The following is a 115343-nucleotide window of genomic DNA, read 5'->3' as shown; positions in this document are numbered from 1 at the left end:
TCGTAGGCGAGCGAGGCGACGAGCGCCGCAGCTGCGAGAGCCACTGCTGCAAGGAGTAGAGAGAATCGACTTCCGCCGCTTGCCTTAAAATAGTTGTGCATGACGACTATTCCTTCTGTCTTGCGAGGGCCTTTATCCGATCGGCCAGGGCAACGGGATCGATGCCCGCGGCGGCGGCCGTAGCGAGCGTCTGTTTCGCCAGACCGTCAATCTGCTTGGCTTGTTCACGTACGCTGGTTGCGGGCGGGGGCTCCGCGACAAAGCTACCCCGGCCCCGAACCAGGGTGATGGCGCCCATTCGTTCCAGCTCGTCGTAGGCATGCCGGACGGTATTGAGGTCGATCTTCAGGGCAACTGCGACTTCGCGCATCGTCGGCATCTGGTCGCCGCGAGCCAGCACGCCCGCGCCGAGATTGCGCAGGATCTGGTCCCGAAGCTGGATGTAGATCGGAACACCCGAATTATCGAGACGAAGCGATTCTAGTAGTGTATGCATTAACTAGTACACTACATATTAGTTACTATGCCGTCAATGCCTGTTTCGTCCGCGCGAAGCCCGGACATTTCGCGCTGCTGCCGTGCCGAATTCCGAAACGACGAACCACTTCGTCAAGGAGGCGCTGCAATGACCACGACCTTCAGCACGACCGCCTTTTCCGCGACGACCCGAATGAGGCGGCATCTCATCAGCCTCTTCGGAAGATATCGTGACGAGTTTCAGGAGTGGCGCAGGCGCGGGAAGCTGCGCAGGGATCTGTGCGCCCTGGATGACCGGGAGCTTCAGGACATCGCCATCGCACGCGGCGAGGTCGACTACGTTGTCTCGAGCCACTTTGTCGATCCGCGGGAGGGTGCCATGAACTTCAAAGCCAAGATCCTGATGGCTGGCCTCGTTCTGTGCCTGTTGAATTTGGCGCCGGCCATCGGCGCCGATGTCAAGCAGGTCAGCGTCAACGGAAAGCAATTCGCCTACGTCGAGGCCGGGCAGGGCGATCCCGTTGTTCTGGTGCACGGTGGGCTTCAGGATTACCGCTTCTGGAATTCGCATCTTCCGGTGTTCGCCAAAAGCCATCGGGTCATCGCCTATAGTCGGCAGAACCATTTTCCGAACGCGACGAGCAAGGACGGTCTGCCCGATGGCGCCGCAGACGTGCATGGCGAGGACCTGGCCGCCTTGCTGGCCGCGCTTGGCATTACGAGCGCGCACATTGTCGCCCACTCCTCCGGCGCGCATGCTGCGCTGTTCTTCGCCGCCAACCACCCCGAGGCGGTGCGAACGCTCGTCATCAACGAGCCTCCTGCCGCGGCGTTGCTCGCCGGAGCTCCCGGCGGGAATGATGTTCTGAAGCAATGGGGCGCGAGGTTTGCTCCCGCGCGGCAAGCCTTCGAAAAGGACGATCTCGATGCAGGGCTGCGGTTCTTTGCAGAAGCCGTCGGCGGGCCAGGCACCTACGATCGGCGGTCCGAGAGCGAGCGCAAGATGATGGCGGACAACGCGTTGTCGGCCGTTGCGGATGCAATAGCGACCCGCCCGCGCCCGATGTTTACCTGCGACATGGCGAAGCGCATCTCGGCACCCACGCTCGTGACCAACGGCGATCACAGTCCGGAATTCTTCCATCGCATCGTCGACGAATTGGTACGATGCCTGCCTCGGCGAACTCGGGTGGAGATTTCCGGCTCATCCCATACGGTGCCGGGAGAAGCCCCTCAAGCCTACGACGAGGCCGTGCTTTCCTTCATCGCCAGCCACTAGAAGCGGCCAACAGGGGACATCAGGCCGCTATTGGGCGACGAAAAAGAAGTCGAGCCCCCGTTAAGCCGGAGCCGGCACCCCTGGACGCTTCACCAGCGTAAAGGCCGCAGCGGCCAACAGGCAGAGGACCCCGGCGAAAAGGAAAGCCGGCACATAAGTCCCGAGCGCATCTCTGCTGACGCCAGCGGCAAATGCCATCAGGCCGACGCCGAGCTGGTGAGCGGCAAAGATCCAACCGAACACCACTGGCCCCATCTCCCGTCCAAACGTCCCAACCGTCAATCTGACCGTCGGCGGAACCGTCGCGATGAAGTCCAGCCCGTAGAGCATCGCAAACGCGCTCATCGTCACGATCGTCGCGTTGGATTCTACGAGCCAGATCAAGGAGAGCCCACGAAAACCGTAATAGATCGCGAGCAGCCATCTGTTGTCGAAGCGATCGGACAGCCATCCCGATCCGACCGTGCCGATCAGATCGAACACGCCGATCATGGCGAGCAGGCCTGCCGATGTCACGGCCGGCAAGCCGAGATCGCCGCAGAAGGGCACGAAGTGGGTCGATGTCAGCCCGTAGCTGGACACGCCACAGATCAGGAACGTCAGAGCCAACACCCAGAACACCAGGCGGGTCGACGCCAGGCGCAGGCCGTGAAAGCTGAGTGCCACAAAATTCCGTCGCGGCACCGCGGGGATTGGCGCCATTGCCGTCTCGCCGAGTGACGCCAGTCCCAATTCCTGGGGACGGTCCTTTCCGAGCAACAGAAAAAGGATGAGTGCGAGAAGAAGACCAAGTCCGGACGGAACAAGCGCGAGGCGCCAGCCCCAATGCTCGGTGATCCATGCGCCCATCGGCACGAAGATCAAGGTGCCGGTTGCGACCGATCCGTTCAGGAGACCGACGACCAATCCACGATGGGTCGTGAACCAGCGCACAGAAATGATCGTGGCGAGTTGCAGCGCGGTGAGCCCCGGCGCGATGCCGAGAATGAGCCCGAGTCCCACCCACATTTCGAACCGGTTCGTCATGAAGATCGTGAGCAGCAATCCTGCGAGAGTCATCGTGCCGGCGATCGCCAGCATCACCCTGGGGCCATATCGGAGCATCATGCCGCCGGCGAACGGTGCCACCAATCCGAATAGTGCAAAACGAAGTCCTTGCGACGCAGACAGCTCGCTCATGCTGACGTGGAGGTCAGCCGCGATGTCTCGCATCAGGACACTGGGCACACCGAGGGCCGAGCTCGCAAACAGCCCATAGAGAAATCCCAGCGCGGCCATCACCCAGCCATAGTGAATGTTCCGGGCCGTGGCCTGTCGCGCAATGAACTCAGCAAGCAAGGCCAAATCCCTTCGGTAAAGATGAATTCTCTGGAAACGCCGAAGGCCAGGCCTAGGCTGGTCCCGCTCAAGGTGAAACCAAGGGTAGAGGAGACCAGCCCCGGGGCCAACAAAAAAGCCGCCGAAACCGGCGGCTTTTCGAACTTGCTTTCTTCGGGCCGGACATGCCAAGCGACTGGCGTGGCTCCGGCCCGGTCAACGAGCGGTCTGCCCGCCCACTATTGCTTGTTTCGGTTCTTGCTGGCCCCTCTGAGCGGCGGCGTCGATGCCAGCGCAGTTGCGGTCTCGGTCATCTGGATGCAGGTGAGCAAATCGACATAGCTTTGAGTTCCGCCTGCTGTGGCCTCACCTTCGCAGGCGTCGCGGACAGCGGGCTTGGCTGACGACCACACGGTGCCGAGTTGCTGCTGCGCTGTCGTTTCATCACGCATGCAATCGGTAAAGCTTTGAGCCAACGCCAGTCCCATCGACTTGTCCGTTTCCGACGTCGCCTTGCAAAGCGCTTCGACCTTCAGTTCGGGAACGCGATCAGAAGCCGGTATGGCCATTGAACCCGCAAGCAGTGCAAGTGAAAGCAGGGCGCTGTTCATCTGTGTCTCCTTGCTAGAATTGCCCCGGTTGCGCGGGCGGTGAGGGCCAATCGGACCTGAGATTGTTTGGATTGGCACGATCAAACAGATCCTGTCGCAACACGAAGCCGCGCCTGGCTGGAGAGGCAGGGGACGGTGAACGCAAGACCTGAGCCTTAGCACCAGTTAGGCGATCGTGATTGTCCGTCGCATGGACTGGCGGAGCGAGCCCAATTTGAAAAGTCGCAAGCACGGCAAGAAAGCGAACGCTTGTCATGGCTGTACTCAACGATCGAGAATAAGGGGCGGATCGCTTGACAGTGCCCGCGCCGCCCGGACGCTGCAACCAATATGGGTCCTGCGCAGGGAGCCACGGTATTTCGGGATCGACGTTGATGCAGATCAACCCAAACAACGCCTGGCGATGCCGCGCCTCTCACTTCGTGATGACGTGCTTTGTCGGCGTCACCGCCGGGGGCGGTGCTGCAGGCGAGATGACAAAGGTCACCCAGGCATTCCAGCCCTCGGGCCGGTTTTCCGCGGCGAACTCCTTGTAAGCCTTCAGGTTCAGATAGCCCTGCATGTCGCCTACCGGGAAGATGAAGCCAACCTGCGGGCCCGCGGCCGCGACCTGCGAGCGGAAGCAACCGACGCGATCGCCGGAGCCGCTGTCGCAACCGAGTTGCTTGTAGACGTAACCTACGAGACCGACCTGGACTTGCTTGGTCAGGAATTGTGAGGCGCCCCAGTCGAAATGCATGTCGACGCCGCTCTGATACTGCGTGTCGGTGTTCTTGAAATTGTAGGTGAAGCCGAGCACGCCGGACAGTTCATGTCCGGTCTGCGGATTGAAATAGGTATAACCGCCGCCCGTATCGATCGCTCCATGCCCGAGCCCGATATTAGCGAGGCGGGTCGACTGGTAAGCCCCGACCGGGATGTCGCCCATGACATAGGTCATGTAGTTGTTGACACCGGCATTCCAGCGCAGCGCGAACTGCGGTATCAGATCGCCGAAGGCCATCACGGAATCACTGATGGAATCGGCGCGCGAGAAGGGAATCGTGCCGCCGCCCGGCAGCGTCAGCGTTCCTGTCACCGTTCCGTTAAGCGAGGTGGTGTTTGCGCCATAGATTCCTATGAGACTGGCAGACGCCTGACCGCCCAGCACCGGCGTTGCAAAAACGTAGGTCGCGTTCAACAACCCGAGATCCACGTTCGCATTGACGTTTGCGCTCAAGGTCGCCGTCAAATTCACGGGAATGCGGCCGATCTGAATTTCGCGGGCGCGCGCCACGTCGCCGCCGGCGGACACCGAGGTGTGATAGTAGATCGCGGCTGCCGTCCAGCCTGGCTGCTGAGGCGTGGCAGCGAGGCTGCCAAATGTGCCCGGAATCCAGAAGCTGATGCCGCTCTCATCGGCCGCGACGACCGTTGGTGCTGCTGCAACGGCCGCAAATGCAATGGCGGCAAACGCTCTCGTCATTCGCATGGCAATCCCCCGCCGAACCACGAGCCTCGCTCGCGTGCGCGCCGAATATGATGATGGCAATATGACAGGGCGCGCCGCGCCGGGCGATAGCCGTCATGATGGCGGGAATATTTGGCAACCAGATGTAGCAAAAGGGGCACAATACCACGCTGTGCTATCGCTTGTGCGGGTACCATCCTACGGGAAAATCCTGTCGCTGTGATTTTGAGAGCCGCTAGATACCGATTATTCCTTTACCGAACTTCACGCCGAGCGGTGGGCAGGAACACCTCGAGCTTGATCATCAGAGAAACCAAGACAGTCCTTGCCGCCGTTTGGGTGAATGTCCTTTGGTCTCTCGTCTTTCCCGCGGCAGCTGCCAACCACATCCATAGGGCCACGCAGTCTGCGTACAGCCATTCCCCAACTCACGGCGATCGCTCTGCTCCAGACGATCGCTCTTTATCCCAAGCCTAGGCTTCGCAGGAAGCTTCGGCCAAGGAACCAGTGAAATTGCTGCGACCAAGGTGATCGCGAGCACGGCGCCGGCGACCGGATGATTGAGCTTGTGAGCGAGCATGCTGTCGATCCAAGGTGAAGACCCGGAAGCTCGTTATTTGAAGTGTGAGCTCCAGACATTTCTTCCCGTTGATTTCGCTCAAGGTCCGCTGTTCGACTTGTCCGTGCAGCACGATGACGAGTGTGAGCGCATGTTCCGCTCTTCAATATTGGATGACTTTTTGCAGATGCTTGATCGGAGTGACGCCGGCAGATCCCTAGATAAGATGAGCGTGCGCCGCCGGATCGCGCAGCCAGGCGATCCAATCTGCCCTTAGGTACCTTTCGTTGCATAGGTTGATCTGCGTCAACGCCGATCCTTGCATCGTCCTTGAGAGTGATGAACATCTGCGTGATTGCGCGCGCCTCACGGGAGGGCTGCAATGAATTTTCGTGTGATTGCTTCCATACTGTTTTTGACATCGGCGATATCCGCCCCTGCGTTTGCACAGCAAGCACAACCGACCACGCCGCCGCCGGGCTCGCCGGCTGCGACCATCACCATTCCCGGCGATCAGCTTCCACCACCGCCGCAGAAATTCGGTGGCAAGATCGAGGACCTCGCGACCAAGTCCAAGCCTTACTGGCCCGCGCGCGTCGTGCCCCCCAAGGGCGCGCCTAACGTCCTTCTCATCATGACAGACGATTCCGGTTACGGCGTGCCGAGCACCTTTGGCGGCGTGATTCCGACCCCCGCACTTGACCGCATCGCCAAGAATGGCCTGCGCTATACCAACTTTAACTCGACCGCGTTGTGCTCGCCGACGCGTGCCGCGCTCATCACCGGTCGCAATCATCATTCAGTCGGCTTTGGCGTGATCTCAGAGCAAGCGACAGGTTTTCCGGGCTATGACAGCTTCATACCCAGGGACAAGGCGACGATCGGCCGTATCCTGAGAGACAATGGCTATCGTACCTCCTGGTTCGGCAAGGACCACAACACACCGGCCTTCCAGGCCAGCCAGAACGGTCCATTCGACCAATGGCCGACCGGTATGGGCTTTGAATATTTCTATGGCTTCGTGGGCGGCGACGCGAACCAGTGGGCGCCGAATCTTTTCCGCAACACCACCCAGATCTATCCGTTCGAAGGCAAAGCGCCCGGAAGCTGGAATATGATCACGGCAATGGCAGATGACGCCATCCAGTACATGAACCGCGTCAACTCACTCGATCCGGATCAGCCGTTCTTTGTCTACTACGTCCCCGGCGCAACGCATGCACCGCACCACCCCACGCCGGAGTGGATCAAGAAGATCGGCGACCTCCACCTATTCGACCAGGGCTGGAACAAGCTGCGCGAGACGATCTTCGCGAATCAGAAGAAGCTCGGCGTTATTCCCCAAGACGCGAAATTGACGCCGTGGCCCAGCGACCTCCTGAAGAACTGGGACCAGCTCAGCGACGACGAGAAGAAGATGTTTATCCGTCAGGCCGACGTCTTCGCCGCCTACACTGCTTATAACGATAACGAGATCGGGCGGGTGATCCAGGCCGTCGAAGACATGGGCAAGCTCGACAACACGCTGATCATCTACATCAACGGCGACAACGGCACGAGCTCAGAAGGGACCGTGATCGGTACCCCGAACGAACTCGCAATGTTCAACGGGGTCGACGTGCCGGTCGAGGATCAGCTCAAATATTTTTACGATGCATGGGGCTCGGAACAGACCTATCCGCACATGGCGGTGGGTTGGGCTTGGGCATTCGATACGCCGTTCAGCTGGACCAAGCAGATCGTTTCGCACCTTGGCGGCATCCGCCAGGGCATGGCGATCTCGTGGCCCAAGGTCATCAAGGACAAGGGCGGCATTCGCGATCAGTTTCACCACGTGATCGACATTACGCCGACGATCCTCGACGCGACCAGGATCAAGGCGCCCAGGATGGTCGATGGCATCGAGCAGAAGCCGATCGAAGGCGTCAGCATGATGTACACATTCGACGCCAAGAACGCGAAGGCGCCCTCGGCGCATAAAACCCAATACTTCGAAATGTTCTCCGACCGTGCGATCTATAACGAGGGCTGGATGGCGAGCACCAAGGTCATGCGGCCGCCGTGGGTCACGCAGGCCAATCTGAACGCAGATCTGACCAAGTATCCCTGGGAGCTTTACAATCTCAAGGACGACTACTCCCAGGCAACGGATCTGGCTGCGAAGTATCCGGACAAGCTGAAGGAGCTGCAGGCCCTCTTCATGACCGAGGCGAAGAAATACCAGGTGTTACCGCTCGATAACTCTATCATTACGCGGGTCATTACGCCGCGGCCGAGCATCACCGCTGGACGCAACAGCTTCACCTGGACCCAGCGCCTTATCGGTACGCCGATGGGCGACGCGCCCTCCGTGCTGAACACGTCGTACAACATCAAGGCGGAGGTCGACATTCCGGATGCCGGCGCCGAGGGCATCCTGATCACCCAAGGCGGACGCTTCGGCGGTTACGGCTTCTATGTGCTTCAGAACAAGCCGGTGTTCGTATGGAACATGCTGGGGCTGAAGAAGATCAAGTGGGAAAGCGCCGACGCGCTGTCGGTCGGAAAGCACGTCATCGAGTTCGACTTCAGGTACGACGGGCTTGGCATGGCGACGCTGGAATACGGCAGCTATGTCGGCATCGGCCAGGGCGGCATAGGCGTGCTGAAGATCGACGGCAAGGAGGTCGCCTCCCAGAAGATGGAGCATACCATCCCGTTCATGATGCAGCTCGATGAGAGCTTGGACATCGGCTCGGATACGCTCACGGGCGTCAATGATGCCGACTACAAGCCGCCGTTCGCCTTCACAGGCAAGCTCAACAAGGTCACCCTGACCCTCGACCGGCCGAAGTTGACACCGGCCGATATCCAGAAGCTGGAGAAGGCGCGACAGGCTGCCGCCGCTGCGCGCGAGTGATCGTCATGGGGCGCGGGATCTGATCCCGCGCCCCATACTTGGTGCTAACTCCGATATTTTTAGAACGTCCGCGGCCGCTGCGGTGTTGATTGCTGGCACGCGCGCGACCCCAACGATGTGGAGGTCAGTCATGTCTTCTTCCGAACGCGAAACGATTTTCTTTCGTCGCCGCGATCTGATCGCAACCGCGCTCGGTGCCGGGCTGGGCGCGGCATTGTCGCCAGCAACGAGCGAAGCGGCTGGCCCGCTGCTGCGCGGGCTAGGCGAGCTGAAGGGCGATGCCGAGGAAGAGCTGGCGTATGTTCTCGCATTGGAGTGCTATGTCTACGGCTTCCCGCTGGTCATGATGGACGCAACGCGAGCCGTGATGACGGCCACGTCGAAGTCCGAGCAGTACAAGGCGCCCATCAACCAGTTCGGCAGGATGCGGACCTATGTCGATCCGGATTTCAAGGATTGCGTCCGCATCAGCGTCAATTCTCTCTGGGCGTTTTCGTTCATCGACCTGGACAAGGAGCCGTTCGTCTATTCTCAGCCCGATACGCAGGGGCGCTACATCGTCATGCAGGCGCTCAACATGTGGACCGACGATTTCGCCTCGGCGGGCAGCCGGACGACGGGGACCGGCGCCGGAGACTTCCTCATCGCCGGTCCCAAATGGAATGGTGTCGCGCCCAACGGCATCAAGCAGACGTTCCGTTCGACAACCCGCTACGCCTCGGTGCTGGTCCAGATCGCGTGCCATAGCCCCGCGGAGTTTGCTGCGATCAACAAGCTGCAGGATCAGTTGCAGCTGACGCCGCTCAGCGCCTGGGGCCATCCTTATACGCCGCCCTCAGATGTGCCGATCGACACCAGTGCCGACACAACCGCGACACCATACGATCAGGTGCGGCTCATGACCGGCGAGATGTTCTTCAAGCGCCTCGCCGCGGCGTTGAAGGACAATCCGCCCTACCCTGACGATACCAGGACCATCGACAAGCTGAAGCGGATCGGGATCGAGGTCGGCAAGGACTTCGACCCGTCCAAGCTCGATCCGGCCATTCTGCGAGGGATCAACCGGGCGCCGGCCGAGGTCTGGTACAAACTGGAAACGGGCCCCTACACTGCGCCGACCGTGAACGGCTGGCAGGGCGCGCTGAATATCGGTCGCTTCGGTACGGACTACACCACGCGGGCATTCATCGCCTGGTTTGGATTGGGCGCGCTGACGTCGGATGATGCGGTCTATCCAACCGCATTTGTCGATGGCGACGGCAACGTGCTGGACGGCGCGGCGAAATATATTCTCCATCTCGAGAAGGACGAGATATTCCCTTCCGAAAGCGGGGTTTGGTCGATCTCGCCCTATCGCGAGAATTTCTATGTTCGCAACGCGATCAACCGCTACGGCATAACTTCGGCGATGCCGATCAAATACAATCCGGACGGCTCGCTCGATATCCATATCCAGGCGCAATCGCCAGGCGCGGACAAGGAAACCAATTGGCTGCCGTGTCCGCCGAGCCTGCCCTTCAATCTCAGTGTCAGGGTCTATCAGCCCAAGACGGCCCTCAAGGACGGCACGTTCAAGATCCCGCCTATTCGGCGCGTCCGGAGCAGCTGAACGACGTCGAGCCTAAGGCCGGCGAGGACTTGTCCTGGCCAGCTCGGAATTAGAACCGCGACCGAAATGGAGCTATGGAACATGACCAAGATATGCGCTGGCTTGTTGCTGATCCTGGCCACGCTCGGTGTTGCGAGCGAGGCCAATGCTGTCGTCTGTGCACGCGGTGTGGTTCGTGCGGGATGTGCCGGTCCCAATGGCGCGGTTGTCGCCCCCCGTCCGGCCGTCTCGGCGCCAGTCGTCGCACCCGTGGTGCGCCCGGCATGCGCGATTGTAAACGGGGTGCGCGTCTGCCGCTGACAGAGCGCGTCGGTCGAGGTCATCCCGGCCGTCCACGCTGCGGCCATCCTGGCTTTTCGGACAGGAGAATTGCGACGATGAAATCCATAACACGGAGAGCTTTTGCCTGCGGGATGGCCCTGCTCCCGTCGTTCCGTCCGGCGCTTGCGCGCGCGCAGACCGCCGTCAGTCCCACCGAAGCCGGCGCGATTGCCAAGGAAGCCTATATCTACGGCTTCCCAATGGTGGACAGCTACCGCATTCAATATGCCTATTTCGTCGATGCGAATGGCCCCGAATATAAGGCGCCATGGAACCAGCTTCGCAACTTCTCGCGCGTCTTCACGCCGGAAGACAAGGCGGTCCAAACGCCGAATTCGGACACTCCCTACTCGTTTCTCGGTATGGACTTGCGTACAGAGCCCATCGTGCTGACCGTTCCGGTCATCGAAAAGGAACGGTATTTCAGCATTCAGCTCATTGACGCCTACACGTTCAACTTCGACTACATCGGTAGTCGCAGCACCGGCAACAATGGCGGCAGCTTCCTCATCGCTGGACCTCATTGGAACGGCTCACCCCCGAAGGGTGTGACGAAGGTGATACGTGCCGAGACCGAAATTGCGCTGGCCGCGTACCGCACGCAACTTTTCAATCCCGCTGACATTGACAACGTGAAGAAGGTGCAAGCCGGCTACAGGGTGCAGACGCTTTCGGCTTTCCTTGGCGCGCCAGCGCCGAAGGCCGCGCCGGCGATTGATTTCATCAAACCGCTGACGCCCGAGACCGAAAAGACCTCGCTTGAGTTTTTCAACATCGTCAACTTCCTCTTGCAGTTCTGTACGACGAACCCCTCCGAGAAGGAGCTGATGGCGCGGTTCGCCAAGATTGGCGTTGGTGCTGGCAAGACCTTCAACGCGGGCAATCTCACGCCCGAACTGAAAACTGCCATTGAACAGGGTATGGCCGATGCCTGGCAGGCATTGGCCCAATTGCAGAAGCGAATGGATGCCGGGGAAGTGACCAGCGGGGACACTTTCGGCACCCGCGCATATTTGAAGAACAATTATCTCTACCGCATGGCCGCTGCCGTTTTCGGAATCTACGGCAACTCCAAGCAGGAAGCGATGTATCCGATGTATCTTGTAGATGCGGACGGCAAGAAATTCGACGGGGCGAACCGTTACACCGTCCGCTTTGCACCGGGCCAGTTGCCACCGGTGAATGCCTTCTGGTCGCTGACCATGTACGAACTGCCGTCGAGCCTGCTCACGGCCAATCCGATTAACCGCTATTTGCTCAATTCGCCGATGCTGTCAGAGTTCAAGCGCGACGGGGACGGCGGAATTACTTTCTATATCCAAAACGAGGCTCCGGCAGCAGACAAGCAGCCCAATTGGCTACCCGCACCCAAAGGGGGCTTCTTTGTCGTTATGCGTCTCTACTGGCCGAAAGCTGAGGCGCTCGAAGGGACGTGGAAGCAGCCTCCGATGCAGCGGACCGTTTAGTTTTCATTCGGGCCACCGGGAGAATCGAGCGACGATGGAGAACGTAATCCAGCTGGTGCCGGTAACGCCTTCAATCGACCAACTGGCACGGATCATCGGCAACGTGGCGGCCCCGGCTTTCCTGCTGGGTGCCGTCGCGTCCTTCATCTCGGTCCTGATTTCCCGCATCAACCGGGTCGTCGACCGGGCTCAGTTGCTTCACGACATCACCGATGATGATGCCTCAAAGGCTTACCTCAAGGCGGATATTCCCCGGCTGCGACACCGGGCGTTGCTCTTGAACAGATCGCTGTTCTGCTCCATCCTCTCTGCGATCCTCACGGCGCTCATCATCATCGTTGCCTTCATCAGTGCGCTGTTCAATGTCGCCCATGAATATGGCGTCGCACTGCTGTTCATGGCCGCGCTGCTGACGTTCTGCGCCTCTCTCATCGACCTCGCCCGCGAAACCCGAATTGCGCTTCACGACAACGATCTGCGCGTGTAAGTCTTCCGGGGGCAGTGCGTGGGGTGGTTGGACGTGACGAAAGGTTCTCGGAAGAGCCGCAGGCGTCAGAAGGCCCAGGCCCGGCCCGAACAAGACCGTTCGGCTCCTGCTCAACGCCCCGCGCCAACTTTCCGATGGCGAACTGCCGCGCTGCTGGCAATCGGCGCCGGCGCGCTATTTTTTCTGCTGGCAAGCGGGCTGTCCTGGTTCAAGACGTCCGGCACCTCTCAGCCGACCCGCGAGGCAGGGCTGAGCTTTGTCGGCAGCCAGGCGTGCAGCGGCTGCCACCAGGCGGAGATGCGGCTGTGGCAAAGCTCGCAACATCGTCACGCCATGGATCACGCGAACGACACGTCCGTCCGTGGCGACTTCAACGACGCGGCCTTTGAATATGCGGGCACGCGCTCGCGCTTCTTCCGGCAGGACGGGAGATTTTTGGTCGAGACAGACGGCCCGGACGGCAAGCTCGCGACTTTCGAGGTGAAATACACTTTCGGCATCGACCCGTTGCAACAATATCTGATCGCGTTTCCCGACGGTCGCGTCCAGGCCCTGTCCATCGCCTGGGACACGCGGCCGAAGGAGCAGGGCGGTCAGCGCTGGTTTCACCTCTATCCGGACGGCGCCATTACGCATGACGATCCGCTGCACTGGACGAAGCTGAACCAGAACTGGAATTTCATGTGCGCCGAGTGCCACTCGACCGGCGTACTCAAGGGCTACGATGCCGGCAAGGATACGTTCGCCACCACATTCTCCGAGATCAGCGTTGGCTGCGAGGCGTGCCATGGTGCCGGCTCGCGTCATGTCGCCTGGGCGCGCGGAAAGCCGGCGTCGCGCGGCGTTGACGACGGCCTGCTTGTCGCCTTTGACGAGCGCACGGGCATCACCTGGTCGGCCTTGGCTGGAACAATGACGCCGACACGCAGTGCGCCGCCAGCGGCGCTGCGGAAGGAGGTCGAGACCTGCGGGCGCTGTCATGCTCGTCGCGGTCAACTTTCGGAAGACTGGACGCCAGGACGGCCGCTCTCGGAAACCCACCAGGTCGCGCTGCTCGATCGCCAGCATTTTCATGCCGACGGCCAGATGCGCGATGACGAGGAGACATACAATTACGCGCCCTTCAAGCAGAGCAGGATGTTCGCCAAAGGCGTGACCTGCAGCGACTGCCACGACCCGCACAGCGCGACTCTGAAGGCCCCCGGGGATGGCGTCTGTGCGCAGTGCCATGCACCCGAGAAGTATCAATCGACTGCGCATCGACACCACGCCGACGTCTCGCCGCCGCCCGGCTGTCCGTCCTGCCATATGCCGGAGCGGCGCTACATGGTCGTCGATCGCCGCCACGATCACGGCTTCCGCATTCCGCGTCCCGATCTCTCCGTGCAGATCGGCACACCGAATGCATGCAACGAGTGTCACCGCGACAAGTCTGCGATGTGGGCGGCCCGGCAAGTCGAAACCTGGTTCGGCATGGAGGGGCGCGGCCACCAGACCTGGGCGTCGGCCTTTCATGCCGTCTGGAGCGAAGCCGCCGATGCCCAGGCGCTGCTCGCCGCAATCGCCGGATCGGGCGACGCTCCCGGCATCGTCCGCGCCAGCGCACTCGCCGAGCTTCCGGTACCGGATTTCGACCTGATCCGGCGCGCGCTGTCCGATCCCGATCCGCTTGTGAGACTTGGTGCGCTCGACGGGTTGGAAGGGGTATCGTCCGAACAGCTCTGGTCGCTCGCCTCCCTGCGGCTCAGCGATCCCGTGCGCGGCGTGCGCATTCGCGCGGCCGATCTTCTTGCCGCCGTGCCGCCAGCACGGCAACCAGCGGCCGATCGCGATAAGTTCGCGTGGGCCGCGGCCGAGTTCGTGGCTGCACAGAAGCTGAACGCGGACAGGCCTGACGCCCGTACCGCACTCGGGGGCTTCTTTGCTCGCCAAGCCAATGCCAGTGGCGCGGAGATCGAATATCGTGCTGCGCTTCGGCTGGATCCCTCATTCACAGCCGCCGCCGTCAACCTGTCTGACCTCTATCGGCAACTTGGACGCGAAAGCGATTGCGAGCAGGTCTTGCGCGAGGCGCTCGCCACGTCGGCGCAGGATGCATCTCTTCACCATGCACTTGGTCTGGCGCTCGTACGCAAGCAGCGCAACGATGCTGCGCTCGATGAACTGCGTCAGGCCGCGTCGCTGGCTCCGGGTCAGGCGCACTACGCCTACGTCTATGCCGTCGGGCTAAGCGCGAATGGCCGGCGCGACGACGCGCTTGCGGTGCTGAAGGAAAGTTTGCGTGCGCACCCCAATAGTCCGGAGTTGTTGTCCGCTGCGCTGAACCTCAGCCGCGAGAAGGGAGACGTCGTGGCCGCGCTCGCCTATGCCGAGCGACTATCGAAGCTCATGCCGGACGATTCGCGTCTGGCCGATCTTGTCAAGGAGTTGAAGCGATAGCAGACAGGAGCCCTGGATATCCACGCCTGCGGGAATGTCGAGCTGACTGCAGGCGTCACTGCCGATGGACGGCGCGATAATGACATACTACGCCTGTTTTGCCCGACGCTTCAACAAAAATTCGCTAAATACGAAATTCGCTCCTCGGCCAACGAGGCAGGCTACTGTGCATGGGGTTGTTTTTGGTTTTTGGCTTGTGCTCGCAGCGGCACGGTCTTGCTGACGCAAAAGGGCCGCCTCGATGGGCGGCCCTTTCGTCTTGGTCGAAGGAATGCCGTTTACTCGGCGGCCTGCTTCTGCGGCGGGTCGAGCGCGCCTGACTTGTGGATCTCGGCGACCTGATGGTCCGAGAAGCCGAGCACGGCGCGCAGGATCTCGTCGGTGTGCTCGCCGAGCAGCGGCGAGCGGGTGACGTCGCTCGGGCTATCCGACAGCTTGATCGGGTTGCCGACCGAGATGTACTTGCCGCGGGTGGGATGATCGACCTCGACCACGGTGCCGGTCGCGCGCAGCGACTGGTCCTCGGCGATCTCCTTCATCGACAGGATCGGGCCGCAGGGGATGTCGTCCTTGTTGAGGATTTCCATCGCCTCGAACTTGGTCTTGGTCATCGTCCACTGCTCGATGCGGGCGAAGATCTCGTTCAGGCGCGGCAGGCGGGCCGCCGGCTTGGCGTAGTTCGGATCGGTCTTCCAGGTCGGCTCGCCGATCACGTCGCAGATCTTCTCCCAGACCGGGGCCTGGGTGATGAAGTAGATGTAGGCGTTGGGATCGGTCTCAAAACCTTTGCACTTCAGGATGCGGCCGGGCTGGCCGCCGCCCGAGTCGTTGCCGGCGCGCGGCACGGCATCGCCGAACGGAATGCCTTCGCCGAACTGGCTGTATTCCTTGAGCGGGCCGTGGGCGAGGCGCTGCTGGTCGCGCAGCTTGACGCGGGCGAGGTTGAGCACGCCGTCCTGCATCGCGGCGGTGACGCGCTGGCCCTTGCCCGAATGCGTGCGCTGATAGAGTGCGGTGACGATGCCGAGCGCCAGATGCAGGCCGGTGCCGCTGTCGCCGATCTGCGCGCCGGTGACCAGCGGCAGGCCGTCGCGGAAGCCGGTGGTGGAAGCGGCGCCGCCGGTGCACTGCGCGACGTTCTCATAGACCTTGCAGTCTTCGTAAGGTCCCGGGCCAAAGCCCTTGATCGACGCGACGATCATTTTCGGGTTGATCGCCTGGATCTTCTCCCAGGGGAAGCCCATGCGGTCGAGCACGCCAGGGCCGAAGTTCTCGACCAGCACGTCGCATTTCTTGATCAGCTCGGTGAGGACTTCCTTGCCCTTCGGGTTCTTGGTGTCGAGCGTGATCGAACGCTTGTTGTGGTTGAGCATGGTGAAATACAGGCTGTCCACGTTCGGGATGTCCTGCAGCTGGCCGCGGGTGATGTCACCCACGCCCGGGCGTTCCACCTTGATCACGTCGGCGCCGAACCATGCCAGCAGCTGCGTGCAGGTCGGTCCTGACTGGACGTGGGTGAAGTCGAGAATGCGAACGCCCTCGAGCGCTTTGGTCATCGTCTATGCTCCGTACTCTGTGTCTGCCCCTGCGAACCACAGGGAATAAGGGTTGAGGGGGTGGACTTACTTCTTCTTCTGCAGAACGCTCTGCGGATTGAGGTTGCCGATGCGGCCGCTCTCCGAGCCCGCGGCCGGATCGATCACCGCGTTGATCAGCGTCGGCTTACGGGATGCCATGGCCTCGTTGACGGCGCGCTTGAGCTCGTCCGGCGAGGTCGCATTCACGCCGACGCCGCCGAAGGCTTCCATCATCTTGTCATAGCGCGCGCCCTTGACGAACACGGTGGTCGCGGGATCGGAGTTCGCGCCGTTGACGTCGGTGCCACGATAGATGCCGTCATTGTTGAAGATGACGACGCAGATCGGAAGGTTGTAGCGGCAGATGGTCTCGACCTCCATGCCGGAGAAGCCGAAGGCCGAGTCGCCTTCAACTGCCAGCACGGGATGGCCGGTCTCGAGCGCAGCGGCGATCGCCTGGCCCATGCCGATGCCCATCACGCCCCAGGTGCCGACGTCGAGACGCTTGCGCGGGCGGTACATGTCGATGACGCCGCGGGCGAGGTCGAGCGTGTTGGCGCCTTCGTTGACGAGGATCGCCTCGGGGTGATCCTTGATCACGTTCTTCAGCACGCCGAGCGCGCCGTGATAGTCCATCGGCGACTTGTTGTTCATCAGCTTCGGCGCCATCTTGGCGACGTTCTCGTCGCGCTTGGCCACGATGGCCTTGGTCCATTCGGCCGGCGGCGCGGTCCAGCCCGTTCCCATCGCCTGGTTGAAGGCGGAGACGACCGAGCCGATGTCGCCGACGACAGGCGCGACGATCTCGACGTTGGAGTCCATTTCCTTCGGCTCGATATCGACCTGGATGAACTTCTTCGGCGCATCGCCCCAGCTCTTGCCCTTGCCATGCGAGAGCAGCCAGTTCAGCCGCGCGCCGATCAGCATGACGACGTCGGAATCCTTGAGCACGGTCGAGCGAGCCGCGCCGGCGCATTGCGGATGCGTGTCGGGCAGCAGGCCCTTGGCCATGCTCATGGGGAGGAACGGCATGCCGCTCTTCTCGACGAAGCTCTTGATCTCTTCATCGGCCTGCGCATAGGCCGCGCCCTTGCCGAGGATGATGAGCGGACGCTTGGCGCTCTTGAGCACGTCGAGCGCGCGCTTGACCGACGCGGGCGAAGGGATCTGCGCGGGCGCCGCATCGATCACCTTGACCAGCGACTTCTGGCCGGCCTCGGCGTTCATCACCTGGCCGAACAGCTTGGCCGGCAGGTCGAGATAGACGCCGCCCGGACGGCCCGAGACCGCAGCGCGGATGGCGCGGGCAAAGCCGATGCCGATGTCCTGGGCGTGCAGCACGCGATAGGCCGCCTTGCACAGCGGCTTCGCGATCGCGAGCTGGTCCATTTCCTCGTAGTCGCCCTGCTGCAGGTCGACGATCTCGCGCTCGGAGGAGCCCGAGACCAGGATCATCGGATAGCAGTTGGTGGTGGCGTGGGCGAGCGCGGTGAGACCATTGAGAAAGCCGGGCGCGGAGACGGTGAGACAGACGCCGGGCTTCTTGGTGAGATAGCCGGCGATGCCTGCGGCGTAACCGGCGTTCTGCTCGTGGCGGAAGGAGATCACGCGAATGCCGGCGGCCTGCGCCATGCGGCCCAAATCCGTGATCGGGATGCCCGGCACATTATAGATGGTGTTGATGCCGTTCAGCTTGAGCGCGTCGATGACGAGATGGAAGCCATCCGTCAGTTCCTGCTCGGTGCCCGGTGCTTCGGACTTGGTCGCGGTGTTCAGCATGGGCCTTGTCTCCCTGGTCTCAAGGTAGGTGGGGCGAATGGTTCGCCCTTCTGGTGAATGTTGCTAGGTGAAGAGTTCCTGGCCGTGCGCTTCGACGTAAGCGGCGAGGCCAAGGGTGTGGTCGCGGGCGCGCTTCTCGGCGAGCTCGGTGTCGCGCGCTTCCAGTGCTTCGATCATGCCGAGGTGCTCGGGCAGGGAGGTCGCAGTGCGGTCCTTGCGCCCGATCGTCAGCTGGCGATAGCCGCGCACGTGCAGCAGAAGGTCGTTGGTGAGATCGACCAGCACGGGGGATTCCGACAGCGAGATCAACGCCTGGTGGAAGGCGATGTTGGCCTTCGAATATTCCTCGACGTGATCCTCGGGCAAGCGGTCCTTGCCGAAATCCTTGAAATAGTCGCGCAGCGCCGTGATGTCTTTCTTGCGCGCGGTGGTGGTGATGAGGCGGGCCGCCATGCTCTCCAGCGCCGCCCAGGCGCGGATCATGTCGACGATCTCGCTCTTGGTCCGGCGCACCACCATAATGCCGCGGCGCGGCACGGTCTTCACGAAACCGTCCTGCTCGAGCATCGCGATCGCTTCGCGGATCGGCGTGCGGCTGACGCCCAGACGTTCGGACAATGCGCGCTCGTCCAGCATGACGGGCTCGGGCGTCGAATAGATGTCCATCTTGAGGATGGCTTCCTTCAAGGCGTCATACGCCTTGTTCTTGAAGCTGCTCTCCGGGGCAATACGAACGATTGCGATGTCTGCCTCGGCCATGTTCGGCAACGCCTTGGTTGGTTTCCGCAGTGACACGACGATTCTCCTCTGATGGGAGTCGTCTTTTACAGGAATATTTACTGGAAAGTTTTTGGCATACCACATGCCAGAATGTCAAGCTGGCTATTTTTTACGGCGTTATCGGTCCTGCTCTGGCTTGACAAGTTGGCTTCTGGCATACCAAATGCCATCGCTAGCCATTTTTGATCCAAGCTGGCGGAGTAATCAAGGCCTTTCGCCGCTCCGTTCCGCTAGGTGGAACAGAGCGCGGCGATGGCAAGTATCACGGGCAGCCGCATATGCGCGCTTTGCAAAGCAAGAACTGAAGGTCAAGGGAGAAGCTCATGTCCAATTCCAAAGACGTCGTCCGCAAGGTCCTTGACCAGGTCAAGGCCGACAAACGCACCAGCCTGACCGCCCCCGAAGGTAAGGTGGTCTGCGACGCCTACGGCATTCCGGTGCCGAAAGAGGGCGTGGCGAAGTCGGCCGGCGAGGCCGGCAAGATGGCGTCGTCGATGGGCTTCCCTGTCGTGATGAAGATCGTCTCGCCGGACATTCTCCACAAGACCGAGGCCGGCGGGGTCATTGTCGGCGTCAAGACGGCGGAGGATGCCGAGAAGGCCTATGAGACCATTCTCGGCAACGCCAAGAAGTACAAGGCCGATGCCAAGATCGAGGGCATCCAGGTGCAGCAGATGCTGGCCGGAGGCACTGAGGTCATCGTCGGCTCGATCACCGACGGCTCGTTCGGCAAGCTGGTCGCCTTCGGCCTCGGCGGCGTGCTGGTCGAGGTCTTGAAGGACATCACCTTCCGCCTCGCTCCGGCGACCAAGGAAGACGCGCTGTCGATGCTCGACGGCATCCAGGCGCACGAGATTCTGAAGGGCGTGCGCGGCGGCGAGCCGGTGAACCGCACCGCTCTGGCCGACGTCATCGTCAAGGTCTCGCAGCTCGTCACCGATTTCCCCGAAATCGTCGAGCTCGACCTCAACCCTGTCTTCGCCACCGCCAAGGACGCGATTGCGGCCGACGTGCGCATCGTCGTCGACTTCGCCTACAAGCCCAAGCCGAAGCCGCGCCCGACCGAAGAGATTGTTGCGGCGATGAGCCGCATCATGCAGCCGAAGGCCGTCGCCGTAGTCGGCGCTTCCGCCGAGGATGGCAAGATCGGCAACTCCGTGATGAAGAACCTCATCAACGGCGGCTACAAGGGCGAGATCTATCCGATCCACCCCAAGGCCTCAGAGATCCTTGGCTACAAGGCTTATAAGAGCGTCAAGGACGTGCCTGGCGTGATCGACACGGCTGTGTTCGCGATTCCCGCGAAATTCGTGGCCGCGGCGCTCACCGAATGCGGCGAGAAGAAGATCCCGGGCGCGGTGCTGATCCCGTCGGGCTTCGCTGAGGCCGGCGCGCCGGAGCTCCAGGCCGAGATCGTCGAGGTCGGCAAGAAGTACGACATTCGCCTGATGGGACCGAACATCTACGGCTTCTATTATACGCCCGCCAATCTCTGCGCGACCTTCTGCACGGCCTACGACGTGAAGGGCCACGCGGCGCTGTCGTCGCAGTCGGGCGGCATCGGCATGGCCATCATCGGCTTCTCGCGCTCGGCCAAGATGGGCGTCTCCGCGATTGTCGGCCTCGGCAACAAGTCCGATATCGACGAGGACGATCTGCTCGCCTTCTTCGAGCAGGATCCGAACACCAACTTGATCGCGCAGCACTGTGAAGACCTCAAGGACGGCCGCGCCTTCGCGGAAGCCGCCAAGCGCGTTTCCAAGAAGAAGCCTGTCGTCGTGCTCAAGGCCGGCCGCACCTCGGCCGGCGCTAAGGCGGCCTCGTCGCACACCGGCGCGCTCGCCGGCAACGACAAGATCTATGAGGACGTGCTGGCGCAGTCCGGCGTGATCCGCGCCCGCAGCCTGCGGCAGCTGCTCGAATTCGCTCGCGGCGTGCCGGTGCTGCCAACGCCGAAGGGCGAGAACGTGCTGATCATCACCGGTGCGGGCGGCTCGGGCGTCCTGCTGTCGGACTCCTGCGTCGACAACGGCCTGTCGCTGATGTCGATGCCGCCGGATCTGGACGCGGCCTTCCGCAAGTTCATCCCGCCGTTTGGCGCGGCCGGAAATCCTGTGGATATCACCGGCGGCGAGCCGCCGATCACCTACGTCAACACGGTGAAGCTCGGTTTGTCGGATGAGCGCATCCACTCGCTGATCCTCGGCTACTGGCATACCATCGTCACGCCGCCGATGGTGTTCGCCCGCAATATGGTCGAGGTGAAGAAGGAGATGGAAGCGAAGGGCTTTGTGAAGCCGATCGTCGCCTCCCTCGCCGGCGACGTCGAAGTCGAGGAAGCGGCCGAATATCTCTACCAGAACGGCATCCCGGCCTATGCTTACTCGACCGAACTTCCGGTTGAGGTGCTTGGCGCCAAGTACAAGTGGGCGCGCGGGGCGGGCCTGCTCTGAGACGAGATGCCGCTTCGGCATGATCCGGAGCGGATGGTTGTTCGCCTCTCCCGTACGCGGGGAGAGGTCGAATTGCGAAGCAATTCGGGTGAGGGGGACTCTCCGCGAGTTTCTTTGTCACCGTCCGCGTGGAAGCTCCCCCTCACCCCGATCCTCTCCCCGCAAGCGGGGCGAGGGAGAACGGTCAGGTCGCGATGAGCAAGAACGTGATCCGGCGCAAATCGCTCGAGCCTCGCTCTCCATCGGAGGCTGAGCCCGACGCGCGTGACGGCGGCGTGCAGTCTGTCGGCCGCGCGCTGTCGATACTCGAAACACTGGCTGAGGACGACGAAGGCTATCGTCTCAGCGATCTCGCGGTCCGCACCGGGCTGTCGGCCTCGACCGTGCACCGCTTGCTGGCGACGCTCGAGAGCCGCCGCTTTGTGCAGTTCGACCGCGCCGAATCCAAATGGCATGTCGGCGTCCGCAGCTTCACCGTCGGCGCGAGCTTTGCGCGGCGCCGCAATTTCACGGCGCAGGCAATTCCCTATTTGCGCAAGCTGCGCGATCTCACCCGCGAGACCGCCAACCTTGCCGTGGTCGACGACGAATTCATCATCGTGCTGACCCGCATGGAAAGCCGCGAGATCATGCGCTCGCTGACCAAGGTCGGCGGTCGCGTTCCGATGGTGACGTCAGGCGTCGGCAAGGCGGTCCTTGCGACTTATTCCGACGATGACGTCGGCGCCGTCATCCGTCATCACGGCATGCCGAGACTCACGGAAAAGTCCATCGTACGGCCGAGCGATCTTTTCAAGGAGCTGGCAACGATCCGTAAGCAAGGTTACGCGGTGGATGACGAAGAGGCCGAGATGGGGCTGCGCTGCGTCGCGGCCGTGGTCTACAACGCGCTTGCGGAGCCGCTCGCCGCGATCTCGGTATCCGGCCTGACCAGCCGCGTCAGCGACGCTCGCCTGCCCGAGATCGGACGCGTCGTACGCGAAGTCGCGGCGGAACTGACGGTTGCGCTCGGGGGTGTCACCCCGGTGGTGAAACCGGCCTAAGCTGGGTTGGTGGTCCACCGTGCCCGTTGAAGGAAATCAGCTCTGGCGGCGGGGGCCTCGACATCGGTATACCAATCCACCGTTGTCGCGTCCTTTTGGGGAATGTCATGCCTTCCGAGCTCCGTTCGCCCCGTCTCGCTGTCCTGATCGATGCCGACAATGCTTCCGCAAAGATCGCGGATGGACTGTTCGCGGAGATTGCCAAGATCGGCGAGGCCAGCGTTCGCCGCATCTATGGCGACTTCTCCAATGCGCGATCCAGAGGCTGGGCCGACATCCTGTCGAAGCACGCCATCATACCGCAGCAGCAATTCGCCTATACGACGGGAAAGAATGCGTCGGACATAACCCTGGTCATTGACGCGATGGACCTGCTTCACAGCGGCCGGTTCGATGGCTTTTGCCTGGTGTCGTCCGACAGCGACTTCACCCGGCTTGCCGCCCGCATCCGGGAGCAGGGCGTCGATGTTTTTGGGTTCGGCGAACAGAAGACGCCGGAAAGCTTCAGGCAGGCCTGCCGGAGGTTCGTCTACACGGAGAACCTGCTTGCTGGCGCGGCGAACTCCCAGGATGCCGCCTCGAAATCCACGCCGCTCCAGCCCCCTGATGCGGCTGCGCCCATTATTAAGAAGGTCATCACCCAGATGGAGAGCGAAGACGGCTGGGTCACCCTTGGGGAAGTTGGCCGGCAGCTCGCAAACCTGGCCTCCGATTTCGATCCGAGGACCTTTGGCTTCCGCAAGCTGAGCGACCTTGTGCGAAAGACGAATTCGTTCGAAATCGATGAGCCGAAAGGCCGGTCGATGCGGATTCGGGTCAAGCCCGCTGCCGCAACACCGCCGAGAACGCGGAACCCGCGCAGAGCCGCAAGGTCGCGGACGGCAGGCGGCTCGCCGCCTAAGGCGTAAGCAGGGCGTGCCGTTATATTTGGGCTTGCCCGGCGTTTCGCAGGGCGTAACCATCGCTGGGCCGTAACGTTACGCGAGAGCCCCGATGTCCAAACTCACCCGATTTGCCGTTGCGCCGCTGCACGCAATGACACGCCGTCTCGCCGACGTCGCCTCCGCCCGCGTGGCGCCCGACCTCGTCATATCAGGTGCGCGGGTGCTCTCGACCTATTCGGAGCGGATCCATCCGGGGCGGGAGGTCTGGATCTCCGGCGGCCGCATAGCAGCGGTGAAGCCGTCAGGCACGGCGAAGAAGACGTGGAGCGACGTGCCGCTGTATGACGCCGCCGGCGGCATCATCGCGCCGGGCCTGGTCGATCCGCACATCCACATCGAATCCTCGATGGTGACGGCCTGTGCCTATGCCGAGGCCGCTTTGCTGAACGGCACCACCACGATATTCTGCGACAGCCACGAGATCGGCAATGTCATGGACGTCGCCGGCGTCGAGGCGATGCTGGAGGACGCGCGCGAGGCGCCGCTGTCGATCTTCTTGACGGTGCCGAGCACGGTGCCGGCGACTTCGGCGGAGCTGGAGACCGCCGGGGGAGACCTCACGCCCGACAAGATCGCCGGCCTGTTCGACCGCTGGCCTGAAGCGGTCGCGCTCGGCGAGAAGATGGATTTCGTGCCTGTCACGATGGGCGACGAGCGCAGCCACGCGATCCTGGCGGCGGCCCTGAAGCGCGGACGACCGGTGTCCGGCCATGTTTATGGCCGCGAATTCGTCGCGGCCTACGCGGCGTCGGGCGTCACCGATACGCATGAGGCGATCGACCGCGACATCGCCGACGATCTGCTCGATGCAGGCGTCTGGATCTTCCTGCGCGGCGGGCCGCCGACAACGCCCTGGCATTCGCTGCCGCAGGCGATCCGCACGATCACCGAACTCGGGGCCTCGCACAAGCGCACCGCCGTCTGCACCGACGACCGCGACGCCGACGACCTTCTGCTGTTCGGCCTCGACTGGGTGGTGCGCGAGGCGGTGAAGGCGGGGATGTCGCCGGAGCAGGCCTGGTCGATGGGTTCGCTGCACGGCGCCACCCGCTTCGGCATGGAGGGAGATATCGGCGGGCTCGGCGGCGGCCGCCGCGCCGATCTCGTGCTGATGGATGACAATCTCACGCCGCAATCGACCTGGTATGGCGGCGAACTCGTGGTCGAGAACCGCAAGATCACGCCGCGTCTCGATCAGGCGCTATCGCAGCGCTATCAATATCCGAAGGCGGCCTACGCGACCGTGAAGCTGCCGAGGAAAATCAGGCTGACGCCGGAGCTGCCGGCGAAGGCCTGCACCGTCAACGCCATCAAGACCGCGCTGCCGGGCATTACGCTGATCCATGAGAAGGTCGCGATCGAGCCCGCCAAGGACTGGCCAGAATTGTTCGCGCGCTACGGCATGTGCTTCGTCACCGTGGTCGAGCGCCACGGCAAGTCGGCCGGCAACGTCGCTTACGGCCTGCTGAAGGATTTCGGCTTGAAGCGCGGCGCGGTCGCCTCCAGCGTCGGCCATGACAGCCACAACCTCATCGTCGCCGGAACCAATGAGGCCGATATGCAGGTGGCGATATCGGCGATCGAGGAAAAGCAGGGCGGCGTCTGCGTCGTCGCCGACGGCGAGGTGCGGGCGCTGGTGCCGCTGCCCATCGCGGGACTGTTATCCGACAAGCGCGTTATCGAAGTGGCTGAAGAGGTCAAGGTGTTGAAGAAGGAATGGGCCGAGGCCGGCTGCACCATTCCCTACATGGGCTTCAATCTGATTCCGCTATCGGTCATTCCGGAAATTCGCATCACCGACAAGGGCCTCGTGCTGGTACCGCAGATGGAGCTGGCGCCGCTGTTCGAGTAAGCAGCTTTCACGCATGGCTCGATCTAACCAATTGAGACCGCCGTGTTTTTCCAACGGCTGCCGCATCGTGGAAAATATAATCGATCTCGTTGAGATCGCATCCCGCGCGCCCGATGATCTCGCTCGCTGACGCAACTTGAGCGAGGTCCGATATGGCGAAGATGCGAGCCGTCGATGCAGCCGTGCGAATCCTGGAGAAGGAGGGCATCTCGACCGCCTTCGGTGTTCCCGGGGCTGCGATCAATCCGCTTTACTCGGCGCTGAAGAAGCGCGGCTCTATCCGCCACATCCTGGCGCGGCATGTCGAGGGTGCCTCGCACATGGCTGAGGGCTATACGCGGGCCAAGGCCGGCAATATCGGCGTCTGCATCGGCACCTCGGGGCCGGCCGGCACCGACATGATCACGGGGCTCTATTCGGCGATCGCCGATTCCATTCCGATCCTCTGCATCACCGGACAGGCGCCACGCGCGCGGCTCTACAAGGAAGACTTTCAGGCCGTCGACATCGAGTCGATCGCAAAGCCGGTGACGAAATGGGCAGTGACCGTGCGCGAACCGGCACTGGTGCCGCGTGTGTTCAGCCAGGCCTTTCATGTGATGCGCTCGGGCCGGCCGGGGCCGGTGCTGATCGACATGCCGCTCGACGTGCAGCTCGCCGAGATCGAGTTCGACGACGAAACTTATGAGCCGCTGCCGGTGTACAAGCCCACCGCCACGCGCAAGCAGGTCGAGAAAGCACTGGAGATGTTCAATGCCGCCGAGCGGCCGCTGATCGTCGCGGGCGGGGGCATCATCAATGCCGACGCTTCGGACCTGCTGGTCGAGTTCGCCGAGATCGCTAATGTCCCGGTCGTGCCGACGTTGATGGGATGGGGCGCGATCCCCGACGATCACGTGCTGATGGCTGGCATGGTCGGCCTCCAGACCAGCCATCGCTATGGCAACGCCACGCTGCTGGAGTCCGATTTCGTGCTCGGCATCGGCAATCGCTGGGCCAACAGGCACACCGGCTCGGTCGAGACCTACACCAAGGGCCGCACCTTCGTGCATGTCGATATCGAGCCGACCCAGATCGGCCGCGTCTTCAACCCCGATCTCGGCATCGTTTCGGACGCGAAGGCCGCGCTCGAACTCTTCGTTTCCGTCGCCAGGGAGTGGCGACGCTCCGGCAGGCTCCGCGAGCGCCAGGCGTGGCCCGCGGCCTGCCGCGATCGCAAGAAGACCATGCTGCGCAAGAGCCATTTCGACAATGTCCCGATCAAGCCGCAGCGCGTCTACGAGGAGATGAACAAGGCGTTCGGCCGCGACACCACCTATGTCACCGTGATCGGCCTGTCGCAGATCGCCGGCGCACAGTTCCTCGGTGTCTACAAGCCGCGCAACTGGATCAATGCGGGGCAGGCGGGGCCGCTCGGCTGGACCTTGCCGGCAGCGCTCGGCGTGCGCGCGGCGTGCCCGGATCGTGACATCGTCGCGCTCTCCGGCGACTACGATTTCCAGTTCCTGATCGAGGAGCTCGCGGTCGGGGCGCAGTTCAATCTGCCCTATATCCACGTCGTCGTGAACAATTCCTATCTCGGCCTGATCCGCCAGGCCCAGCGCGGCTTCGAGATGGATTATCATGTCCAGCTCTCGTTCGAGAACATCAACGCGCCGGAGATCGGCGTCTACGGTGTCGACCATGTCGCGGTCGCCGAAGGCCTCGGCTGCAAGGCGATCCGGGTCACCGATCCCAAGGACACGCAGGCCGCGTTCGCGACCGCGCGCGAATTGATGAAGAAGCATCGCGTGCCCGTGGTGGTCGAGTTCATCCTCGAACGCGTCACCAACATTGCGATGGGCACCGAGATCGACAACATCGTCGAGTTCGAGGAAGTGCTGGACTTGCCGCTCGATGAGGTCGGGGTTACGCGGCCCGGCGTTTTGCAGCCGGCAGAATAGGGGACAGTAACATGCCGAAATTCGCGGCCAACCTCACCATGCTCTTCAACGAGATGCCGTTCATCGACCGCTTCGCCGCGGCGAAGGCGGCAGGCTTTGCGGGGGTCGAGTATCTCTTTCCCTACGACTTCGACAAGGCGCAGCTCCGCGAACAGCTGGAGGCTCACGGACTGAGCCAGGTGCTGCACAATCTGCCCGCCGGCAATTGGGCCGCCGGCGAGCGCGGCATCGCGATCATGCCCGATCGCACCTCCGAATTCCGCGATGGCGTGTTCCGTGCCATTGACTATGCCAAGGCGCTCGATTGCGAGCAGCTCAATTGCCTCGTCGGCATTGCGCCTGTCGACGCCGATCCGCGTGAGCTGCAGGAGACCCTGGTCGGCAATCTCCGCTTTGCCGCCTCGACGCTGGCCCGCGAGAACATCAAGCTGCTGGTCGAGCCGATCAACACGCTCGACATCCCCGGCTTCTTCCTCAATGGCACCGAGCAGGCGATCCAGCTCATCTCCGAGGTGCGGTCGAACAATCTGTTCGTCCAGTACGACATCTATCACATGCAGATCATGGAGGGCGATCTCGCCCGCACCATGCAGGAATATCTGCCTGAGATCGCCCACATCCAGCTCGCCGACAATCCCGGCCGACACGAGCCCGGCACTGGGGAAATCAACTATCCCTTCCTGTTCCGCCATCTCGACGCGATCGGCTATCGCGGTTGGATCGGCTGCGAATACAAGCCGCGCACCACGACGCTGGAAGGCCTGTCGTGGCACGCCGCGCAGACATTTGAGACCTGAGGATATCAAGACATGATCGACATCGGCTTCATCGGACTTGGCACTATGGGGCGGCCAATGGCCGGCCATCTCTTGGCCGCGGGCCATCGCGTATTCCTGCATGACGTCGCGCCAGTCGGGCCGGAGCTGATCGCGGCTGGCGGCGTCCCTTGCAAATCGGCCAAGGAGGTCGCGGAGGAGGCGGATGTCGTCATCATCATGGTGCCTGACACCCCGCATGTGGAGGCGGTGCTGTTCGGCAAGGACGGTGTCGCGAGCGGCATTTCCAAGGGCCAGATCGTCGTCGACATGAGCTCGATTTCGCCGCTGGCGACCAAGGAGTTCGCGAAGAAGATCGAGGCGCTCGGCGCGGATTATCTTGACGCGCCGGTGTCGGGCGGAGAGGTCGGCGCCAAGGCGGCGAGCCTCACCATCATGGTCGGCGGGCCCGAACGCGCCTTTGGCACCATGAAGCCGATCTTCGACAAGATGGGCAAGAACGTCACGCATGTCGGCGCCAATGGCGACGGCCAGACGACCAAGGTCGCCAACCAGATCATCGTGGCATTGACGATCGAGGCGGTGAGCGAAGCGCTGCTGTTCGCTTCCAAGGCCGGTGCCGATCCAGCGCTGGTGCGCAAGGCGCTGATGGGCGGCTTTGCCTCGTCGCGGATTCTCGAAGTGCATGGCGAGCGCATGGTGAAGCGCAATTTCGATCCGGGCTTCCGAATCGAACTGCACCAGAAGGATCTGAACCTTGCGCTCGAAGGCGCGCGCGCTCTCGGCCTCTCACTGCCGAGCACGGCGGTCGCGCAGCAATTGTTTTCGTCCTGTACCGCGCATGGCGGCAAGGGCTGGGATCATTCGGCCATGGTACGGGCGCTGGAACTGATGGCGGGTCACGAGATCGCCGCAGCCTGAATTGTTACGCGGTAACAGTCGCGGTGTTGATGTGGGTTTCATCACGCGGGAACCGGAACAATGCTCCGGCCCCGCGGTTGATGGCGCACAACAACACTGGAGAGCGTGGATATGAAGACCCGTCTTGTGATCTCGTTGGCTGCTGCGTCGCTGCTGGCGTCGAGTGCAGCCTTTGCTCAGTCGACGACCGAAGAAGGCGCCAGGAACGGCGCACGCACGGGCGGCGAAGTCGGCGGCCCAATCGGCGCGATGGTTGGCGGTACCGTGGGTGCGGCAGTCGGCGCTGGCCTCGAAATTCCGAATGCGATCCTCGGCGGCATCCCGCGCGATGATTCTGTCGTGGTCCAGGAGCGCGTCGTGGTAGGTGAGCCGCTACCCCCGACCGTCGTGCTGCGTCCGGTACCGAATTACACCCAGTATCGCTACGCCGTGGTGAATGATCGCCGCGTGATCGTCGAGCCGCGCACACGCCGGGTGATCAAGATCATCGACTGATCGGCGCGATAAGGATTTTGAAGAAAAAGGGCCCTGCGGAGCGTCGCTGCGCAGGGCCTCAACTTGTCAGGGCCGAGCCTGCCCGAAACCGGGTCATGACCCAATCGATGACGGCCGCGAGCGCGAAGCCGATACAGGCAGTGCCGGCATCGACGAGAAAATCCTCCAGCCGCGCATGGCGTCCGGGCGCCCAGAGCTGCATCAGTTCGAGCAGGCCAATCAGCACGACCGCGACGGCCGCCACTGACAGGCGGCGCTGCCGATAGGCGAGGCCGAAGGCCAGCCCGACCAGGAGGAAGGCAAGCGCATGCTCGCCGTCCTGGCTGAGGTCGGAATGGGGACGCAGGCTCGGAGGCCCGAGCGTTGCAAAGGTCACGGCGGCGGCGAGCAGCCAGGCAAAGGCGCGAACAAGAATGGACATCCGCACCGCTTAGCACGGATCGGCCGAGGCCTGTCTCGGGATGCGGATCAGATCGCCGTGTAGTTAATGACGAAATGTTAAAGCGGCTCGCGCACGCCGAGGCCGTGCATGAAGCGCTCCCGGATCTGCACGGGATCCCGGCGGGTGGTGCCGACGCCGGGTTTGTCGTCGATGCGCAGCGCGATCAGGCTCGGCGCGTCAACCGACATGGCCTGGTCGACCAGCCGTTCGAAATCCTCTTCGTCCGCGGCCCATGCGCTGTTGGTGAGTCCCGAGCCCAGTGCAATCGCGACGAGATCGGCGACGCCCGCAGCCGGCGTCGGCTGCGCTCCAGTGATCTGGTAGATGCCGTTGTCCATGACGATCATGATGAGGTTCTTCGGCTTCAAGGCCGCGATCGTCGAGAGCGTGCCGAGCTGCATCAGCAGTGAGCCGTCACCTTCCAAAGCAAAGACGCGTCGATCGGGCTGCGCCAGCGCCACGCCGAGCGCGATCGGGAAGGCGAGCCCCATGCTGCCCAGCATGTAGAAATTCTGCGGACGATGGCCGGCGGCCCAGAGGTCGAAATTGGTGTTGCCGATGCCGCCGATCACCGCTTCCTCCTGCTTTAGTTTTGCGATCAGGCGCGAGGTGATGTCGAACCGGTTCATCACTTTGGTGTTGCGCGTGTCCATGGCGGCGCTCACTTGTCGAAGACCTTGCCGCCCGTGAGCAGCGGGTTGAGGATCAGCGCCACCGGTGCCTGTGTGGTGACGGCTTGCTTGATCGAACGGTCGGCGATGAATTCGAGCTCGTCGAGCCTAGTAATGGTGTGGTGCTCCAGCGCCAGCGAATCCAGCACAGGGCGCATGGTGCGGCAGACCAGCGACTGGCCGTAATTGAATTCGCCAAGCGTGCCGCGCTCGGATACGAACATGATTAGCGGGATCTGGTAGGGCACCGCGAGTGAGGCGAGCGTGTTGGCCAGCGTTGCGAAGCCCGAGGTCTGCATCAGCACTGCGCCCCGCCGGCCTCCCATCCAGGCGCCCGAGACGATGCCGACGGCCTCTTCCTCGCGGGCGGTGGCAAAGGTCGTGAAGAAAGGATCGGCGTGCAGATTCTTGATCAGCGGCGTCAACACCCGGTCGGGCACGTAGGGGATCAGGCTGATCTCGTTCCGCTTCAGGGTTTGCAGGACGATGCCATGCCAGCTCTTGTCGCCGGATGCCTGCATCGAACTATGCTGCTCCGCACCAGCCATTGCGTTCTCCCTTGCGCCGCGCATGCTTCTTCTTTGGCCGTCGTGGCGTTTGTCGAACTTGACGGAGCGGACGGGATTGTCAACATGTCCAGGCCAGCACCGTGATCTGCGCCAGACGGGCTGCCGTGGCCGGCATCGCCATGCCATAAGCGGGATAATGAGGAACAGGAGGAACGCCAGGAGAGGGGCGCGCGTGGCGCTGACCTTGCGAACCTCCGTGAGAGAGCCGGAAGGGTCCTGATGTCGGTCAACAGCAAGCGTGTCTTCTACGTCAAATACCTGGCCAACCCTGTGTACATCGACATCCTGAAGGCGCGGTCCGACGTGCGGCTCGACCGCATCGAGAACGAGAGCCCCGAGGATTTTTACGCCCCGATCCTGGGCGCGGCGCATGTGTATCAGATCGGTGCCGCGCGCGACGAGCTGGCGCCGCATTTCCATGTCGACGCCGCCCTCCTGAAGCGCACCCCAAACCTGCTCCTGGTCTCCAGCAACGGCGCGGGCTTCGACCCTGTCGACGTCGAAGCCTGCACGGATGCGGGCGTGCTGGTCGTCAACCAGTCCGGCGGCAACGCGCATTCGGTGGCCGAGCATGCGCTGGCGATGATGCTGACCCTGTCCAAGCGTATCATCCAGTCGGATCGCCGGCTGCGCCGCGAGGCCAATGTCAATCGGAACGAGCTCGTCGGCAACGAGGTCGAGCACAAGACCGTCGGCATCATCGGTCTCGGCAATGTCGGCCGCCGCATCGCCGCGCTCTGCAAGGGCCTGCTCGGCATGAAGGTGCTGGCTTACGATCCCTACCTCTCGAAGGAGGTGATGGCCGAGCGGGGCGGCGAGAAGGTCGAGCTTGACGAATTGCTGCGTCGGGCCGATTTCGTCTCTATCTCATGCCCGCTGAACAAGGGCAGCCGCAACATGATCAGCGTGCGCGAATTCGGCCTGATGCAGCCGCACGCCTATTTCATCACCACTGCGCGCGGCTTCATCCACGACGAGGATGCGCTGCTCCAGGCGCTCCGCGACAAGCGCATCGCCGGTGCCGGTCTCGACGTCTGGTCCAAGGAGCCGCCGCCGCCGGAGCATCCGCTGCTGCAGTTCGACAACGTGCTGGCGAGCCCGCACACCGCGGGTGTGACGATCGAAGCGCGCCAGAACATGGGTCGCATCGCGGCCGAGCAGGTGCTGGAGACGCTCGACGGCAAACGCCCGCCGCGCATCATCAATCCCGAGGTCTGGCCCGTCTATGCCGAGCGCTTCAGGCAGGCCTTTGGCGTGACGCCGGGGTAGGGGCGTGAAGCGCTGCCGGCGCAGGTTACCTGGATGACAACAGAACGCGACGGATTTTACCGATTGCGTCAGTGAACGCGTATGACTTGTCCTGTAGATCAGGGTCCATGAGCATCCTCTCGATTGCGACGTCAGGACTGTCTGCGGCGAGCCTGCGCGCGAACGTAGCCGCGAGCAACATTGCCAATGTCCGCACGACTGGGCCGCTGCCCGCGTCAAGCGGTTCGGGCAGTGGCGGCAGTTCGAGCACGAGTTCGACTTATCCCGCAGCCTATGTGCCGCTGCGAGTCGATCAGGTCTCTCAATCGAGCGGCTCGACGCCGGGCGGTACTGCCGCGACCGTGTCGACGGTGTCGCCGAGCTATACCGCACAACCCGACCCAAGCGCTCCCTTCGCAAACCAGGACGGCCTGGTCGCTGCGCCTGACGTCGATCTTGCTGACCAATTCGTCCAGCTGGCGACCGCAAAATACAGCTTCATGGCCAACGCCAAGGTCATTCGGGCCTATTCCGAGACGGAAAAGTCCCTGCTCGACATCATGGCGTGATTGCTGCCGGACGGTATCGACGGACGCATCGGTGGCAGGAACCGACGCGTTGCCTTGATCCAGCTCAAAATCTTCCTCCCCCATCCGGCCTAAATGGGATTAAAGTGCTGCCGGGGCAGCAGGAGGTCCCATGTCAACTTATGTCGTCAGGTTCATGAAGGACGTGCTCGGGGAGTGCGGCCGGCAGAGCGAAGTTTGTCAGGGTACGCTCGAGATCGACGCTATCGACGAGATCGAGGCCACGGAGCGGGCGAAGGCAAAATTCTGCAAGGACCAGGCGTTGCATCACTGGTCGCTGCATGCCGATCGCATCCAGGTCAGACCGTCCGATTTTCCGTCGTGAGGGCTAGCGGCCCGGTGCCGTGACAGGCGGGGGTGCCGTCGTCCCCGCGCCGAGCGAACGTTGCACCATGACGGTGTCGGACCAGCGGCCGTGGCGATAGGCGACGCCGCAGAGCAGCCCAGCGCGCCCGAAACCGAACCTTTCGTGCAATGCCAGCGAGGGTGCGTTGTCAGCATCGATATAGCCGATCAGCTGGCGGAAACCTGCCGCAGCACACGTATCGATCATTGCCCCGAGCAGGAGCCGTCCGACGCCGCGGCCGAGATGGTCGTGGTGGACGTAGATGGAGTGCTTGGCCGTGTAGCGATAGGCCGGGCGCTTGCGAAACAGCACTGCATAGGCATAGCCGACGACCTCTCCGCGCCAGGTGGCGACCAGATGCGGCAGGCGGGTCTGCTTCAAATTCCTGCGCCGGTCGCGAAGATCGTCGGGCTCCGGCGCGCCGGTTCCCTCGACGTCGCGGGGCACGCCATTGCGGACGTGATGGCGATAGATCGCCAGCATCGCCTCGACATCGCTCTCGCGTGACGGCCGAATCAGGACCGGCTCGTCGTCGGTGCGTGCAATCGCTGTCTCGTTCATCGGCTCGGCTCGGCAACGACGTAGGTATAGAGCCCGATGCGGCCCTTGGCATCGATCTCCTTGTAGACGCCCTGGATTTCGACATCGAAGCCTGGGAAGGTATTGAAGCAGGTCTCGAACATCTTGAGATAATCGATCATGGGCTTGGCCCGTTCCGTCAGCCGCTCGCCGGGGACGATGGTGGCGATGCCGGGCGGATAGACCACGAAAGGCGTGGTGGCGATGCGGCCGGCGATTGCCTCAATCGGCAGATAGTCGACGTCGTTCTTGAACAGATAGCGGGCAGCATCGCGCGGCGACATGGCGATCTCAGGCATGTGCTCGGGCATGAACTGTCGTGCTTGGAGGGCGCTGACATTGGCATCCCGAAAGAAGCGGTGCATCTCGGCGCAGAGGTCGCGTAGCCGCACGCCGGCATAGCGCGCCTGACGCCGCTGGTAGAATTCCGGAATCGCGTCGCCCAGCAGCGCATTGTCGTCGTGTAGCTTCTTGAAGGCGACGAGACCGGAGATCAAGGTGCCAGCCTTGCTCGCCTCGACGCCGGGGGTCAGCAGGAAGAGGAGGGAGTTGAGGTCGTTCTTCTCGGGCACGATGCGGTTTTCGCGTAAGTATTGCGCGACGACCGGGGCGGGGATGCCGTGCTCGGCATAGGCGCCGGTGGTGCGGTCGAAGCCGGGAGTGAGCAGCGTCAGCTTGTTCGGATCGGTCATGGCAAAGCCCTCGGCCATACCGGGGAAGCCGTGCCAGGTGCTGTCGGGACCGAGCTGCCAGAGCGCGGGATTGGTGGCGAGCTCGTCGGTCGACAGCGTCTCCCAGGCGACGTTGTGCGCAGCGCCTGGGCGACTGACATCGGGGATGGCGACTCGATCCGGCACGAACGGTTCGAAGAACCAGCGCCGGTCCCAATTCTGCTCCTTCTCCTCGAACTCGCGGCGCATCGCGCGGATTTTTTTCCGCAGCTCGATGCCGAGGCGGATCGTGTCGTCCCACAGCACTTCGCCGGAGCGGCCTTTCATCATCTGCGCGCCGACATCGAGCGAGGCAAACAGCGGATAGAACGGCGAGGTCGAGGCGTGTTGCATGAAACTTTCGTTGAAGCGGCGGTGCTCGACGCGCCGTTTCTGGCCGCGGATGTGGCGGTCCTTGATGTGGATCTGGGAGGCCTGCGAGAAGCTCGCGAGCTGCTTGTGGGTCGACTGCGTCGCGATGATGCCGGGCGCCTCCGGCGGAAGGTTGGCGAGACCCATGGCGAAACGGCCGGTATAGAGCGGGTGGAATTTCATGAAGCCGGCCCAGGCCTCGTCGAACAGAATGTATTCGCAGAGATGGCCGATGCGCTTCAGGATCATTTCGGCATTGTGGATCGTGCCGTCATAGGTGCACTGCTCGACCACAGCGACGCGGAACGGCCGCTCCTTGCGCCAGGCGTCCTTGTCCGTCACCAGCGGGTGATTGCGGATGGTCTCACGCAGAGCCTTCTCGTCGAGCATATCCCAGCGCATTGGGCCGATCAGGCCCCAGGCATTGCGAATGGTGGGAACATAGACCGGGATGCCGCCGCCGATCATCAGCGCGCCGTGATGGGCGGCCTTGTGGTTGTTGCGGTCGAACAGCACGAGATCGCCGTCGGTGACGAGCGCGCCGAGCGCAACCTTGTTCGAGGTCGAGGTGCCGTTGAGCACGAAATAGGTCTTTTCCGCGCCGAAGATCTGCGCCGCCTCCTTCTGCGCCTTCAGCGCCGGTCCCTCATGGGTGAGGAGGTCGCCGAGGTCGAGCACAGAATTGTCGAGGTCGTCGCGGAACACGGATTCGCCGAGATGCTCGACGAACACCCGGCCGATCGGGCTGCGGTTGTAGAACACGCCGCCATTGTGGCCCGGACAGGTCCAGAGCTGGTTGCCTTCCTCGGCATAATCGACCAGCGCCCCGAAGAACGGCGTCTTCAGCGTCTCGGCATATTGTTTCAGCCGGCTGATCAGGTTCTTGGCGATGAAGGGCGGGGTCTCTTCCGACAGGAAGACATAGCCATCGATGAAGTCGAGCAGTTCGACCGGCAAATCCTCGAAGCGCTTGCGCCGGATCAAAAGAATGATCGGGAAATCGAGACCCCGCCGCCGCATCAAATTGATCAGCGCCGAGGTCTTGCCCTCAAGACCCTTCTTGCCCCAGTCCACCACCATGCAGCCGATCGCGGCATCGGTCTGCACCGCGATCTCGGCGTCTTCCAGCTTGCGGGCCCGGACCACCTCGAAGCCCGAGCGCTGGATCTCCTCGATGATCTGGTTGAAGCGGAGACCTTCCAGGTCGTCGGCGTCGAACACAGGTGCGGCGAACAGGAAGTTGAAGCGCTTGAAATAGTCCATGGCATGTCCCGAATGTGCAGAGACAGACAGGTCTCTGCACATTCGATGACAGTTCTATGACAGTGGCGGCAATCGAGCGCAGGACGTGCTCTATCGCTTCGTCTCGCCGAACACCACGGTTGGCACGGCGCGGTTGACGACCTCGCGCAGTGCGAAGCTCGATTGCACCCGCGCGACGCGCGGCAGGCGCGACAGCTCTGTGCGATGGATGCGCTCGAAATCCTGGATGTCGCGGGCGAGCACGATCAGGATGTAGTCGTCGGTGCCCGACATCAGGAAGCAACGCACAACGGAAGGGCACTTCACCACCTCCGCCTCGAACGCCTTCAGCGCCTCGTCGCTCTGGCTCTCCAGCGCGATGCGGACCAGCACCGTCGTGGTGAGGCCGAACTGGGTAAGGTCGAGCGCGGCCTGATAGGCCTGAATGTAGCCGTCATCCTCCAGCGCCTTCTGCCGTCGCGCGAGCGCTGTGCTTGACAGGCCCACCTTGTTGGCAAGCTCGGTGTGGCTGGCGCGCGCATTGGTCGTGAGTTCCGCGAGAATGGCGAGGTCTTTGCGGTCGAGGGCCAAGGTTTTGTTTCCGGCGTGAATGGGCACTTCCGCGACCGAAACCGGCGCGGGAAGGTCCAAGCTAGCGGATATTTGCACGAAACCAAACCGGCCACCTCGCTACGATCTCAAAAGGAATCAAAAGGAGGCCAGCAGGATGCGTGTCGGTGTGCCCAAGGAGATCAAGGTGCAGGAATATCGCGTCGGGCTCACCCCGGGCGCCGTCCGCGAATATATCGCGGCCGGGCACCAGGTGACGGTCGAGACCGGCGCCGGCAGTGGCATCGGCGCGTCCGATGAGGTGTACCAGCGGGCAGGGGCCTCCATTGCGGCGAGCGCAAGCGACATCTTCGCCAAGTCCGAGATGATCGTGAAGGTGAAGGAGCCGCAGAAGGGCGAATGGGCCCAGCTCCGCGAAGGCCAGATCCTGTTCACTTATCTCCACCTCGCGCCGGATCCGGAACAGGCCAAGGGCTTGCTCGCCTCCGGTTGCACTGCGATCGCCTATGAAACCGTCACCGACGCGGCCGGCCACCTCCCCCTGCTCGCGCCGATGAGCGAAGTCGCCGGCCGCCTCGCAATCGAGGCCGCCGGCGCCGCGCTCAAGCGGTCGGCCGGCGGTCGTGGCCTGCTGCTTGGCGGCGTGCCCGGCGTGCAGCCGGCGCGCGCGGTCGTGCTGGGCGGCGGCGTGGTGGGAACGCAGTCCGCACGGATGGCTGCAGGCCTCGGAGCCGAAGTCACGGTAATCGACCGCTCGATTCCACGCTTACGCGAGCTCGACGATCTCTTCGCCGGACGTGTGCGCACGCGCTTCTCGACGATCGAGTCCGTCGAAGAGGAAGTGTTCAGCGCCGACGTCGTAATCGGCGCGGTGCTGGTACCGGGCGCGAGCGCGCCGAAGCTCGTGACGCGCGCGATGCTGAAATCGATGCGGCCGGGCGCGGTGCTGGTCGACGTCGCGATCGACCAGGGCGGCTGTTTCGAGACTTCGCATGCGACGACGCACGCGGAGCCGACTTATGAGGTCGACGGCGTCGTGCACTATTGCGTGGCCAACATGCCAGGCGCGGTGCCGGTGACGTCGAGCCAGGCCCTGAACAATGCGACACTGCCGTTCGGCCTGATGCTGGCGAACAAGGGCTTTGCCGCGGTGCTGGAAAATCCGCATTTGCGCAACGGGCTGAACGTGCATCGCGGCCGTATCACCAACAAGGCGGTCGCGGAAAGCCTCGGGCTGGAATTTGCGCCGGTGGGAAGCGGGCTCGCGGCGTAGAGCCGCGAACCTACGCTTTCGTCAGTCTGTACTGCCGTATGTCCGGATCGTGTGTCATGCGCCAGTAGTCCACGAACCGCCACGGCATCGCCGAGAACACGCGTCCGCTTGCGTTGCGGTAGTAGGTGCTCATGCCTGGATGGGTCCAGATCATTGCCTCGTGCTCGGCATCGACCTTGCTGACATAGTCGTCGAGTACCTCGCGGCGGACGTCCATCGCGGCGAGGTCGTTCTCGATCATCTTGACGAGGCAAGCCGAGATGTAGCGACTCTGGCATTCCGATTGGAAGATGACGCTGCCGCCATGCGCCGGGCCGGAATTGGGCCCGAGCATGCAGAAGAAGTTGGGAAAATCGGGCACGGTGAGGCCGAGAAACGCGGTCGGGTTGTCGTTGGCCCAGGCCTGGCGCAAATTTTTGCCGTCGCGGCCGGTGATATTAAGGCGCGCCGCCATCTCCGTCACCTTGAAACCCGTGGCGACCACGATGGTGTCGGCGGGACGGTGCGTGCCGTCAACAGTGACAATGCCGCTTTCGTCTATGTGGTCGATCGCATCGGTGACCAGCTCGACATTGTCTCGCGCCAACGTCTTGAACCAGTTGTTGTCGAGCAGGATGCGCTTGCCATAGGGCGGATAGGTCGGCACGCATTTTGCGATCAGGTCGGGCCGGTCCTTCAGCTCTGACAGGATGAAGTCGGTCAGCTCCTGACGGTGCCGGTCGTTGGCCTTGTTGACGGCGCGCTCCGGATGCGGCCAGGCCGGGTCCTTGCGGAGGAACGGCAGCAGGCCGTCGCCGTAGCGCCAGAACATGTTGAAGCGGTACCATTGAACATAGAACGGCAGATGTGCGAGCAGCCAGCGTGCGCCTTCGGTGATCGGATCGGCATAGCCCTTCACCGGCCGCGCCCATTGCGCGCTGCGCTGGTACACCGTGACCGAGGCGACGCGATCAGCGATCGTCGGCACCAGCTGCATCGACGTCGCGCCTGTGCCGATCACAGCAACATGCTTGCTGTCGAGGTTGATGTTATCGGACCATAGCGCCGAATGCAGGATCGTTCCCTTGAACCCCTCCTCGCCTTTGAAGTGCACGCGCGAGGGATCGTTGAGTTGGCCGATGGCCGAGACGAGCGCGGTGGATTCGAAGGTTTCTTCGCCGTTGCTTGTCTTGAGCGTCGAGATCCAGCGCCGCTTGTTGTCATCCCAGCGCGATGCCGTCAGCTCAGTGTTGACGCGCAGATGCTCGCGGATGCCGTATTCATCGGCGACTTTCAGGAGATAGCCGAGCAGCTCCTCGCGCTGGCAGAAATAGCGCGTCCAGGCACTGCCCGAGCCGAACGAGTAGGAATAGGAGTGGTTCGGCGTATCGACGCCGCAGCCGGGATAGCGGTTGATCCACCAGGTGCCGCCCAGCTCGGCATTCTTCTCGACGATGGTGTAGGGGATGCCGAGATGGCCGAGCGCCACTCCCAGCGCGATGGCGCAGACCCCGGCGCCGACGATCAGCACATGCTGCGCGGCGAGCTTCTCGTCCAGCGGCCGCTTGGTCCATCGCGCCTTGCGCGACACAAAGCCCATCTCCTCGCGCATCAGCGGCGCATATTCCGGCGCGACGTTCTCGCCGAGACAGGCACGCATCATCTTGAGCAGCATCTCTTCGCCGGGATCAGTGATGACGGGTGATGGCGTGCCGCCGTCGGCAAAGAGCTCGACCACGGCGGCGCGGATCTCGTCCTGGATCTCTCGGGGGACGCCAGCCTCGGGATCGGGGATCAAGCGGATGTCGCGCTTGGGCAGGTACGGCGGTCCGAGCCAGCGCTCGTCCCCGGTCATGTGCACCAGCACCATGAGGAGGCAGCGGATGTCGGCTTCCGCAATGGCCGAGGCAAGGTCGAGGGGCTTGCGGGGAGACTCGATGTTCATCGTCTTCTTCTGATCTCCGGCGATCCAGCAACGGACCTGCGGGCGACGGCAGGCTAGTCGACACGGATGGAATCGTCCACGCGGCCGACCTCGGGGCCCCGGCTCCGGTGCCCAAATAGGGCGAAAGAAGAAAACTATTGCCGCAGGATGGTCCGGCGGAAGGAGTTTCCCCTCAAGGGGTCAAAAACGCCAATCGCTTCCATTGCCGTTTTGGGCCGAAACGACGACATTCCATCCAGAAATTGGTGGATTGACGGCCATGGAACGCACTGGATTTGAGCCCTTCGGCGAGCAACTGGTGTCCGCAACGGACAGCCAGCCGCAGTCCCGCGCGTCAAAGCTGCTGCTGCGGGCCGGCACGGGTGTGTTCTGGACGCTGGTCGCAGGCATCGTGCTTGCGCGTGCGGCGTTCTTCGAGCCCGGCGTCTATGACAGCTTCAGCCACGTGGCTTCGCTGGCCAAGAATCTGCTCTTCTAAGACCGACCTGTTGTTCTGAGCCAGATTATTCCACGTCGAGGATCAAACTTACCTCGGCCCTGATATGTCGAAAACTTATTCCCCAACCGAGCAGTGCTGCGTATAAATCTTTCTCCTCAGGGAGAGATTTGTGTCGCAGAATCAAGCATCCAGCCCGGCCGACGCCAAGCCGACCACTGCCGCTAGCCGCGTCGTCGCGCTGATTCCCGGCATTCTCCTGTGCATCGCCGTGGCGGGTGTCTCGGCCCTGTTGGAGCGGGCCGAACTCGGCGTGTTCGAGCACCCCTATGTCGAGGCGCTGGTGATGGCAATCCTGCTGGGGATGGCCCTGCGCAGTTTCTGGAAGCCGGCGCCGCGCTGGCAGACCGGCATCGCCTTCAGCGCCAAGCAGCTGCTTGAAGTCGCCGTCATGCTGCTCGGCGCGTCTATCAGCTTTGCCGCCATCGCGGCCTCCGGCATTGCGCTGCTCGCCTCGATCGCCGCAGTCGTGGTGATCGCGCTCTGCGTCTCCTTCGGTCTGAGCCGCATGCTCGGGCTGTCGACCCGGCTGTCGATCCTGATTGCCTGCGGCAATTCCATCTGCGGCAATTCCGCGATCGCCGCGGTTGCGCCGATCATCGGCGCAAACAGCGACGAGATCGCATCCTCGATTTCCTTTACCGCCATCCTCGGCGTGATGATGGTGCTCGGCCTGCCGCTGCTGATCCCGTTGCTGCAGCTCACCGCCACGCAGTACGGCATTCTCGCAGGGCTAACCGTCTATGCCGTGCCACAGGTGCTCGCGGCGACGGTGCCGGCCGGCCTGATCTCCACGCAGATCGGCACGCTGGTCAAGCTGATGCGCGTGCTGATGCTCGGTCCCGTGGTCGTCGGCCTCTCGCTCGTCGCCTCGCGCTGGCAGACCGGCGCCAAGAAGACCAATGTCGGCTTCTTCCGCCTCGTCCCCTGGTTCATCCTCGGCTTCCTTGCGTTGGCGACATTGCGCTCGCTCGAGATCGTGCCGGCCACGGTGGTGGGACCGGTGACGAAGATCACGAGCTTTTTGACGGTGGTGTCGATGGCTGCGCTTGGCCTCGGCGTCGATGTGAAAGTGCTCGCCAATGTCGGCGGCCGGGTGACGGCCGCGGTGACGCTGTCGCTGATGCTGCTGCTCGGCATCAGCATCGCGCTGGTGCACTGGTTCAAGTGATCAAGGCGACACTGCCGTAGGGTGGGCAAAGGCGCGAAAGCGCCGTGCCCACGATCGGTTCTGATTGAGAAAGGTGGTGGGCACGCTCCGCTTTGCCCACCCTACGAAACCGTCATTTCCGCAGGCAGGTCGAGCTAAATCAAATCACATCCGCCAGCGAATGGCCGTGCAGCTCGATGTTGAGCCCCTGCATACCCAGGTCGTTGATCTCGCCGCCCATCGCCTTCAGGCTCTCCTCGCGGATCAGCGACATCAGTCCGCGACGCAGCGCCAGGAATTCCGACGACATCATCATCGATTGCTGCCGCGGCCGTTCCAGCGGGATCGGGATCTCCGCCTTGATCGAGCCCGGGCGCGCGGTCATGCAGTAGACGCGATCCGACAGGAAGATCGCCTCGTCGATGTCGTGGGTGACGAACAGCACCGAGATCTTCAGGCGCTGCCACATATTGGTGAGGATCTGCTGCATGATGACCCGGGTCTGCGCGTCGAGCGCGCCGAAGGGCTCGTCGAGCAGCAGCACCTTCGGCCCCGTGGCGAGCGCGCGGACGATGCCGACGCGCTGCTTCATGCCGCCGGAGAGTTTCTCCGGATAATGCTTTTCGAAGGCTTCGAGGCCTGCGAGTCCGAGCAGCGTGCGCGCCGCCCGTTCGCGCTGCGAGCGCGCCATGCCGCGCATCTTCAGGCCAAACTCGACATTCTCCCGCACCGTCTTCCAGGGAAACAGCGAGTATTGCTGAAACACCATGCCGCGCTCGGCGCTGGGGCCGTTCACGCGCTCGCCGTCGACGGTGACGATGCCCGTGGTGGGTTTGAGGAAGCCCGCGACTGCATTGAGCAGCGTCGATTTTCCGCAGCCTGAAGGGCCGACGATCGAGACGAATTCGCCGGGATTCACATGGATCTGCGTATCCGTGACGGCCTGAACCGGCCCCTCGATGCTGTCATAGCTGAGGGAGAAATTTCTGACCTCGATATGGCCCTTCGGTTTGCTCGCAAGCATCTCGCTCATCTCGTCGACCTCCACGGCATCACCAGATGTCCCGCGCCCCGGATCAGCAGGCTCGAGCCGAGACCAAGCACGCCGATCGCGATCATGCCGAGCGCGATGTCGGCGTATTGAACCAGCGAATAGGCCTCCCAGGTAAAATAGCCGATGCCGTACTGGCCCGAGATCATCTCGGCCGCAATCAGCGATACCCAGGCGACGCCCATGCCGATGGTAAGGCCGGTGAAGATGTGCGGCAGCGAGGCCGGAAAATACACCTCGCGAAAGATCGAGCGCTCGCGCGCGCCGAGACATTGCGCCGCGCGGACCAGCACCGGATCGACCAGCGACATGCCGTGCAGCGTATTGACCAGGATCGGGAAGAACGAGCCGAGGAAGGTGATGAAGACGATGCTCTGCTCGTTGGTTGGCCACAGCATGATCGCCATTGGCACCCAGGCGATCGCCGGGATTGGCCGCAGCACTTCGGCCACAGGGAAGATGATCTCGTGGACCAACTTGAAGCGGCCCATGATCAGGCCGAGCGGCACGCCGACAACAGCGGCGAGCGAAAAGCCGATGAAGATGCGCCGGCAGCTCAGCACGATGTGCATCAGGAATTTAGGATCGTGGATCGCCTTGGCGAAGCTCGCATAGACCGCGAGCGGCGAAGGCACGTTGGTGAAGCGCACGAAGAACACGACGCGATAGGTCGTGAGCAGGTGCCAGACCAGCAGGAAGGCAATCAGCGAGATCACGCCGATCGCGATCGCACGCAGGCGGCCCTGGTTCAGCCGGTACCAGCGCAATGTAAGCGTGCCGAAAGAGGGCGGTGTGACCGGGGGTGTGACGGCGGGCGCAGGGCCCGCCTCGGCGATGGCTGTTGCCGGCATGCTGTCCTCGGGATGTCTGACGAGGGCGGGACTGCTCACGTCTTGCCTCCGCTGACGGCCGCCTTCACCGCGTCGTCGAAACCCAGCACTTTGCCGCTGATCTTGGCGGCATAAGCCTCCGCGTCCTTCTTCAGCAGGAACGGCGCGACGTCGCCATTGCCGACTGCGAAGAAGGCCTGGTCGGCGAACAGCTTGATGCCGCGGGTGGTGTCGAAGACGTAAGCAACGTTGATCTTCTTGCCCTTGGCCTTGAAGTCGGCATAGGCGCCAAGCGTGCAGGCGGCGGACGAGAACGGCAGGATGCCGGCCTCATCCACCCAGACCTCGCCGGCCTTGCGCGGATCGGTGATCGGCTTCTTGCAAAAGCTGTCTTCACCGGAGATTTCGTAATTCTTGGTGCTGGCAAGCTGCGCGTCATAGTCGAGCTTCATCTCGGCATAGGCCTTGCGGATGTAGCTGTCATCGACCCACTTCTTCGGATCGAACTCCTTCATGCGCCCGAGCTTCTGGAGTACCTTGACGTCGGTCGCGGCCGCATCGATCAGAGCCGGCTTGATCGTTGGGTCGGTGGTCATGTTGCCGCTCGGCCCGAGGAAGATGTAGACGACTTCCTTGTTGATGCCGGTCCATTCCTGGATCTTCTCGGCCGCGAGCTTGGGATCGTCGCGCAGCCACTGGTTGGCGGCGATCAGCGCCTTGAAGTAGGCGACCACGACCTCGGGATATTTCTCCGCAAAGTCGGTTCGCACGACGACGCCGTGCCAGGTCGGCAGATTGGTTTCGACGCCGTCGAAGATCTTGCGCGCGAAGCCGCGGAAGGGCAGGAGCTCGGCGAACGGGACGAAGTCGGCGTGCGCATCGATCTTCTTTTCCTGGAGATTGGTGGAGCCGACCTCAGGGCTCTGGCTGACGAGCTGGAAGAAGTCGGAGCCGTATCCGCGGTCCTGCATCGCTTTCAGCACCATGCCGTGCGCGGCAGAGCCGAACGGCACGCTGACCAGCTTGCCCTTGAGATCGGCGAGTTCGTAGTAGGGCGAGTCCTTGTGGACGACGATGCCGTTGCCGGAGCCTTCGAGGCTGTAGGCGGCGACGCCGACCAATCGGCTCTTGCTCTCCGGATTGCTCTCGAAGGTGAAGCCGTTCACGATCAGCGGATAGTCGCCCATCATGCCGATCTGAAGCTTGTTGGCCATCATCGCGTTGGTGACGGGCGGGCCGGACGTGAAGTTCTGCCATTCCAGCTCGAACTTGATGTTTGAATATTTGCCGTCCTTCGGCAGATATTTTTCGAGCAGATGAAGCTGCCGGATCACGACGCCGGCGGTCACCGTGTTGGTGGTGGTATCCTGCGTTCCGATGCCGAGGGTGACGGTTTCCGCCGAGGCCGGATGCGCAGTTAAGAGCGCAAGCGACGTCACCGACATCGCGATTGAGAGTGTGGGAAGATGGCGGGCCATTCTCATCCTCATTCGGTTGGATGTGCTGTGGTTGCCATGATTGGGTGAGGGCATCGGCTGGGCAAACCCGGAATGAGCACCGCAGTCGATTAGTTGCCGGGAAAAGTTGATTGCATACTCCTTGGGCAGTCCTGCACTATAAAGCCGCTTGCCTGTGCACCGGCCTTGCTCCCAAATTCCCTCAGTCGGATGCGTGGCCCCGCATTTCCTCCAGTACGTCGGTCCGGCAGACCACGATCTGCGAGCGCTTGGTCAGGACGATTCCCTTTTCCTGCATCCGCTTCAGGCTGATCGTGACCCATTGTCTGGTGGCACCGACCATGTGGGCAATGTCGGCATGGGTGAACGCCGCGGCAATCACCCGGCCGTCGACATCCTCGACGCCATAGAGCTCGACGAGGTGCAGCAGCAGATGTGCGAGGCGCTGCGTGATCGAGCGCGTTCCCAGCATCTGCGCCAGCGCCGAATAGCATTTGCCCTTGAAGGTGAGGCCCTCGATCAGCCCAATCGCAAGGCTTGGGATCTCTGAGGCAAGGGACCGCAGTTCCTTTCCGGGAAGGTGCACGACGCTGCAATTGCTGGACGCGACACCGGACCATTGGTGCACGGTGCCCTCGAACACTTCGGGCCCGCCGACGAAATTGCCGACATGCCAGTAGGCCAGTGTGATCTCACGCCCGAGCGGGGAGGTGTAGAACACGCGGATCCGACCGCTTTCGATCAGCCAGATGCCGTCATGCTTGCCGCCCTGACTGAACAGCGTCTGGCCGCGGTTGAGCACCTTTCGCCGGCCCTGCTTTAGCACCAGCTCCCGCTCTCGGGGGCTGAGCTTGTCCATCAGCGGCGGCGGCCCGCCGATCCATTGCTGGTTCTCGGTCAGCAGCAGCGAGGAACTGCCCGCAGGCCGAACTGCCGGGGGGACGGTCCCGCGCACTGCACTTGCCGCCTGCAACATTATCTGCCTCCGGAACGTTCAAATCGTTCTAAAGAGGAGCAATGTCCGTGCCAGATGCGGGCAAACGGGCGCTTACCGCCCGGCCAGGCTCAGCAGATAGGGTTTTGGGTAAATCCCCCTGTTGTGCCCATCCGAAAACGAGATGTTCAGCCCGTAGCCGAGATCGCCGATCTCGGTGATCGCGATCCCCGGAAACGCGTCCGGGAAGCGACCGTCGAAGCGGGCGCGGGTGCAGTGGGCGCATTTGCAGGAGAGGCGGAGTGCCTCGGCGGGCACGCTGAGCGCATCGTCCTGCGCGGTGCGGACGAGGAGCGTCGCGAGATCGGCGCTTGCTTCATAGTCGGCCACGGTCGGTACCACCAGGGTCATGGTCATGACGAACCTCCGACTTCGTTCTACACGCGCGGGCGCCCGCGAATAGCAACTAATTGCCGGCGCATACGGGACCGCGTGCCTGATCTTCGATCACCACTCGCGAAATGTGAAACTAATCGACCGGGAGTTTCACTTCCGAATTGCCGGACTCTGCTCTCTCCGAGAACCTGTGCGCAATCACGAAGGAGAGACCATGAGCGCATTTCAGAAGGAAACGGTTTTGTCGGTCCGGCACTGGACCGAGTCACTATTCAGTTTCACCGCAACGCGTGATCCCGGCTTCCGTTTCCAGAATGGCCAGTTCGCGATGATCGGGCTGGAAGTCGAGGGCAAGCCGTTGATGCGGGCCTACAGCATGGCCAGCGCCAATCACGAAGAGGCGCTCGAATTCTTCTCGATCAAGGTGCAGGACGGTCCGCTGACCTCGCGCCTCCAGAAGATCAGGGAAGGCGACGTCATCCTGGTCGGCCGCAAAGCGACGGGTACGCTGATCACCGGCAACCTCATCCCGGGAAAGCGCCTGCTGCTGCTCTCGACCGGCACGGGCCTTGCGCCCTTCGCCAGCCTGATCAAGGATCCAGATGTCTACGAGAACTACGAGACTATCGTACTCGCCCATGGCTGCCGCCAGGTCTCCGAGCTTGCTTACGGCGAGCACGTCGTCGACGGCCTGCGCAGTCACGAATTCTTCGGGCCGCTGATCCGCGACAAGCTCGTCTATTACCCGACCGTCACCCGCGAGCCGTTCCGCAATCGCGGCCGCATCACCGACCTGATCGCGTCCAACCAGCTGTTCGACGATCTCGGGCTAACAGGCCTCGATATCGAGACGGATCGGATCATGCTGTGCGGCAGCCCGGCGATGCTTGAGGAACTCCCCGCGATGTTTACCGCGCGCGGCTTCGTTGAGGGCAATCACAGCCAGCCCGGCCATTTCGTGATCGAAAAGGCCTTCGTCGAGCGCTGAGGCGCAAATCGCGTCCCGGCGACAACTAATTGCTATCGCCGGACGACCAGCTGAACAAATCTGACGCAAAGGCGCCGGACACCGGCGAACCAGGAGCAAGTGATGGCACTAGATCAGATCGTCGACGGACTTTCCGAGGTTTCCTGCGACGTGCTGGTCATCGGCGGCGGCACGGCCGGCCCGATGGCGGCGCTGAAGGCGAAGCTGAAGAACCCGAAGGCCAATGTCGTCCTGCTCGAAAAGGCCAACGTCAAGCGCTCCGGCGCAATCTCGATGGGCATGGACGGGCTGAACAACGCGGTCATCCCCGGCTATGCGACGCCGGAGCAGTACACCAAGGAAATTACGATCGCCAATGACGGCATCGTTGACCAGAAGGCGGTCTATAAATACGCGCAAAACTGCTACAAGATCATTGAGGAGCTCGACAGTTTCGGCATCCGCTTCCTGAAGAACGAGAACGGCGACTATGCCGTCAAGAAGGTGCATCACATCGGCACCTATGTTCTGCCGATGCCGAACGGCGAGACCGTGAAGAAGGCGCTCTATCGCCAGCTCCGCCGCGCACGTATCCTGATCTCCAACCGCTACATGGCGACGCGGCTGCTGAAATCGTCCGATGGTCGCATCGCCGGCGCGATCTCCGTCAACACCCGCACTGCCGAGATCCTCGTCATCAAGGCCAAGGCCGTGATCCTCTGTATGGGCGCCGCCGGCCGCCTCGGCCTGCCGACCTCCGGCTACATGTTCGGCACCTACGAGAACGCCGCCAATTCCGGTGACGGCTATTCCATGGCCTATCACGCCGGCGCTGCGCTCGCGAACCTCGAATGCTACCAGATCAACCCGTTGATCAAGGACTATAACGGCCCGGCCTGCGCCTATGTCGCCGGTCCCTTCGGCGCCTTCACCGCGAACAACGAGGGCGCGCGATTCATCGAATGCGATTACTGGTCCGGCCAGATGATGCTGGAATTCTACAACGAACTCCTGTCCGGCAAGGGGCCGGTTTTCCTCCAGCTCAAGCACCTCCATCCCGACACCATCTCGGAGATCGAATCCACGCTGCATAAGGTCGAGCGTCCGACGCGCGGCCTGTTCCAGCAGGGGCGCGGGGTCGATTATCGCAGCGAGTCGATCGAGATGCACATCTCCGAGATCGGCTTCTGCTCCGGCCACAGCGCCTCGGGCGTGTTCGTTGACGACAATGCGCGCACCACCGTCCCCGGCCTCTACGCCGCCGGCGACATGGCGAGCGTGCCGCACAATTACATGCTCGGCGCCTTCACCAACGGCTCGGTCGCCGGCATCGACGCGATGGAGTTCGCCGACAATCACGACTTTGCCGAGTTCGATGCCGCTGACGTCGCCAGGGAGCGCGACCGCGTGCTGGCACCGACCTGGCGCGAGGACGGCATTCCGCCAAACCAGGTCGAGTACAAGACCCGCCGCCTGGTGAATGATTATCTCCAACCGCCGAAAGTCACGCGCAAATACGAGCTCGGCATGCGCCGCCTCGCAGAGACGCGGCAGGACATGCAGGAGCGTATGATCGCGCGCAACGCGCATGAGCTGCTCCGCGCGCTCGAAGTGCAGTCGATCATGGATTGCGCCGATATGGCCGTGCATGCCTCGCTCTATCGCGAGGAGAGCCGCTGGGGCCTCTATCACTGGCGCACTGATTTCCCGGAGAAGGACAACGAGAACTGGTTCTGCCACACGCTGCTGTCGAAGCAGAACGGCAAGATGACCAGCGAGAAGCGTGCGGTGGAGCCCTACGTCGTTCCGATCGCCGACGACGAGAAGGATCTCTACGATAAGCAGCGCATCCGCGCCACCGCCTGATCCACCGCACAAGAGCAACAGGAGACATCAAATGCCTCTCGCATCCTATCAGACATCGGTTCCGGTGGTCGTCGACGACGCCAAATGCATCGCGGACAAGGGCTGCACCGTCTGCGTCGACGTCTGCCCGCTCGACGTGCTGCGCATCAGCGACATGACCGGCAAGGCCTACATGGCCTATGACGAGTGCTGGTACTGCATGCCTTGCGAGGCCGATTGTCCGACGGGCGCCGTCACCGTCAACATTCCCTATCTGTTGAGGTGATCATGTCGAGCCCGTTCGAATCTTACGACGATCTCGAAGATGCCGACGAGCGGCTCCAGGCCGCCGATCCCGCTGAGCGCCGCGTCGCCATCATCGCGCTCGGCCATTCCGGCGATCCCGCAGCCGTTGCGCATCTCGCCAATATGGTGGCTGATCCCGACGCCGGCGTGCGCCAGCAGGTGGCGATGGCACTCGGGGAGTTCGATGGACCGGAAGCGGCAGGTGCGCTGGTGAAGCTGTTGGTCGATCCGGAAAGGATCGTCGCGGCGGCCGCCGCCGACAGCATGGCCGAGTTCAAGGATACCGCCTGCGCCAATGTCATCCTGCCGCTCGTCAAGCATGCCCACGCCTTCGTGCGCATGGGCGCATTGCGTGCGCTGAAGGAGTTGCGCTGCAAGGATACGCTCAAGCCCGCGCTGGAAGCGCTTCAGGACCCGGATGCTGCCGTTCGCGTGCAGGCGATCGGCGTGATCGGCTTTCTAAAGTTGGAAGAATCCATCCCCGCGCTGACGGCATTGATCAACGATCCCGACGCGCATGTGCGCCGCGCTGCGGTGAGCGCGCTGGCGTTCTCGCAGATGAAGCCTGCTGCCGAGATGATCACTCGCGCACTGAAGGACTCGGACTGGATGGTGCGCGAGATGGCGGCCGAGACTTTGGGTCTCAACACCAATGGTTCGCTCGCAGCAGACCAGCTCGTTGGCGCGCTCGGCGACGAGTTCTGGCAGGTGCGGCTGAAGGCGATCCGCAGCCTCGGCAGGATGAAGGTCGAGCGCGCGGTGCGTCCGATCGGCAATTGCGTCAATCATGACCAGGCGAATTTGCGGAAAGAGGCGGCCGCCGCGCTCGGCGAGATCGCCCATCCCGACGGTGAGGCCTTTTTGGCCGTCATCGCCGACGATGCGGATCCTGATGTCCGCAAGAACGCACGCTGGGCACTGCAGCAGATCGCGGCCCGCAAGGCGCGCGCAGGCGCATAAAAGGCGAGGGCAGGGACATAGCGGCGGGGCACCTGCCGCTATGGACTTCCCCCGCCAGACGTTTATTTGTCTTCGCCAATGGGATCGGCCACTTGCGAAAGTGACCGATCCGAAAAACAGCGAGGACGCCGGCCATGACGAATTTGACGGTTAAAGACCTTCTCCCCGAGGATGGAACGAAGGGAACGCTGGTCGGCCGCGTCTGGCTGCCGCAGGCGAACGGTCCGGCCGTGGTCGCGGTGCGCGCTGACGGCGTCTTCGACGTCACCGCAAAATTTCCGACCGTCAGCGCCCTCTGCGAGGAGGACGATCCGGCCAAGGCGCTTGCCGCGACCAAGGGCGAGCGGATCGGCGATCTCGAAGCCATCGTCGCCAATACAGCGCCTGATGGACGCGATTCAAAGAAGCCCTGGCTGCTCGCGCCTGTCGATCTCCAGACCCTGAAGGCGGCCGGTGTCACCTTCGCGCTCTCGATGTTGGAACGCGTGATCGAGGAGCGCGCCAAGGGCAACCCGGCCTCGGCCGAAGCCATTCGCAAGGAAGTGACGCGGCTGATCGGCGACGATCTATCGAAGCTCAAGCCTGGCTCTGACCAGGCGATGCATCTAAAGCAGGTGCTGATCGACCAGAACGCCTGGAGCCAATATCTCGAAGTCGGCATCGGCCCGGATGCCGAAGTCTTCACCAAGGCGCCGACCATGTCTTCCGTCGGCACCGGCATGGATGCCGGCCTGCATCCGAAGTCGACCTGGAACAATCCCGAGCCGGAGCTCGTGGTGTTCGTCTCGAGCCGCGGCAAGATTGTCGGTGGCGCGCTCGGCAACGACGTGAACCTGCGCGACTTTGAGGGCCGCTCGGCGCTGCTGCTATCGAAGGCCAAGGACAACAACGCCTCGTGCTCCATCGGTCCGCTGCTCCGTCTGTTCGACGACACCTTCACGCTCGATGACGCGCGCAAGCTCGACATCAGCCTGAACGTGACCGGCACGGACGGTTTCGTCCTCGATGGCCATTCCTCGATCAGCAAGATCAGTCGCGATCCGACCGATCTCGTCGCGCAGACCATCGGCAAGGTGCATCAATATCCCGATGGTTTCGTGCTGTTCCTCGGCACGATGTTCGCGCCGGTCAAGGATCGCGATGCGCCGGGGCAGGGGTTCACCCACAAGCGCGACGACATCGTTACCATTGCCGCTCCCCAACTCGGCAAGCTCGTCAACCGCATGCGGACCAGCGACGAGTGCGAGCCCTGGACCTTCGGCATCGGGGCGCTGATGAAGAACCTCGCGCAGCGGAAGCTGATCTAGCCTTTTCGCTTGCCTGCTGCCCGCGGCGACCGATCGCAGACGCGAATTTCCATGAAATCGTCATGCCGGGACGGGCCCGGCCATGACAACGCCGCCCTGTCAAAAGGATGTCGTCTTTAGATTGTATAACATAAGATAATAGCGCAGGACGTGTAGTTCTCTTGCATCCACATCATTCCTCCAAATAGTCAGATAATATGACTATACGGACGCCGGCTTCCGTGAAATAGTCCCTCCCGCCGCGCTAAAGGCCGGCCTGAGGGTGTCATGATACCGTGGACGCCCCTGATAACACTTGGGAGACACACGCCTCATGACCCTCAAAGCCCTTTTTGCGGCCAGCGCCACCGCCGCGTTGTTGCTTGCACTGCCGGCGAATGCCGCAGAACTGACCGTCGGCTTCTCGCAGATCGGATCTGAATCCGGCTGGCGCGCAGCCGAGACCTCGGTCTCCAAGCAGGAGGCCACCAAGCGCAAGGTCAATCTCAAGATTGCCGACGCGCAGCAGAAGCAGGAAAACCAGATCAAGGCGATCCGCTCGTTCATCGCGCAGAATGTCGATGCGATCTTCCTCGCCCCTGTCGTCTCGACCGGTTGGGACGCGGTGCTGAAGGAAGCCAAGGAAGCCAAGATTCCGGTCGTGCTGCTCGACCGCGACATCGATCCCTCGGGCAAGGACCTCTATCTCACCGCCGTCACCTCGGACAGCGTCCATGAAGGCGCGGTCGCTGGCGACTGGCTGGCCAAGACTGTCGGCGACAAGGCCTGTAACATCGTCGAATTGCAGGGCACGGTCGGCGCCAGCGTCGCCGCCAATCGCAAGAAGGGCTTTGACACCGCGATCGCCAAGCACGCCAATCTGAAGATTGTGCGTAGCCAGACCGGTGACTTCACCCGCGCCAAGGGCAAGGAAGTCATGGAGAGCTTCATCAAGGCCGAGGGCGGTGGCAAGAACATCTGCGCGGTCTACGCCCACAATGACGACATGATGGTCGGCGCGATCCAGGCGATGAAGGAAGCGGGCCTCAAGCCGGGCAAGGACATCCTCACGGTGTCGATCGACGCAGTGCCTGACATCTTCAAAGCGATGGTTGCCGGTGAGGCCAATGCCACCGTCGAGTTGACGCCGAACATGGCCGGCCCGGCCTTCGACGCCGTCGCGGCCTTCAAGGAGAAGGGCACGGTTCCGCCGAAGTGGATCCAGACCGAATCCAGGCTGCTTACCGCCACCGACAATCCCCAGAAGGAATACGACAGCAAGAAGGGCCTCGGTTACTGAGGCGGGCGTCTTGCCGGACCACACGTTGTGGTCCGGCAACCCCCTTCGCAACCGTCGCGCGAACGAATAGGCTGGGCGTCCGCAACATAAGCGGGCGCCGGTGGGAGTGACGTCGTTATGGAGAACAGCCTTGATCCTGCTCCGCCCCTCCTGGAGGTGCGCGGGATCAGCAAGAGCTTTGGTGCGGTGCGCGCGTTGCAGGAGGTCGACTTCACGCTTCGCGCCGGGGAGATTCATGCGCTGCTCGGTGAGAACGGCGCCGGCAAATCCACGCTGATCAAGGTCGTTACCGGCGTGTTCCCGCGCGATGCCGGTGTTGTCAGGCTGGGCGGCGACGAGGTTGCGCCGCGTTCGTCCAAGGCAGCACTCGAGGCCGGCATTGCCACCGTCTATCAGGAAGTCAATCTGTTGCCGAACCTGTCGGTGGCGCAGAACCTGTTTCTCGACCGCCAGCCGATGCGCTTCGGCATCGTGCGCGAAGGCGAGATGCGTCGCCGTGCCAAAGCGCTGCTGACCGAGTTCGGCCTCGACATCGATGTCGCAGCGCCGCTCGGCAATTATTCGGTGGCCATCCAACATGTCACCGCGATTGCGCGCGCCGTCGATCTTTCCGCACGCGTGCTGATTCTGGACGAGCCGACCGCGAGCCTCGACCGTCACGAGGTCGAGATCCTCTTCGGCATCATGCGCCAGCTCGCCAAGCGCGGCATCGGCATTGTCTTCGTCAGCCATTTCCTCGATCAGGTTTACGAGATCTCCGATCGGATCACGGTGCTGCGCAACGGCCGCCTGGTCGGCGAGCGCGAGACGGCCTCGCTGCCGCGGCTCGAGCTGATCCGGATGATGCTCGGGCGCGAGCTCGCCGAGACCACCGGCGCGCGGGCGACGGCGAGCGACCGTCCGCCACGCGAGGTCTGTGCGAGTTTCGAGAATTACGGCAAGGCCGGCTATGTCGCGCCGTTCAATCTCGAGCTGCGCCATGGCGAGGTCGTCGGCCTTGCCGGGCTGCTCGGATCGGGCCGCACCGAGACGGCGCGGCTGGTGTTCGGCGCCGAGCGCTCCGATGGCGGGCAGGCGAGGGTGGAGGGCGCCCCCGTGCGACTGCAGTCGCCGCGTGACGGCGTACGTCACGGCTTTGGCTATTGCCCGGAGGAGCGCAAGACCGACGGCATCGTCGCCGAGCTCACCGTGCGCGAGAACATCGTGCTCGCGCTTCAGGCCAAGCGCGGCCTGCATCGGCCGCTGTCGCGCCGTGAGCAGGACGAGATCGCGAAACGCTACGTCAAAATGCTCGACATCCGCCCGCCCGATCCCGAGCGCCCGGTGGGCCTGCTCTCCGGCGGCAATCAGCAAAAGGCGCTACTGGCGCGCTGGCTCGCGACTTCGCCGCGGCTCCTCGTGCTGGACGAACCTACGCGCGGCATCGATGTCGGCGCGCATGCCGAGATCATCCGCCTGATCCGCGAGCTCTGCGACGACGGGCTGGCGCTGCTCGTGATCTCCTCCGAGCTCGACGAGATCGTGACCTATTCCGATCGCGTAGTCGTGCTGCGCGATCGCGCCCATGTCGAGGAGCTCGCGGGCGAGACCATCGACGTCACCAATATCCTCGCGGCCATCGCCGCCGATGGCGCAGCGATGCAAGAGGCTCGGGCATGACGATGCTGTTGCCGCGTCGCGGCCTGGCCCAGATCCTCGCGCTGATCGTCATCCTCGCGGTCGACCGCGTGGTATCGCCGCAATTCTTCGACCTCCGTCTCCAGGACGGCCGCCTGTTCGGCAGCCTGATCGACGTGCTCAATCGCGGCACGCCGGTGGCGTTGCTCTCGCTCGGCATGGTGCTCGTGATCGCAACGCGTGGCATCGATCTCTCTGTCGGCGCGGTCATGGCCATCTGCGGAGCGATCGCCGCGAGCCTTGCCGACAGTCACAGCCTGCCGGTCGTGCTGGCGGCCGCGCTCGGCGCCGGCCTCGTCTGCGGATTGTGGAATGGTTTCCTTGTCGCCGTGCTCGGCATGCAGCCGATCGTGGCGACGCTGATCCTGATGGTGGCAGGGCGAGGGATTGCCCAGCTCATCACCGAGGGACGGATCGTGACCTTTACCTCACCGGACCTGGTCTGGCTCGGTAACGGCGCCATTCTCGGCGTCCCGGTCCCGATCGCGATTGCGCTCGGCATGCTGATCCTCACTGGCGCGGTGGTCCGCGGCTCGGCGCTCGGCCTCCTGATCGAGGCAACGGGCGGCAATGCGCGGGCGAGCGAGCTTGCCGGCGTTGGCACCCGTGCGATGATCTTGGCGGTCTATGTCTGGTGCGGCGTCTGCGCCGCGCTCGCGGGCGTGATCGCCGCGGCCGACATCATGGGGGCAGATGCGAACAATGCCGGCCTCTGGCTCGAGCTCGATGCGATTCTTGCGGTCGTGATCGGCGGCACCTCGCTGTTCGGCGGCCGCTTCAGCCTCGTTTTGGCCGTGTTGGGTGCGCTGATCATCCAGACCATGAATACCGGCATCTTGCTGTCGGGCTATCCGCCGGAGTTCAATTTGCTGGTCAAGGCCGTGGTGGTGCTCGCGGTGCTGCTGCTGCAATCGCCAAAGCTGCCCGGCTTTGCCGGCATCATGGCGCGGCTGCGGAGGACGAAACCATGAAAGGCCTCCCGCCCGTCCTGATCACGGCCATTGTGCTCGTCGTGGGCTTCGCGCTCTGCGCGGTGCAATTTCCCAACATTGCCTCCACGCGCGTGGTCGGCAATCTCCTCACCGACAATGCCTTCCTCGGCATCGTCGCGACCGGCATGACTTTCGTCATTATCTCCGGCGGCATCGATCTCTCGGTCGGCTCCGTGATCGGCTTCACCACTGTGTTCGTCGCGCTGGCGATCGAACGCTGGGGCGTGCCGCCGCTGGTCGCATTCGTCGCCATCCTCGTGCTCTCGGCGGCCTTCGGAGCGGCGATGGGAGCGGTCATCCACGTATTCGACCTGCCGCCCTTCATCGTGACGTTGGCCGGCATGTTCTTGGCGCGCGGTGCCAGCTTCCTGCTCTCGACGGAATCGGTGCCGATCACCGCGCCTGTCTATTCGACCGTGTCAGACTTTGCGTTGCGGATGCCTGGGGGCGGACGGCTGAGCGCGATCGCGATCATCATGCTCGTGATTTTGATCGGCGGCATCCTGTTGCTGCGTCTCACCCGGTTCGGTGCCAATGTCTATGCACTCGGGGGCGGCCGGGCGACCGCGAGCCTGATGGGCGTTGCGGTCGGCAAGATGACGATAAAGATCTACATGCTCTCCAGCCTGCTCGCAGGCACTGCCGGCATCGTGTTCTCGTTCTACACCAGCGCTGGCTATTCGCTCTCCGCTGTCGGCGTGGAGCTCGACAGCATCGCTGCCGTGGTGATCGGCGGCACGCTGCTCACGGGCGGGCAGGGCTCGGTGATCGGTACCTTCCTCGGCGTGCTGATCCAGGGCATGATCCAGACCTACATCAATTTCGACGGCACGCTGTCGAGCTGGTGGACCAAGATCGCGACCGGCATTCTGCTATTCGCCTTCATCGCTCTTCAACAGGGCCTTGTCGCGCTGGCGCGCCGGCCGACGGCAGCGCGCGCGGGAGTAGCCTCATGACCTCGCGCATCGTCGTCATCCCGACACGACGGGCCCATTCCAACCACGCGGAGGTGTCCCGCTCGATCGGCGTCGACATCATCGCCGGCCGATATGCGGAAGGGGTGCGGCTTCCGGGCGATGCCGAGCTGACGGCGATGTTCGGCGTGTCGCGGCCGGTGTTGCGCGAAAGCGTGAAGACGCTGGTCGCCAAGGGCCTGCTCACGACCAAGGCGCGGGTTGGCACCGTCGTGCGCGGGCGCGCCGCCTGGAACATGTTCGACGCCGATGTGCTGGCCTGGCATCTCGACGCCGGCATCGACCGGCGCTTTCTCAACGACCTCGCGGAGATACGTCTTGCGGTCGAACCGCGCGCGGCGGCGCTCGCGGCCAGGCGCCGTTCAGAAGAAGACATCGCCGAGCTTCAGCGCAGCATGGACCGCATGAGGCAGGAGACGTCCGAGTCCGTCGACTTTGCCGAAGCGGACCTCGCCTTGCACCTTGCGGTGGCGCGCGCATCCGGCAATCCGTTCATGCGCTCCATCGGTCACGTGATCGAGGCTGCCTTGCGTACGGCGTTCATGCTCAGTGCACCTGCGGGGACGGAAGACCGCGAGATTACCTTGCTCTGGCACCAGAAGATCGTCGATTCGATCGCAGAAGGTGACGCCGACGCGGCGGCCGAGGCCATGGCCTTCGTCATTCACAACGGCATGCGCCGGCATAAGGGCACGGCGGCCGAGACAGCACCGGCCGCGCCTGCAGAATCTGGAGAACATCCGTGACAGCTCTTCGTATTGCCATCGTCGGCTTCGGCAAGATCGCGCGCGACCAGCATGTCGGCGCGATCGCCGCGACGCCGGGCGCCGTGCTTGCCGCCGTGGCCAGTCGTAACGCCTCGCTGCCGGGTTTGCCGCATTTTGCGACCGTCGAGGAACTGCTGGAGAAGGGTCCGGAGATCGACGCGGTGTCGCTCTGCACACCGCCGCAGGTGCGCCGCGCCCAGGCTGCGGCGGCGCTCGCCGCCGGCAAGCATGTCATGCTGGAGAAGCCGCCCGGCATCGGCGTTGCCGAACTCGATCCGTTGGTCTCAATGGCGGCCGATGCAAAGCGGACCTTGTTTGCGACCTGGCATTCGCGCCACGCCCCGGCGGTCGAGCCCGCCCGCGAATGGCTGGCGACGCGCCGGATCAAGTCCGTTCACATCATCTGGAAGGAAGACGTCCGCGTTTGGCATCCCGGCCAGACCTGGATCTGGGAGCCAGGCGGGCTCGGCGTGTTCGATCCCGGCATCAATGCGCTCTCGATCCTGACCCGCATCCTGCCAAGGCCGGTATTCGTCACCGCGGCCGAGCTTGCCTTCCCGGCCAATTGCCAGTCACCGATTGCGGCGAACCTGACGCTGACCGACATCGGCGGTCTGCCTATCAGGGCCGAGTTCGATTTTCGTCAGACCGGGCCGCAGAGCTGGGATATCGTCGCGGAAACCGATCAGGGCCAGATGACTTTGTCCCGCGGTGGAAGGATCATGGCGGTGGACGGCAAGGTTGTTGCCGACGCGCCCGATGAGGAATATCGAGAGCTCTACCGTCACTTCGTCAAGCTCGCGGCATCAGGCGCGAGCGACGTCGACCTGGCACCGCTTCGCCTCGTCGCCGACTCTTTCCTGCTCGGCAAGCGTAGTATCGTCGAACCGTTTGTGGACTAGATATGGCTGGTGCGAAAATAGCGAAGGACGTGTTCGGAACACTGCCGGATGGACGCAGTGTCGAGCGTGTCGTGCTGCGTGGGGAGGGCGGGTTTGAGGTCCGCATCATCACCCATGGCGCCGTGATCCAGACGCTGATCGCACCGGATGCCAAAGGCGGCACCGACGACATCGTGCTCGGCCATGACACCTTTGCCGGCTATCTCGCCGAACGGAAGTTCTTTGGCGCCACCGTGGGCCGCTACGCCAACCGCATCGCCAACGGCCGGTTTTCGTTGGATGGCGAGGCCTTCCAGCTTCCCGTCAACAACGGCCCCAATGCGTTGCATGGCGGCCTCGATGGTTTCGACCGCAAGCTCTGGGACATTGCTGAGATCGACGACGGCGCCAGCCCTGCGGTCACGCTGACCTATACGAGTCCGCATGGCGAGGAGAAGTACCCCGGCAAACTCGATGTGCGCCTGACCTATCGCGTCACAGGCCCGACCGAGCTGTCGCTGATCATGGAGGCACGAACCGACCGGTCGACAATCGTGAACCTCACCAATCACAGCTTCTTCAATCTGGAAGGCGCGACCTCGGGTGCGTCCACTCTGGATCACAAGCTAACGGTCAATGCCGACCACTTCCTCGCTATCGATCCCACCGCCATCCCGCTGCCGGAGCCGCCGCGCAGCGTGGCCGGCACGCCCTTTGATTTCCGCGAGGCTCACGCCGTCGGTGCGCGCATCCGCGAAGGCGATCAGCAATTGCAGAACGGCAGGGGCTACGATCACACTTATTGCCTCGCGCGCGACGGCAAGCTCGCGCTTGCTGCCCGGCTGGAAGCGCCGCTTTCAGGACGGATCATGGAGCTGTTCACCGACCAGCCCGGCCTGCAAGTCTATTCCGGCAACTATCTCGACGGCACGATCTCGGGCAAGGGCGGCAAGCTGATCCGGCAATCGGACGCGTTGTGCCTGGAGCCGCATATGTGGCCCGACTCGCCGAACCGGCCGGATTTTCCGAGCCCGCGCCTCGATCCCGGCAGCGTCTATCGACATCACACCGTCTATCGCTTCGCGGTGAGGGCGCCATGATGGAAGAGGTGCCGACGACCGTTCTCTCCGGCGAGCAGTGTCATCTCGGTGAAGGCCCGACCTATGACGCGGCCACCGACACCGCCTGGTGGTTTGACATTCGCGAGGGGAAGCTCTTCGAGGCTCACCTCGGCAGCGGCGCGATCCGAATCCACGCGCTGGGCCGGATGGCGAGCGCACTGGGGCGGATCGATGCCGAGCGCCAGCTCGTTGTCGCGGAGGATGGCTGTTACATCCGCACACTCGCCGATGGCGCCATGACGTTGTTCTGCCCGCTCGAACCGGACAATCCCGCGACACGCTCCAATGATTGCCGGGTGCATCAATCCGGCACGTTCTGGATCGGGACGATGGGACGCAATGCCGAACGAGGTCTGGGGGCGATCTATGCGCTCCACCGCGGCAAGATCTCGACGCTGTTTCCGGGCATCAGCATCCCGAACTCGATCTGCTTCTCGCCGGATGGCGCCATGGGATATTTCACCGACACCGCGCGCGCCGTGCTCTATGCGGTGCCGCTCAATCCCGACACGGGCTTGCCGCGCGGCGAGCCTGAGGTGTTGCTGCGCCACTCCGGCGTCGGCGGCCTTGACGGCTCGGTGTGCGATGCGGATGGACAGATCTGGAATGCCTGTTGGGGCGCCAGTCGCGTCGATGTCTATTCTCCGCAAGGCGAGCGCGTGCGCTCGCTGCATGTGCCGGCCAAGCAGGCAAGCTGCCCTGCTTTCGTCGGTCCTGATCTATCGCGCCTGCTGGTCACTTCGGCCTGGCAGGACATGGACGCAGAGGCGCGCGCCGCCGACCCACAGGCCGGCTGCACTTTTGTGTTACAAGCATCCGCGCGCGGTCGCGCGGAGCCCGACGTCAAGCTCGCATAGGAGACCCGAAACCGACCTTTACCGATGTACTGCACGACACTAACAAACAGTCTGACACCCAAAGGGAGTGAAGCATGTTGAAATTGAAGACGACATTTCTTGCGATAGCACTGGCCGGCGCCGCCACGATGGTTACAGGTCTCACCGCCTCCGCACAGGACAAGAAGACCGTTGGTATCGCCATGCCGACGAAATCCTCGGCGCGCTGGATTGCAGACGGCGACAACATGGTGAAGGTGCTGAAGGAGCGTGGCTACAACACCGACCTGCAATATGCCGAGGACGATATTCCGAACCAGCTCTCGCAGGTCGAGAACATGGTGACGAAGGGAGCTAACGCGCTGGTGATCGCCGCGATCGACGGCACCACGCTGTCCGACGTGCTCAAGCAGGCCAAGGCGAAAGGCATCACCGTGATCGCCTATGACCGCCTGATCCGCGGTACGCCGAACGTTGACTATTACGCGACTTTCGACAATTTCCAGGTCGGCGTGCTCCAGGCGCAATCGATCGAGAAGGGGCTTGGCCTGAAGGAAGGCAAGGGTCCGTTCAACATCGAGCTATTCGGCGGCTCGCCCGACGACAACAACGCCTTCTTCTTCTACAACGGCGCGATGAGCGTGCTGAAGCCGTATATCGACAGCGGCAAGCTGGTCGTCGCCTCCGGTCAGATGGGCATGGACAAGGTTGCAACCCTGCGCTGGGACGGTGCCACCGCCCAGGCCCGCATGGACAATCTGCTCAGCGCCTACTACGGCAACAAGAAGGTCAATGCGGTGCTGTCGCCCTATGACGGCATCTCCATCGGTATCATCTCCTCGCTGAAGGGCGTAGGCTATGGTAGCGCCGACCAGCCGATGCCGATCATCTCGGGACAGGACGCCGAAGTGCCGTCGATCAAGGCGATGCTGCGGGGCGACCAGTATTCGACCATCTTCAAGGACACCCGCGATCTCGCCAAGGTGACCGCCGACATGGTCGATGCCGCGCTGGCCGGCAAGCAGGTCACGGTCAACGACACCAAGACCTACGAGAACGGCGCCAAGACCGTACCCTCCTATCTGCTGAAGCCGGTCGTGGTGTATAAGGACAATTGGGAGAAGACCCTGATTGACAGCGGCTACTACAAGAAGTCGCAGTTCCAGTAAGACTCTCAAGTTTCCCTCTCCCCGTTCGCGGGGGGAGGGACGTAACGGATGGGACGCAATGCGATGACCGCCATGCTGGAAATGCGCAACGTCAGCAAGAGCTTTGCCGGTGTGCAGGCGCTGCGTGACGTCAATTTCTCGGTCGAAGCCGGGCAGATCCATGCCCTCGTCGGCGAGAATGGCGCCGGCAAATCAACCTTGATGAAGGTGCTGAGCGGGGTTTATCCGGCGGGCAGCTACGAAGGCACCATTGTCTTCGAGGGCGAGGAGCGCCGGTTCCGCGACATCAACGATTCCGAGGCGCTCGGGATCATCATCATCCATCAGGAATTGGCCCTGATTCCGCTGATGTCGATCGCGGAGAATATTTTTCTCTCGCATCCGCCGTCAAAATTCGGCGTGATCGATCGCGACGAGGTCTACCGGCGCACGCGCGAGCTGCTCGCGCAGGTCGGCCTGAAGGAATCGCCGGATACGCTGATCACCGATCTCGGCGTCGGCAAGCAGCAGCTGGTCGAGATTGCCAAGGCGTTGTCCAAGCGCGTCAGGATGCTGATCCTGGACGAGCCGACCGCGAGCCTGAACGAAGCCGATAGCGCGGCACTGCTCGAGCGCCTGATGAAGTTCCGCGATCAGGGCATCGGCTCGATCCTGATCTCGCACAAGCTCAATGAGGTCGCCCGCGTCGCCGACCACATCACCGTGCTGCGCGACGGACGCACCGTCGACGGTATCGACTGCCGCGCCGAGCCGATCCAGGAAGACCGCATCATCCGCAGCATGGTCAACCGTGACCTTGCCCATCGTTTCCCCGAGCGCAGCGCCAAGATCGGCGAGCCCGTGCTCCAGGTTTCGAACTGGTCAGTCTATCACCCCATCCATCCGGAACGGCAGGTGATCAAGAACGTCAATTTTGGCGTCAAGCGCGGTGAGGTCGTCGGCATCGCCGGGCTGATGGGGGCCGGTCGCACCGAGTTCGCCATGAGCCTATTCGGTCGCTCCTGGGGTACCAATATCAGCGGCCGCATTGCCCTTGAGGGTCATGAGATCGTGCTGCCGAGCGTCGCCGCCGCGATCGACGCCGGCCTTGCCTATGTCACCGAGGACCGCAAGCAGCTCGGCCTGATCCTGGCCGACGACGTCCGCAAGAACATTACACTGGCAAGCCTGGACCAGGTCGCGCCGGGGCGGGTGATCGACGACATCGCCGAGCTGAAGGTCGCGAGCGACTACCGCAACCGGATGCGGATTCGCTGCTCCGACGTCTACCAGGAGACCGGCCAGCTTTCCGGCGGGAACCAGCAGAAGGTCGTCCTGTCGAAATGGCTGATGACCGACCCAAAGGTGCTAATCCTGGACGAGCCGACAAGGGGCATCGACGTCGGTGCCAAATACGAGATTTACTGTATTATCAACGAACTGGCGGAGGCCGGCCGCGGCGTCGTGGTGATCTCTTCGGAGATGCCCGAGCTACTCGGCATCTGCGACCGTATCTGCGTCATGAACGACGGCGCCTTCGTCGGCGAGTTCCCGGGCGCTGAGGCGACACAAGAAAGCATCATGCGCGCTATCATGCGCAACGAACGAAGCAACGGAAACGGCGCGGCCAAGGCCGCTGAGATGGGAGGATCGCAGCTATGACCGACAAGACGGTGTCGCTGCCTGAGGAGCGCCGGCACGGCAGCTTCATCAAAAACAATTTGCGCAACTACGGCATGCTGATGTCGCTGATTGCGATCATGCTGTTCTTCCAGGTCATGACCAGCGGCACGCTGTTGCAGCCGTTGAACCTGACGAACCTGGTGCTCCAGAACAGCTACATCGTCATCATGGCGTTGGGCATGCTGCTGGTGATCGTCACCGGCCATATCGACCTCTCGGTCGGATCGGTCGCGGGCTTCGTCGGTGCGGTCGCCGCTCTTCTGATGGTCACATACAAGGTCGACTACACGCTCGCCTTCCTTATCTGTCTCGCGGTCGGGGCGGCTATCGGCGCGGCGCAGGGCTATTGGGTCGCCTATTTCAAGATCCCATCCTTCATCGTGACCCTGGCGGGCATGCTGGTGTTCAAGGGCCTCGCGCTTGCCGTGTTGCAGGGCCAGTCGCTCGGGCCGTTCCCGTCGACCTTCCAAAAGCTGTCGTCGGGCTTCATTCCGGAGGTGCTGCCGGAGGCCGGCACGCTGCATCCCACCTCGATGCTGATCGGTGCGGTGCTGGCACTTGGTCTGGTCTACGCCAGCGCCAAGAGCCGCGCGCGCGAGGTGTCGCATGGCATCGAGGTTGAGCCCTACGCGTTCTTCCTCGGCAAGAGTGTCGTGCTCGCCTGTGCCGTGCTTTATTTCACCTATTTGATCGCGACCTATCGCGGCCTGCCCAACGTGCTCGTGATCATGAGCGTCCTGATCGCGCTCTATGGTTTCGTCACCCGCCGTACCGTGATTGGCCGCCAGATCTATGCCGTGGGTGGCAATGCGAAGGCGGCAGGCCTGTCGGGCATCAAGACCGAGCGGCTGACGTTCTTCACCTTCGTCAACATGGGCGTGCTCGCCGCGCTCGCCGGTCTCGTCTTCGCTGCGCGCCTCAACACCGCGACCCCGAAGGCCGGCCTCGGCTTCGAGCTCGACGTCATCGCCGCTTGCTTCATCGGTGGCGCTTCGGCCTATGGCGGCGTCGGCCGTGTCGGCGGTGCCGTGGTCGGCGCCATGATCATGGGCGTGATGAACAATGGCATGTCCATCCTCGGCATCGGCATCGACTACCAGCAGGTCATCAAGGGCCTGGTGCTGCTCGGAGCCGTGTGCATCGACGTCTATAACCAGCGGCGGTAGGCGCAAAATCACCTCGCGGGGGGAGGCTCCGGCGCCGCTACAATTTTCGTCAATTTCGATCACGGCGTCGCGATTAGAACCAGTGCCTCGCGATGACCATGATTTGGAGTCTAAATCCGGGGGGTGCCGAGCAGGGCACGGGCAGGGCAGCACCAGTGGCGGCTCATATCCACGAGATGACAGACGATGAATTTGAGGGGCGGCTTCGCATCCTCTTGCGCATCGTTTCCGTCTGTACCTTAGGGCTCTGCTCCTTCGCTGCAGGTTTGTTGATCGGCGCCTTTGTTCTGTTTTGAGCGAGGCGATTCACGCCAGAGCCATTAACGCGATGACGCATGCCTTCTCTGGTGGCGGAACAGGGAAGATCGATGTCTCGCTCCGCGCAGCAGGCCATGGACATATCGAGCTGCTGTTCGCCGACGACGGTTGTGGCATGGCGCCCGACGTGGACCGGCGGGCCTTCGATCCCTTCTTTACCACGCACCGGCATGACGGCGCGAGTGGCCTTGGCCTGCACATCGTGCACAGCATCGTCGTGGATCGATTGGGCGGACAGCTCCGACTCGAAAGCAAGCCCGGTGAAGGCTCGCGGTTTCAGTTAGTCCTGCCGAAACGGCGCCCGATCGGCGATCCCGGGCGAGCTGATCGCGCCCCCCGATCCGCGGCGTCCGGATTATTGTGTCGTGAACAGCACTGTCGCGATCGCGACGGAAAGGCTCACCGCCGATATGGTCGCAACGGTCGATAGCACCCCCATGCGCCGCAGCGCGATGGCAAAGACGATGATGATCGGCGTCGCGGTCACCAGTCCGAGTTGTGCTTCACTCATGTCATCATCAGCCGTTGTTCGGAGCCGTCATATCGATTCACGATATTATGGAGGGACCCGCGCAACGTTGCGGTAGCGCAAACGCGGCTCCGGCTGGTTGCACTGTTTGTGCGGCGACAAAGTCGGACCCGCGCCGGTGAGATATCGATTCGGCGTCTTGATGCGGAAATCAGATGTCGACGACGGATTGCGAGCAAGGAGAGACCGGCTGGGGCATCCTGGAAGGTCTTCCCGGGGATCCCATGATTTGGGTGTTGATCTTCAGCGAGCTCGCCGCCTTCGGCTTGTTTCTCGGCGCCTTCGTGGTCGCCCGGGCGATCCATCCCGCGATGTTTGCGGCGGGGCAGGCCACTCTTGATTCCCATCTCGCCGGGCTCAATACGCTGGTTCTGGTGACCAGCGGCTGGGCCGCAGCGCGTGCCACGGCCGCCGCGCGCGCTTCCCGCAGGCAGGCTGCGCGCGGTCGGCTGTTCGCAGCCATGGCGCTTGGCGCTTTCTTCATCGCGACCAAGCTGTTCGAATATGCCGGCGAGATCGCGCTCGGAAATGGTCTGGAGACCAGCCCGTTCTTCACGCTGTATTTTCTCCTGACCGGCTTCCATCTCATGCATGTCTGCCTCGGCATCGTGATTCTGGCCTTGGTTTCCCGGAGCGCCAGCGTGACCGGCGTAGAGACGGGAGCCGCCTTCTGGCACATGGTCGATCTGCTGTGGATCGTCATGTTCCCGATCATCTATCTGGTGCAGCAGTGATTCCGGATCGCATCGACATCGCCTGGATTGTGCTGCTCGGCCTCGCGCTTGCAACCCTTCTGGTTCCGCCGCTCGTCGCACGCCCGCTGCTCGGCAATGCCCTTCTGCTGATCTTCGCTGCGCTCAAGGGACGCCGTATCGTGCTCGACTTTTTCGATCTTCGAGCTGCGCCGGCGCTCTGGCGCGGTCTCGTCAGCGCCTGGGTCCTCATCGTCGTGCTGTTCGCCTGGCTCGCATCCGCGATCGTCGCCCTGGTTTGACCGCGATGCCGCGCATCGACGCGCTACTTGCTCTTCGTCAAAGAGCGATCGGTGGCAATCGGCAATAAATCACACGATCGCATTTCTTCAGGACTCAATCGGAAAGGATTGGCAATGGCTGAACGCCTGACCAAGTCGGCCGCTCGAAACGTCTTTTACGGCGGCTCGGCCTTCTTCTTCGCCATCTTCATCGGACTGACGGCGCACAGCCATTACTACATGACCACGACCTCTACGGACGCGACGACGCTGACGGCGTCGGTCGCCCGCGGCAAGCACGTCTGGGAGCGCAATTCCTGCATCAACTGCCACACGCTGCTGGGCGAGGGTGCCTATTTCGCTCCTGAAGTCGGCAACGTCTGGGATCGTTGGGGCGGCAAGGAGGATCCGGCCGCCGCCCGCGAGACGCTGAAGGCCTGGATGCAGTCGCAGCCCTCGGGCGCGCCGGGGCGGCGGCAAATGCCGCAGTTCAGTCTCACCGACCAGGAGCTCAACGATCTCGCCGACTTCCTGCAATGGACCTCGACGATCAAGCGTCAGAGCTGGCCGCCGAACCAGGCCGGCTGAGCGCGCTGCTTCTTCTTTCAAGACAGAGAGAACCCGAGATGAAATATCAGACCCAGAAAGTCGCGATGCTGTATTTCTACGGCGCGCTGACCCTGTTCATGGCCCAGGTGCTGTTCGGCCTGCTCGCCGGGACGATCTACGTCCTGCCCAATACGCTGTCGGTGCTGCTGCCGTTCAACATCGTCAGGATGATCCACACCAACGCGCTGATCGTGTGGTCGTTGATCGGCTTCATGGGCGCGACCTACTATCTGCTGCCGGAGGAGACCGAGACCGAGCTGTACAGCCCGCTGCTGGCGAAGATCCAGTTCTGGATGTTCTTCGGCGCCGCAGGCGTGGCGGTTGTCGGTTATCTCTTCCACTATCATGAGGGCCGCGAATTCCTCGAACAGCCCTTCATCATCAAGGTCGGCATCGTCGTGGTCTGCCTGATGTTCCTGTTCAACGTGACCATGACGGCGCTCAAGGGCCGCAAGACCACGGTGACCAACATCCTGCTGTTCGGCCTGTGGGGGGTCGCGATCTTCTTCCTGTTCGCCTTCTACAACCCGGCCAATCTCGCGGTCGACAAGATGTACTGGTGGTACGTCGTCCATCTCTGGGTGGAGGGCGTCTGGGAGTTGATCATGGCCTCCGTCCTCGCTTATCTGATGATCAAGCTGAACGGCATCGATCGCGAGGTCGTGGAGAAGTGGCTCTATGTCATCATCGGCCTTGCGCTGTTCTCCGGCATCCTTGGCACCGGCCACCACTTCTATTGGATCGGCGCCCCTGGCTACTGGCAGTGGATCGGCTCGCTGTTCTCGACGCTCGAGGTCGCACCGTTCTTCACCATGGTGATCTTCACGGTGCAGATGACCTGGAAGGCCGGCCGCAAGCATCCGAACCGCGCTGCGCTGTTGTGGTCGGTCGGCTGTTCGGTGATGGCGTTCCTGGGCGCAGGCGTCTGGGGCTTCCTGCACACGCTGTCCTCGGTGAACTACTACACCCATGGTACGCAGGTGACCGCTGCGCACGGCCATCTCGCCTTCTTCGGCGCCTATGTGATGCTGAACCTGTCGGTGATGGCCTACGCGATCCCGCAGATCAAGGGACGTGCGCCCTATAACCAGTGGCTGTCCATGACGAGCTTCTGGATCATGTGCACGGCCATGATGGTGATGACCTTTGCGCTGACCTTCGCCGGCGTGGTCCAGGTTCATCTGCAGCGGGTGCTCGGCCAGAGCTACATGGACGTGCAGGACCAGCTCGCGATGTTCTACTGGGTCCGGCTCGGCTCCGGTGTGTTCGTCGCCATCTCCGCGCTGATGTTCGTCTGGGCGGTGCTGGTGCCCGGTCGCGAGAAGCGGGCGGTCATTCCGGCTGCGCTGCAACCGGCTGAATAAACGAGAAACGGCGGCCGCAGTTCGCCGCGGCCGCCCACTTCCTGGAAAGCCCGGAGAGACGTCATGAAACCTGCCCTTCACACCGTAAGCTCGGTCCCCGTGCTCCCGGCCTATGTCGCCAGCGGCAACGAATGTGCATTGTTCGAGCATGCCTGGCGAAATCAGCTTCCGGTACTGTTGAAGGGCCCGACCGGCTGCGGCAAGACGCGCTTCGTCGCGCACATGGCAGCGCGCCTCGGGCTGCCGCTGCACACCGTCGCCTGCCACGACGATCTCACCGCTGCCGATCTCACCGGGCGCTATCTGCTGAAGGGCGGCGACACCGTGTGGACCGACGGTCCGCTGACGCGCGCGGTGCGCGAGGGCGGCATCTGCTATCTCGACGAAGTCGTTGAAGCGCGCAAGGATGTCACCGTGGTGCTGCATCCGCTGACTGACGACCGGCGCATCCTGCCGCTGGAGCGCACCGGCGAGGAGCTTGCGGCCTCCAAAAGCTTCATGCTCGTGGTCTCCTACAATCCCGGCTATCAGACCTTGCTCAAGGCGCTGAAGCCGTCGACGCGGCAGCGCTTCGTCGCCATCGAGTTCGGCTTCCTGCCGGCCGAGCAGGAGATTGCCGTGGTCTCCGCCGAGAGCGGGCTGCCGCTGGATCGCATACGGCCATTGGTCACGCTGGCCGGGCGGCTGCGTGCGCTCAAGGGCCATGATCTGGAAGAGGGCGTCTCGACCCGGCTCGTTATCTATTGCGCGACCCTGATCGCCGCAGGCACGCCGGTCGCCGACGCGGTCCTTGCCGGCATGATCGAGCCTTTGACCGATGACGCCGACGTCAAGGCGGCACTGCTGGACGTCGCGCGTGCCGTGATCGGGTGACTCATGCTCGACTTCCTCGAACTGGAGGAGACGGTCGGCCGTGCCTGGCACCGGATGGTCGGCGGCACCGCAAGCTATCGAGTCCACGATGATGATGCGGTCTCGCTCAGCGAGGTGAGGGGCCGGATCGCGGTCATGTTCCGCGCGCTCGGCGGAGAGACGGGCGTGCAGATCGCGAGCGCCGGTGCGCGCAAGTCCGGGCATCGGCTCGGCTGGCGGCAACGCATCGGCCTCGGCGATGAGCGTCTGGAGCAGCCGGGCCGCGACGCCGCAACCATCTTCCTGCCCGATCGCATCGCGATCTTTGCCGACCGCGCGCTGAACGCCGTGCTCTATCGCTGGCTCGCTGCATGGTTCGCCGCCGCGCCGGTCGAGGTGATTGCGGAGGACGATCTGCTGCGGCGGGATCTTCTGGTGCTGCGTCGGGCGAGCGAGACGGCTGTCTGGGTGCTCACGCAATTTCCCGGGCTCATCGCCGACTATGCGCAACTCGCCGCGGCAACCGCGGCTGCCCGGCCGAAGCGCCCCCTGCCGCGCGTCGAGCAGGAGGTCGAGCAGATCGTGCTGGCCCTGCTCGGGGCCGGAAAGGCACCCGCAGGCAGATTGTGGCCGGCGATGATGGGAACTGGCCCGCTGCCGGACAAGGCGCCGCCGGGCTATCGTTCAATTCTGCCATGTCCGCTCTGGGGCGATTGCTGGACGCGCGAGCTCTCGCCCGTGCATTCCGGAGACGACGAGTGCGCAGCTGCCTCGGAGGCCGCAACCCAGGACAATCGCAGGCGCTTTGCCGTGCGCGAACGCGAGGACAATACCACCCGCCGCGATCCCTTCGTGCTCAACCGCTTCGAGAAGATCCTGGCGATGGCCGAGATGGTCAACGTCGACCGTCCGGACGACGATAACGACGACGAGGACGCGCAAAAGGCTGCCGACGACCTCGAGGAAATCCTGCTCAGCCGCCGCAGCGGCAAGCCGGCAAGCCGCTTCAAATTCGATCTCGACCTGCCGCCGGAAGCGCTTGATGCGTTGCCATTGAGCGCTGACTTGACCTATCCCGAATGGGATTATCGCAGCGGATCCTATCTGCCCGATCATTGCCGCGTGCTCGCGGGGACGGCCTCCGAGCAAGGCGAAAGCTGGGCGCCGGATGATGCCATGCGCCGGCGCGTCCGCCAGGTGCGTCGCCATTTCGAAGTGTTGCGGCCGCGTCATGAATTGTTGCGCGCCCAGACCGACGGATACGACCTCGATCTCGATGCGCTCGTGCGCGCGCGGTGCGACCTGCGTGCGGGCAGCAGCAATGGTGGTATGGATCGCGTCCACATGGCGATGCGACCGCAGGGCCATGATCTCGCCGTTACGCTGCTCGTCGACGTCTCGCTATCGACGGATGCCTGGGTCGACGGGTACCGCGTGCTCGACGTTGAGAAGGAGGCACTCCTGGTGCTCGCCCATGGGCTGTCGGCCTGCGGCGACCACCACAGCATTCTCACCTTCACTTCGCGCCGTCGCAATTGGGTGCGGCTCGAGACGGTCAAGGCCTTTGGCGAGCCGATGAGCGGGACAGTGGAGCGCCGCATCGGCGCACTGAAGCCCGGCTATTACACCCGGATCGGCGCCGCGGTGCGCCATGCCTCGGCCGAGTTAGCCCGTCAGCCACAGCGCAAGAAGTTGCTGCTCGTCCTCACCGACGGCAAGCCGAACGACGTCGACCACTATGAGGGGCGCTTTGCGCTCGAGGATACCCGCAAATCCGTGCAGGAAGCGCGCCGGCTTGGCAGCTCTGTTTTCGGCGTGACGGTGGATGCCACGGCACAATCTTATTTCCCGACGCTGTTCGGCCGTGGCGGCTACGCCATCGTCGGCAACATCAGGCGGCTGCCCGCCGCGCTGCCGGCAATCTACCGGCAGGTGGTGTCCTGAGGTCGCAGGACAACCATCGAGGCATCATGTTCCCTCTGTGAACTATTGCTCATCTATTGGGTATATGATCGAATGACCGGATGGACCTGGGCCGCCCAAAACCCGATCTGATCATCTTCGATTGCGACGGCGTGCTCGTCGACAGTGAGCTGCTGAGCTGTCGCTGCCTGTCCGAGGTGCTGGCGGAGTTCGGCCTTCAGCTCAGTGTGGAGCAGGCGCTCCAGCTCTTTCTCGGACGCAGCACGAGGGCGATCGAGCAGCATTATCGCGACCTCGGCCAGGTTCTGCCCAGCGAATTCCTCCTCCGACTGAAGGCGCGCGTGCTTGAGACGTTTGCCGAGGCACTGCAGCCGATCCCCGGCGTCGGCACAGTGCTGTCCGAATTGAAGACGCCAAGCTGTGTCGCATCGTCGAGCGACCTCGACCGGGTCTCGCTGTCGCTGGATGTTACCGGTCTCGCGCCGCATTTCAGCGACCGGCTGTACACCGCGCAGATGGTCAGGCACGGCAAGCCGGCTCCGGATCTCTTTCTCCATGCGGCGGGCAAGATGCAGGCCAGCCCTTCTCGCACGCTGGTAATCGAGGACAGTGTCAGCGGCGTCCAGGCCGCCAAGGCAGCCGGGATGATGGTCTGGGGATTTGTCGGCGGTGCCCATTATCGGAGCCGCGACGGTCGCGCTATATTGTCCGCCGCCGGGGCCGATCGGGTCTTCGCGCAGATGAGCGATTTCTAGGGGGCGTGAGGCCGCATGGCCGCCGAGAACGAAAAATCCAGGCTCGACGACGCCGCGCGCGCCGGCTGGCTCTATTTCATTGCCGGCCACACCCAGGACGAGATCGCAAGGATGCTTCAGGTGTCGCGCGCCTCGGCGCAGCGGCTGGTCTCGCTGTGCCTCGCCGAGCGTCTGATTACCTTCCGGCTCGAACATCCGATCGCGGCCTGCATGGAGCTGGCGGCGCGCCTGAAGGAGCGCTTTGATCTCGGCCACTGCGAGGTCGTGCCTACCGATCTAGCCGCGCCGCAGTCCAACGCCGGCATTGCCGAGCGTTGTGCCAATCTGCTCGATGCGACGCTGCGCTCGGAGACGCCCGTGATCGTTGCGCTCGGCACGGGGCGGGCAGTGCGCGCCGCGGTCGAGCGCGTCACCCCGATCGACCGGCCCAACCACCAGATCGTTTCGCTGGTCGGCAACATCTCCGCCGACGGCTCGGCGAGCTTCTACGACACCGTCGGCCGGCTCGCCGACCGCACCGGCGCACGGCACTATCCGATGCCGCTGCCGTTCCTGATGTCGTCGGAGGACGAGCGCAATAAGATGGTTCGCATCGAGCCGATCGCGAAGGTCAAGGCGGTCGCCGCCAAGGCGGATCTGCGTCTCGTCGGTATCGGCCAGATGGACCAGAAGGCTCAGGTCCATGTCGATGGTTTCGTCACGCGCGATGAATTGTTCGAGATGATGCGGCAGGGCGCGATCGGCGAGATCACCGGCTGGGCCTATGATTCCAAGGGCCGCCTGCTCAAGGCCGGCACCAACAAGCGCCTCACCAGTATCCCGCCGGAGGTGCCGGCGAAGACCACGACCATCGGAGCGGCGGTCGGTGCGGCCAAAGTGTCCGCGATCGCAGCGGCGCTGAACGGGCGCCTGATCAACGGCCTGATCACGGACGAGGCCACCGCAAGGGCGATTCTGGAGCGGTAGGGCGCCCGATCTCGCTACTTGCGCCGCTGTCATCGTCCGCGAAAGCGGACGATCCAGTACGCCGCGGCCCCCCTTAAGGCAAACCAGCCGATTGACGGAGTACTGGATGCCCCGCTTTCGCGGGGCATGATGGGGAAGGTTTGTCGCGCCGCAACACTCATAAGTTGCCAAAACGCCCGCGGGCCTGCTTGACAAGCGCGGCACCTCAGCCGAACATACGCCCAACGCGTGGGCATATGCTCAACACGCGAGTTGAGGGAGGACACCGTGAAACGATTTCTGGGCGCCGTCTGCGGCGCGTCCGTACTGCTTGCCGTCCCTGCGATGGCCGAAACGACCCTGACGATCGCCACCGTCAACAATGGCGACATGATCCGCATGCAGGGGCTGACCGGTGAATTCACCAAGGCAAACCCTGATATCTCAGTGAAATGGGTGACGCTGGAGGAGAACGTGCTGCGCCAGCGGGTCACCACCGATATCGCCACCAAGGGCGGCCAATTCGACGTGCTGACCATAGGCACCTACGAGGTGCCGATCTGGGCCAAGAAGGGCTGGCTGGTGCCGCTCGCCAATCTCGGCGCCGATTATGACGTTGCCGACCTCCTGCCCAAGATCAGGGACGCGGTCTCCGTCGACGGCAAGCTCTATGCCGCGCCATTCTACGGCGAGAGCTCGATGGTGATGTACCGCACCGATCTTTTCGACAAGGCCGGCCTGAAGATGCCGGAAAAGCCGACCTGGGATTTCATCATCGATGCCGCCAAGAAGCTCACCGACAAGAACGGTGGTGTCTACGGCATCTGCCTGCGCGGCAAGGCCGGCTGGGGCGAGAACATGGCGTTCCTCTCGGCAATGGCCAATTCATATGGCGCGCGCTGGTTCGACGAGAAATGGGAGCCGCAGTTCAACACGCCGGAATGGAAGACCACGCTCACGACCTACGTCAACCTGATGAAGGACGCCGGCCCTCCCGGCGCGAGTTCGAACGGTTTTAACGAGAACCTCGCGCTGTTCAACGCCGGCAAGTGCGGCATGTGGATCGACGCGACGGTCGCGGCGTCCTTCGTCACCAACCCGAAGGACTCGAAGGTTGCGGACAAGGTCGGCTTTGCGCTGGCGCCCAACACCGGGCTCGGCAAGAACGCCAATTGGCTGTGGGCCTGGAGTCTGGCTATTCCCGCAGGCTCCAAGAAGGCCGACGCCGCCGAGAAGTTCATCGCCTGGGCAACGAGCAAGGACTACACCAAGCTCGTGGCCTCGAAGGAGGGCTGGGCCAACGTGCCGCCGGGTACGCGTACCTCGCTCTACCAGAACCCCGAGTATGTGAAGGCGGCGCCCTTCGCCAAGATGACCCTGGCCTCGATCGACGCTGCCGACCCGAACAAGCCGACCGTGAAGCCGGTGCCCTATGTCGGCGTGCAATATGCCGCGATCCCCGAATTCCAGGGCATCGGCACGCAAGTCGGGCAGCAGTTCTCGGCTGCGCTTGCTGGATCGATGACGGTCGACGCGGCGTTGGCTGCGGCCCAATCTGCCACCGAGCGCGAGATGAAGCGCGCCGGTTACATCAAGTGAACCCGAGCTCTCCCTGAGCTCAAACTTGCGGCCATCCACTCCTTGCGCGATGGATGGCCGCCTTCTTCCCGAAGTTTTATTTTGACGCGTTTTCTTTCCGCGAAGCCGCCGCCACTTCGCTCGAAAGCGCTCTGAGGGAGATCCCGAGGATGGCAACCCGGCAGACGCAGTTTCTTGCGCGATCGCTCCTGACCCCGGCCGTCGGACTGCTCTTCATCTGGATGATCGTTCCGCTCGCGCTGACGATCTATTTCTCGACGCTGCATTACAGTCTGCTCGATCCCGGTTCGGAATCGTTCGTCGGGCTTGAAAACTTCCGCTACTTCCTCACCGATCCGGCCTTTCTCGCCTCGCTCCAGAACACGCTGGTGCTGGTCGGCTCGGTGCTGGCGCTGACGATCCTGCTCGGGATTCCCCTGGCGCTGCTGATGGACCAGCCTGTGGTCGGTCGCAACTTCGTGCGCCTGATGGTGATCGCGCCGTTCTTCGTGATGCCGACGGTGAGCGCGCTGGTCTGGAAGAACCTGTTGATGCATCCGGTCTCCGGCCTGTTCGCCTGGCTGGCCAAGCTGGTCGGGCTGACGCCGGTTGACTGGTTCAACGACGTGCCGCTGTTCTCGGTGATCCTGATCGTGGCTTGGCAATGGCTGCCGTTTGCGACGCTGATTCTGCTGACCGCGCTGCAATCGCTCGACGAAGAGCAGAAGGAAGCGGCCGAGATGGATGGTGCCAGCGCCATCTCGACCTTCATCTACATCACGTTGCCGCATCTGGCCCGCCCGATCACCGTGGTGATCCTGATCGAGACCATCTTCCTACTGACGGTGTTTGCCGAAATCTTCGTCACCACCGGCGGCGGACCGGGCCTGCAAACCACCAATATCGCCTTCCTGATCTATTCGCAGGCGCTGATCCAGTTCGACGTCGGCAGCGCCTCGGCGGGCGGCCTCGTCGCGGTGGTCATCGCCAATATCGTCGCCTTCTTCCTGGTCCGCATCGTCGGCCGCAACCTGGAAGCCTGAAATCATGGCGCGCAAGTCAACAACGCAGCGGGTGGTGATCTCGACGATCGGGGCGTGGTTCTTCGGCTTTCTGATCTTCTTCCCGATCTTGTGGATGGTGCTGGCGAGCTTCAAGACCGAGCTGGAAGCCTTCGCGATCCCGCCATCCTTCCTGTTCTTCCATTGGACCACGGAAAACTATGCGACCGTGCAGGAGCGCAGCGACTATTTCCACCATGCGATGAACTCGATCATCATCGCCGGCGGCTCGACGCTGATTGCGCTCCTGATCGCAGTCCCCGCTGCCTGGTCGATGGCGTTCTCGCCGACCAAGCGTACCAAGGACATCCTGCTCTGGATGCTTTCGACCAAGATGATGCCGCCGGTCGGCGTGCTGGTGCCGATCTACCTGATCTACAAGACCTTTGGCTTGCTCGATTCCCGCATCGGCCTCGTCTTCATCCTCTGCCTCGGCAATTTGCCGATCGTGATCTGGATGCTGTTCACCTATTTCAAGGAAATCCCGCGCGACATCCTGGAAGCCGCGCGCATGGACGGCGCTACGATCGGCCGCGAGCTCATCTACGTGCTGACGCCGATGGCGATCCCGGGGCTGGCCTCGACCATGCTACTCAATCTTATCCTGGCCTGGAACGAAGCGTTCTGGACGCTCAACCTGTCCACTTCGGAGGCCGCACCGCTGACGGTGTTCATTGCCTCCTATTCAAGTCCGGAAGGATTGTTCTGGGCAAAGCTGTCGGCGGCCTCGACGCTGGCGATCGCGCCCATTCTCGTCCTCGGTTGGTTCAGCCAGAAGCAGCTCGTGCGCGGGCTCACCTTCGGCGCGGTGAAATAAAGGGGCTGCCGGATCATGGGTCAGATCACACTTCAGGGCGTGCAGAAATCCTTCGGCCCCGTGCATATCATCAAGGGCGCCGATCTCGACATCGCCGACGGCTCCTTCGTCGTCTTCGTCGGCCCATCCGGCTGTGGCAAGACCACGCTGCTGCGGCTGATCGCCGGCCTCGAGGACGTCACCGGCGGCGCCATCCTGATTGACGGCAAGAACGTCGTCGACACGCCGCCGGCCAAGCGCGGGCTGTCGATGGTGTTCCAGTCCTACGCGCTCTATCCGCACATGAGCGTGCGCGGCAATATCGGCTTCGGCCTGAAGATGGCAGGTTTGCGCAAGGACGAGATCAACCGCAAGGTCGAGGCGGCCGCTGCGACGCTGAACCTGACGCCTTATCTTGACCGCAAGCCGCGCGAGCTTTCCGGCGGCCAGCGCCAGCGCGTTGCGATCGGACGCGCCATCGTCCGCGAGCCCAAGGGGTTCCTGTTCGACGAGCCGCTCTCCAATCTCGACGCCGCGCTGCGCGTGCAGATGCGCATCGAGGTGACGCGGCTGCAGAAGCAGCTCGGCACCACGGCGATCTACGTGACGCACGACCAGGTCGAGGCGATGACCATGGCCGACAAGATCGTCGTGCTCAACGCCGGCAAGATCGAGCAATATGGCTCGCCGCTGGAGCTCTATGAGCGGCCTGCCAATCTTTTCGTTGCCGGCTTCATCGGCTCGCCCAAGATGAATTTTGTCACCGGCGACAGTGCCGCGCAGAGGGGCGCCGCTACGATCGGCGTACGGCCGGAGCATCTCAAGATCGAGCGCGACGGCGGTGGCGGCTGGCAGGGCACGATCGCGGTCGCCGAGCACCTCGGCAGCGACACATTCCTTTATGTCGATGCCGGGCCGCTCGGGATGCTGACCGCGCGCTACATCGGCGAATTGAGCCTGCATGCCGGCGACCGCGTGTCGCTGGTGCCGGACCCCGCGCGCATCCACCGCTTCGACGCGAGCGGCAATGCGATCAGGAACTGACAAGAAACGGGAATACGACCATGTACCTGGAAAAATTCAAGCTGAGCGGCAAGACCGCGTTCATCACCGGCGGAGGGCAGGGCATTGGGCTCGCCTGCGCGGAAGCGCTGGCCGAGGCCGGCGCCAAGGTGATCATCGGCGACCGCGATAGCAAGGTCGCTGGCGACGCCAGGGCCAGCCTGAAGGCGAAGGGTTTTGACGTCGAGACCGCCATCATGGACGTCACCGATACCAAGCGCGTCGCGGAGGTGGCGAACGATCTCGTCGCCCGGCACGGCAAGGTCGACGTCCTCGTCAACAACGCCGGCATTGCGCGTAGCGAAACCCCGGCCGAGACCGTGACCGACGAGCACTGGCTCAACGTCATCGACGTCAACCTTAACGGCACCTTCTGGTGCTGCCGCGAGTTCGGCAAGCACATGCTCAAGGTCAAGCGCGGCGCCATCGTCAATGTCGGATCGATGTCCGGCTTCATCGTCAACAAGCCGCAGGAGCAGTGCTTCTACAATGCCTCCAAGGCCGGCGTGCACCATCTGACCAAGTCGCTGGCCGCTGAATGGGGCGCGCGCGGCATCCGCGTCAATGCGGTCGCGCCGACCTACATTGACACGCCGCTCAACGCCTTCGTGAAAAGCACCCCGAAAATGTACGACGCCTGGATCGGTGGAACCCCGATGGCGCGGATGGGGCAGGTCGAGGAGATCGCCTCGGTCGTCCTGTTCCTGGCATCCGAGGCCGCGAGCCTGATGACCGGCAGCATCGTGCTGGTGGATGGCGGCTACACTTGCTGGTAGGCTTGCCGTCAAAACTGACGGAAGCCACCGGGAGCGACAATGCCGCGAGCGTATATCGGCGTCGATGTAGGGACCACGAGCACGCGGGCAGGGGTGTTTGACGAGGCGGGAACGCTGCTTGCGACCGCCAAGCACCCGATTCGGATCTGGCATGAGGCCGGCGACATCGTCGAGCAGTCGTCTCAGGACATCTGGGAGGCCTGTGTCAAATCTGTGCGGGCGGCGATGGCGGAGGCGGCCATCGCACCCGACAGTGTCGGCGGTATCGGTTTCGACGCGACCTGTTCCCTGGTGGTGCTCGACCGCGAGGGCGAGCCGGTCACGGTCAGTGCCTCCGGCGAAAAGCAGCGTAACGTCATTGTCTGGATGGATCATCGTGCCGTCGCCGAAGCGCGTCTTATCAACCAGACCGCCGATGATGTGCTGCGTTATGTGGGCGGCTCCATCTCACCCGAGATGGAAATGCCTAAGCTGTTGTGGCTCAAGCGTCATCTGCGCGCGAGCTTCGATGCCGCCGGGCACTTCTTCGATCTGGCAGACTATCTGACCTGGCGCGCGACCGGATCGCTCCAGCGCTCGACCTGCACCGTCACCTGCAAATGGAACTATCTCGCCCATGACGGCGGCGGCTGGAGCGCGCCGTTCTTCAAGCGTATCGGCCTCTCCGACTTCGTTAACGAAAGATACGCCCGCATCGGCACCGAGATCGTCGCCCCCGGCACGCGGCTCGGCGCCGGCCTCACCCGCGCGGCTGCCGCCGATCTCGGCCTGCCACCGGGGATTCCGGTCGGCGCCTCCCTGATCGACGCCCATGCCGGCGGCATCGGCGCGATTGGCGGACGCGACGGACCGGGCGGAACGACTGACGTCACCGATCGCATGGCCTACATCATGGGAACGTCGGCCTGCATCATGGCGACGACAAAGGAGCCGTGCTTCGTCCCTGGCGTCTGGGGTCCCTACTACTCCGGCATGGTGCCGAACTTCTGGCTCAACGAGGGCGGCCAATCGGCCGCGGGCGCGGCGATCGACCATCTGCTCAAATCGCATCCAGGCCATGCCGAGGCGAGTGTGGCGGCGCGCAGCGAGGGCGTTGACCTCATCGAGTTCCTCGAGCGCCGCATCATCGCGCGCGCCGGCGATGCCAGCCGCGCAGCGCTGCTCGCCCGCGACGTTCACGTGCTCCCCGAATTTATCGGTAACCGCTCGCCTTACGCCGATCCCGATACACGCGCCGTGATCGCCGGCCTCGATCTCGACACCGATGTCGGCTCGATGGAGCGGTTATTCGTCGCCGGCCTGTGCGGACTCGCTTATGGGCTTGCCGAGGTGATCGAAGCCTTTGCCGCGCATGGCGTTCATGCCGGCATCATGATCATGGGCGGCGGCGCTAGCCGCAGCCCATTGGTGCGGCAGATCATGGCTGATACCACTGGCCTCACCGTCGCGTTGCCGCAAACCAGGGAGCCGGTGCTCTTGGGCGCCGCGATGCTCGGTGCAGTCGCCGGCGGCGCCTATGCCTCGATTGGCGAGACCATGGCAAAGATGTCGGCGCTGGGACGTAAGAGCGAACCGACTGCGCCCGACATGGCCGCATTTCACATCAGGAAGCGTGAAGTGTACAAGCTGCTGCGCGAGGTCGATCGCGGCAGCCGGGCGGTGATGCGCGACATCGCCAGAAGTTAGAAGGACGCGTTGAGAGACATGCTGATTTCTTGCGGCGATGCACTGATCGATTTTGTGCCAACGAAAAATGCCGACGGCCGCGAAGCGGTGATGCCAGCGGTCGGCGGCTCCTGTCTCAACGTCGCGATCGGGATCGCGCGGCTCGGCGCCCCGACCGGTTTTGTCGGTGGCATCTCGAACGACATGTTCGGGCGTATGATCGCCGACCATGCGGCCGCGTCGAATGTCGAGCTTGGTTTCGCCACGCGCAGCGATCACCAGACCACCCTCGCTTTTGTCCGCATCATCGCCGGCGAGTCGCACTATGCCTTCTACGACGCCGAGACCGCGACGCGGAATTGGACGTTTCGGCGCGCGACCATTCCGTTCGACACGGTGGAAGCTGTTCATGTCGGCTCAACCACGCTTGTCAACGATCAGGGCGCCGCCGAGACCAAAGCTTTAATTGCGGACGCGAGGGCGACGTCGACAATCTCCTTCGATCCGAACTGCCGGCCCAATCTGGTCAAGGATAAGCCGGCCTATCTCGCCCGCATGGCGGAGTTCGCAGGCAGCGCCGATCTCATCAAGATGTCGGATGTCGACTTCTCCTATCTCTTCGGCGAGGAGCCGTATCAGCAGCGCGCGGGCGCGATGCTGGGGCAGGGCCCGAGCCTTGTCGTCATCACCCGCGGCAACAACGGCGCTATCGCCTGGCATGCGAAGACGGGTCAGATCGAGGTCGAGGCGCCGAAGGTCGTGGTCGCCGATACCATCGGCGCCGGTGACAGCTTTCAAGCCGCATTGCTGTTCGCGCTGTACAAACAGGGCCGTCTCGCCAGACAGCAACTCAAGGACATCAGCACCGACGAGCTTCGTCGGGCGTTGTCCTTTGCGGCCAACTGCGCCGGCCTGACCTGCACCCGTCCGGGCGCCGATCCGCCCTGGAGCCACGAGGTCAGCTGGAGTTGATTAGTCCGCGTTACAGGCGCGCGACGACCTTCTCTGCACATTTCAGAAACCTTGGGATCAGCGGGCTCTGCGAATCCCGCCGCCAGCACGCGGCGATGTCGATGGTATCTGTGGCATCGCGCAGCGGCCGGAACACAATGCCGCGCGGCGCGCCGAGCTTGGCGCAGGCCGGCAGGATCGCAAGACCTTCACCGGCGAGAACCAGACTCATTGCCGAATTCACCGTCTCTACCCGGCTTGCGATCGGCATTACGATTTGATGCCGCCGGAGCAGGGCTGCGACTGCGGAGGAGGCGGGATCGCGCTCCGGCGGCGGCAGCGCAATCAGCGGACGGCCCTGCAATCGTGCCATCGGCACGGCGCCGATCCGCGCAAGCGGCGAGCGGTTCGGCAGCGCAAGCATGAAGCGCTGGGCACCGATCCGTGCAACCTGGATTTCGGGATGGTGGATCGCTGGCATGCACAGTGCGACCGTGGCGCTGCGATCCAGTAGCCGCGCCTCGCGCGTCGATGCGGTGAGGTCGACGAAGTCGAGATCGACGCCGGGCATGGATCGCCGCAACTCCGGGATCAGCCGCGGCAGCACAGCGTTGGCCAGCACGAACATGTAACCCACCGAGATCCTGCCGCGCCGGCCGGCCGCGACCGCGCGCGCGGCTTCGATGCCGTCGGCCGCAAGCGCCAGCGCCTCGCCGGCCCGCGTCAGCAGGGCCTGGCCCGCCTCTGTCAGGTCCATGCCGCGCGTGCCGCGGTGGAATAGCGGCGCGCCGATTTCGGCTTCGAGCTTGCGGATCTGGACCGAGAGTGGCGGCTGCGCCATCCGCAGCCGTTCGGCGGCCTTGCCGACGCTGCGCGCCTCGGCCACGGCGACGAAATAGCGGAGCCGGCGAAGATCCATAGGCATACCGAAATCGTATGGGTTGACCACCAAAAACGTATTGGACCTCGAGTTAACAAAACTGTCATTCTCAATGTCAATGCATTGGGCCAACGGCGGTCCGCTTCGGAGCATGATGTGACGATGAACGGCGATCCCTGCCTGCTGTCCGCAAGCGAATTGCGTCCGCTGATTGCGAATAAGCAGATTTCCCCCGTCGAGGTCGCCCGCGCCGTGCTTGCGCGCGCCGAGGCGCTCCAGCCCAAGTTGAACTGCTTCATCACGCTATGCGGCGACGAAGCGATGGAAGCAGCCCGCCAGGCCGAGCGCAAGGTCATGTCAGGCGAGCCGCTTGGCCTGCTTCATGGTATCCCTGTTACTGTCAAGGACATCGTCAACACCAAGGGCGTGAAGACCACCTTCGGCGCTGTTCCTTACAAAGACAATGTGCCCGCCGAGGATGCCGTCGCGGTGGCAAAGCTGCGCAGCGAAGGCGCGATCTTGGTCGGCAAGACGACGACGCCAGAGTTCGGCAGCAAGTGCCTGACCGATTCCCCCCTGTTCGGCCGCACCCGCAACGCCTGGAGCGCGGAGCGCTCGTCCGGCGGATCTAGCGGCGGCGCGGCTGTGGCGGTCGCGAGTGGCATCGCGCCCTTAGCGATCGCGACCGATGGCGGCGGCTCGACGCGGATTCCCGCCGCCTGCAACGGCGTGGTCGGCCTGAAGCAGAGCAACGGCGTGATCGCGCACAGCCAGGCGCTGGACGTGTTCGGTAACCAGACCTATGTCACGCCGACCACGCGCACGGTCGCCGACACCGCCCTGATGATGCAGGCGATGGCCGGTGAGGATGCTTGCGATCCCTGGTCGATCGGCATGCCCGTGCCAGATTTCATCGGCTCCGCTGCCCCGCGCGGCGATTTGCGCGGACAGAAGATCCTGTTCAGCGCTTCGCCGCCCGGACGTCCAGTATCCATCGATGTCGCCGCCGCCTTCAAGGCTAGCCTCGACCGACTCGCTGGCCTCGGGGCTGAACTTGAGGAATTCTCCGGCGCGGGCTTTGATATCGAGCCGATCTGGCGTGCCATCAACCACACGGTCTGGCGCACGCGTTTCGCCAAGCTCGTGGCCGAGCATGGCGAAGTGCTCAGCGAGGCCTTCGTCAAGCAGGTCGCACTTGCCACCAATGTCAGCGGCGTCGCCTATCAGGAGGCGATGTTCGCGCGCACGGCGCTGTTCCGCCGGGTGCAATCCCTGCTTGCGCGCGGGCATCTGCTGGCGATGCCGACGATCACCCGCACCGCGCTGCCGATCGACCAGGACCTGTTCGGCAAAATCGAGATCGATGGGGTGCAATTTGACAGCGTCCGGCCGCACTGGTTCCCCTGGACCATGCCGTTCAACATGACCGGCCACCCAGCGATCAGTCTGCCCTGCGGCTTCGGCCGCGACGGGCTGCCGATCGGGCTTCAGCTCGTCGGCCGCTTCCGGGACGATGCGGAATTGCTGCGGGCGAGCGCGCTGTTCGAGGCCTCGCACGATCTTCTCGCCCGCCGGCCGAAATGACGGCATGCGCCGGCCAGCAAAGGACTTGCGTCCGGCGTCCGGACATGTTGATCGTGCCGCTGATGAGCCCTGAGCCCGACCACCGCGCATGAGCGTATTTGTCCTCCGACGTGTCCTGACGCTGCTGGCGACGCTGGTCGGCGCATCCGTGATCATTTTCCTGGTGCTGGATGCGCTGCCGGGCAATGCCGCGCAGATGCTGATGGGCGCAGATGCGTCGGCCGACGCGGTCCGCGCGCTCACTGTCAAGCTCGGGCTCGACCAGCCGCTGGCGGTCCGCTACCTGCAATGGATCAAAGGGCTCGTCGTCGGCGATCTCGGCAATTCCTATGTCTACGGCACACCGGTCGCCAGCCTGATCGCTGAGCGGCTGGTGCTGACCATTCCGCTCGCGATCATGTCGATGCTGATCACGGTGGTGCTGGCGCTCTCGGCCGGCATCTACACCGCCGCCAATCACAACAAGCTCGGCGATGTCGGTGTGATGTCGTTGACCCAGATCGGCATCGCGCTGCCGAATTTCTGGTTCGCGATCCTTCTGGTGCTGCTGTTCGCTGTGCGGCTGCAATGGCTCTCCGCAGGCGGCTTTGCCGGCTGGGACGACGGCATCTGGCTTGGCGTCAAATCGCTGCTGCTGCCGTCGATCTCGCTGGCCGTGGTGCAGGCCGCAATCCTTGCCCGCGTCACCCGCTCAGCCGTGCTCGAAGTGTTGCGCGAAGATTTCGTCCGAACGGCACGTGCGAAGGGACTCGGCAAGCGCGAGGTGCTGTGGAGCCACGTGCTGCGCAATGCCATGATCCCCGTGATGACGGTGATGGGCTTGCAATTCGCCAACCTGCTGGCCGGCACCATTGTGATCGAGAACGTGTTCTACCTGCCGGGCCTCGGCCGGCTGATCTTCCAGTCGATCGCCAACCGCGACCTCATCGTGGTGCGCAATTGCGTTATGCTGCTGGCGGCCATGGTGGTCATCGTCAATTTCGTGGTTGACGTGCTCTATGCCTTTATCGATCCCCGCATCAAGGTGCACGACCTGTGAGCTCGCCCCTGACCACATCCATTGATGCGCCGGTCGCAACGCGCCCCTTGGCGGCGAGGGGCTTCTGGGGTCGTGCGCTGCGCCATCGCAGCTTCGTGCTGGGCGGAGCGCTCAGCCTCCTGGTAGTCGTATCGGCGCTGCTCTCGCTGGTGTGGACGCCGTGGTCGCCGTACGAGATCGACATCGCCTCGAAGCTCCGGCCGCCGTCGTCGGCGCACTGGCTCGGCACCGATTCCTTCGGCCGCGATATCGTCTCGCTGCTGCTCGCAGGCGCCCGCTCGACCATCCTGGTCGGCATCATCGCGGTCAGTATCGGTCTTTCCTTCGGCGTCTGTCTCGGCCTGATCGCCTCGGCCAAGCGTGGATGGACCGAAGAGATCATCATGCGCTTCTCCGACTTCACCTTTGCCTTTCCGGCAGTGCTTTCGGCGATCATGCTCGCCGCCGTCGCAGGGCCGGGCATGGTGACCTCGATCATCGCGATCGGCATCTTCCAGATCCCGACCTTGACCCGGCTGACGCGCGGCTCGGCGAATGCGATCTGGGCGCGCGAATTCGTGCTGGCCGCGCGCGCCTCAGGGAAGGGGGCGTTCCGCATCACCATCGAGCATGTGTTGCCGAATATTCTCTCGATCCTGATCGTGCAGGCGACCATCCAGTTCGCGCTCGCGATCCTTGCTGAAGCCGCTTTGTCCTATCTCGGCCTCGGCACGCAGCCGCCGCAGCCGTCCTGGGGCCGTATGCTGAACGATGCGCAGACCATGCTGTTCCAGTCGCCGATGCTGGCGGTCTATCCGGGCGCGGCGATCGCAATCGCGGTGCTCGGCCTCAATCTGCTCGGCGATGGATTGCGCGATCTGCTCGATCCCCGACTGGCGCGGGAGCGGTGACGATGGCTGATCCCGCAAGCCTGATCGAGGTCGACAATCTCGGCGTCCGCCTCAACACCAGCCGCGGCCCGGCACAGGCCGTGCGCGGTGTCAGCTTTGCGCTGAAACGCGGCGAGACGCTCGGGCTTGTCGGCGAATCCGGCTGCGGCAAATCGGTGACGGCGCTGTCGCTGATGGGATTGCTGCCTGAGAGTGCAGTTGTCACCGGCAGCGTCAAGCTTGATGGTAACGAGCTCGCGCGGCTGCCGGATGCGGACTATTGCAAGCTGCGCGGCAATCGCATCAGCATGATTTTCCAGGAGCCGATGACGGCGCTCAACCCGATGCACACGATCGGCCATCAGGTTGCAGAACCTTTGCGGCGGCACAAGAGATATTCCGCCGCGCAGGCGCGCAAGGAAGTGATCGCGTTGCTCGACCGCGTCGGGCTGCCCGATCCCGCAAAACGCATCGATGCCTATCCGCACCAGTTCTCCGGCGGCCAGCGCCAGCGTGTCACCATCGCGATGGCGCTCGCGTGCGAGCCCGATCTGTTGATCGCGGACGAGCCAACCACCGCGCTCGACGTCACCATCCAGGGCCAGATCCTCGACCTCATCGCCGACCTCGTCGAGGAGCGGGGCATGTCGATGATCCTGATCTCGCACGATCTCGGCGTCATCGCCGAGAACGTGCAGCGCATGATGGTGATGTATGGCGGCACGGTCGTCGAGAGCGGGCCGACCGACGAGGTGTTCCGCCGCATGGGCCATCCCTACACGCAGGGCCTGTTCCGCGCCCGCCCAAAGCTCGGCGCGCGCAAGGGGACAAGGCTGACGACGATCTCGGGCACGGTGCCGGAGCTCGCCGATCTGCCTGTCGGCTGCGCCTTCGCTGATCGCTGTCCACTGGCAATCGATCAGTGTCGCGCCGCGATGCCGCCGATGATTAAGGTCGGGGCCGGTCACGTCGTGCGCTGCACCAGGACTGATGTCTCCATGGCTGCGAATGTCGGGGCGCTCTCCGCATGACCGCCGCACCGCTTCTTGATGTCAAGGATCTCGAGCAGCGCTACACGCTGCCGCGTGAAAGCCTGTTCCGTCCGCCCGGCCAAGTGCGTGCGCTCAACGGCGTCAGCGTGCAGGTCCAGGCCGGCAGGAGCCTCGGCATTGTCGGCGAATCCGGCTCGGGCAAGTCGACCTTCGCGCGGGTGGTGATGGCGCTCGAGCGGCCGACTGCGGGCGAGGTCACGCTGCTCGGTCGCGATCTCAACCGCATCTCTCCTGACGAGTTGCGCCGTGCCCGGCGCGATTTCCAGATGGTGTTCCAGGACCCTTACGGATCGCTCGACCCGCGGCAGACCATTGCGCGCATCGTCGCCGAGCCGCTTACGGTGCTCGACGATGCCGACCGCACGACGTTCCGCGCCCGCGTTGCCGCGGTGTTGAAGCAGGTAGGTTTGCGCGATGCGGACATGGACAAATATCCGCACGAATTCTCCGGCGGCCAGCGCCAGCGCATCGCCATTGCGCGGGCGCTGATCACGCAACCCAAGCTGATTGTCGCCGACGAGCCGGTCTCCGCACTCGACGTCTCCGTGCAGGCACAGGTCCTCAACCTGATGCAGGACCTGCAGGAGCAGTTCGGCCTCAGCTACATCCTGATCAGCCACGACCTCGCCGTGGTCGATTATCTCTGCGACGAGGTCGCGGTGATGTATCTCGGCCGGGTCGTCGAGCAGGGGCGGCCGGAGGATCTGTTCGAGCGCTGCGCCCATCCCTATACGCGGGCGCTGCTGGATGCCGTGCCGCGGGCACGACCCGGTGGCGGCCGGCGGCGGCGCGGCGTCCAGGCGATCGCCTCGCAATCGGCGGCTGCGACCGGATGCCCCTATGTGGCGCGCTGTCCGCTCGCGGACCAGCATTGCCGCGAGGTTCCGCCCTTGCTACGCAGGGTGGGCGAGGGACATCTCGCCGCCTGCCACAAGGCGGAGGCCGTGATGGCATTGCCGCAGGCGGCCATGGAAGGTTAGTGTCGGCTACGGAATTGGCGTAGTCTCAAAAGCACAGAAGAAGGCCGGGGAGTTGGGCATGTTGAAGAAGCTATCGATCGTCGCATTTGCCGCAGCGTTGGCTGCGGCGCCGCTGCCGGTGCTGGCGCAGAGCAAGAAGGACAGCGTCGTTATGGGCATGACGCTGGAGCCGCCGGGGCTCGATCCCACCAACGCGGCCGCCGCCGCGATCGCCGAGGTCACGCTCTACAACATCTACGAGACCCTGACCAAGATCAACGAGGACGGCTCGGTCTCGCCGCTGCTCGCCGAGAGCTGGACCGCATCGCCCGACCTGAAGACCTATACGTTCAAGCTGCGCAAGGGCGTCAAATTCCAGAACGGCGAGGCCTTCGATTCCGCCGCGGTGAAGTTCTCGTTCGAGCGCAACGCGGCCGCGAACAGCACCAACAAGGACAAGAGCCTGTTCCAGGCGATCGAGAAGATCGACGCGCCTGACGCCAACACCGTCGCGCTCACGCTGAAATATCCCGAGCCGAACCTGCCGTTCCTGATGGGGCAGGCGAGCGCCTCCATCGTCGAGCCGAAGAGCGCGGCCACCAACGTGACGCAGCCTATCGGCACCGGGCCGTATCAGTTGGGCGCCTGGGTCAAGGGCTCCTCGCTCACGCTGAACAAATGGGCCGATTATCGCAACGCCTCGGCGATCAAGCTGTCCAAGGTGACGATCCGCTTTATCGGCGATCCCGCCGCGCAGATCGCTGCGCTGCTGTCCGGTGACGTCGATGCGTTCCCGCGCGTCACCACCCGCGGCGTTGCGCAATTCAAGAGCGATCCGCGCTTCACCGTGCTGATCGGCGGCTCCAAGGCCAAGACCATCGTCGCCATCAACGAGAAGAAGAAGCCGCTCGACGACGTCCGCGTGCGCCGCGCGATCCTCGCCGCCATCGATCGCAAGGCGATGATCGACGGCGCAGTCGAAGGTTTCGGCACGCCGATCGGCAGCTTCTACACACCGGGCTCGCTCGGCTATGTCGACACCACCGCGATCAACCCCTATGACCCCGAGAAGGCGAAGAAGCTGCTGACGGAGGCCGGCATCACCACGCCGCTCGAGCTCAGCCTGAAGCTGCCGCCGCCGCCTTACGCGCGGCAGGGCGGCGAGATCCTGGCAGCCCAGCTCGCCAAGGTCGGGATCAACGCCAAGATCGAGAACGTCGAGTGGGCGCAGTGGCTGTCGCAGGCGTTCGCGCCGAACGGTCCGCACAATTACGACCTCACCATCGTCTCGCATGTCGAGCCGTTCGATCTCGTCAAGCTGACCGAACCCGACTTCTATCTCGGCTACAACAACGAGGCGTTCAACGCGCTCTACAAGCAAATCGTGTCGACGCCTGACGAGGCCGGCCGCGCCAAGCTGCTCGGCGATGCCCAGAAGATGCTGGCGACCGATGCGGTGGCCGGCTTCCTGTTCCAGCCGCAATGGCCGACGGTCATCAACAAGAAGCTGAAGGGCGTCTGGAAGGAAGTTCCGCAGTTCGAGAACGATTTCTCAGCCTGGTCCTGGGAGTAGCGACCGCGTCGGCAGTCGAAGCTGTCGCTTCTTGCAAAGGCCTCTTCCCCCGCGGGAAGAGGCCTTTCGTTTGGCCCGCCAAACCATCGTTCGAAAACAACCCCATGCACCGTAGAGACGGGTTTGAAAGGGTTGGTAAAATTTCGGACTTGACGAAATTGCTTGCTCCGTCGGGCGAAACACCGGCATAATGCCACAATAGGAAATTCCGAACTGCGCGACCCCACTAACATTTGTTAGTGGCGAGCCGGTGCGCGAGCGGTTCCACGGCTGCTCGCGCAACTCTTCGTTGGCTGCTGATTCTTCCCGCACTTTCTGATTGCTGAAATGCCGAAAAACGATAGTGGAACAAAGTGGCCGGTACGATCTGTTTAACGAATTGCCGGTATTTTCATCACGATAACTCATCGCGCGTTACTTCAATTTTTTTTCGGTGTCGCAAATGACACCCTTCCTGGGGAACATTCGCATGCCGACGCAGGGCTCCCATCGGTCGCGGCTGCTCGCTGCGACTGTCGCATCTGCCGCACTCGGCGTTCTCGGTTTCGCGACGATCGGTTTTGGCGCCGCTGTGGTCGGCGAAAGCCGAAAGGTCGAGATCACGCAGAAGGCACCTGGTGGTGTCGATGCGCTCAAGGCGCTGTATCGCAGGCCGGCGACGATCCCGTTCCCCAAGGATAATGCTTTCACGCCCGAGAAGGCTGCTCTCGGCAAGAAGCTCTATTTCGACACGCGCCTCTCGGTGACATCGGCGCAGTCGTGCGCGAGCTGCCATAGCCCGGGTTTCGGCTGGGGCGACGGGCTTGCGGTCGGTGTCGGTCACGGCATGGCAAAGCTCGGTCGCCGTTCGCCGACCATTGTCAACGCGGCCTGGAGCGCGATCTACATGTGGGATGGCCGTCTGCCGACGCTGGAAGACCAGGCGCTGGGCCCGATCCAGTCACCCGGCGAAATGAACATGAAGCTCGACCAGCTCATGACGCGGCTCGCAAGCATTCCCGAATATAAGCCGATGTTCGACGCAGCCTTCCCGGGCGAAGGCATGAAGCCGAGGACGCTGGCGCAGGCGATCGCGACCTATGAGCGTACGGTCGTCTCGGAACGGGCACCGTTCGACGCCTGGATCGAAGGCAACGAGAAGGCGATTTCCGAAGAGGCCAAGCGCGGCTTCGCCGTGTTCAACGGCAAGGCGCAATGCGCGGCCTGCCACGAGGGCTGGAACTTCACCAACGAGGGTTTTCAGGACATCGGCCTGCCAAGCACCGACGTCGGCCGCGGCGAATATCTGCCCGGGGTCATCAAGATGCAGCACGCTTTCAAGACGCCGGGTTTGCGCGAGATCACTCGCCGCAGCCCTTACATGCATGACGGTTCGCTCCCCACGCTGGAAGCGGTCATCGATCACTATGACCATGCCGGTGTCGACCGGCCCAGCCGATCGGACCTCATGCGTCCGCTCGACCTGTCCGCGCAGGACAAGGCTGACCTTGTCGCATTCCTCAAGACTTTGACCAGTGAGCTCGGGCCGACGGCCGTGCCGGTTCTTCCACGCTAACCCTCGAAAGTTTTCTCACATGCGCACAATCGCTCTCTTCACCTGTGTCATCGTTGCCGGCTTTTCGGTCGGCGCCTATGCCGCGACCGAAATCATCCATCAGCAAGGCCGCGCCTTCTCCGCCGAGAGCATCACGGTCAAGAAGGGCGAGGCCGTCACCTTCCTGAACGACGACACGGTGCCGCACAACATCATGTCGGCCAGCAAGGGCAACGAGTTCAATCTGGGATCGCAGGCACCGGGCACCTCGACGGACGTGTCCTTCAAGGAGCCGGGCGATGTGCAGGTGATCTGCGCCATTCATCCGCGCATGAAGATGATGGTCAAGGTGACGGATTAGGGTTGTCGTTTGACGCGTTTTCTTCACGCGAACCGGTATCCATTTCGCTCGAGAACGCTCTACCGAAGCGCCGGAGATTGATGATGTCGATACGCTACAAGATTTTCGGTGCCTTCAGCGTCGTGCTTCTGCTGGCTTGCGGCATCGCCTTCTACGGTATCCGCGCCATCGGCAATTCCGGCGACATGGTGGTCCGTCTCTATGACGGCCCATTGATGGGAATCAATCACGCGCGCTCCGCTCACGCGGCGCTGCACGACGCGCGGCTGGTGCTCCAGCGTGCCCTTGTCGCCGGCAGCGCCAGCGAAACCGTCGCGAAGTTCGAGGGGCTGATCCGCGACAGTGTCGAGGACTTGAAAGTAGTGCGTGAGCGCGCCGCAACGCCGAACGTTGCCGCCGCGCGCGAGAAGGCCGAAAAAGAGCTCAAGGATTGGTCGACCGCCGCGCTCAAGATCCTGAAGCCGTCGCCCGGCGGCGCGACGGAGATCCCGACCAGCTTCTTGCTTGCGCAGCAGGGCGACCGGCTGATGGCGTCGATCGACGATCTCGTCGAGCTCGTGGCGGCGTACGGCTATGAATATCGCATGGCGGCAGAGAGAGACGTGGAGGCGGCCCGCACCACGATGCTGTCGGTCGCCGTCGGAACCGTTGCGATCGGGTTGTTGATCGCGCTTGCGTTCTCGTACTCGATGAGCCGGCCGATCTCCGCGGCTGTGCGTGTTGCCGAGCGCGTAGCCGCGGGCAATTTCACCGATGACATTGCGGTGCGTCGCCGCGACGAGCTCGGCCGTCTGCTGAAGTCGCTTGCCGTCATGCAGGCGAGCCTGAAGACCCGCGCCGATGACGATCACGCCCTGATCGCCGCCAAGGACCAGAGCAGTGCAGAGCAGGCCGTTCACCGGCGGCGTCTCGAAGCCGAGATCGATGCCTTCCGGTCCGCCTTCAGCGAGGTCATGAGCAACACCGCGCGCATGACCGGCGAGTTGACGGATACGGCACAGGGCCTCGCCTCCGTCGCACGCAATGCCGGCACGCAATCGAACGAAGCGGCTTCGACGGCGAAAGAGACTTCGGCCAACGTCCAGACCGTGGCGACAGCCGCAAGTCAGCTCGGCCAATCCGTCCAGGCGATCACGTCGCAATTGGCGGATGCGACCACCATCGTGCAGCGTGCATCCGGCATGGCGGAGGCGGCCAACCAGACAATCGGCAGGCTCGCCAGTGCCGCCCAGCAGATCGACGAAGTTGTCGGCTTCATCAGGACCATCGCCGGCCAGACCAATCTGCTCGCGCTCAACGCCACGATCGAAGCGGCGCGGGCCGGTGAAGCGGGCAGGGGTTTTGCGGTCGTTGCCTCCGAAGTGAAGGCGCTGGCGACGCAAACGGCAAAGGCGACCGAGGAGATTTCGAACCAGATCACCGAGGTGCAGTCGGCGACGCGCGAGGCGGTCGACAATGTCGGCGCCATTGCGTTGATCATCGGCGATATCGATGGCTTCACCGGTCGGATCGCGGCCGCGGTCAACCAGCAGAATGCGGCGGCCGGCGAGATCTCCAGGAATATCGGGCAGGCGGCCTCCGGCACCGCGCAGGTCGCGCGCAGCATCGCCGGGACGGCGGAGGCGACTGACAACGCCAACCGCACGGCCGACATTGTTCTTGCCACGGCGCACGACCTCTCCAGCCAGGCGACGCAGTTGCGTTCGTCGGTGGATCGCTTCCTGTCGAACGTGGCGGCGTAGGCCTCCCTCCAAAGGAGTCCGGCCGTGGTGAGGCGAATGCAAATGCCGTCGCCTCAATGCGTTCACATCGCTTTGGCGAGCGCGAACAGCCGGAAATCTTCGAGAGCTGCGTGCCGATGCGGGGCGACTTCGCGCCGATAAGTCTCGGTGTCGACGATCGAGCGGAAGGTGGCGAAATCGCCGTATTCATTGATCGCCGCTTCGTCCCAGCGCTCGCTCGGCGAGCCAACGAGGCCCGTTAGGACTGGTCCGGAAAATATCCGCACGAGCGGCTTACCGGCGGCGAGACGCCGGAATGCCGGCCTATAGCGTTCATGAAAGGCTTCGCGGCCCGAGCAGGGCGCGGCGTCGAACCCGTCCTCGTAACGCGCATACGCGCGGAAACACAGCAGATTGAGCATATAAACCGGCTGGCCGGGTGGAATCGCGCGCTCCGCTTCGTCAAGAGCTTGCAGGGTGATTTCGACGAGGTTCATGGGACTTCCCGCTTTTCCAGCGTCGCAGAATGCGCGCTAGCGCTGCCTGTCTAGCCGTTCGGGAATGGCTCTTGTAGTGACCACGCAGCCATGATTATGTGGACTGTATGTCCACAACGACATTGCCTCCCGACGTCTCGCGTCTCCTCGCCTTTGTCCGTGTCGTCGAGGCGGGCTCCTTCGCTGAGGCCGCGCGGCGGGCGGGGACGACCACCTCTGCGATGTCCAAGGCGGTCGCCCGCTTCGAAAAGGCTCGCGGGTTGCGGCTTTTGCATCGCTCCACCCATTCGTTGGCGCTGACCGAAGAGGGCGACCGGCTGATGGCGGCGGGACGCGCATTGCTCGAAAGTCTCGCCCGTGTCCAATCCGCGCTTGGCGAAGTTGCGCGCGACGACGGCGGACGGGTGCGCGTGACTGCCCCTGCCTCGTTCGCGCGCGCTTGCATCCTGCCGCGACTCCCCGCGTTCCTGCGGGAACGGCCGGAAATCGAGATCGAAGTCAAATTCCGCAACGAGATTCTCGATCTCGCGGCGGAAGGCGTCGACGTCGCAATCCGCTCAGGGCCCCTCGACCGCGCACCCGGCCTCAAGGCGCGGCGGCTTTGCACGTTCTCCTGGATCGCTTGCGCCTCGCCTGCCTATCTGAAGGCGCGTGGCGAGCCGACGAGTCCATACGAGCTTTCTGCGCACGACCACGTCGGCTTTCGGAATCCCGCGAGCGGTCAGATCCTGACCTGGCGTTTCACCGACCCGCACGGCAAGGGACCCATTCGCGTCACGCCCAAGCCCAAGCACATTTGCGACGACGCGCACGCTTCGCTCGCTTTGATCGTGAACGGGTTTGGGGTCGGCTGGGGGCCAGCGTGGCTCGTCAACGAAGACCTTCGCGCCGGCCGGCTCGTCGAAGTGCTTGCGCTCTGGCGCGCGTCTGGCGAACCGCTATGGATGCTGCGCACCTCCGGCGGCCGCCCACCCTTGCGCACACAGCGCGTCATGTCGTTCCTTGCCACGCTTCCCGCCGCGCTCGGCGACAAGGCGGTGTGAAGCGCGTAGGATGGGTTGAGCCCTTGCGAAACTCATCGTTCTTGTTTCCATCATGATCGCGTGCCATTCCGGTCAAGCACACTCTGAGAAGCGCGTGCGCAATTGGGCGTCGTCTTCGTCTCACGCTCACTTCGATCTCACTCGCTACCCGAGGGATGACGGGCGATCAGTCCAAGCGCGTTCTTCGATATGGTGCGGGACGTCGGATTGAAGATGGGTTGAGTTCTTGCGAAACCCATGCCTGACGGCCGGAGCCTCGTCGATGCCATCCGATTGAGACGACGAAAGTCTGATGGGTTTCGCAAGGGCTCAACCCCTCCTACGCGCTACATTTATTCGAGCTAGTCGATGAGCAGGTACCGGACACAGAGCAGGTAAACTCGGATGTCTGCTCGGCTGGGGTGACCGGACACGTGGCTTTCCCTAGGCATGCTGACGTGTGCCAGCGAACATTGCAGATATTCTCGCCTTCTGCTCAAAATCGTGTCGCTTTGCCCATTTCCAATCGGCTGATTTTGAGAGCAGACGGATGCTGCGGCGCAACTTCATGCGGATTATCGGCGGCAGCTTGCTTGCGTGGCCTTCGCTTGCGAAACCGCAACAATCAAATTCCAAGGTATGGCGAATTGCCTATCTATATCCTGGCTCTCTCGCAAATCCTGCTGACCACGCGATATTTGACGTTTTTCGCGGAGAGATGAAGCGCTTAGGTTACGTTGAAGGCAACAATCTCGTCATCGATGACCGAAGTGCCGAGGGAAGGCTTGAACGGTTGCCGTCGTTTTTGACCGAACTGATTGGTCTTCGACCGGACGTCATCGTGGCGATCACAACTCCGGCCATAGCGGCTGCTCAGAAGGCGACGTCAACGATCCCCATCATCATGGCTCCATCTGTCGATCCGATTGGCTCGGGCTTCATCAAGAGCCTGGCTCATCCAGGAGGGAACATTACTGGTATGGCCGCCATGGCTGGCGATGCTGTTGGGAAGGCCGTGGAGCTTCTTCACGACATTCTGCCATCTGCAAAGCGGGTTGCCGTTCTCATGTCCAACAATCCCTCTCATCCATGGCATTACGGGATGGCGGAAGCTGCCGCAAAAAGCTTGGGCCTCACACCGATACCAGTTTTGGCACCCACGCCGGATGATCTTGAGCAAGCGTTTCGGACTATGAAAAAAGAGGACTGCGACGCCTTGTTAGTGCTCGGGGATGTAACGAGGCCTGCGATTGTAACTTTGGCCGCGAGGTCAAAAATTGCAGCCATCTACCAATCCAGCCCCTACATGCCATTAGGGGGGCTAGCAAGCTACCACCCCAGCATAGAGGGGATTTATCGCAAGGCGGCCCAATATTGCGATCGGATTTTCAAAGGAGCGGATCCGGCCGAACTTCCCGTCGAACAGCCGGTAACTTTCGAACTTATTCTAAATCTCAAGACTGCCGCTTCGCTCGGTCTGACCTTTTCGGATACCGTTTTGGCTCGGGCAGACAAGGTTATTGAGTGAGCACAATGATTTCCACTCGCGGCCCTTAGCAGGCATGCGCCCGTGCACCTTCGACGTCGGCTCTCGTAGGAACATGGGCCTCGTGATGCGCAGCTCTGGAGATGCGAAGCGGCGCATCGTCCGAAGACGATGCGCCGCCTCTCGCGTCATGCCGCCTTCGCCTCGACGCTGCCGATCCAGTTGCGGGCGAGCGTGACGTCGGCCTGCGACAGCTGGTGGCCTGCCGGCAGGACCTTGTGATCGACACGCGCGCCTGCTTCCGACAACAGCGCCGCAAGCCTGGCCGAATTGCTGGCCGGCACGATCGGATCGGCCTGGCCGGACAGCAACAGAACCGGCTTGCCGCCGAGCTCGGCCTTGGGCGGATCCGACAGCGGCACCATCGCGCGCAGCAGCACTGCACCTGCCAGCACGTCAGGCTTCAGCAGCAACAGCGCGGCTGCGATGTTGGCGCCGTTGGAGAAGCCGACCGCGATGGGCGCGGCGATGCCGTATTGCTTGCGCGCGTCGGTGACGAAGTCGCCGAGCTCGAGCGCCCGGCGGCGCACGTCGTCCTCGTCGAACACGCCTTCTGCGAGACGGCGGAAGAAGCGCGGCATGCCGTGCTCGAGCACGCGGCCACGCGGCGAGAGCAGGGCGGAGCCTGGCGAGATCATCTTGCCGAGCCCGAGTAGGTCGTTCTCGTCGCCGCCGGTGCCGTGCAGCAGCAACAGAGGCGGGGAGCCCGCGCTGGTCGCGGGCTCGAAGCGATGGATGAACTCGGTCATGATGCGGTCGCTTCCAGGCTCGGCAGCACGCCCTCGATCTGCTTGCGGTGCTGTTCGAGGAAGCTCGGCAGCTTCAGGTCGCGTCCGAGCGTCGCGACGGGTTCGTCCACGGCGAAGCCGGGGATGTCGGTTGCGATCTCGAACAGCACGCCGCCGGGCTCGCGGAAATAGATCGAGCGGAAGTAGTTGCGATCGCGCTGCTCGGTCGGATGCAGGCCGTGATTGCTGACAAGCTTTTGCGCCATCTTGCCCTGCTCGGCATCATCAGCCGCGCGGAAGGCGATGTGGTGCACCGAGCCGCCGCCCTGATGGCCGCGCAAGAAGCCCTTGGCTTCATAGATGTCGACGACGCTGCCTTGGGCATCGCCCGGCGCCTTGAAGCGGATCACGGAGCCTTCGCGGCCCGTCTCCTTGAAGCCGAACACGTCGGTGAGGACGGAAGCCGTCTTCGCCGCGCTGTCGAGCAGCAAGGTCACACCGTGGAAGCCGCGGATCGCATGCTCTGAAGGCACGTCGCCATTGCTCCAGCCCGGCTCGTTTTCGGCGCCGGGAATTCCGACCAGGGCCAGCGCCATGCCGTCAGGATCGGTGAACGGCAGCACGGACTCGCCGAAGCGCTTTTCGAGCGCCTCGTAGGCGATGCCCTTCTCGATGAAGCGCTGGGTCCAATAGCCGAGCGAGCGCTGCGGCACGCGAAACGCGGTCTGATGGGTCTCGCCGACGCCGCGGCGCCCTTGCGACACGCCGGCCCAGGGGAAGAAGGTCAGGATGGTACCGGGGCGGCCGGTCTCGTCGCCATAATAGAAGTGATAGGTGCCGGGATCGTCGAAGTTGACCGTCTTCTTGACGAAGCGCAGGCCGAGATCCCTGGTGTAGAAGCCGAAATTGCGGATGGGGTCGCCGGCAATTGCGGTGACATGGTGCAGTCCAGACATTGTCGTCCTCCAAAAATTCGGGGAGCGGTCTTGCTCTGGGTGGAAATATTGTTCCGCTTTGGATTGGAGACAATCCATGCAAATATGACGGCTATGTCTACGATTTGGAAACAATCGCCGAGGGCGGTCCTTGGATAAGGTCGCCAGCCTCCGGGCCTTCGTGAAGGTGGTCGAAAGCGGCAGCTTTGCCGAAGCCGGGCGGCAGCTGCGGCTGTCGCGTTCGGCGATCAGCAAATACATCGCCGACCTCGAGGAGAGCCTCGGCGTCCAGCTTTTGAACCGGACCACGCGACACGCCAGCCCAACCGAGAACGGCCAGCGCTATTTCCAGCGCGCGGTCGTCATCCTCGCGGAGATCGAGGCGGCTGATCAGGCGGTGACGCAGGCCCAATCGGCGCCGCGGGGACTGCTGCGCGTCAACGCGCCGATGTCGTTCGGCACGATGCGGCTCGGGCCCGTGCTCGCGGACTTCATGGCGCAATATCCCGAGCTGCAGCTCCAGATCGTGCTCAGCGACGATCTGCTCGATCCCGTGCAGGACGGCTTTGACGTGACGCTGCGGATCGCGGACCTGGAATCGTCGAGCCTGATCGCGCGGAAGATCATGCCGGTGCCGCGCATGATCTGCGCCTCGCCTGAGTATCTCGCGCGCCACGGCACGCCAAAGCATCCGCAGGATCTACGGACGCATGCCTCGCTCACCTACGGCTTCCTGCTGACAGGCAATCAGTGGAAGCTCTCAGGCGCCGACGGCGACCACTGGATCCAGCCGGCCTGGTGGCTCTGCGTCAACAACGCCGAGGTGTTGCGCGACGCCGCGATCAAGGGCAGGGGGCTCGCGCTGCTGCCGGAGTTCATCGCGGCGGAGGCTTTGCGGAAGGGCGAACTGCGGACGGTGCTGGACAACTATTCCGCGCCGCCGCTCGCGCTCTACGCGGTGTATCCGCCGACGCGGCATCTGTCGGTGAAGGTGCGGCTGTTCATCGATTTTCTGGTGGAACGGTTTGGACCGCGTTGACAGGTCTCGCATCGACATGCAGTCGTCAGGGATGACATTCCGCAACACAATTGAACCCTACTCTGCGACTGCCGCGTACAGGTGTCCGTGCTGTCAATTCCGGACATTGCACGAGCGGGGCGGCTTTGAGATTTGCCCTGTGTGCTTCTGGGAGGACGATGGGCAGGACGATCACGATGCAGGCAATGTCCGAGGTGGTCCCAACGGTTCGTTATCGCTTATCAGAGCGCGACAAAACTTTAAGCAATGCGGTGCTTCAGATGCGGACATCGCGCGTCTGTTCGACCTCCCACAGAAGAAGAGCGCTAGCTGGTAGGATGGGTTGAGCCCTTGCGAAACCCATCTCTTCGCGATCGCCGCAGGCCATCACCTGACTGATCGCGCTGCGCGAGATTGTCATAGCGCGACGCTATCACGAAAAATGTGCGATGGGTTTCGCAAGAGCTCAACCCCATCCTGCGAGCTGCTACGCTGCCTCAGCACGAATCAGGGTTGAGCGGCCGCGATGTATATCCTCAAGCAGGGCATAAAGGGGGATCCGCATCGGCAGTGGTCGCTGCCGGACCGCATCTTCTTTGGATACGGCGCCTGTCATATCCTTGCTGGCGTTTTCCTGGATCAACCTCCGCTTCCCGGTTTTTACGCCGAGCGAATTATCCCGGCGGAAGGTTTCCTGGGATTTCATGTCTACATGACCAACGGCGTCATCGTATTCGATTGTCACGGCTATTCCATCCGCGACCGGCTCCTGGAACATCACAGGCGGGTCTGGACGAGCCAACATGGCGGCTGGTTCTGTGCAATCGAGAGAGTCGATTTCGACCTTCTCTCGACAGCTGAATTGAACAAGCGAAAGATGCGAGGACCAGATCAGTATCTACACGATCCGGTCCCTCGCGCTCGCAGGTTCATCGAGCAACGAGATCACGCCAGTGCATCGGCCAAAGCGCTTGCGACCGCGTAGCTCGTAGGATGGGTTGAGTTCTTGCGAAACCGATCTCTTCACGATCGCCGCAGGCCATCATCTGACTGATAGCGCTCCGCCAGATTCTCATGGCGCGACGTCATCACGAAAAATGTTCGATGGGTTTCGCAAGAGCTCAACCCATCCTACAGGCTTCTACTTCTTCCCGTCGATGAACTCGCGCACTGAGAGACATATCACACCTCTGGACTCCCCCCGGTCGCCGTTGATTGCAGAACAGGCCGCTCAGAGCGGCATTCCGCAACGCTTCCTGCAGGTCCCGTAAGGCAGCTTTTCCCAGAGCCCCTTGGCTCTCAGATCTTTCTCGCAAGCCGAGCGGCATGCCTCGCCTGCGGGTTTGACTGCCCTCTTGTCAGTCTCGGCGTTCGCAGCCGTCGAAACTGACGCGGACGTCAGGATGAGAACGATCCACGTCGTTGCCCTAACAAGATGCATGATGGTTCTTCCTCGGTTGTTGAGTCCAACAGGAGCTCACAGGATGGGTTGAGCCCTTGCGAACCCATCTCTTGCGATCGCCGCAACCGCGGCCATCATCCCACTGATAGCGCTCCGCCAGATTGTCAGGGCGCGACGTCATCACGAAACAAGTGCGATGGGTTTCGCAAGAGCTCAACCCATCCTACGAGTTCCGGCTGGCCGAACGCTGCTCTGCTGGCGCGAGCATATTGTCCAGCGCGCACATCGAGACCTCGCGCAGCGCCGCGAGTTCGCGCGCGGCGCTCTGGCAGTCGCGCGCGGACATCGACGGCGCTGCCTCTTCGATCTCGCGGCAGCGCTCGAACAGGCTGACAAGGCCGAGCGCGCTCGCGGCGCTGCCGAGCTGGTGCGCGGATCGCGCGAGCTGCCTGGGATCGGCGGCCGCGGCGGCCGCTTTGATGTCGGCAATCAGCTTTTCGCTGGTCTCTCTCAGCAGATGATGCAGCTTCGTGATCTGGCTGGTGCCGAGCAGTTCCTTCTGGTCGTCGAGAAAGTGCCGATCGATCAACGCCCCTGATACGAGCGGCGCGTCGGTCGCGCCGTGTTCGGGCTCGTCCTCGATCGCCTCGCGGAGCGCATTGATCAGGATCGGCTTGCTGACGACCTTGTTGATATCAGCGCTTGCGAGCCGCTCGCGGGTGCTGGGCGAGGCGTCGGCGGTCACGACGATGATCCGTGGCATGGGCCGCAAGGGAAGCTGCCGAATGCGCGTGGCCGCCTCCACGCCGTCCATGTCGGGCATGTGCAGGTCCATCAGGACGACGTCGAACGGCTGGCTTCCGGCGAGCGCGACGGCGGCCGCGCCATTCCTTGCGATTGCGGCGCGGTGGCCGAGCCTGATCAAAATCGCTTCGCCGACCTCGCAATTGACGGGGTCGTCGTCGACCAGCAGCACGCGCAGCGGTCGCGAGGGCGGCGGCAACGCGCCCTGCACAATGCTGCTTCCCGCGGCGCCAAGCGGCACGACAAGCGTAAACACGCTGCCGTTGCCCGGCATGCTCTCCACCGTCAAGTCGCCGCGCATCAGCCGCGTCAGCCGGCGCGCGATCGCAAGGCCAAGGCCGGTGCCGCCGAACCGCCGCGCGATGCTGTCGTCGGCTTGCACGAAGTCCTCGAATATCCGTTCGTGCATGTCGGGCGCAATGCCGATGCCGGTGTCGCGAACGACGGCGCGCAGCAGCGCTTGGTCGTCACGGCGCTCGATCGTTGCACGCATGGATATCCTGCCGCTCGGGGTGAACTTGATGGCGTTGCCGATCAAATTGAGCAGGATGCGGTTGAGCCTGACGGGGTCGCCGTGGACTGACGTGCTGACTGACGGATCGCAGGAAAGATCGAAGGAGAGGCCCTTGCCGAACGCCTGCGGACGCATCAGATCGGCCGCCGTCTCGATCAGCTGGTCGAGGCGGAAGTCGCGCGTCTCCAGTGTTTCGGCGCTGGCCTCGAGGCGGGCATATTCGAGAATGGCATCCACCAGTGCGATCAGTGTTTCGCCCGAGGCGGCGGCGGTCGCGAGGTGGCGGCGCTGGACTTCACTGAGCCTGCCGTCGTCGAGCAGCTGCAGCACGCCCATGACCCCGTTGAGCGGCGTGCGCAGCTCGTGGCTGACCACGGCGAGGAAGCGCGATTTGGTTTCGTTGGCCGCAACCGCGACGCTGCGCGCGCGCTCGGCCGCATCGTGCTCGGCAAGCGCGTGATCGCGCGCCTTTTCGAGCTCGGAGGTGCGTTCGATCACCTTGCGCTCGAGCGTTGCATAGGACTCGCGCAAATGCGCCGCCATCCGGTTGAACTGGTTGCCCAGCGCCTCGAGCTCGTCGCCGGTCTTGATGGCGAGCCGCTGTTCGAGATCGCCGCTGCCGATTCGCCGTGCACCCTGGGTCAGCATCTGGATCGGCACGGTCATGCGCCGGCTGAGCCAGAGCGATACCAGGGCCGCGACAGCGAGCAGGACGATGAGCAGGAACGTCGAGCGTCCGATCGAGGCGTAGATCGGCGCATAGGCTTCGCTGAGCGGAAGCTCGACGAACACAAGCCAGCCGAGCGAGGGGACCGTCGCATAGGTCGAAAGCACGCGCTGACCGGACAGATCTTCCTTGATCAGGCCGCCCGAGGGCGGCCCGACGCCGTCGAGAGCGGCGCGCACGTCAGGTTGGCCGGAGAGATCGCTGCGGCGCAGCGCCGGCCACAGATCGGGATGCGCGATCAGCACGCCGAGGCGGTCGACCACATAGGCCTTGCCGGTATTGCCGACCCTGATCCCGGCGACGAGGTCCCAGATGAAACGCAGATTGACCTCGGCGATCACCACGTTGGGCTCACGGCCGGTCCCGCGCAGGGCGATCGTCATGAAAGGCTCGGTGTCGGCAAAGAAGTAGACCGGTCCGTAATAGGCTCGGCTTTCATTGGCGCCCCGGAAAGCGGCAAGGGAGGAGCGGTCGATCTTGCTGCCGACCCTGTCGGCGACACGGCGCGACACGTGCACCTGCTCGCGGCCCTGTGCGTCGAGCTCGGTCAGTTCCGCGATCGCGGGCGACAGACGCAGCAGGCGGATGGCGTTCAGGCGCTCATCCTCGTTGGTCGAGAGCTCCGGAGGCAGACGGGCGAGCCATCTGATCTGGTTTTCGATCTGGCCGATGAACTGGCCGATCTGGATTGCGGCGCTTGCCGCCTGCTCGCGCTGGGTTGCTGCGAGGAGCAGCTTCTGCTCGCGATAGGAGAACCAGACGTCGAAGCCGGTGTTGATCGCGAGCGCAGCGAAGGCAAGCGCGACGATCGAGTAGAGATATTTGCGGAACAGCCGTCCGGGAGGCGTCCGCAATTGTCCCTGGTCGACCTGTTCATTCACTCGCGAATCTCGTCGGCGCGCGCCAGCAGCGTATACGGGATCGTCAATCCGAGCGCGCTCGCGACGGTGCGGTTGATCAACAGCTCGTATTTGCGCGGCGACTGCACCGGCAGGTCGCCGGCCTTGGTGCCGCGCAGGATGAGGTCGACGTAGTCGGCCGAGCGCACCTCCAGCGTCGGCCCGTAGCTCATCAACCCGCCGGCATCCATGAAGTAGTGGAACGGATAGATCATGGGCACGCGATACTTCGCCGTCGTCGCGACGATGGCTTGCCGATTGACCACCAGGAAGCTGTCAACGAGCGAGATCATGGCTGCCTTCGGAGGCTCGGCGAAGCGCGCGATCGCGCCGTCGATTTCCGCTGCCGTGCCGATGGGCGCAAGATCCACCTTGACGTCCGATGTCGCCGCCTCCTGCTCGAGCGAATCGAGATAATAGCGCCCGGCGCGCGGCGTGCTCGCCGGATTGAACAGGACGCCGATGCGCTGGATGTCAGGCACCGCCTCCTTGATCAGCTGAAGCCATTTGCCGCCCATCTCGGGGGCGCCGCTGGTGAAGCCCGTGACATTGCCGCCGGGGTGGGCGAGGCTTTGAACGAAGCCATTGCCGACGGGATCGTTGGAGGTCGCGAACACGATCGGGATCGTGGTGGTGGCCGCCATGACGGCCGCGGTCTCGACGGTCGAGCCGGTCAGGATAACGTCCGGCTTGAGGTCGACGAGCTCCTGCACTGCGGTTCTCATCTTGTCCGGGCCGCCGAAGCTCGAACGGACCTCGAAACGATAATTGACCCCTTCGACCCAGCCGCGCTGTCGCAAGCCTGCGATCAACGCACCGAGGCGTGAGGTCGAGCTCTCGCTCATGTTGCGTTTGGTCAGCTCGTCGTCGAGCGGCAGGACCGTGATCGAGGCGACGATTCGCATGCGATCCGGCGTTGCGCCGAGCGCAAAAAAACCTGCGGCAGTTGCGCCCGCAAGCCGGATGAAATCGCGGCGGGCGACCGCCGCCACGACACAGGCAGGAGCAGGCCGCACAGTCATGAAATGTTTCGCAAAAGTTGTCCCTGGCGATGTGCATAACGCGAAAGGACAACAACCACAATTGATGAAAAAATGCGCGTGTGAATGTTCATTCGCAGCCACGGGCAGCCCGATACCGTATTGCTACGCAAATCGCTGGCTCGATCGAAGTCCGGTCCGTGATGCTTTGCAAGGCCTTCTGGCATTGCAACATCTCCCTTCCTGACGAGGCGGTGTTTCGGGAAAACCGATTGAGCGAACTGCCGATTTTTGAGCCGTTGTTTCAGGTTTGTTTTCGAAGGTCTACGATGCGCAAAATCTATCTCGTGCCGGCCCTGGTTGGCCTTTTCACCACTGTTGCGGCCGGGCCGCTGATGGCCCAGGGGGCTCAAGGCGCGGCTGCCAAGCAAAAGGCCGCGGCCGCGCCGAAGGCGGTCGCGGCAGGTGCGCCGCCGGCCGCAGCCGCCCCTGGCGCCGCCGTACAGCCAGCCCCGAGCGAGGGCGCCACCGCCGACGACAAGACCAAGGCGATCGACGGTTTCCGCTCCGCCAAGTTCGGCATGAACGAGGCCGACGTGCGCGCGGCGATAACCAAGGACTTCAACCCGAAGGCCGACGCCATCAAGGCCCAGGACAATCCGTCCGAGCTGACCCACAGCGTGCTGATGTCCGTTCCGGATCTGTTGCAGAACGGCGGCACCGCCGAGCTCTCCTACGTGTTCGGCTACAAGTCGAAGTCGCTGATCCAGGTCGGCGCGGTCTGGTCCAAGTCGACCGATGCGGCCATGACGCCGGAGAAGCTGTTCTCCAACGCCAACATCCTGCGCGCTCATTTCCTCAGCGAGGGCTTCAAGCCCGATTCCATCGCGGTCAACATGCCGGTCAACGGCGGCATCGTGATGTTCCGCGGCAGCGATTCCAAGGATCGCTCGGTGATCCTGCTGCTCCAGGGCACGTTCGAGAACAAGGAGAACAACCAGCGCGTGCTCACGCCGACGAGCCTGCTGCTGTTCTACGTTGCCGACGCCAAGAGCCCTGATGTCTTCAAGCTTCCGCCCGGCCAGTTCTGATCCCGAACTTTCTCACGTCGTTCTCCACCCGGTTGTGGATCGGCGCAAATGCCGATGAAGAGGATCTGAAATGCGCGGACCGTCTGCGAGGCGAGCCAACAACGAACGGATGCTGCAAGGCCTTGCACGCTTCCGTTCGATGTCGCTGCTTTGCGCGATGCAGATGGTCTTCCTGCCGGTGTTCAGCGTCCGTCTCCAGGCGCAGACGGCGAACGTCATCGTCCCGGACGGACGCACCGGGACCGCCTTGCACACGTCCGGCAGCGTCACCAACGTCACGACCTCGACGGTGGCGGGTGCGAACGCCTTCAACTCGTTCTCGCAGTTCAACGTCGGGCAGGGCAACACCGTCAATCTGCAGCTGCCTAGGGGTACGCAAAACCTCGTCAACGTCGTCCGCGACGCGCCTGTCTATGTCAACGGCACGCTGAACTCCTACATGAACGGGGCGATCGGGGGTAACGTCTACTTCGCCGATCCCAAGGGCTTTGTCGTCGGCCGCAGCGGCACGGTGAATGTCGGCAGCCTCAACGTCTCGACGCCGACGCGCGAGTTCACCGACAGCCTGATCGGCCCGGGCGGAGCGATCAACGGCACGGCGGTGGGCAATTTGATGGCGGGCTCGTTCCCGGTCTCGCCTGACGGCAATGTCAGGATCTACGGCCGGATCAATGCCGTCGACGGCGTTCGCCTGACCGGGCAGAACGTTCTTGTCGGCGGCGCCAGCCAGCGCGACATCGCCAATCTCGATCATGCCGCGAAGTTCGCAGCCTCGGTCAATTCGAAGGGCCTGCACAGCGCCAGCGCCATCACCGTCAGCAACGGCTCGATCCATATCGGCGCCGTCAACAAGGCGACGGTCAATGGCCGCCTGACGGCGCGCAGCAAGACGACGACACCGAGCAACATCACTGTCACCGCCGGCAACGGCATCGAGGTCGGCAGCGACGCCAGGCTCGTCACGGCGAGCCGAACCGGCGATGCCGGCAACATCACGCTGAAGACCCAGGGCGACCTCACCGTCAAGAGCGGCGCGAAGATCAATGCCAGCTCCGTCAAGGGCAATGGCGGCGTGGTCGACCTCAGCGCCGATGGCAAGTTCGATGTCGGCGACAAGGTGAAGATCAATCTGGCGGCGCCGAACGGCAAGCAGGGCACGCTGGTCCTCGATCCCGTCGACATCGTCATCGGCGGCGCTGGCGATGCCAATGTCAACATGTCGAACGCGACGGTCGCGGCCGCGATCGCGGCGTTGAACGGCACCGGCACCTTCACGCTGCTGGCGAGCAATTCGATCACGATCGAACAGCATGGCCGGGTCGACGCCGGCGCCAGCGGCGTCAACGTCACCTTGAGCGCGCCGACGTTGACCCTGCTGGCCGGCAGTTACGTGCGCGGTGATACGGTATTGCTGAATTCCGGCGCGAACGGCACCATCAACGTCAACGCTGCCGCCAACGGCGGTGCCCAGCTGGTGAGCAACACGGCGCTGCAATTCGTCGCCGCACACCTGATGCTGACCAGCACTGCCACCGCGTTCGTCGGCGACGGCACCGGTTCGGGCAACAGATCCGGATCGGGATTCATCTCGAATGCGACGATTGCCAGGTACGCCGCCGCAATGAACGGGGCGGGCGACCTGACCGTGAGTGCGGCAACCTCCATCACGGTGGACGCCACCGGTATCGTCGACACCCGCGAGATCAGCAACGGCCTTTCCACCGCCAGCTCACTCGGCGTGACGCTGAAGGCGCCGACCATCATCGTTCAGGACGGCGGCCAGATCCTGACCAAGGCGGTCAACGATTCCAACTCGGCCTTCACGACCGGCGACATCACCCTTGATGCCACCAGCGTGCTGACCGGCACCGTTTCGCTGGCAGGTACGCTGGCTGGCGGCGTCACCACGCTCCGGGCCGGCGCCTCGGTCACGCTGGGCACAACGGCCGTCATCGACACCCGCATTCGCGATTCCAATGGTTTTGCCGCCGCGAACTCGCAAAACGTCGTGTTGAACGCCCCGTCGATTACCGCATCGCAGGGCAGTCAAATTCTCGCCGGTGCGGTCAATGCCGACAGCACGACGACCTATGTCGGTGGCAACGTCAGGTTCGACGCGACGAGCTCGTCGAGCGGCGTCGTCGCGGCCAACGGCGCGATTGTCGGCGACAATGTCGACCTCTGGGCCGGTTCAACCGTCAATGTCGGCCCGCAGGCCACGATCGCCGCGTCAGTTCCGTTGGGTACGGCAGCGATTACGCTGCAGGCGCCGAGCATCTCGGTCGCCGCGGGCGCAGCATTTTCGGCGCCGGGCGTCTACGGCGGCGACCCAGTCGCGGGGGCGGTGGTCAACTACAATCTGCAGTCGGCATTCTCGGTCAACGATTCCGCGACGAACGCGACCGTGCAGCAGTACGTCGCCGCGCTCAACGGCAGCGGCAAGATGACATTGTCTTCGACGGTCTCGCTGGCCGTCGGCTCGGCCGGCGCCATCACAGGCGGCAATGTGGACGTCGCGCTGAGCGCACCGTCGATCACGCTCTCCGGCGGCAGCAGCGTCAGCGGCAATGCCGTGTCTCTGCTGGCCGGCAGCGACCTCAATATCGACGCCAGCCGGACCGGCGGCGCCCAGATTTCGTCCGTGACCCCGCTGCACTTGTCCGCGCTCACGTTGAATCTCACCAACAGCGCCGCCGCCGTCGTTGTCGGCGATCCCAGTGCGGATGCCGCAGTCAATCTGACGAATTCCACGATCGCGAATTATCTCGCCGCGGGTTCGATCGGGACGTTCAAGATCTCAGGCGCATCGTCGATCGCGGTCGATGCCAGCGGCATTATCGACCTCCGCCATCAGAGCGGAGGGGTCACCAATGGAGTGTCGGCGAACATCGTCCTTGCCGCGCCGACCATCAGCATTGCCACCGGCGCGTCCATACGTTCGGATGTCGTCAATACCAGCAGCACGTTCTATACGGCCGGCGACATCACGCTGACCTCGTCCAACATCACGGTTGGGGCCGGAACCCTGAACGGCGGTGTCGTGACGTTCAACGACGGACAGAGCGCGATCTATGTCGGGCCGTCCGGCGATACGAACGCCGGCAACGCGGGCTTCCTCTCCAATGCCCAGATCGCGAGCTACCTCGCCGCGCTCGGTGGATCGAGTTCCTTCAGGCTTTCCGCAAGCACCTCGATCTCGATCGACAGCGGCGCCGTCATCGCTGGTGGAAATTCCCGCAATCTGACGTTCTCTGCGCCGACACTTTCCTTCGCGGCCAACAGCACCGTAAGCGGCAACACCGTCCTCCTGAACGCGGGGAGTGCCGGCGTCATCAACATCAATGCCGCCTCCAGCACCGGGGCGCAGATCAGCGCGCAAACGCCGCTGCAAGTGACGGCCTGGCAGATCAACCTGACCAGTGCAGCCGCCATGTTCGTCGGCGATGCGAGCACGTCGACTAACAATTCCGCGGCTGGCTTCATCTCCAACACGACCGTTGCCCGCTATGTCACCGCGATGCACGGCATCGGCACGCTGCAACTGTCGGCCTCGTCCTCGATCGCGGTCGACGGCACCGGCGTCGTTGACGGCACCCCGATGAGCAACAACGTGTCCACCGGAAATTCGGTGAACCTGCTGTTGACTGCGCCGTCGATTACGGTCGCCGCCCTGGGCAAGGTGACGGCGCTCGCGGTCAACAGCGGCACCAGCTACACGTCCGGCACCGTCACCCTGAACGCAGCCGGCAGCGGTTCAGGTCTTGTCAGCGTTGGCGGCACCGTCAAAGGCGGAACGGTTCTGCTCAGTTCCAACCTCATCACGGTTGCGAATGGAGCGACGCTCTCGGCGGGCCCTGGTGGCACCGTGATTTTCGCCTTCGACGAGGATCTGACGGTCAACAGTACGTCGGGCAGCAACGGTACCGGCGGCATCCTGTCGAACAACGTCATCACCAACTATGTCGGCGCCATGAGCGCGGGCACCTTCGCGCTGTCGGCCGGTACCCACGGCCTGACGCTGGCATCGACGGCATCCATCACGGCGGGCAACGGCATCGCGGTCGCCCTGTCGGGCGCCTCGCTGAACGTCGTGACCGGCGCGTCCATCAATGCAGTCACGGTCGGGTTCGGCTTCAACGAGGACAACATTGTCATCGCGGCGAGCAACCCCAACACGCCGAACTACGCATTCGTCAGCAACAGCCAGATCGCGGCGCTCATTCTCGCGTCGGCCAACGCGACCAAGCTGACGATTTCGGCGAACAAGGAGGTCGACGTCGCGGCGTCGGGCATCATCGACACCCGCTTCCTGAATGCCCAGTCTCATTCCACACACAACGCGCTGGGCATCGAACTCGATGCGCCGATCATCAAGGTTGCGACCGGCGCCCAGATCCTGGCCAGGGCGATCAATTCCGGCGGCAGCACTTTTACCGACGGCGACGTCACGCTGTCCGCGGCCTGGAGCACGAGCCTCATCGCCGGCCTCGCAAGTTCGACCACGAGCATTACGGTCGATGCGGCAACGATCACGGGCGGCAACATGACCATCGCCGCGAACTCGTCGGCGTCGTCAAACTTCACCAGCAACGCCTTTGGGTATCTGGCTACGATCGGCATCTTGCTCGCCGGGCTCGGCGTCAATGGCGGTTACGTTGCCGGCGAATCGAACGCAACGGTGGCGATCAACTCACACGCCAATATCTCGGGATCCGGCAACGTCGCGATCACGGCAACGGGGTCCGAGACGGCGGCAGGCCCTGTCATCGCCATTAGCGCGATTTCGCCGTTCGGCGCCTCCGCCGTGGTCGGCAGCGTCAAGGCGAATGTCTCGGTGACCATCGCCGACCAGGCAACGGTCGCCGCCGGTGGATCGCTGAGGATTGCTGCGGCCAACGATGCCATACTGGATGTCTCGGCGCTGACTATCACGACGGCGGGGCAATTCGTCACGACCGCAGCCGTTGGCCTTGCCGACATCCAGACCCAGGCGGTCGTGAACAGTGGCGCTAATATCAGCGCCGGCGCCGGCGGCATCAGCGTCACCGCGCGGAACGGCAACTCGTTCTCGACCAGCGCGACCGCGTTCGCCTTCAACCCGACGAGCGGTTCCGGTGGCGTCGGCGGTGTCGTTGCGGTCAGTAACGTCAGCAGCGTGGCAACAGCGATTCTTGGCGCGAACGTCGGCAGCTTGGGCGTGGCGGCGGCTGGCCCGGTGCAGGTCTCGGCGTTTTCGGATACCAGCAAGAACGCGGTCAGTGCTTCGGTGACGCTAGGACAGCCGGCCCTGGTCGGCGGGATCGTCTCTGGCGTCGCTGGCCTTGGCAAGGTGTCGGCTGGCGTTATCGGCGCGCTGATGTCGCCGCTGGTATCGATCGAGTTTCCGTTGAAGGTCGCAGGCTCGCTGTCCCTTGCCACCAGCAACCAGTCGGCAAATGCCGAGATTACCGCGACCGGCGGCGGCAGTGGTCCGGCGATCTATTCCTCGGGTGACGTCAGCGTGGTCAGCCGGTTGGTCGACGACCGGATCCGCAACAATTCGTCGTCCTCGGTCACGGTCAGCAATCCGAGCAAGCCCGAAGCGGCAACCATCGCCGCGGCGGTTGCCTATGGAACCTACACCAACAATTCGAACGCCTATGTTGGTCAGGGTGTCATTATCACCGCATCACGGATCGCGGTGTCGGCCGATACCCAATTGCCCAACACCAATACCTGGGGCCAGTGGGACGGGCTGAACGAGACACTCAGCCATCTCAACGCGAATTTCGGTGTGGTCAACAACATCGTCACCACCTATGCCGACGCGACCGCGAGCGGCGGGAGCTCGGCCAGCGTTTCCGGCTCATTCGCCTATTTCGGCAATACCGACAACACCACGGCGTGGATCGCGAGCGGCGCGACCCTGACGTCGAACAAGACTACGACAGGTAGCTGGTCGACGCAGGTCGCCGACGGCAGCCAGAACGGCCTGACGGCGAATTTTGCCAGCAACATCACCGTAGCGGCGACAGCGACCAACAACTCGATCAATATCGGCGGCGTGTTCGGACCGTTGGTGCTGTTGCCGGGAGCGGATTCCGGCGGAGTGGCCGCCGGCGGCTCGCTCAACCTCATCATTTCGACCAGCAATACCAACGCCGGCGTTTCCAACGGCGTCACGCTCAGCGCCAAGGACATCGCCGTCACGGCCATCACGACCGACCTGATGTTTGCGATCGCGCCGTCGTCGGGGTCGTCGTCGGGCAGCATCGCGCTCAACGGTCTGACATCGCTCGGCTTCATCAACAACGAAACCCACGCCTCGATCAGTTCGGGTGCCACGGTCACGGCGCCGACGATCAACGTCGAGGCCTACCAGAACATCTCGGTGCTGTCGCTCGCCGGCGCGATCCAGCTCAGCACCACCTCCGGCGTTGGTCTCGCGGTCGCGTACCTCACGGCCAACACGGACACGGCCGCCTATATCGGCGACAATCACAGCGACGTCAGGACGTTCAGCGGCGACGACAGCGGCGCCATGTCGGCTGACGGCGGCAATATCACCAGCAGTGCGCTGACAGTGCTCGCGGCGACTGCCGGCCGCCTGACGGTTGCTTCGGTGGCCGTGGTGGAATCGGATCCGTTTGCCCAAGTGGGCTCCGTGACCAAGGCAAAGTCGATCCTGTCGGGATCAACCGGCGTGTTCGGGACTTCCGTGGCCAGCCAACTTAACCGGGCCGCTGCGGCCGCTGCCTCCAAGTCCGGCAAGTCGCCGAGCTTCAGCATCGATATCGCCGGCAGTTCGGCGGTCTCGCAGACCGCGATCGACACCACGGCCTTTATTTCCGGCGTCACGATCAATCAGGGCAATCCCTACGCGGCTGCCGCTGCGCCGTTCGTGCAGGTTCAGGCGCTGAATTACACCATTCTGGACAACGGTTCCGGCGCCGCCGCGCTCAATCTTGCCGGCGGCAGCAATCCGAGCGCCGCCGTTGACGGCACCATCGCGGTCGCGATGTCACAGAATTCAACGACCGCCTTCATCGCCAACACGACGCTCGGCGACGAAGCCAGCGCCAGCGTCACGGCGCTGACCGGCGGTTCGGAGACCGTTGTCGCTCTCGGGCTGACCGCGACCCGCACCGGTATTGCGGCCTCGGTCGCGGCCTCAGTCGCCCTGATCTCCGACAGCACCACGGCCTATATCGACAATTCGAACATGACCGGTGTTGCGGCGGGAACGTCGAACGCGCTCAACGTCAATGCCTACCAGACCAGCAACATCGCGATCGGCGGTGGCTCCCTGTATGTGTCCGGCAGCTCCAGTAACAGCAGCGGCAGCGTCGGGCTGGCGCTGACTTATGCCGAAATTCGCGATCCCGGCGGGAGTAAGGCCGTCGATGCCCACATCACCAATTCGCAAGTCAACGGCTTCAATACGCTGACCGTGATCGGCGACGAGGCGGCCGTGATTGCGGCCGGCGCGGCTTCGGTCGGACTGGGCGGGAACGGCCTGGCCGGCGCCATCGTGGTCGACGTGATCAGTCCGACGACCACTGCCTACATCAGCGGCAGCACTATTACGATGTCGGCCGGCGGCACCATCACTGTCAGTGCGGAAAGCGTCGACTCCTCCAGTCTCGATGGCGCGCTCGCCATCCTCGTCGAGAGCACGAATAACGGTCAGGCCGCGCATGACAATTGCCCGACCTCGAGCGGCTCGCAGGCTTGCGTCGATTTCAGCGGTGCCGCGCTCAACGGTGGCGTCGGCGCGGGGCCGGGCGCTGCGATCATGTCGGTCGCCGGCATCGTCGAGGCCGGCAAGAACAACGTCGGCGTCGCCATCGTCGCCGATGCCATTTCCACCACGCACTCGGCCTACGTCACCCAGACGCTGATGACTGCGACGACCGGCAACGTGCTGGTGGCGGCGGAAGATTCCTCGAAGATCCAGTCCGTTGCGGTCGGCTTCGGCTTGTCGACCGGGCAGTTCGCCGGGCAGGGTGGCGTCGTCGTCAGCACCATCAGGAACGACGTTTCGGCGGCGATTGGCGACGGCAACTCGACCCCCACCAATACGGTGGTGAACGCCGGCAATGTGACCGTCCAGGCGCGCGACAATTCCGCGATCACCTCGACGGCGGCGGTTGCGGGAGCCTCTACCCAGGGCAGCGCCGGCGGCCTTTCCATCGTCTACAGCGAGATCAGCAACCAGCTCAACGCCAGCGTGACCGGTGCGAAGATCGTCGCCGGCAGCGACGCGACGGTCAGTGCCACCTCGAACGCCACGATCTCGACGGTCGCCGTCGGCGTGGCCTTGTCCTCGCAGATCGGCCTTGCGGGATCGGTCGCGACCAATGTGATGGGCACCAACGTCACCGCCAGCATCACCGGCGGCGCCGATGTGCTCGCGAGCAACAATGTCGGCGTGCTCGCCAACAACACCGATGGCGTCGCCGTGTTCGCCGGCGCTTTCGCCATCTCGAAGGGCGCGGCCGGCGGCGGCGGCTCGATGGTCACCAACTCGATCAACGGCAGCACCTCGGCGTTCATCGGCGGCCAGACCACCTTGGTCGATGCGCTCGGAACCAGCTCGTCGGATACCCTGTCGGTCAACAGCGGAACGCTGACGCACGACTTCAATATCGGCGGCTTCAGCGCGCCGACCGACAATATTCCCGATCTCAGCGAGACGCAGGAATCGGTGAAGGGCCTTGCCGTCGTCGCCAGCTCGCATCAGGCGGTGGTCGCCAACGTCGCAGGTCTCGCCGCAGGAAGCAGCATCGCCATCATGATCAACCCGATCGTGAACGTGATGCAGGGCACGACGAACGCTTATATCGACAAAGCCAGCATCGACACGCGCCTCGCCAATTCGTCGCCGGCGACACAACCGTTCCCGCAAATCGACGTCGCGGCCAGCAGCTTCTCCTATTCGGGCACGTTCGGCGTCGGCGTCGCGGTGGTCACCGGTGGCGGCGGCGTCGGCGGCGGCGCGACCATCGTCAGCACGACGATGGCGCGGAGCACGTATGCCACCATCACCAATGCGACGATCGGCACCATGATTGGCGGCGCGCCCGCGGTCGGCGCGGTCACCGTCAAGGCTAATGCCGAGCAGGACGCATCTTCGATCGCGCTCGGCTTCAACAGCGGTTCGGTCGGGCTCAACGTCTTCAAGGCGACCACCGAGGCCTATGTGGATGGCGGCGCGCTCAACGCCACGTCGCTGTCCGTTCATGCCACCGACAGCACGGGGATCGCTTCGGCCAATGGCAGCGGCGCCTATGGCAGCCAGGCGGCGATCGGTGCCGCGTTCCTGGTCCAGGTCAGCGCCAACAAGACCGAGGCCTATGTCGGCGACGAATTCTTCTATCGCGGTGACAGCACGACGGGGCATACCACCGCGATCACGCTCGCCAGCACCGGAACCCTCGACGTTGCGGCGTCGACCACGGACAATTTCAAGGCCTACTCGGTCGGCGGGGCGGTCTCGAGCGGCACCGCCGCCATCGCCGGGATGGCGAATATCGAGATCGCCAACAACACGACGATCGCGGGACTTTACGACACCAATGTGCAGACAGCGACCGGCGGTACGGTCGGCGCGATTTCGATCAACGGCACCGAAACCGTCGACATCATGGAGATCGCCGGCGCGCTGTCGATCGCGGCGACTGGGGCAGGGGTCGGCGTCGGCGCGGCGGCCAACGTCATCTCCTTCGAGAGTTCGACCGTTGCGGAGGCACGTGGCAGCACCCTGAAATCGTCAGGCACGGTCAGTGTCGTCGGCCAGAGCACGCGAGAGGTCCAGTCCTACGCGGTGACCGCCGGCATCGGTGGGTCGGCCGGACTTGCCGCAACGATCGGCGTCATCAATGTCGGCGTTAATCTCGCCGATGGCGCCGTGTTCGCTCAGCAAATGGGACAGCTCGGCGGCACCCTCGATGCGACCAATTCAGGAACCAATTCCGACCAGGGCGGCAATGCTGTCGCGAGCGGCACGGCCGGCTCTCCGTCGGGCGCGCATGCCAGTTCGAGATACGATGTCAGCGGGGCGCTGAACGGCGGTGCTGACGGCGTGACCGCGCAGATCGACGGTGGCTCAGTCATCGCCAACGAAATCGACGTGGGAGCGACCAGCGCGACCAGCGCACAGATGTTCCTGCTCGGCGCCGGCTTCGGCAAGAATGCCGGCGTCGGTGCCGCGGTCGGCTTTGCCACCGTCGGCAGCAATGTCCTTGCCAGCCTCAATCCCGTCACCGCGGTGGCGCCCACCATCAACGTGCTGGCGACGGTCCAGGATGCGAGCAGTGGCTCGCATCCCGGCCGCACCATCGACATTCAGTCGATCGCCGGTGGTGGCGCGCTTTATTTCGGCGGCGATGCCGCCGTTGCCGAGGGTGAGATCGGCAATGTGGTCACGGCGCAAATCGGCGGGCAGATCTCGGGAACCAACGCCGCCATCAATGTCGGCGCCCGCGACACCTCCTCGCAGCGCGCCCAGACCGAAGGCGCATCGGTCGGCATCGCCGCAATCGGCGCATCGGTTACGACGGCGCAGAAGACCAGCCTGGTGACGGCCCAGGTGCTGCATGGTGCCCAGATCACGGCCGCCTCGCTCGGCGTGAACGCCTCTAACGCCGGCATGCTTTGGGCCTATTCGGTCGCGGTCTCTGGCGGCATCCTGAGCGGCAACGGATCGACCGCCTTTGCGACCGACCTTGCGCACGTCACCACACGGGTCGGATCCAACGCCATCATCACGACCAGCGCCAGCAGCGGCCTGACGCTGAATGCGACCGACACGCCGGATGCGGAGGCGAATGCGCTGGGCGTTGTCGCCGGCGGAGCCGCGGTCGGTGCCTCGGTTGCGACCGCAACCGTCAGCTCCACGGTGACGTCGGAAGTGCTTGGTGGTGCAGCGCTGACGGGTAACGTGAATGTCGCCGCCTACGAGAAAGTCCAGAACGGTGGCAACGCGGCCTATACCAACGCAATCGGTGCCTCCGGCGGCGCTCTTCTCGGGGTTCAGGCAACGGCATCGCTCGCCTCCAACAACTCCAGCGTCGCGGCCACGATCGGTGACAACGTCACTTTGTCCTCCGGAAACGTGACCGTTCTCGCCCAGAACACGACCGGCCAGAGCGCCAATGCCACCGGTATCGCGGCAGGCGGCATCCTGGCGGTTGGCGTGGTGGTGGTGAACGCGACCTCGAGCACCACGACCGTCGCC

At 63.4% G+C, this 115343-nt stretch carries 97 protein-coding genes (2 of these 97 only partly in view); 70 read left to right on the top strand and 27 right to left on the bottom strand.

Annotated elements, in window-relative coordinates; translation table 11 throughout:
• Positions 1–101, bottom strand: partial view of a slipin family protein gene (locus tag L6639_RS04760; protein ID WP_237859247.1) — the beginning only. 793 nt of this gene lie to the left of the window's left edge; the window shows 101 of its 894 coding nt (coding positions 1–101); its start codon is at positions 99–101; its stop codon lies beyond the left edge, outside the window.
• A gap of 5 nt (positions 102–106) precedes the next feature.
• On the bottom strand, positions 107–496 hold the full coding sequence (locus L6639_RS04755; RefSeq protein WP_237859245.1) for a GntR family transcriptional regulator: 390 nt from the start codon (positions 494–496) through the stop codon (positions 107–109).
• Between the two features lie 129 nt (positions 497–625).
• Between L6639_RS04755 and L6639_RS04750 the strand changes: the two genes are divergently transcribed.
• Positions 626–1756, top strand: a complete 1131-nt coding sequence (locus tag L6639_RS04750) for an alpha/beta fold hydrolase (RefSeq protein WP_237859243.1) — start codon at positions 626–628, stop codon at positions 1754–1756.
• 60 nt (positions 1757–1816) lie between these two features.
• Here the strand turns inward: L6639_RS04750 and L6639_RS04745 are convergent, their stop codons facing one another.
• From L6639_RS04745 to L6639_RS04735, 3 genes are all read right to left on the bottom strand, one after another.
• Positions 1817–3094, bottom strand: coding sequence for an MFS transporter (locus L6639_RS04745; RefSeq protein ID WP_237859241.1), 1278 nt, complete (start codon positions 3092–3094; stop codon positions 1817–1819).
• 218 nt (positions 3095–3312) lie between these two features.
• Entirely contained in the window at positions 3313–3684 is a 372-nt protein-coding gene (locus tag L6639_RS04740; RefSeq protein WP_237859239.1) for a hypothetical protein, read from the bottom strand.
• 415 nt (positions 3685–4099) lie between these two features.
• Positions 4100–5149, bottom strand: coding sequence for a SphA family protein (locus L6639_RS04735; protein ID WP_237859462.1), 1050 nt, complete (start codon positions 5147–5149; stop codon positions 4100–4102).
• 563 nt (positions 5150–5712) lie between these two features.
• Between L6639_RS04735 and L6639_RS04730 the strand changes: the two genes are divergently transcribed.
• From L6639_RS04730 to L6639_RS04700, 7 genes are all read left to right on the top strand, one after another.
• Complete coding sequence (locus L6639_RS04730) at positions 5713–5970, top strand: hypothetical protein (RefSeq protein ID WP_237859238.1); 258 nt, start codon at positions 5713–5715, stop codon at positions 5968–5970.
• Positions 5971–6075: 105 nt separating this feature from the next.
• The gene (locus L6639_RS04725) at positions 6076–8592 is read left to right on the top strand and encodes an arylsulfatase (RefSeq protein ID WP_237859237.1); all 2517 of its coding nucleotides are present in this window, start codon (positions 6076–6078) and stop codon (positions 8590–8592) included.
• 130 nt (positions 8593–8722) lie between these two features.
• Positions 8723–10201, top strand: a complete 1479-nt coding sequence (locus L6639_RS04720) for a DUF1254 domain-containing protein (protein ID WP_237859236.1) — start codon at positions 8723–8725, stop codon at positions 10199–10201.
• Between the two features lie 81 nt (positions 10202–10282).
• A complete protein-coding gene (locus tag L6639_RS04715) occupies positions 10283–10501 on the top strand; it encodes a hypothetical protein (RefSeq protein WP_237859235.1) in 219 nt (72 codons plus the stop codon).
• A gap of 113 nt (positions 10502–10614) precedes the next feature.
• Entirely contained in the window at positions 10615–11988 is a 1374-nt protein-coding gene (locus L6639_RS04710) for a DUF1254 domain-containing protein (RefSeq protein WP_377818559.1), read from the top strand.
• A gap of 34 nt (positions 11989–12022) precedes the next feature.
• On the top strand, positions 12023–12475 hold the full coding sequence (locus L6639_RS04705) for a DUF2721 domain-containing protein (protein WP_237859232.1): 453 nt from the start codon (positions 12023–12025) through the stop codon (positions 12473–12475).
• A gap of 33 nt (positions 12476–12508) precedes the next feature.
• Positions 12509–14914, top strand: a complete 2406-nt coding sequence (locus L6639_RS04700; protein WP_237859229.1) for a tetratricopeptide repeat protein — start codon at positions 12509–12511, stop codon at positions 14912–14914.
• Between the two features lie 278 nt (positions 14915–15192).
• Here L6639_RS04700 and frc read toward each other — a convergent pair whose 3' ends face one another.
• From frc to L6639_RS04685, 3 genes are all read right to left on the bottom strand, one after another.
• The gene (gene frc, locus L6639_RS04695; protein WP_237859228.1) at positions 15193–16470 is read right to left on the bottom strand and encodes a formyl-CoA transferase; all 1278 of its coding nucleotides are present in this window, start codon (positions 16468–16470) and stop codon (positions 15193–15195) included.
• Between the two features lie 66 nt (positions 16471–16536).
• Complete coding sequence (oxc, locus tag L6639_RS04690; RefSeq protein WP_237859226.1) at positions 16537–18270, bottom strand: oxalyl-CoA decarboxylase; 1734 nt, start codon at positions 18268–18270, stop codon at positions 16537–16539.
• 63 nt (positions 18271–18333) lie between these two features.
• A complete protein-coding gene (locus L6639_RS04685; protein ID WP_164933761.1) occupies positions 18334–19029 on the bottom strand; it encodes a GntR family transcriptional regulator in 696 nt (231 codons plus the stop codon).
• A gap of 344 nt (positions 19030–19373) precedes the next feature.
• Here L6639_RS04685 and L6639_RS04680 point away from each other — a divergent pair, with 344 nt between their 5' ends.
• The 8 genes from L6639_RS04680 to L6639_RS04645 all read left to right on the top strand — a co-directional run bounded on the left by L6639_RS04680 (position 19374) and on the right by L6639_RS04645 (position 29477).
• Positions 19374–21503 (top strand): acetate--CoA ligase family protein, encoded by a 2130-nt coding sequence (locus L6639_RS04680; RefSeq protein ID WP_237859224.1) that lies wholly within the window; start codon positions 19374–19376, stop codon positions 21501–21503.
• A 194-nt stretch (positions 21504–21697) separates the two neighbouring features.
• Complete coding sequence (locus tag L6639_RS04675; RefSeq protein WP_237859222.1) at positions 21698–22546, top strand: IclR family transcriptional regulator; 849 nt, start codon at positions 21698–21700, stop codon at positions 22544–22546.
• 107 nt (positions 22547–22653) lie between these two features.
• Positions 22654–23454, top strand: coding sequence for an NYN domain-containing protein (locus L6639_RS04670; protein ID WP_237859220.1), 801 nt, complete (start codon positions 22654–22656; stop codon positions 23452–23454).
• Positions 23455–23539: 85 nt separating this feature from the next.
• Positions 23540–25342, top strand: coding sequence for an adenine deaminase C-terminal domain-containing protein (locus L6639_RS04665; RefSeq protein ID WP_237859219.1), 1803 nt, complete (start codon positions 23540–23542; stop codon positions 25340–25342).
• A gap of 152 nt (positions 25343–25494) precedes the next feature.
• Positions 25495–27285 (top strand): glyoxylate carboligase, encoded by a 1791-nt coding sequence (gcl, locus tag L6639_RS04660; RefSeq protein WP_237859218.1) that lies wholly within the window; start codon positions 25495–25497, stop codon positions 27283–27285.
• An 11-nt stretch (positions 27286–27296) separates the two neighbouring features.
• Positions 27297–28082 (top strand): hydroxypyruvate isomerase, encoded by a 786-nt coding sequence (gene hyi / locus L6639_RS04655; protein WP_237859217.1) that lies wholly within the window; start codon positions 27297–27299, stop codon positions 28080–28082.
• Between the two features lie 12 nt (positions 28083–28094).
• Positions 28095–28982 carry a 2-hydroxy-3-oxopropionate reductase gene (locus tag L6639_RS04650; RefSeq protein WP_237859216.1) on the top strand — a complete coding sequence of 296 codons (888 nt, stop codon included), beginning with the start codon at positions 28095–28097 and terminating at the stop codon, positions 28980–28982.
• A 111-nt stretch (positions 28983–29093) separates the two neighbouring features.
• Positions 29094–29477, top strand: coding sequence for a DUF1236 domain-containing protein (locus L6639_RS04645; protein WP_128952734.1), 384 nt, complete (start codon positions 29094–29096; stop codon positions 29475–29477).
• A 58-nt stretch (positions 29478–29535) separates the two neighbouring features.
• Here the strand turns inward: L6639_RS04645 and L6639_RS04640 are convergent, their stop codons facing one another.
• The 3 genes from L6639_RS04640 to L6639_RS04630 all read right to left on the bottom strand — a co-directional run bounded on the left by L6639_RS04640 (position 29536) and on the right by L6639_RS04630 (position 31138).
• Positions 29536–29898, bottom strand: a complete 363-nt coding sequence (locus L6639_RS04640; RefSeq protein ID WP_237859215.1) for a VanZ family protein — start codon at positions 29896–29898, stop codon at positions 29536–29538.
• 77 nt (positions 29899–29975) lie between these two features.
• Positions 29976–30572 carry a thiamine pyrophosphate-dependent enzyme gene (locus tag L6639_RS04635; protein ID WP_237859213.1) on the bottom strand — a complete coding sequence of 199 codons (597 nt, stop codon included), beginning with the start codon at positions 30570–30572 and terminating at the stop codon, positions 29976–29978.
• 8 nt (positions 30573–30580) lie between these two features.
• Positions 30581–31138: a thiamine pyrophosphate-binding protein gene (locus tag L6639_RS04630; protein ID WP_237859211.1), complete on the bottom strand. Its 558-nt coding sequence runs from the start codon at positions 31136–31138 to the stop codon at positions 30581–30583.
• 240 nt (positions 31139–31378) lie between these two features.
• Between L6639_RS04630 and L6639_RS04625 the strand changes: the two genes are divergently transcribed.
• From L6639_RS04625 to L6639_RS04615, 3 genes are all read left to right on the top strand, one after another.
• Positions 31379–32428 (top strand): hydroxyacid dehydrogenase, encoded by a 1050-nt coding sequence (locus L6639_RS04625; RefSeq protein ID WP_237859209.1) that lies wholly within the window; start codon positions 31379–31381, stop codon positions 32426–32428.
• A gap of 107 nt (positions 32429–32535) precedes the next feature.
• Positions 32536–32976 carry a flagellar basal body rod protein FlgC gene (locus L6639_RS04620; protein WP_237859207.1) on the top strand — a complete coding sequence of 147 codons (441 nt, stop codon included), beginning with the start codon at positions 32536–32538 and terminating at the stop codon, positions 32974–32976.
• 130 nt (positions 32977–33106) lie between these two features.
• Entirely contained in the window at positions 33107–33319 is a 213-nt protein-coding gene (locus L6639_RS04615; protein ID WP_237859205.1) for a hypothetical protein, read from the top strand.
• A 3-nt stretch (positions 33320–33322) separates the two neighbouring features.
• Here the strand turns inward: L6639_RS04615 and L6639_RS04610 are convergent, their stop codons facing one another.
• The 3 genes from L6639_RS04610 to L6639_RS04600 all read right to left on the bottom strand — a co-directional run bounded on the left by L6639_RS04610 (position 33323) and on the right by L6639_RS04600 (position 36834).
• Positions 33323–33901, bottom strand: a complete 579-nt coding sequence (locus L6639_RS04610; protein WP_237859203.1) for a GNAT family N-acetyltransferase — start codon at positions 33899–33901, stop codon at positions 33323–33325.
• A complete protein-coding gene (locus L6639_RS04605) occupies positions 33898–36264 on the bottom strand; it encodes an Orn/Lys/Arg family decarboxylase (protein WP_237859202.1) in 2367 nt (788 codons plus the stop codon). Before L6639_RS04605 ends, L6639_RS04610 begins: the two co-directional genes overlap by 4 nt.
• A 90-nt stretch (positions 36265–36354) precedes the next feature.
• Entirely contained in the window at positions 36355–36834 is a 480-nt protein-coding gene (locus L6639_RS04600; RefSeq protein ID WP_237859201.1) for an Lrp/AsnC family transcriptional regulator, read from the bottom strand.
• A 136-nt stretch (positions 36835–36970) separates the two neighbouring features.
• Between L6639_RS04600 and ald the strand changes: the two genes are divergently transcribed.
• Positions 36971–38086: an alanine dehydrogenase gene (ald, locus tag L6639_RS04595; RefSeq protein ID WP_237859200.1), complete on the top strand. Its 1116-nt coding sequence runs from the start codon at positions 36971–36973 to the stop codon at positions 38084–38086.
• A 10-nt stretch (positions 38087–38096) separates the two neighbouring features.
• Here ald and L6639_RS04590 read toward each other — a convergent pair whose 3' ends face one another.
• Positions 38097–40010 carry a flavin-containing monooxygenase gene (locus tag L6639_RS04590; protein WP_237859199.1) on the bottom strand — a complete coding sequence of 638 codons (1914 nt, stop codon included), beginning with the start codon at positions 40008–40010 and terminating at the stop codon, positions 38097–38099.
• A 259-nt stretch (positions 40011–40269) separates the two neighbouring features.
• On the opposite strand from L6639_RS04590, the gene L6639_RS04585 reads away from it, so the two are divergent.
• Together L6639_RS04585 and L6639_RS04580 are read left to right on the top strand one after the other, a co-directional pair.
• Complete coding sequence (locus L6639_RS04585) at positions 40270–40488, top strand: hypothetical protein (protein WP_237859198.1); 219 nt, start codon at positions 40270–40272, stop codon at positions 40486–40488.
• A gap of 130 nt (positions 40489–40618) precedes the next feature.
• Positions 40619–41677: a YeiH family protein gene (locus L6639_RS04580; RefSeq protein WP_237859197.1), complete on the top strand. Its 1059-nt coding sequence runs from the start codon at positions 40619–40621 to the stop codon at positions 41675–41677.
• Between the two features lie 139 nt (positions 41678–41816).
• Here L6639_RS04580 and L6639_RS04575 read toward each other — a convergent pair whose 3' ends face one another.
• The 5 genes from L6639_RS04575 to L6639_RS04555 all read right to left on the bottom strand — a co-directional run bounded on the left by L6639_RS04575 (position 41817) and on the right by L6639_RS04555 (position 46339).
• Positions 41817–42689: an ABC transporter ATP-binding protein gene (locus L6639_RS04575; protein ID WP_237859196.1), complete on the bottom strand. Its 873-nt coding sequence runs from the start codon at positions 42687–42689 to the stop codon at positions 41817–41819.
• Positions 42686–43597, bottom strand: coding sequence for an ABC transporter permease (locus L6639_RS04570; protein ID WP_237859194.1), 912 nt, complete (start codon positions 43595–43597; stop codon positions 42686–42688). The genes L6639_RS04575 and L6639_RS04570 overlap by 4 nt, the downstream gene beginning before the upstream one ends.
• Positions 43594–45015 carry an ABC transporter substrate-binding protein gene (locus tag L6639_RS04565; protein ID WP_237859193.1) on the bottom strand — a complete coding sequence of 474 codons (1422 nt, stop codon included), beginning with the start codon at positions 45013–45015 and terminating at the stop codon, positions 43594–43596. The genes L6639_RS04570 and L6639_RS04565 overlap by 4 nt, the downstream gene beginning before the upstream one ends.
• Before the next feature lie 181 nt (positions 45016–45196).
• Positions 45197–45970: a Crp/Fnr family transcriptional regulator gene (locus L6639_RS04560; protein WP_237859192.1), complete on the bottom strand. Its 774-nt coding sequence runs from the start codon at positions 45968–45970 to the stop codon at positions 45197–45199.
• 72 nt (positions 45971–46042) lie between these two features.
• Positions 46043–46339 (bottom strand): gamma-butyrobetaine hydroxylase-like domain-containing protein, encoded by a 297-nt coding sequence (locus L6639_RS04555; RefSeq protein WP_237859460.1) that lies wholly within the window; start codon positions 46337–46339, stop codon positions 46043–46045.
• A 199-nt stretch (positions 46340–46538) separates the two neighbouring features.
• On the opposite strand from L6639_RS04555, the gene L6639_RS04550 reads away from it, so the two are divergent.
• The 17 genes from L6639_RS04550 (at position 46539) to L6639_RS04470 (ending at position 64981) form a co-directional block, all read left to right on the top strand.
• Complete coding sequence (locus tag L6639_RS04550; RefSeq protein ID WP_237859191.1) at positions 46539–47312, top strand: ferredoxin--NADP reductase; 774 nt, start codon at positions 46539–46541, stop codon at positions 47310–47312.
• 102 nt (positions 47313–47414) lie between these two features.
• Positions 47415–49157 carry a fumarate reductase/succinate dehydrogenase flavoprotein subunit gene (locus L6639_RS04545; RefSeq protein WP_237859190.1) on the top strand — a complete coding sequence of 581 codons (1743 nt, stop codon included), beginning with the start codon at positions 47415–47417 and terminating at the stop codon, positions 49155–49157.
• A gap of 31 nt (positions 49158–49188) precedes the next feature.
• Positions 49189–49422, top strand: coding sequence for a 4Fe-4S dicluster domain-containing protein (locus tag L6639_RS04540; RefSeq protein ID WP_008141081.1), 234 nt, complete (start codon positions 49189–49191; stop codon positions 49420–49422).
• A gap of 2 nt (positions 49423–49424) precedes the next feature.
• Positions 49425–50402, top strand: coding sequence for a HEAT repeat domain-containing protein (locus tag L6639_RS04535; protein ID WP_237859189.1), 978 nt, complete (start codon positions 49425–49427; stop codon positions 50400–50402).
• A 134-nt stretch (positions 50403–50536) separates the two neighbouring features.
• Positions 50537–51709, top strand: a complete 1173-nt coding sequence (locus tag L6639_RS04530; protein WP_237859188.1) for a fumarylacetoacetate hydrolase family protein — start codon at positions 50537–50539, stop codon at positions 51707–51709.
• A gap of 313 nt (positions 51710–52022) precedes the next feature.
• Positions 52023–52988: a galactofuranose ABC transporter, galactofuranose-binding protein YtfQ gene (gene ytfQ / locus L6639_RS04525; protein ID WP_237859186.1), complete on the top strand. Its 966-nt coding sequence runs from the start codon at positions 52023–52025 to the stop codon at positions 52986–52988.
• A gap of 117 nt (positions 52989–53105) precedes the next feature.
• Entirely contained in the window at positions 53106–54647 is a 1542-nt protein-coding gene (locus tag L6639_RS04520) for a sugar ABC transporter ATP-binding protein (protein ID WP_237859184.1), read from the top strand.
• The gene (locus L6639_RS04515) at positions 54644–55636 is read left to right on the top strand and encodes an ABC transporter permease (protein WP_237859183.1); all 993 of its coding nucleotides are present in this window, start codon (positions 54644–54646) and stop codon (positions 55634–55636) included. Before L6639_RS04520 ends, L6639_RS04515 begins: the two co-directional genes overlap by 4 nt.
• Positions 55633–56613: a galactofuranose ABC transporter, permease protein YjfF gene (gene yjfF, locus L6639_RS04510; RefSeq protein WP_237859182.1), complete on the top strand. Its 981-nt coding sequence runs from the start codon at positions 55633–55635 to the stop codon at positions 56611–56613. The genes L6639_RS04515 and yjfF overlap by 4 nt, the downstream gene beginning before the upstream one ends.
• Entirely contained in the window at positions 56610–57377 is a 768-nt protein-coding gene (locus L6639_RS04505) for a FadR/GntR family transcriptional regulator (protein ID WP_237859181.1), read from the top strand. The genes yjfF and L6639_RS04505 overlap by 4 nt, the downstream gene beginning before the upstream one ends.
• Positions 57374–58300, top strand: a complete 927-nt coding sequence (locus tag L6639_RS04500) for a Gfo/Idh/MocA family protein (RefSeq protein ID WP_237859180.1) — start codon at positions 57374–57376, stop codon at positions 58298–58300. Before L6639_RS04505 ends, L6639_RS04500 begins: the two co-directional genes overlap by 4 nt.
• 2 nt (positions 58301–58302) lie before the next feature.
• Positions 58303–59379 carry an aldose epimerase family protein gene (locus L6639_RS04495; RefSeq protein ID WP_237859179.1) on the top strand — a complete coding sequence of 359 codons (1077 nt, stop codon included), beginning with the start codon at positions 58303–58305 and terminating at the stop codon, positions 59377–59379.
• The gene (locus tag L6639_RS04490; RefSeq protein ID WP_237859458.1) at positions 59379–60257 is read left to right on the top strand and encodes an SMP-30/gluconolactonase/LRE family protein; all 879 of its coding nucleotides are present in this window, start codon (positions 59379–59381) and stop codon (positions 60255–60257) included. The genes L6639_RS04495 and L6639_RS04490 overlap by 1 nt, the downstream gene beginning before the upstream one ends.
• A gap of 74 nt (positions 60258–60331) precedes the next feature.
• Positions 60332–61405 carry a multiple monosaccharide ABC transporter substrate-binding protein gene (chvE, locus tag L6639_RS04485; RefSeq protein ID WP_271605027.1) on the top strand — a complete coding sequence of 358 codons (1074 nt, stop codon included), beginning with the start codon at positions 60332–60334 and terminating at the stop codon, positions 61403–61405.
• A 63-nt stretch (positions 61406–61468) separates the two neighbouring features.
• Positions 61469–63046 (top strand): multiple monosaccharide ABC transporter ATP-binding protein, encoded by a 1578-nt coding sequence (mmsA, locus tag L6639_RS04480; protein WP_237859455.1) that lies wholly within the window; start codon positions 61469–61471, stop codon positions 63044–63046.
• Positions 63043–64233 carry a multiple monosaccharide ABC transporter permease gene (gene mmsB / locus L6639_RS04475; protein ID WP_237859178.1) on the top strand — a complete coding sequence of 397 codons (1191 nt, stop codon included), beginning with the start codon at positions 63043–63045 and terminating at the stop codon, positions 64231–64233. The genes mmsA and mmsB overlap by 4 nt, the downstream gene beginning before the upstream one ends.
• 328 nt (positions 64234–64561) lie before the next feature.
• Positions 64562–64981, top strand: a complete 420-nt coding sequence (locus L6639_RS04470) for a sensor histidine kinase (protein WP_237859175.1) — start codon at positions 64562–64564, stop codon at positions 64979–64981.
• Here the strand turns inward: L6639_RS04470 and L6639_RS04465 are convergent.
• Positions 64907–65062: a hypothetical protein gene (locus tag L6639_RS04465; RefSeq protein WP_237859173.1), complete on the bottom strand. Its 156-nt coding sequence runs from the start codon at positions 65060–65062 to the stop codon at positions 64907–64909. The genes L6639_RS04470 and L6639_RS04465 overlap by 75 nt on opposite strands.
• Positions 65063–65235: 173 nt before the next feature.
• Between L6639_RS04465 and L6639_RS04460 the strand changes: the two genes are divergently transcribed.
• The 15 genes from L6639_RS04460 to L6639_RS04390 all read left to right on the top strand — a co-directional run bounded on the left by L6639_RS04460 (position 65236) and on the right by L6639_RS04390 (position 80411).
• Complete coding sequence (locus L6639_RS04460) at positions 65236–65814, top strand: cytochrome c oxidase subunit 3 family protein (protein WP_237859171.1); 579 nt, start codon at positions 65236–65238, stop codon at positions 65812–65814.
• Positions 65814–66074: a cytochrome C oxidase subunit IV family protein gene (locus L6639_RS04455; RefSeq protein ID WP_237859452.1), complete on the top strand. Its 261-nt coding sequence runs from the start codon at positions 65814–65816 to the stop codon at positions 66072–66074. Before L6639_RS04460 ends, L6639_RS04455 begins: the two co-directional genes overlap by 1 nt.
• Before the next feature lie 114 nt (positions 66075–66188).
• A complete protein-coding gene (locus L6639_RS04450) occupies positions 66189–66641 on the top strand; it encodes a c-type cytochrome (RefSeq protein ID WP_237859170.1) in 453 nt (150 codons plus the stop codon).
• Between the two features lie 38 nt (positions 66642–66679).
• A complete protein-coding gene (locus L6639_RS04445) occupies positions 66680–68026 on the top strand; it encodes a cbb3-type cytochrome c oxidase subunit I (RefSeq protein WP_237859169.1) in 1347 nt (448 codons plus the stop codon).
• A 63-nt stretch (positions 68027–68089) separates the two neighbouring features.
• Positions 68090–68899 carry a CbbQ/NirQ/NorQ/GpvN family protein gene (locus L6639_RS04440; protein ID WP_237859168.1) on the top strand — a complete coding sequence of 270 codons (810 nt, stop codon included), beginning with the start codon at positions 68090–68092 and terminating at the stop codon, positions 68897–68899.
• A 3-nt stretch (positions 68900–68902) separates the two neighbouring features.
• Complete coding sequence (locus L6639_RS04435) at positions 68903–70822, top strand: nitric oxide reductase activation protein NorD (protein WP_237859167.1); 1920 nt, start codon at positions 68903–68905, stop codon at positions 70820–70822.
• Between the two features lie 80 nt (positions 70823–70902).
• Positions 70903–71556, top strand: coding sequence for an HAD family hydrolase (locus L6639_RS04430; RefSeq protein ID WP_237859166.1), 654 nt, complete (start codon positions 70903–70905; stop codon positions 71554–71556).
• Positions 71557–71571: 15 nt separating this feature from the next.
• Positions 71572–72522, top strand: a complete 951-nt coding sequence (locus L6639_RS04425) for a sugar-binding transcriptional regulator (RefSeq protein WP_237859164.1) — start codon at positions 71572–71574, stop codon at positions 72520–72522.
• Between the two features lie 324 nt (positions 72523–72846).
• Positions 72847–74100 (top strand): ABC transporter substrate-binding protein, encoded by a 1254-nt coding sequence (locus L6639_RS04420; protein ID WP_237859450.1) that lies wholly within the window; start codon positions 72847–72849, stop codon positions 74098–74100.
• Positions 74101–74249: 149 nt separating this feature from the next.
• Positions 74250–75122, top strand: coding sequence for a carbohydrate ABC transporter permease (locus L6639_RS04415; protein WP_237859163.1), 873 nt, complete (start codon positions 74250–74252; stop codon positions 75120–75122).
• Positions 75123–75126: 4 nt separating this feature from the next.
• Complete coding sequence (locus L6639_RS04410; protein ID WP_237859162.1) at positions 75127–75957, top strand: carbohydrate ABC transporter permease; 831 nt, start codon at positions 75127–75129, stop codon at positions 75955–75957.
• 15 nt (positions 75958–75972) lie between these two features.
• Entirely contained in the window at positions 75973–76980 is a 1008-nt protein-coding gene (locus tag L6639_RS04405) for an ABC transporter ATP-binding protein (RefSeq protein ID WP_237859161.1), read from the top strand.
• 20 nt (positions 76981–77000) lie between these two features.
• A complete protein-coding gene (locus L6639_RS04400) occupies positions 77001–77774 on the top strand; it encodes an SDR family NAD(P)-dependent oxidoreductase (protein WP_237859160.1) in 774 nt (257 codons plus the stop codon).
• Positions 77775–77813: 39 nt separating this feature from the next.
• A complete protein-coding gene (locus tag L6639_RS04395) occupies positions 77814–79460 on the top strand; it encodes an FGGY-family carbohydrate kinase (RefSeq protein ID WP_237859159.1) in 1647 nt (548 codons plus the stop codon).
• 18 nt (positions 79461–79478) lie between these two features.
• Positions 79479–80411 carry a carbohydrate kinase family protein gene (locus L6639_RS04390; RefSeq protein WP_237859158.1) on the top strand — a complete coding sequence of 311 codons (933 nt, stop codon included), beginning with the start codon at positions 79479–79481 and terminating at the stop codon, positions 80409–80411.
• A 10-nt stretch (positions 80412–80421) separates the two neighbouring features.
• Here L6639_RS04390 and L6639_RS04385 read toward each other — a convergent pair whose 3' ends face one another.
• Complete coding sequence (locus L6639_RS04385) at positions 80422–81309, bottom strand: LysR family transcriptional regulator (protein WP_237859448.1); 888 nt, start codon at positions 81307–81309, stop codon at positions 80422–80424.
• Between the two features lie 123 nt (positions 81310–81432).
• Here L6639_RS04385 and L6639_RS04380 point away from each other — a divergent pair, with 123 nt between their 5' ends.
• From L6639_RS04380 to L6639_RS04340, 9 genes are all read left to right on the top strand, one after another.
• Positions 81433–82854, top strand: coding sequence for an amidase (locus L6639_RS04380; protein WP_237859446.1), 1422 nt, complete (start codon positions 81433–81435; stop codon positions 82852–82854).
• An 88-nt stretch (positions 82855–82942) separates the two neighbouring features.
• Positions 82943–83893 (top strand): ABC transporter permease, encoded by a 951-nt coding sequence (locus L6639_RS04375; RefSeq protein WP_237859157.1) that lies wholly within the window; start codon positions 82943–82945, stop codon positions 83891–83893.
• Complete coding sequence (locus L6639_RS04370) at positions 83890–84783, top strand: ABC transporter permease (protein ID WP_237859155.1); 894 nt, start codon at positions 83890–83892, stop codon at positions 84781–84783. Before L6639_RS04375 ends, L6639_RS04370 begins: the two co-directional genes overlap by 4 nt.
• A 2-nt stretch (positions 84784–84785) precedes the next feature.
• Positions 84786–85793: an ABC transporter ATP-binding protein gene (locus L6639_RS04365; RefSeq protein WP_237859154.1), complete on the top strand. Its 1008-nt coding sequence runs from the start codon at positions 84786–84788 to the stop codon at positions 85791–85793.
• Positions 85790–86794 carry an ABC transporter ATP-binding protein gene (locus tag L6639_RS04360; RefSeq protein ID WP_237859152.1) on the top strand — a complete coding sequence of 335 codons (1005 nt, stop codon included), beginning with the start codon at positions 85790–85792 and terminating at the stop codon, positions 86792–86794. The genes L6639_RS04365 and L6639_RS04360 overlap by 4 nt, the downstream gene beginning before the upstream one ends.
• A gap of 58 nt (positions 86795–86852) precedes the next feature.
• Entirely contained in the window at positions 86853–88346 is a 1494-nt protein-coding gene (locus L6639_RS04355; protein ID WP_237859150.1) for an ABC transporter substrate-binding protein, read from the top strand.
• 469 nt (positions 88347–88815) lie between these two features.
• Complete coding sequence (locus L6639_RS04350) at positions 88816–89901, top strand: cytochrome-c peroxidase (RefSeq protein ID WP_237859149.1); 1086 nt, start codon at positions 88816–88818, stop codon at positions 89899–89901.
• A gap of 19 nt (positions 89902–89920) precedes the next feature.
• Positions 89921–90241: a plastocyanin/azurin family copper-binding protein gene (locus tag L6639_RS04345; protein ID WP_237859148.1), complete on the top strand. Its 321-nt coding sequence runs from the start codon at positions 89921–89923 to the stop codon at positions 90239–90241.
• Between the two features lie 83 nt (positions 90242–90324).
• Positions 90325–91983, top strand: a complete 1659-nt coding sequence (locus L6639_RS04340; RefSeq protein WP_237859147.1) for a methyl-accepting chemotaxis protein — start codon at positions 90325–90327, stop codon at positions 91981–91983.
• A 62-nt stretch (positions 91984–92045) separates the two neighbouring features.
• On the opposite strand, the gene L6639_RS04335 is transcribed toward L6639_RS04340, so the two are convergent.
• Entirely contained in the window at positions 92046–92459 is a 414-nt protein-coding gene (locus L6639_RS04335) for a hypothetical protein (protein WP_237859146.1), read from the bottom strand.
• 107 nt (positions 92460–92566) lie between these two features.
• Between L6639_RS04335 and L6639_RS04330 the strand changes: the two genes are divergently transcribed.
• Complete coding sequence (locus L6639_RS04330) at positions 92567–93502, top strand: LysR family transcriptional regulator (protein WP_237859145.1); 936 nt, start codon at positions 92567–92569, stop codon at positions 93500–93502.
• A 529-nt stretch (positions 93503–94031) separates the two neighbouring features.
• Positions 94032–95009: an ABC transporter substrate-binding protein gene (locus L6639_RS04325; RefSeq protein ID WP_237859144.1), complete on the top strand. Its 978-nt coding sequence runs from the start codon at positions 94032–94034 to the stop codon at positions 95007–95009.
• Between the two features lie 146 nt (positions 95010–95155).
• On the opposite strand, the gene L6639_RS04320 is transcribed toward L6639_RS04325, so the two are convergent.
• Together L6639_RS04320 and L6639_RS04315 are read right to left on the bottom strand one after the other, a co-directional pair.
• Positions 95156–95776 carry an alpha/beta hydrolase gene (locus tag L6639_RS04320; protein ID WP_237859142.1) on the bottom strand — a complete coding sequence of 207 codons (621 nt, stop codon included), beginning with the start codon at positions 95774–95776 and terminating at the stop codon, positions 95156–95158.
• Positions 95773–96711: a ring-cleaving dioxygenase gene (locus L6639_RS04315; protein ID WP_237859141.1), complete on the bottom strand. Its 939-nt coding sequence runs from the start codon at positions 96709–96711 to the stop codon at positions 95773–95775. Before L6639_RS04315 ends, L6639_RS04320 begins: the two co-directional genes overlap by 4 nt.
• 130 nt (positions 96712–96841) lie before the next feature.
• On the opposite strand from L6639_RS04315, the gene L6639_RS04310 reads away from it, so the two are divergent.
• The 3 genes from L6639_RS04310 (at position 96842) to L6639_RS04305 (ending at position 98693) form a co-directional block, all read left to right on the top strand.
• On the top strand, positions 96842–97729 hold the full coding sequence (locus L6639_RS04310) for a LysR family transcriptional regulator (RefSeq protein WP_237859140.1): 888 nt from the start codon (positions 96842–96844) through the stop codon (positions 97727–97729).
• Positions 97730–97745: 16 nt separating this feature from the next.
• A complete protein-coding gene (locus L6639_RS43440) occupies positions 97746–98045 on the top strand; it encodes a CPCC family cysteine-rich protein (protein WP_377802687.1) in 300 nt (99 codons plus the stop codon).
• Between the two features lie 189 nt (positions 98046–98234).
• Positions 98235–98693: a hypothetical protein gene (locus L6639_RS04305; RefSeq protein WP_237859139.1), complete on the top strand. Its 459-nt coding sequence runs from the start codon at positions 98235–98237 to the stop codon at positions 98691–98693.
• Between the two features lie 640 nt (positions 98694–99333).
• On the opposite strand, the gene L6639_RS04300 is transcribed toward L6639_RS04305, so the two are convergent.
• Both L6639_RS04300 and L6639_RS04295 read right to left on the bottom strand, forming a co-directional pair.
• Complete coding sequence (locus L6639_RS04300; RefSeq protein ID WP_237859138.1) at positions 99334–102036, bottom strand: hybrid sensor histidine kinase/response regulator; 2703 nt, start codon at positions 102034–102036, stop codon at positions 99334–99336.
• Positions 102033–103076 (bottom strand): ABC transporter substrate-binding protein, encoded by a 1044-nt coding sequence (locus tag L6639_RS04295; RefSeq protein ID WP_237859137.1) that lies wholly within the window; start codon positions 103074–103076, stop codon positions 102033–102035. The genes L6639_RS04300 and L6639_RS04295 overlap by 4 nt, the downstream gene beginning before the upstream one ends.
• Positions 103077–103363: 287 nt before the next feature.
• On the opposite strand from L6639_RS04295, the gene L6639_RS04290 reads away from it, so the two are divergent.
• Entirely contained in the window at positions 103364–104125 is a 762-nt protein-coding gene (locus tag L6639_RS04290; RefSeq protein ID WP_237859135.1) for a hypothetical protein, read from the top strand.
• A 70-nt stretch (positions 104126–104195) separates the two neighbouring features.
• Positions 104196–115343, top strand: partial view of a leukotoxin LktA family filamentous adhesin gene (locus L6639_RS04285; RefSeq protein ID WP_237859133.1) — the start only. 13359 nt of this gene lie beyond the right edge of the window; the window shows 11148 of its 24507 coding nt (coding positions 1–11148); it begins with the start codon at positions 104196–104198; its stop codon lies beyond the right edge, outside the window.

The organism is Bradyrhizobium zhengyangense, assembly GCF_022012555.1.
GTDB lineage: Bacteria > Pseudomonadota > Alphaproteobacteria > Rhizobiales > Xanthobacteraceae > Bradyrhizobium > Bradyrhizobium zhengyangense.
The sequence above is the reverse complement of the archived record's forward strand: the minus strand, read 5'-3'. Positions and strand labels throughout refer to the sequence as shown.

Coding starts and splice junctions, on each gene's coding strand:
- L6639_RS04755 (WP_237859245.1), bottom strand. CDS start 496: ATGCATACACTACTAGAATCGCTTCGTCTCGATAATTCGGGTGTTCCG.
- L6639_RS04750 (WP_237859243.1), top strand. CDS start 626: ATGACCACGACCTTCAGCACGACCGCCTTTTCCGCGACGACCCGAATG.
- L6639_RS04740 (WP_237859239.1), bottom strand. CDS start 3,684: ATGAACAGCGCCCTGCTTTCACTTGCACTGCTTGCGGGTTCAATGGCC.
- L6639_RS04735 (WP_237859462.1), bottom strand. CDS start 5,149: ATGACGAGAGCGTTTGCCGCCATTGCATTTGCGGCCGTTGCAGCAGCA.
- L6639_RS04730 (WP_237859238.1), top strand. CDS start 5,713: ATGCTGTCGATCCAAGGTGAAGACCCGGAAGCTCGTTATTTGAAGTGT.
- L6639_RS04725 (WP_237859237.1), top strand. CDS start 6,076: ATGAATTTTCGTGTGATTGCTTCCATACTGTTTTTGACATCGGCGATA.
- L6639_RS04720 (WP_237859236.1), top strand. CDS start 8,723: ATGTCTTCTTCCGAACGCGAAACGATTTTCTTTCGTCGCCGCGATCTG.
- L6639_RS04715 (WP_237859235.1), top strand. CDS start 10,283: ATGACCAAGATATGCGCTGGCTTGTTGCTGATCCTGGCCACGCTCGGT.
- L6639_RS04710 (WP_377818559.1), top strand. CDS start 10,615: ATGGCCCTGCTCCCGTCGTTCCGTCCGGCGCTTGCGCGCGCGCAGACC.
- L6639_RS04705 (WP_237859232.1), top strand. CDS start 12,023: ATGGAGAACGTAATCCAGCTGGTGCCGGTAACGCCTTCAATCGACCAA.
- frc (WP_237859228.1), bottom strand. CDS start 16,470: ATGACCAAAGCGCTCGAGGGCGTTCGCATTCTCGACTTCACCCACGTC.
- oxc (WP_237859226.1), bottom strand. CDS start 18,270: ATGCTGAACACCGCGACCAAGTCCGAAGCACCGGGCACCGAGCAGGAA.
- L6639_RS04685 (WP_164933761.1), bottom strand. CDS start 19,029: ATGGCCGAGGCAGACATCGCAATCGTTCGTATTGCCCCGGAGAGCAGC.
- L6639_RS04680 (WP_237859224.1), top strand. CDS start 19,374: ATGTCCAATTCCAAAGACGTCGTCCGCAAGGTCCTTGACCAGGTCAAG.
- L6639_RS04675 (WP_237859222.1), top strand. CDS start 21,698: ATGAGCAAGAACGTGATCCGGCGCAAATCGCTCGAGCCTCGCTCTCCA.
- L6639_RS04670 (WP_237859220.1), top strand. CDS start 22,654: ATGCCTTCCGAGCTCCGTTCGCCCCGTCTCGCTGTCCTGATCGATGCC.
- L6639_RS04665 (WP_237859219.1), top strand. CDS start 23,540: ATGTCCAAACTCACCCGATTTGCCGTTGCGCCGCTGCACGCAATGACA.
- gcl (WP_237859218.1), top strand. CDS start 25,495: ATGGCGAAGATGCGAGCCGTCGATGCAGCCGTGCGAATCCTGGAGAAG.
- hyi (WP_237859217.1), top strand. CDS start 27,297: ATGCCGAAATTCGCGGCCAACCTCACCATGCTCTTCAACGAGATGCCG.
- L6639_RS04650 (WP_237859216.1), top strand. CDS start 28,095: ATGATCGACATCGGCTTCATCGGACTTGGCACTATGGGGCGGCCAATG.
- L6639_RS04645 (WP_128952734.1), top strand. CDS start 29,094: ATGAAGACCCGTCTTGTGATCTCGTTGGCTGCTGCGTCGCTGCTGGCG.
- L6639_RS04640 (WP_237859215.1), bottom strand. CDS start 29,898: ATGTCCATTCTTGTTCGCGCCTTTGCCTGGCTGCTCGCCGCCGCCGTG.
- L6639_RS04635 (WP_237859213.1), bottom strand. CDS start 30,572: ATGGACACGCGCAACACCAAAGTGATGAACCGGTTCGACATCACCTCG.
- L6639_RS04630 (WP_237859211.1), bottom strand. CDS start 31,138: ATGGCTGGTGCGGAGCAGCATAGTTCGATGCAGGCATCCGGCGACAAG.
- L6639_RS04625 (WP_237859209.1), top strand. CDS start 31,379: ATGTCGGTCAACAGCAAGCGTGTCTTCTACGTCAAATACCTGGCCAAC.
- L6639_RS04620 (WP_237859207.1), top strand. CDS start 32,536: ATGAGCATCCTCTCGATTGCGACGTCAGGACTGTCTGCGGCGAGCCTG.
- L6639_RS04615 (WP_237859205.1), top strand. CDS start 33,107: ATGTCAACTTATGTCGTCAGGTTCATGAAGGACGTGCTCGGGGAGTGC.
- L6639_RS04610 (WP_237859203.1), bottom strand. CDS start 33,901: ATGAACGAGACAGCGATTGCACGCACCGACGACGAGCCGGTCCTGATT.
- L6639_RS04605 (WP_237859202.1), bottom strand. CDS start 36,264: ATGGACTATTTCAAGCGCTTCAACTTCCTGTTCGCCGCACCTGTGTTC.
- ald (WP_237859200.1), top strand. CDS start 36,971: ATGCGTGTCGGTGTGCCCAAGGAGATCAAGGTGCAGGAATATCGCGTC.
- L6639_RS04590 (WP_237859199.1), bottom strand. CDS start 40,010: ATGAACATCGAGTCTCCCCGCAAGCCCCTCGACCTTGCCTCGGCCATT.
- L6639_RS04585 (WP_237859198.1), top strand. CDS start 40,270: ATGGAACGCACTGGATTTGAGCCCTTCGGCGAGCAACTGGTGTCCGCA.
- L6639_RS04575 (WP_237859196.1), bottom strand. CDS start 42,689: ATGAGCGAGATGCTTGCGAGCAAACCGAAGGGCCATATCGAGGTCAGA.
- L6639_RS04565 (WP_237859193.1), bottom strand. CDS start 45,015: ATGGCCCGCCATCTTCCCACACTCTCAATCGCGATGTCGGTGACGTCG.
- L6639_RS04560 (WP_237859192.1), bottom strand. CDS start 45,970: ATGTTGCAGGCGGCAAGTGCAGTGCGCGGGACCGTCCCCCCGGCAGTT.
- L6639_RS04555 (WP_237859460.1), bottom strand. CDS start 46,339: ATGACCCTGGTGGTACCGACCGTGGCCGACTATGAAGCAAGCGCCGAT.
- L6639_RS04550 (WP_237859191.1), top strand. CDS start 46,539: ATGAGCGCATTTCAGAAGGAAACGGTTTTGTCGGTCCGGCACTGGACC.
- L6639_RS04545 (WP_237859190.1), top strand. CDS start 47,415: ATGGCACTAGATCAGATCGTCGACGGACTTTCCGAGGTTTCCTGCGAC.
- L6639_RS04540 (WP_008141081.1), top strand. CDS start 49,189: ATGCCTCTCGCATCCTATCAGACATCGGTTCCGGTGGTCGTCGACGAC.
- L6639_RS04535 (WP_237859189.1), top strand. CDS start 49,425: ATGTCGAGCCCGTTCGAATCTTACGACGATCTCGAAGATGCCGACGAG.
- L6639_RS04530 (WP_237859188.1), top strand. CDS start 50,537: ATGACGAATTTGACGGTTAAAGACCTTCTCCCCGAGGATGGAACGAAG.
- ytfQ (WP_237859186.1), top strand. CDS start 52,023: ATGACCCTCAAAGCCCTTTTTGCGGCCAGCGCCACCGCCGCGTTGTTG.
- L6639_RS04520 (WP_237859184.1), top strand. CDS start 53,106: ATGGAGAACAGCCTTGATCCTGCTCCGCCCCTCCTGGAGGTGCGCGGG.
- L6639_RS04515 (WP_237859183.1), top strand. CDS start 54,644: ATGACGATGCTGTTGCCGCGTCGCGGCCTGGCCCAGATCCTCGCGCTG.
- yjfF (WP_237859182.1), top strand. CDS start 55,633: ATGAAAGGCCTCCCGCCCGTCCTGATCACGGCCATTGTGCTCGTCGTG.
- L6639_RS04505 (WP_237859181.1), top strand. CDS start 56,610: ATGACCTCGCGCATCGTCGTCATCCCGACACGACGGGCCCATTCCAAC.
- L6639_RS04495 (WP_237859179.1), top strand. CDS start 58,303: ATGGCTGGTGCGAAAATAGCGAAGGACGTGTTCGGAACACTGCCGGAT.
- L6639_RS04490 (WP_237859458.1), top strand. CDS start 59,379: ATGGAAGAGGTGCCGACGACCGTTCTCTCCGGCGAGCAGTGTCATCTC.
- chvE (WP_271605027.1), top strand. CDS start 60,332: ATGTTGAAATTGAAGACGACATTTCTTGCGATAGCACTGGCCGGCGCC.
- mmsA (WP_237859455.1), top strand. CDS start 61,469: ATGACCGCCATGCTGGAAATGCGCAACGTCAGCAAGAGCTTTGCCGGT.
- mmsB (WP_237859178.1), top strand. CDS start 63,043: ATGACCGACAAGACGGTGTCGCTGCCTGAGGAGCGCCGGCACGGCAGC.
- L6639_RS04470 (WP_237859175.1), top strand. CDS start 64,562: ATGACGCATGCCTTCTCTGGTGGCGGAACAGGGAAGATCGATGTCTCG.
- L6639_RS04465 (WP_237859173.1), bottom strand. CDS start 65,062: ATGAGTGAAGCACAACTCGGACTGGTGACCGCGACGCCGATCATCATC.
- L6639_RS04460 (WP_237859171.1), top strand. CDS start 65,236: ATGTCGACGACGGATTGCGAGCAAGGAGAGACCGGCTGGGGCATCCTG.
- L6639_RS04450 (WP_237859170.1), top strand. CDS start 66,189: ATGGCTGAACGCCTGACCAAGTCGGCCGCTCGAAACGTCTTTTACGGC.
- L6639_RS04445 (WP_237859169.1), top strand. CDS start 66,680: ATGAAATATCAGACCCAGAAAGTCGCGATGCTGTATTTCTACGGCGCG.
- L6639_RS04440 (WP_237859168.1), top strand. CDS start 68,090: ATGAAACCTGCCCTTCACACCGTAAGCTCGGTCCCCGTGCTCCCGGCC.
- L6639_RS04435 (WP_237859167.1), top strand. CDS start 68,903: ATGCTCGACTTCCTCGAACTGGAGGAGACGGTCGGCCGTGCCTGGCAC.
- L6639_RS04430 (WP_237859166.1), top strand. CDS start 70,903: ATGGACCTGGGCCGCCCAAAACCCGATCTGATCATCTTCGATTGCGAC.
- L6639_RS04425 (WP_237859164.1), top strand. CDS start 71,572: ATGGCCGCCGAGAACGAAAAATCCAGGCTCGACGACGCCGCGCGCGCC.
- L6639_RS04420 (WP_237859450.1), top strand. CDS start 72,847: ATGGCCGAAACGACCCTGACGATCGCCACCGTCAACAATGGCGACATG.
- L6639_RS04415 (WP_237859163.1), top strand. CDS start 74,250: ATGGCAACCCGGCAGACGCAGTTTCTTGCGCGATCGCTCCTGACCCCG.
- L6639_RS04410 (WP_237859162.1), top strand. CDS start 75,127: ATGGCGCGCAAGTCAACAACGCAGCGGGTGGTGATCTCGACGATCGGG.
- L6639_RS04405 (WP_237859161.1), top strand. CDS start 75,973: ATGGGTCAGATCACACTTCAGGGCGTGCAGAAATCCTTCGGCCCCGTG.
- L6639_RS04400 (WP_237859160.1), top strand. CDS start 77,001: ATGTACCTGGAAAAATTCAAGCTGAGCGGCAAGACCGCGTTCATCACC.
- L6639_RS04395 (WP_237859159.1), top strand. CDS start 77,814: ATGCCGCGAGCGTATATCGGCGTCGATGTAGGGACCACGAGCACGCGG.
- L6639_RS04390 (WP_237859158.1), top strand. CDS start 79,479: ATGCTGATTTCTTGCGGCGATGCACTGATCGATTTTGTGCCAACGAAA.
- L6639_RS04385 (WP_237859448.1), bottom strand. CDS start 81,309: ATGGATCTTCGCCGGCTCCGCTATTTCGTCGCCGTGGCCGAGGCGCGC.
- L6639_RS04380 (WP_237859446.1), top strand. CDS start 81,433: ATGAACGGCGATCCCTGCCTGCTGTCCGCAAGCGAATTGCGTCCGCTG.
- L6639_RS04375 (WP_237859157.1), top strand. CDS start 82,943: ATGAGCGTATTTGTCCTCCGACGTGTCCTGACGCTGCTGGCGACGCTG.
- L6639_RS04365 (WP_237859154.1), top strand. CDS start 84,786: ATGGCTGATCCCGCAAGCCTGATCGAGGTCGACAATCTCGGCGTCCGC.
- L6639_RS04360 (WP_237859152.1), top strand. CDS start 85,790: ATGACCGCCGCACCGCTTCTTGATGTCAAGGATCTCGAGCAGCGCTAC.
- L6639_RS04355 (WP_237859150.1), top strand. CDS start 86,853: ATGTTGAAGAAGCTATCGATCGTCGCATTTGCCGCAGCGTTGGCTGCG.
- L6639_RS04350 (WP_237859149.1), top strand. CDS start 88,816: ATGCCGACGCAGGGCTCCCATCGGTCGCGGCTGCTCGCTGCGACTGTC.
- L6639_RS04345 (WP_237859148.1), top strand. CDS start 89,921: ATGCGCACAATCGCTCTCTTCACCTGTGTCATCGTTGCCGGCTTTTCG.
- L6639_RS04340 (WP_237859147.1), top strand. CDS start 90,325: ATGTCGATACGCTACAAGATTTTCGGTGCCTTCAGCGTCGTGCTTCTG.
- L6639_RS04335 (WP_237859146.1), bottom strand. CDS start 92,459: ATGAACCTCGTCGAAATCACCCTGCAAGCTCTTGACGAAGCGGAGCGC.
- L6639_RS04330 (WP_237859145.1), top strand. CDS start 92,567: ATGTCCACAACGACATTGCCTCCCGACGTCTCGCGTCTCCTCGCCTTT.
- L6639_RS04325 (WP_237859144.1), top strand. CDS start 94,032: ATGCTGCGGCGCAACTTCATGCGGATTATCGGCGGCAGCTTGCTTGCG.
- L6639_RS04320 (WP_237859142.1), bottom strand. CDS start 95,776: ATGACCGAGTTCATCCATCGCTTCGAGCCCGCGACCAGCGCGGGCTCC.
- L6639_RS04315 (WP_237859141.1), bottom strand. CDS start 96,711: ATGTCTGGACTGCACCATGTCACCGCAATTGCCGGCGACCCCATCCGC.
- L6639_RS43440 (WP_377802687.1), top strand. CDS start 97,746: ATGCAGTCGTCAGGGATGACATTCCGCAACACAATTGAACCCTACTCT.
- L6639_RS04305 (WP_237859139.1), top strand. CDS start 98,235: ATGTATATCCTCAAGCAGGGCATAAAGGGGGATCCGCATCGGCAGTGG.
- L6639_RS04295 (WP_237859137.1), bottom strand. CDS start 103,076: ATGACTGTGCGGCCTGCTCCTGCCTGTGTCGTGGCGGCGGTCGCCCGC.
- L6639_RS04290 (WP_237859135.1), top strand. CDS start 103,364: ATGCGCAAAATCTATCTCGTGCCGGCCCTGGTTGGCCTTTTCACCACT.